The organism is Flagellimonas abyssi, assembly GCF_019457905.1.
Taxonomy (GTDB): domain Bacteria; phylum Bacteroidota; class Bacteroidia; order Flavobacteriales; family Flavobacteriaceae; genus Flagellimonas; species Flagellimonas abyssi.
In genome coordinates this window covers 57,672-172,653 of record NZ_JAHZSV010000013.1, presented here as the reverse complement: position 1 = coordinate 172,653, position 114,982 = coordinate 57,672, and the positions used below count along the sequence as shown (strand labels likewise).

The 114,982-nt window shown below is 41.2% G+C and carries 120 protein-coding genes and 1 other RNA gene (2 of these 121 only partly in view); 71 read left to right on the top strand and 50 right to left on the bottom strand.

Annotation, left to right across the window (positions count from 1 at the left end):
• The 14 genes from K1F36_RS11250 to K1F36_RS11185 all read left to right on the top strand — a co-directional run.
• Window positions 1-701, top strand: partial view of a TrmH family RNA methyltransferase gene (locus K1F36_RS11250; RefSeq protein WP_220113901.1) — the 3' portion only. It extends 100 nt beyond the left edge of the window; the window shows 701 of its 801 coding nt (coding positions 101-801); its start codon lies off the left edge, out of view; it ends in the stop codon at window positions 699-701.
• Between the two features lie 3 nt (window positions 702-704).
• A complete protein-coding gene (locus tag K1F36_RS11245; RefSeq protein WP_220113900.1) occupies window positions 705-1,937 on the top strand; it encodes a M48 family metallopeptidase in 1,233 nt (410 codons plus the stop codon).
• A 44-nt stretch (window positions 1,938-1,981) separates the two neighbouring features.
• Entirely contained in the window at window positions 1,982-4,186 is a 2,205-nt protein-coding gene (locus K1F36_RS11240) for a RelA/SpoT family protein (RefSeq protein ID WP_220113899.1), read from the top strand.
• Between the two features lie 41 nt (window positions 4,187-4,227).
• Window positions 4,228-4,683, top strand: a complete 456-nt coding sequence (locus K1F36_RS11235) for a Fur family transcriptional regulator (protein WP_166248686.1) — start codon at window positions 4,228-4,230, stop codon at window positions 4,681-4,683.
• 12 nt (window positions 4,684-4,695) lie between these two features.
• Window positions 4,696-5,964, top strand: a complete 1,269-nt coding sequence (locus K1F36_RS11230) for an adenylosuccinate synthase (RefSeq protein ID WP_220113898.1) — start codon at window positions 4,696-4,698, stop codon at window positions 5,962-5,964.
• A 98-nt stretch (window positions 5,965-6,062) separates the two neighbouring features.
• Window positions 6,063-6,542: a Dps family protein gene (locus K1F36_RS11225; RefSeq protein ID WP_220113897.1), complete on the top strand. Its 480-nt coding sequence runs from the start codon at window positions 6,063-6,065 to the stop codon at window positions 6,540-6,542.
• 5 nt (window positions 6,543-6,547) lie between these two features.
• Entirely contained in the window at window positions 6,548-6,988 is a 441-nt protein-coding gene (locus K1F36_RS11220) for a DinB family protein (RefSeq protein ID WP_220113896.1), read from the top strand.
• 95 nt (window positions 6,989-7,083) lie between these two features.
• Window positions 7,084-8,787, top strand: coding sequence for an OstA-like protein (locus tag K1F36_RS11215; protein WP_220113895.1), 1,704 nt, complete (start codon window positions 7,084-7,086; stop codon window positions 8,785-8,787).
• On the top strand, window positions 8,787-9,983 hold the full coding sequence (locus K1F36_RS11210) for an aspartate aminotransferase family protein (protein WP_220113894.1): 1,197 nt from the start codon (window positions 8,787-8,789) through the stop codon (window positions 9,981-9,983). Before K1F36_RS11215 ends, K1F36_RS11210 begins: the two co-directional genes overlap by 1 nt.
• Window positions 9,984-10,069: 86 nt before the next feature.
• Window positions 10,070-11,470: a tetratricopeptide repeat protein gene (locus K1F36_RS11205; protein WP_220113893.1), complete on the top strand. Its 1,401-nt coding sequence runs from the start codon at window positions 10,070-10,072 to the stop codon at window positions 11,468-11,470.
• Between the two features lie 20 nt (window positions 11,471-11,490).
• Window positions 11,491-12,408 (top strand): polyprenyl-phosphate transporter, encoded by a 918-nt coding sequence (locus K1F36_RS11200; RefSeq protein ID WP_220113892.1) that lies wholly within the window; start codon window positions 11,491-11,493, stop codon window positions 12,406-12,408.
• Window positions 12,409-12,427: 19 nt separating this feature from the next.
• The gene (locus K1F36_RS11195) at window positions 12,428-13,465 is read left to right on the top strand and encodes a DUF368 domain-containing protein (protein WP_220113891.1); all 1,038 of its coding nucleotides are present in this window, start codon (window positions 12,428-12,430) and stop codon (window positions 13,463-13,465) included.
• Entirely contained in the window at window positions 13,419-14,171 is a 753-nt protein-coding gene (locus K1F36_RS11190; protein ID WP_220113890.1) for a shikimate dehydrogenase family protein, read from the top strand. The genes K1F36_RS11195 and K1F36_RS11190 overlap by 47 nt, the downstream gene beginning before the upstream one ends.
• 143 nt (window positions 14,172-14,314) lie before the next feature.
• Window positions 14,315-16,372, top strand: a complete 2,058-nt coding sequence (locus K1F36_RS11185; protein WP_220113889.1) for a DUF349 domain-containing protein — start codon at window positions 14,315-14,317, stop codon at window positions 16,370-16,372.
• 70 nt (window positions 16,373-16,442) lie between these two features.
• On the opposite strand, the gene K1F36_RS11180 is transcribed toward K1F36_RS11185, so the two are convergent.
• Window positions 16,443-16,868 carry a CBS domain-containing protein gene (locus K1F36_RS11180; protein ID WP_220113907.1) on the bottom strand — a complete coding sequence of 142 codons (426 nt, stop codon included), beginning with the start codon at window positions 16,866-16,868 and terminating at the stop codon, window positions 16,443-16,445.
• Between the two features lie 218 nt (window positions 16,869-17,086).
• On the opposite strand from K1F36_RS11180, the gene K1F36_RS11175 reads away from it, so the two are divergent.
• Complete coding sequence (locus tag K1F36_RS11175; protein WP_220113888.1) at window positions 17,087-18,334, top strand: DUF7477 domain-containing protein; 1,248 nt, start codon at window positions 17,087-17,089, stop codon at window positions 18,332-18,334.
• 7 nt (window positions 18,335-18,341) lie between these two features.
• Here the strand turns inward: K1F36_RS11175 and rny are convergent, their stop codons facing one another.
• The 4 genes from rny to K1F36_RS11155 all read right to left on the bottom strand — a co-directional run bounded on the left by rny (window position 18,342) and on the right by K1F36_RS11155 (window position 20,729).
• A complete protein-coding gene (gene rny, locus K1F36_RS11170) occupies window positions 18,342-19,913 on the bottom strand; it encodes a ribonuclease Y (RefSeq protein WP_220113887.1) in 1,572 nt (523 codons plus the stop codon).
• A gap of 53 nt (window positions 19,914-19,966) precedes the next feature.
• A non-coding RNA gene (ssrS, locus tag K1F36_RS11165) (6S RNA) lies at window positions 19,967-20,076 on the bottom strand.
• 54 nt (window positions 20,077-20,130) lie between these two features.
• Entirely contained in the window at window positions 20,131-20,424 is a 294-nt protein-coding gene (locus K1F36_RS11160; RefSeq protein ID WP_108246612.1) for a cell division protein ZapA, read from the bottom strand.
• A 14-nt stretch (window positions 20,425-20,438) separates the two neighbouring features.
• Window positions 20,439-20,729 (bottom strand): hypothetical protein, encoded by a 291-nt coding sequence (locus K1F36_RS11155; RefSeq protein WP_207032383.1) that lies wholly within the window; start codon window positions 20,727-20,729, stop codon window positions 20,439-20,441.
• A gap of 168 nt (window positions 20,730-20,897) precedes the next feature.
• Here K1F36_RS11155 and K1F36_RS11150 point away from each other — a divergent pair, with 168 nt between their 5' ends.
• A complete protein-coding gene (locus K1F36_RS11150) occupies window positions 20,898-22,589 on the top strand; it encodes a M23 family metallopeptidase (RefSeq protein ID WP_220113886.1) in 1,692 nt (563 codons plus the stop codon).
• 123 nt (window positions 22,590-22,712) lie between these two features.
• The gene (locus tag K1F36_RS11145; RefSeq protein ID WP_220113885.1) at window positions 22,713-23,360 is read left to right on the top strand and encodes a hypothetical protein; all 648 of its coding nucleotides are present in this window, start codon (window positions 22,713-22,715) and stop codon (window positions 23,358-23,360) included.
• Here K1F36_RS11145 and K1F36_RS11140 read toward each other — a convergent pair whose 3' ends face one another.
• Window positions 23,361-24,509 (bottom strand): cysteine desulfurase family protein, encoded by a 1,149-nt coding sequence (locus K1F36_RS11140; protein ID WP_220113884.1) that lies wholly within the window; start codon window positions 24,507-24,509, stop codon window positions 23,361-23,363. It abuts the gene before it with no gap.
• A gap of 110 nt (window positions 24,510-24,619) precedes the next feature.
• Here K1F36_RS11140 and K1F36_RS11135 point away from each other — a divergent pair, with 110 nt between their 5' ends.
• Window positions 24,620-25,141 carry a hypothetical protein gene (locus tag K1F36_RS11135; RefSeq protein ID WP_220113883.1) on the top strand — a complete coding sequence of 174 codons (522 nt, stop codon included), beginning with the start codon at window positions 24,620-24,622 and terminating at the stop codon, window positions 25,139-25,141.
• On the opposite strand, the gene K1F36_RS11130 is transcribed toward K1F36_RS11135, so the two are convergent.
• Window positions 25,138-25,680: a Smr/MutS family protein gene (locus tag K1F36_RS11130; RefSeq protein ID WP_220113882.1), complete on the bottom strand. Its 543-nt coding sequence runs from the start codon at window positions 25,678-25,680 to the stop codon at window positions 25,138-25,140. The two genes, K1F36_RS11135 and K1F36_RS11130, sit on opposite strands and share 4 nt — an antisense overlap.
• Before the next feature lie 79 nt (window positions 25,681-25,759).
• Here K1F36_RS11130 and K1F36_RS11125 point away from each other — a divergent pair, with 79 nt between their 5' ends.
• The 3 genes from K1F36_RS11125 to K1F36_RS11115 are packed head-to-tail and all read left to right on the top strand — an operon-like array spanning window position 25,760 to window position 26,740.
• Window positions 25,760-26,080 (top strand): DUF2752 domain-containing protein, encoded by a 321-nt coding sequence (locus K1F36_RS11125; RefSeq protein WP_258539028.1) that lies wholly within the window; start codon window positions 25,760-25,762, stop codon window positions 26,078-26,080.
• Window positions 26,081-26,092: 12 nt separating this feature from the next.
• Window positions 26,093-26,419, top strand: coding sequence for a CCC motif membrane protein (locus K1F36_RS11120; protein WP_207032393.1), 327 nt, complete (start codon window positions 26,093-26,095; stop codon window positions 26,417-26,419).
• A 9-nt stretch (window positions 26,420-26,428) separates the two neighbouring features.
• Window positions 26,429-26,740, top strand: coding sequence for a CCC motif membrane protein (locus K1F36_RS11115; protein ID WP_220113881.1), 312 nt, complete (start codon window positions 26,429-26,431; stop codon window positions 26,738-26,740).
• Here the strand turns inward: K1F36_RS11115 and recQ are convergent.
• Window positions 26,737-28,938, bottom strand: a complete 2,202-nt coding sequence (gene recQ / locus K1F36_RS11110; protein WP_220113880.1) for a DNA helicase RecQ — start codon at window positions 28,936-28,938, stop codon at window positions 26,737-26,739. The genes K1F36_RS11115 and recQ overlap by 4 nt on opposite strands.
• 196 nt (window positions 28,939-29,134) lie before the next feature.
• Between recQ and K1F36_RS11105 the strand changes: the two genes are divergently transcribed.
• From K1F36_RS11105 to lptB, 4 genes are read left to right on the top strand one after another with little or no spacing between them, the layout of a single operon-like run.
• Window positions 29,135-30,100, top strand: a complete 966-nt coding sequence (locus K1F36_RS11105; protein WP_220113879.1) for a KpsF/GutQ family sugar-phosphate isomerase — start codon at window positions 29,135-29,137, stop codon at window positions 30,098-30,100.
• A complete protein-coding gene (gene tatC / locus K1F36_RS11100; protein WP_220113878.1) occupies window positions 30,100-30,942 on the top strand; it encodes a twin-arginine translocase subunit TatC in 843 nt (280 codons plus the stop codon). Before K1F36_RS11105 ends, tatC begins: the two co-directional genes overlap by 1 nt.
• Complete coding sequence (locus tag K1F36_RS11095; protein WP_207032398.1) at window positions 30,932-31,282, top strand: carboxymuconolactone decarboxylase family protein; 351 nt, start codon at window positions 30,932-30,934, stop codon at window positions 31,280-31,282. Before tatC ends, K1F36_RS11095 begins: the two co-directional genes overlap by 11 nt.
• Window positions 31,283-31,339: 57 nt before the next feature.
• The gene (gene lptB / locus K1F36_RS11090; RefSeq protein WP_220113877.1) at window positions 31,340-32,080 is read left to right on the top strand and encodes an LPS export ABC transporter ATP-binding protein; all 741 of its coding nucleotides are present in this window, start codon (window positions 31,340-31,342) and stop codon (window positions 32,078-32,080) included.
• Window positions 32,081-32,082: 2 nt separating this feature from the next.
• Here lptB and K1F36_RS11085 read toward each other — a convergent pair whose 3' ends face one another.
• A complete protein-coding gene (locus K1F36_RS11085; RefSeq protein WP_220113876.1) occupies window positions 32,083-32,808 on the bottom strand; it encodes a CDP-alcohol phosphatidyltransferase family protein in 726 nt (241 codons plus the stop codon).
• A gap of 101 nt (window positions 32,809-32,909) precedes the next feature.
• Here K1F36_RS11085 and K1F36_RS11080 point away from each other — a divergent pair, with 101 nt between their 5' ends.
• From K1F36_RS11080 to K1F36_RS11045, 8 genes are all read left to right on the top strand, one after another.
• Window positions 32,910-34,079, top strand: a complete 1,170-nt coding sequence (locus K1F36_RS11080; protein ID WP_258539027.1) for a lipoprotein N-acyltransferase Lnb domain-containing protein — start codon at window positions 32,910-32,912, stop codon at window positions 34,077-34,079.
• Window positions 34,080-34,100: 21 nt separating this feature from the next.
• Complete coding sequence (locus K1F36_RS11075) at window positions 34,101-35,972, top strand: ABC-F family ATP-binding cassette domain-containing protein (protein ID WP_220113875.1); 1,872 nt, start codon at window positions 34,101-34,103, stop codon at window positions 35,970-35,972.
• A gap of 62 nt (window positions 35,973-36,034) precedes the next feature.
• Window positions 36,035-36,475, top strand: coding sequence for a hypothetical protein (locus tag K1F36_RS11070; protein WP_220113874.1), 441 nt, complete (start codon window positions 36,035-36,037; stop codon window positions 36,473-36,475).
• 17 nt (window positions 36,476-36,492) lie between these two features.
• Complete coding sequence (locus K1F36_RS11065) at window positions 36,493-36,657, top strand: hypothetical protein (protein WP_220113873.1); 165 nt, start codon at window positions 36,493-36,495, stop codon at window positions 36,655-36,657.
• An 86-nt stretch (window positions 36,658-36,743) separates the two neighbouring features.
• A complete protein-coding gene (locus K1F36_RS11060; RefSeq protein WP_220113872.1) occupies window positions 36,744-37,301 on the top strand; it encodes a cob(I)yrinic acid a,c-diamide adenosyltransferase in 558 nt (185 codons plus the stop codon).
• Window positions 37,302-37,426: 125 nt separating this feature from the next.
• The gene (locus K1F36_RS11055) at window positions 37,427-37,651 is read left to right on the top strand and encodes a DUF2795 domain-containing protein (protein WP_013551418.1); all 225 of its coding nucleotides are present in this window, start codon (window positions 37,427-37,429) and stop codon (window positions 37,649-37,651) included.
• A 134-nt stretch (window positions 37,652-37,785) separates the two neighbouring features.
• Window positions 37,786-41,148, top strand: a complete 3,363-nt coding sequence (secA, locus tag K1F36_RS11050) for a preprotein translocase subunit SecA (protein WP_220113871.1) — start codon at window positions 37,786-37,788, stop codon at window positions 41,146-41,148.
• 157 nt (window positions 41,149-41,305) lie between these two features.
• A complete protein-coding gene (locus K1F36_RS11045) occupies window positions 41,306-42,526 on the top strand; it encodes a sensor histidine kinase (protein WP_220113870.1) in 1,221 nt (406 codons plus the stop codon).
• Between the two features lie 177 nt (window positions 42,527-42,703).
• Here the strand turns inward: K1F36_RS11045 and K1F36_RS11040 are convergent, their stop codons facing one another.
• A complete protein-coding gene (locus K1F36_RS11040) occupies window positions 42,704-42,940 on the bottom strand; it encodes a hypothetical protein (RefSeq protein WP_207032411.1) in 237 nt (78 codons plus the stop codon).
• A gap of 401 nt (window positions 42,941-43,341) precedes the next feature.
• Between K1F36_RS11040 and msrA the strand changes: the two genes are divergently transcribed.
• Window positions 43,342-44,037 carry a peptide-methionine (S)-S-oxide reductase MsrA gene (msrA, locus tag K1F36_RS11035; RefSeq protein WP_220113869.1) on the top strand — a complete coding sequence of 232 codons (696 nt, stop codon included), beginning with the start codon at window positions 43,342-43,344 and terminating at the stop codon, window positions 44,035-44,037.
• A gap of 81 nt (window positions 44,038-44,118) precedes the next feature.
• Here the strand turns inward: msrA and K1F36_RS11030 are convergent, their stop codons facing one another.
• The 4 genes from K1F36_RS11030 to K1F36_RS11015 all read right to left on the bottom strand — a co-directional run bounded on the left by K1F36_RS11030 (window position 44,119) and on the right by K1F36_RS11015 (window position 47,253).
• Window positions 44,119-45,576, bottom strand: a complete 1,458-nt coding sequence (locus tag K1F36_RS11030) for a hypothetical protein (protein WP_220113868.1) — start codon at window positions 45,574-45,576, stop codon at window positions 44,119-44,121.
• The gene (locus K1F36_RS11025) at window positions 45,548-46,150 is read right to left on the bottom strand and encodes a hypothetical protein (protein WP_220113867.1); all 603 of its coding nucleotides are present in this window, start codon (window positions 46,148-46,150) and stop codon (window positions 45,548-45,550) included. The genes K1F36_RS11030 and K1F36_RS11025 overlap by 29 nt, the downstream gene beginning before the upstream one ends.
• Window positions 46,140-46,676, bottom strand: coding sequence for an RNA polymerase sigma factor (locus K1F36_RS11020; RefSeq protein ID WP_220113866.1), 537 nt, complete (start codon window positions 46,674-46,676; stop codon window positions 46,140-46,142). Before K1F36_RS11020 ends, K1F36_RS11025 begins: the two co-directional genes overlap by 11 nt.
• A 151-nt stretch (window positions 46,677-46,827) precedes the next feature.
• Window positions 46,828-47,253 carry an Ohr family peroxiredoxin gene (locus K1F36_RS11015; RefSeq protein WP_220113865.1) on the bottom strand — a complete coding sequence of 142 codons (426 nt, stop codon included), beginning with the start codon at window positions 47,251-47,253 and terminating at the stop codon, window positions 46,828-46,830.
• A 211-nt stretch (window positions 47,254-47,464) separates the two neighbouring features.
• On the opposite strand from K1F36_RS11015, the gene meaB reads away from it, so the two are divergent.
• The 3 genes from meaB to K1F36_RS11000 are packed head-to-tail and all read left to right on the top strand — an operon-like array spanning window position 47,465 to window position 50,359.
• Complete coding sequence (meaB, locus tag K1F36_RS11010) at window positions 47,465-48,508, top strand: methylmalonyl Co-A mutase-associated GTPase MeaB (protein ID WP_220113864.1); 1,044 nt, start codon at window positions 47,465-47,467, stop codon at window positions 48,506-48,508.
• A 35-nt stretch (window positions 48,509-48,543) separates the two neighbouring features.
• A complete protein-coding gene (locus tag K1F36_RS11005; RefSeq protein WP_220113863.1) occupies window positions 48,544-49,506 on the top strand; it encodes a glycosyltransferase family 2 protein in 963 nt (320 codons plus the stop codon).
• Window positions 49,487-50,359: a lysylphosphatidylglycerol synthase transmembrane domain-containing protein gene (locus K1F36_RS11000; protein WP_220113862.1), complete on the top strand. Its 873-nt coding sequence runs from the start codon at window positions 49,487-49,489 to the stop codon at window positions 50,357-50,359. Before K1F36_RS11005 ends, K1F36_RS11000 begins: the two co-directional genes overlap by 20 nt.
• Here the strand turns inward: K1F36_RS11000 and K1F36_RS10995 are convergent.
• From K1F36_RS10995 to mazG, 6 genes are all read right to left on the bottom strand, one after another.
• Window positions 50,356-52,014 carry an ArnT family glycosyltransferase gene (locus tag K1F36_RS10995; RefSeq protein ID WP_220113861.1) on the bottom strand — a complete coding sequence of 553 codons (1,659 nt, stop codon included), beginning with the start codon at window positions 52,012-52,014 and terminating at the stop codon, window positions 50,356-50,358. The genes K1F36_RS11000 and K1F36_RS10995 overlap by 4 nt on opposite strands.
• Entirely contained in the window at window positions 52,011-52,580 is a 570-nt protein-coding gene (locus K1F36_RS10990; RefSeq protein ID WP_220113860.1) for a phosphatase PAP2 family protein, read from the bottom strand. Before K1F36_RS10990 ends, K1F36_RS10995 begins: the two co-directional genes overlap by 4 nt.
• Complete coding sequence (locus K1F36_RS10985; RefSeq protein ID WP_207032424.1) at window positions 52,580-52,807, bottom strand: hypothetical protein; 228 nt, start codon at window positions 52,805-52,807, stop codon at window positions 52,580-52,582. Before K1F36_RS10985 ends, K1F36_RS10990 begins: the two co-directional genes overlap by 1 nt.
• 52 nt (window positions 52,808-52,859) lie before the next feature.
• Window positions 52,860-53,339: a cupin domain-containing protein gene (locus K1F36_RS10980; protein ID WP_220113859.1), complete on the bottom strand. Its 480-nt coding sequence runs from the start codon at window positions 53,337-53,339 to the stop codon at window positions 52,860-52,862.
• Between the two features lie 9 nt (window positions 53,340-53,348).
• Window positions 53,349-54,716: an MATE family efflux transporter gene (locus tag K1F36_RS10975; RefSeq protein WP_220113858.1), complete on the bottom strand. Its 1,368-nt coding sequence runs from the start codon at window positions 54,714-54,716 to the stop codon at window positions 53,349-53,351.
• Window positions 54,717-54,797: 81 nt separating this feature from the next.
• Window positions 54,798-55,571: a nucleoside triphosphate pyrophosphohydrolase gene (mazG, locus tag K1F36_RS10970; protein WP_220113857.1), complete on the bottom strand. Its 774-nt coding sequence runs from the start codon at window positions 55,569-55,571 to the stop codon at window positions 54,798-54,800.
• A gap of 152 nt (window positions 55,572-55,723) precedes the next feature.
• Here mazG and K1F36_RS10965 point away from each other — a divergent pair, with 152 nt between their 5' ends.
• Both K1F36_RS10965 and K1F36_RS10960 read left to right on the top strand, forming a co-directional pair.
• Entirely contained in the window at window positions 55,724-56,368 is a 645-nt protein-coding gene (locus tag K1F36_RS10965; RefSeq protein ID WP_220113856.1) for a GDSL-type esterase/lipase family protein, read from the top strand.
• Window positions 56,369-56,422: 54 nt separating this feature from the next.
• Window positions 56,423-57,958 carry a family 20 glycosylhydrolase gene (locus K1F36_RS10960; protein WP_220113904.1) on the top strand — a complete coding sequence of 512 codons (1,536 nt, stop codon included), beginning with the start codon at window positions 56,423-56,425 and terminating at the stop codon, window positions 57,956-57,958.
• 3 nt (window positions 57,959-57,961) lie between these two features.
• Here K1F36_RS10960 and K1F36_RS10955 read toward each other — a convergent pair whose 3' ends face one another.
• The 3 genes from K1F36_RS10955 to ruvX are packed head-to-tail and all read right to left on the bottom strand — an operon-like array spanning window position 57,962 to window position 59,470.
• On the bottom strand, window positions 57,962-58,408 hold the full coding sequence (locus tag K1F36_RS10955) for a DUF5606 family protein (protein ID WP_220113855.1): 447 nt from the start codon (window positions 58,406-58,408) through the stop codon (window positions 57,962-57,964).
• Between the two features lie 56 nt (window positions 58,409-58,464).
• Window positions 58,465-59,055, bottom strand: coding sequence for a peptide deformylase (def, locus tag K1F36_RS10950; protein ID WP_220113854.1), 591 nt, complete (start codon window positions 59,053-59,055; stop codon window positions 58,465-58,467).
• A gap of 4 nt (window positions 59,056-59,059) precedes the next feature.
• Window positions 59,060-59,470: a Holliday junction resolvase RuvX gene (gene ruvX / locus K1F36_RS10945; RefSeq protein ID WP_220113853.1), complete on the bottom strand. Its 411-nt coding sequence runs from the start codon at window positions 59,468-59,470 to the stop codon at window positions 59,060-59,062.
• 100 nt (window positions 59,471-59,570) lie between these two features.
• Here ruvX and K1F36_RS10940 point away from each other — a divergent pair, with 100 nt between their 5' ends.
• Together K1F36_RS10940 and K1F36_RS10935 are read left to right on the top strand one after the other, a co-directional pair.
• Window positions 59,571-60,386: a 2,3,4,5-tetrahydropyridine-2,6-dicarboxylate N-succinyltransferase gene (locus tag K1F36_RS10940; RefSeq protein WP_220113852.1), complete on the top strand. Its 816-nt coding sequence runs from the start codon at window positions 59,571-59,573 to the stop codon at window positions 60,384-60,386.
• A gap of 259 nt (window positions 60,387-60,645) precedes the next feature.
• Window positions 60,646-61,449: a glycosyltransferase family 2 protein gene (locus tag K1F36_RS10935; protein ID WP_220113851.1), complete on the top strand. Its 804-nt coding sequence runs from the start codon at window positions 60,646-60,648 to the stop codon at window positions 61,447-61,449.
• Here the strand turns inward: K1F36_RS10935 and K1F36_RS10930 are convergent.
• Entirely contained in the window at window positions 61,431-62,264 is an 834-nt protein-coding gene (locus K1F36_RS10930) for a glycosyltransferase family 2 protein (protein WP_220113850.1), read from the bottom strand. The genes K1F36_RS10935 and K1F36_RS10930 overlap by 19 nt on opposite strands.
• 66 nt (window positions 62,265-62,330) lie before the next feature.
• On the opposite strand from K1F36_RS10930, the gene K1F36_RS10925 reads away from it, so the two are divergent.
• From K1F36_RS10925 to K1F36_RS10900, 6 genes are read left to right on the top strand one after another with little or no spacing between them, the layout of a single operon-like run.
• Window positions 62,331-63,146, top strand: coding sequence for a zinc-binding alcohol dehydrogenase (locus K1F36_RS10925; protein ID WP_220113849.1), 816 nt, complete (start codon window positions 62,331-62,333; stop codon window positions 63,144-63,146).
• 4 nt (window positions 63,147-63,150) lie between these two features.
• Window positions 63,151-63,711 carry an L-threonylcarbamoyladenylate synthase gene (locus tag K1F36_RS10920; RefSeq protein ID WP_220113848.1) on the top strand — a complete coding sequence of 187 codons (561 nt, stop codon included), beginning with the start codon at window positions 63,151-63,153 and terminating at the stop codon, window positions 63,709-63,711.
• Between the two features lie 2 nt (window positions 63,712-63,713).
• Window positions 63,714-65,144 (top strand): CCA tRNA nucleotidyltransferase, encoded by a 1,431-nt coding sequence (locus K1F36_RS10915; protein WP_220113847.1) that lies wholly within the window; start codon window positions 63,714-63,716, stop codon window positions 65,142-65,144.
• Entirely contained in the window at window positions 65,141-66,154 is a 1,014-nt protein-coding gene (locus K1F36_RS10910; protein WP_220113846.1) for a COX15/CtaA family protein, read from the top strand. The genes K1F36_RS10915 and K1F36_RS10910 overlap by 4 nt, the downstream gene beginning before the upstream one ends.
• A 43-nt stretch (window positions 66,155-66,197) precedes the next feature.
• On the top strand, window positions 66,198-66,704 hold the full coding sequence (locus K1F36_RS10905) for a plasmid pRiA4b ORF-3 family protein (protein WP_220113845.1): 507 nt from the start codon (window positions 66,198-66,200) through the stop codon (window positions 66,702-66,704).
• A gap of 44 nt (window positions 66,705-66,748) precedes the next feature.
• Window positions 66,749-67,807 carry a nucleoid-associated protein gene (locus tag K1F36_RS10900; RefSeq protein ID WP_220113844.1) on the top strand — a complete coding sequence of 353 codons (1,059 nt, stop codon included), beginning with the start codon at window positions 66,749-66,751 and terminating at the stop codon, window positions 67,805-67,807.
• Here the strand turns inward: K1F36_RS10900 and K1F36_RS10895 are convergent.
• Window positions 67,804-68,880 carry a hypothetical protein gene (locus K1F36_RS10895; protein WP_220113843.1) on the bottom strand — a complete coding sequence of 359 codons (1,077 nt, stop codon included), beginning with the start codon at window positions 68,878-68,880 and terminating at the stop codon, window positions 67,804-67,806. The genes K1F36_RS10900 and K1F36_RS10895 overlap by 4 nt on opposite strands.
• Window positions 68,881-68,957: 77 nt before the next feature.
• Here K1F36_RS10895 and K1F36_RS10890 point away from each other — a divergent pair, with 77 nt between their 5' ends.
• The 3 genes from K1F36_RS10890 to uvrB all read left to right on the top strand — a co-directional run bounded on the left by K1F36_RS10890 (window position 68,958) and on the right by uvrB (window position 72,754).
• The gene (locus K1F36_RS10890; protein ID WP_220113842.1) at window positions 68,958-69,854 is read left to right on the top strand and encodes an ABC transporter ATP-binding protein; all 897 of its coding nucleotides are present in this window, start codon (window positions 68,958-68,960) and stop codon (window positions 69,852-69,854) included.
• A gap of 12 nt (window positions 69,855-69,866) precedes the next feature.
• On the top strand, window positions 69,867-70,700 hold the full coding sequence (locus K1F36_RS10885) for an ABC transporter permease (protein WP_176620540.1): 834 nt from the start codon (window positions 69,867-69,869) through the stop codon (window positions 70,698-70,700).
• Window positions 70,701-70,765: 65 nt separating this feature from the next.
• A complete protein-coding gene (uvrB, locus tag K1F36_RS10880; RefSeq protein ID WP_220113841.1) occupies window positions 70,766-72,754 on the top strand; it encodes an excinuclease ABC subunit UvrB in 1,989 nt (662 codons plus the stop codon).
• Window positions 72,755-72,796: 42 nt separating this feature from the next.
• On the opposite strand, the gene K1F36_RS10875 is transcribed toward uvrB, so the two are convergent.
• The 6 genes from K1F36_RS10875 to K1F36_RS10850 all read right to left on the bottom strand — a co-directional run bounded on the left by K1F36_RS10875 (window position 72,797) and on the right by K1F36_RS10850 (window position 77,419).
• Window positions 72,797-73,567 (bottom strand): hypothetical protein, encoded by a 771-nt coding sequence (locus tag K1F36_RS10875; protein ID WP_220113840.1) that lies wholly within the window; start codon window positions 73,565-73,567, stop codon window positions 72,797-72,799.
• Between the two features lie 158 nt (window positions 73,568-73,725).
• Window positions 73,726-74,151 (bottom strand): Hsp20/alpha crystallin family protein, encoded by a 426-nt coding sequence (locus K1F36_RS10870; RefSeq protein WP_176620542.1) that lies wholly within the window; start codon window positions 74,149-74,151, stop codon window positions 73,726-73,728.
• A 116-nt stretch (window positions 74,152-74,267) separates the two neighbouring features.
• A complete protein-coding gene (locus K1F36_RS10865) occupies window positions 74,268-74,669 on the bottom strand; it encodes a TerB family tellurite resistance protein (RefSeq protein ID WP_220113839.1) in 402 nt (133 codons plus the stop codon).
• 117 nt (window positions 74,670-74,786) lie between these two features.
• Window positions 74,787-75,122 (bottom strand): hypothetical protein, encoded by a 336-nt coding sequence (locus K1F36_RS10860; protein WP_220113838.1) that lies wholly within the window; start codon window positions 75,120-75,122, stop codon window positions 74,787-74,789.
• 346 nt (window positions 75,123-75,468) lie between these two features.
• Window positions 75,469-76,662, bottom strand: coding sequence for an ADP-forming succinate--CoA ligase subunit beta (gene sucC, locus K1F36_RS10855; RefSeq protein ID WP_220113837.1), 1,194 nt, complete (start codon window positions 76,660-76,662; stop codon window positions 75,469-75,471).
• A 118-nt stretch (window positions 76,663-76,780) separates the two neighbouring features.
• A complete protein-coding gene (locus K1F36_RS10850) occupies window positions 76,781-77,419 on the bottom strand; it encodes an LON peptidase substrate-binding domain-containing protein (RefSeq protein ID WP_220113836.1) in 639 nt (212 codons plus the stop codon).
• A gap of 161 nt (window positions 77,420-77,580) precedes the next feature.
• On the opposite strand from K1F36_RS10850, the gene lysA reads away from it, so the two are divergent.
• Window positions 77,581-78,819 (top strand): diaminopimelate decarboxylase, encoded by a 1,239-nt coding sequence (lysA, locus tag K1F36_RS10845; protein WP_220113835.1) that lies wholly within the window; start codon window positions 77,581-77,583, stop codon window positions 78,817-78,819.
• 102 nt (window positions 78,820-78,921) lie between these two features.
• Window positions 78,922-79,437 (top strand): thioredoxin family protein, encoded by a 516-nt coding sequence (locus K1F36_RS10840; protein WP_220113834.1) that lies wholly within the window; start codon window positions 78,922-78,924, stop codon window positions 79,435-79,437.
• 28 nt (window positions 79,438-79,465) lie between these two features.
• Here K1F36_RS10840 and guaB read toward each other — a convergent pair whose 3' ends face one another.
• On the bottom strand, window positions 79,466-80,938 hold the full coding sequence (gene guaB, locus K1F36_RS10835; RefSeq protein WP_220113833.1) for an IMP dehydrogenase: 1,473 nt from the start codon (window positions 80,936-80,938) through the stop codon (window positions 79,466-79,468).
• 152 nt (window positions 80,939-81,090) lie between these two features.
• Between guaB and K1F36_RS10830 the strand changes: the two genes are divergently transcribed.
• Window positions 81,091-81,441, top strand: coding sequence for a DUF6686 family protein (locus tag K1F36_RS10830; RefSeq protein ID WP_220113832.1), 351 nt, complete (start codon window positions 81,091-81,093; stop codon window positions 81,439-81,441).
• On the opposite strand, the gene K1F36_RS10825 is transcribed toward K1F36_RS10830, so the two are convergent.
• From K1F36_RS10825 to K1F36_RS10805, 5 genes are all read right to left on the bottom strand, one after another.
• A complete protein-coding gene (locus K1F36_RS10825) occupies window positions 81,428-81,946 on the bottom strand; it encodes a hypothetical protein (protein ID WP_220113831.1) in 519 nt (172 codons plus the stop codon). The genes K1F36_RS10830 and K1F36_RS10825 overlap by 14 nt on opposite strands.
• An 86-nt stretch (window positions 81,947-82,032) precedes the next feature.
• Window positions 82,033-82,896 carry a hydroxymethylglutaryl-CoA lyase gene (locus K1F36_RS10820; protein ID WP_220113830.1) on the bottom strand — a complete coding sequence of 288 codons (864 nt, stop codon included), beginning with the start codon at window positions 82,894-82,896 and terminating at the stop codon, window positions 82,033-82,035.
• Window positions 82,897-82,917: 21 nt separating this feature from the next.
• On the bottom strand, window positions 82,918-83,574 hold the full coding sequence (locus K1F36_RS10815) for a LysE family translocator (protein WP_220113829.1): 657 nt from the start codon (window positions 83,572-83,574) through the stop codon (window positions 82,918-82,920).
• A 6-nt stretch (window positions 83,575-83,580) separates the two neighbouring features.
• Window positions 83,581-84,621, bottom strand: a complete 1,041-nt coding sequence (locus tag K1F36_RS10810) for a quinone-dependent dihydroorotate dehydrogenase (protein WP_220113828.1) — start codon at window positions 84,619-84,621, stop codon at window positions 83,581-83,583.
• Between the two features lie 56 nt (window positions 84,622-84,677).
• Window positions 84,678-85,097, bottom strand: a complete 420-nt coding sequence (locus K1F36_RS10805) for a hypothetical protein (protein ID WP_220113827.1) — start codon at window positions 85,095-85,097, stop codon at window positions 84,678-84,680.
• 104 nt (window positions 85,098-85,201) lie between these two features.
• Here K1F36_RS10805 and pepT point away from each other — a divergent pair, with 104 nt between their 5' ends.
• Together pepT and K1F36_RS10795 are read left to right on the top strand one after the other, a co-directional pair.
• Window positions 85,202-86,431 (top strand): peptidase T, encoded by a 1,230-nt coding sequence (pepT, locus tag K1F36_RS10800; protein ID WP_220113826.1) that lies wholly within the window; start codon window positions 85,202-85,204, stop codon window positions 86,429-86,431.
• 2 nt (window positions 86,432-86,433) lie between these two features.
• Window positions 86,434-87,024 (top strand): YdeI/OmpD-associated family protein, encoded by a 591-nt coding sequence (locus K1F36_RS10795; protein WP_220113825.1) that lies wholly within the window; start codon window positions 86,434-86,436, stop codon window positions 87,022-87,024.
• Window positions 87,025-87,144: 120 nt separating this feature from the next.
• On the opposite strand, the gene K1F36_RS10790 is transcribed toward K1F36_RS10795, so the two are convergent.
• Window positions 87,145-88,026, bottom strand: coding sequence for a diacylglycerol/lipid kinase family protein (locus K1F36_RS10790; protein WP_220113824.1), 882 nt, complete (start codon window positions 88,024-88,026; stop codon window positions 87,145-87,147).
• A gap of 90 nt (window positions 88,027-88,116) precedes the next feature.
• On the opposite strand from K1F36_RS10790, the gene K1F36_RS10785 reads away from it, so the two are divergent.
• Window positions 88,117-89,055 carry an App1 family protein gene (locus K1F36_RS10785; protein WP_313790069.1) on the top strand — a complete coding sequence of 313 codons (939 nt, stop codon included), beginning with the start codon at window positions 88,117-88,119 and terminating at the stop codon, window positions 89,053-89,055.
• A gap of 25 nt (window positions 89,056-89,080) precedes the next feature.
• The gene (locus K1F36_RS10780) at window positions 89,081-90,211 is read left to right on the top strand and encodes a hypothetical protein (RefSeq protein WP_220113822.1); all 1,131 of its coding nucleotides are present in this window, start codon (window positions 89,081-89,083) and stop codon (window positions 90,209-90,211) included.
• Between the two features lie 46 nt (window positions 90,212-90,257).
• Here K1F36_RS10780 and K1F36_RS10775 read toward each other — a convergent pair whose 3' ends face one another.
• From K1F36_RS10775 to nusB, 4 genes are all read right to left on the bottom strand, one after another.
• The gene (locus tag K1F36_RS10775) at window positions 90,258-91,607 is read right to left on the bottom strand and encodes a Gfo/Idh/MocA family protein (RefSeq protein ID WP_220113821.1); all 1,350 of its coding nucleotides are present in this window, start codon (window positions 91,605-91,607) and stop codon (window positions 90,258-90,260) included.
• 91 nt (window positions 91,608-91,698) lie between these two features.
• Window positions 91,699-91,989: a preprotein translocase subunit YajC gene (gene yajC, locus K1F36_RS10770; protein WP_207032464.1), complete on the bottom strand. Its 291-nt coding sequence runs from the start codon at window positions 91,987-91,989 to the stop codon at window positions 91,699-91,701.
• A gap of 14 nt (window positions 91,990-92,003) precedes the next feature.
• A complete protein-coding gene (locus K1F36_RS10765; RefSeq protein ID WP_220113820.1) occupies window positions 92,004-92,480 on the bottom strand; it encodes a DUF1573 domain-containing protein in 477 nt (158 codons plus the stop codon).
• Window positions 92,481-92,518: 38 nt separating this feature from the next.
• Window positions 92,519-93,466 carry a transcription antitermination factor NusB gene (gene nusB / locus K1F36_RS10760; protein ID WP_220113819.1) on the bottom strand — a complete coding sequence of 316 codons (948 nt, stop codon included), beginning with the start codon at window positions 93,464-93,466 and terminating at the stop codon, window positions 92,519-92,521.
• A gap of 181 nt (window positions 93,467-93,647) precedes the next feature.
• Between nusB and K1F36_RS10755 the strand changes: the two genes are divergently transcribed.
• The 4 genes from K1F36_RS10755 (at window position 93,648) to K1F36_RS10740 (ending at window position 97,062) form a co-directional block, all read left to right on the top strand.
• The gene (locus K1F36_RS10755; protein WP_220113818.1) at window positions 93,648-95,402 is read left to right on the top strand and encodes an ABC transporter ATP-binding protein; all 1,755 of its coding nucleotides are present in this window, start codon (window positions 93,648-93,650) and stop codon (window positions 95,400-95,402) included.
• A gap of 75 nt (window positions 95,403-95,477) precedes the next feature.
• Window positions 95,478-95,858, top strand: a complete 381-nt coding sequence (locus K1F36_RS10750) for a PUR family DNA/RNA-binding protein (RefSeq protein WP_108246537.1) — start codon at window positions 95,478-95,480, stop codon at window positions 95,856-95,858.
• Between the two features lie 94 nt (window positions 95,859-95,952).
• Window positions 95,953-96,513: a thioredoxin family protein gene (locus tag K1F36_RS10745; protein ID WP_220113817.1), complete on the top strand. Its 561-nt coding sequence runs from the start codon at window positions 95,953-95,955 to the stop codon at window positions 96,511-96,513.
• Window positions 96,514-96,519: 6 nt separating this feature from the next.
• Window positions 96,520-97,062 (top strand): GNAT family N-acetyltransferase, encoded by a 543-nt coding sequence (locus K1F36_RS10740; RefSeq protein WP_220113816.1) that lies wholly within the window; start codon window positions 96,520-96,522, stop codon window positions 97,060-97,062.
• A gap of 1 nt (window position 97,063) precedes the next feature.
• Here K1F36_RS10740 and K1F36_RS10735 read toward each other — a convergent pair whose 3' ends face one another.
• A complete protein-coding gene (locus tag K1F36_RS10735; protein WP_220113815.1) occupies window positions 97,064-97,606 on the bottom strand; it encodes a YfiT family bacillithiol transferase in 543 nt (180 codons plus the stop codon).
• Window positions 97,607-97,751: 145 nt separating this feature from the next.
• Here K1F36_RS10735 and K1F36_RS10730 point away from each other — a divergent pair, with 145 nt between their 5' ends.
• Both K1F36_RS10730 and K1F36_RS10725 read left to right on the top strand, forming a co-directional pair.
• Complete coding sequence (locus tag K1F36_RS10730) at window positions 97,752-98,390, top strand: peroxiredoxin (RefSeq protein WP_207032478.1); 639 nt, start codon at window positions 97,752-97,754, stop codon at window positions 98,388-98,390.
• An 82-nt stretch (window positions 98,391-98,472) separates the two neighbouring features.
• Window positions 98,473-98,667 carry a cold-shock protein gene (locus tag K1F36_RS10725; protein ID WP_014034358.1) on the top strand — a complete coding sequence of 65 codons (195 nt, stop codon included), beginning with the start codon at window positions 98,473-98,475 and terminating at the stop codon, window positions 98,665-98,667.
• Between the two features lie 439 nt (window positions 98,668-99,106).
• Here the strand turns inward: K1F36_RS10725 and K1F36_RS10720 are convergent, their stop codons facing one another.
• Complete coding sequence (locus K1F36_RS10720) at window positions 99,107-100,039, bottom strand: peptidylprolyl isomerase (protein WP_207032479.1); 933 nt, start codon at window positions 100,037-100,039, stop codon at window positions 99,107-99,109.
• A gap of 188 nt (window positions 100,040-100,227) precedes the next feature.
• Between K1F36_RS10720 and K1F36_RS10715 the strand changes: the two genes are divergently transcribed.
• Window positions 100,228-102,147 carry a DUF294 nucleotidyltransferase-like domain-containing protein gene (locus K1F36_RS10715; protein WP_220113814.1) on the top strand — a complete coding sequence of 640 codons (1,920 nt, stop codon included), beginning with the start codon at window positions 100,228-100,230 and terminating at the stop codon, window positions 102,145-102,147.
• Complete coding sequence (locus K1F36_RS10710) at window positions 102,147-102,797, top strand: 3'-5' exonuclease (protein WP_220113813.1); 651 nt, start codon at window positions 102,147-102,149, stop codon at window positions 102,795-102,797. The genes K1F36_RS10715 and K1F36_RS10710 overlap by 1 nt, the downstream gene beginning before the upstream one ends.
• Before the next feature lie 34 nt (window positions 102,798-102,831).
• Here K1F36_RS10710 and acs read toward each other — a convergent pair whose 3' ends face one another.
• The 5 genes from acs to K1F36_RS10685 form a co-directional block, all read right to left on the bottom strand.
• A complete protein-coding gene (gene acs / locus K1F36_RS10705) occupies window positions 102,832-104,739 on the bottom strand; it encodes an acetate--CoA ligase (protein WP_220113812.1) in 1,908 nt (635 codons plus the stop codon).
• 64 nt (window positions 104,740-104,803) lie between these two features.
• The gene (locus K1F36_RS10700) at window positions 104,804-106,519 is read right to left on the bottom strand and encodes a sodium:solute symporter family protein (RefSeq protein WP_220113811.1); all 1,716 of its coding nucleotides are present in this window, start codon (window positions 106,517-106,519) and stop codon (window positions 104,804-104,806) included.
• Between the two features lie 20 nt (window positions 106,520-106,539).
• Entirely contained in the window at window positions 106,540-106,803 is a 264-nt protein-coding gene (locus K1F36_RS10695) for a DUF4212 domain-containing protein (protein WP_220113810.1), read from the bottom strand.
• A 142-nt stretch (window positions 106,804-106,945) separates the two neighbouring features.
• On the bottom strand, window positions 106,946-107,899 hold the full coding sequence (locus tag K1F36_RS10690) for a phosphoribosylaminoimidazolesuccinocarboxamide synthase (RefSeq protein ID WP_417944080.1): 954 nt from the start codon (window positions 107,897-107,899) through the stop codon (window positions 106,946-106,948).
• Window positions 107,900-107,905: 6 nt separating this feature from the next.
• Window positions 107,906-108,865 (bottom strand): PhoH family protein, encoded by a 960-nt coding sequence (locus K1F36_RS10685; RefSeq protein ID WP_220113808.1) that lies wholly within the window; start codon window positions 108,863-108,865, stop codon window positions 107,906-107,908.
• A 119-nt stretch (window positions 108,866-108,984) separates the two neighbouring features.
• On the opposite strand from K1F36_RS10685, the gene K1F36_RS10680 reads away from it, so the two are divergent.
• From K1F36_RS10680 to dnaN, 5 genes are all read left to right on the top strand, one after another.
• Window positions 108,985-109,815, top strand: a complete 831-nt coding sequence (locus tag K1F36_RS10680; protein WP_220113807.1) for an SAM hydrolase/SAM-dependent halogenase family protein — start codon at window positions 108,985-108,987, stop codon at window positions 109,813-109,815.
• Window positions 109,816-110,118: a putative quinol monooxygenase gene (locus K1F36_RS10675; protein ID WP_220113806.1), complete on the top strand. Its 303-nt coding sequence runs from the start codon at window positions 109,816-109,818 to the stop codon at window positions 110,116-110,118.
• A complete protein-coding gene (gene gldF, locus K1F36_RS10670) occupies window positions 110,118-110,849 on the top strand; it encodes a gliding motility-associated ABC transporter permease subunit GldF (protein ID WP_220113805.1) in 732 nt (243 codons plus the stop codon). The genes K1F36_RS10675 and gldF overlap by 1 nt, the downstream gene beginning before the upstream one ends.
• The gene (gene gldG, locus K1F36_RS10665; protein WP_220113804.1) at window positions 110,849-112,513 is read left to right on the top strand and encodes a gliding motility-associated ABC transporter substrate-binding protein GldG; all 1,665 of its coding nucleotides are present in this window, start codon (window positions 110,849-110,851) and stop codon (window positions 112,511-112,513) included. Before gldF ends, gldG begins: the two co-directional genes overlap by 1 nt.
• A 120-nt stretch (window positions 112,514-112,633) precedes the next feature.
• Window positions 112,634-113,752 (top strand): DNA polymerase III subunit beta, encoded by a 1,119-nt coding sequence (gene dnaN / locus K1F36_RS10660; protein ID WP_207032494.1) that lies wholly within the window; start codon window positions 112,634-112,636, stop codon window positions 113,750-113,752.
• Window positions 113,753-113,811: 59 nt separating this feature from the next.
• Here dnaN and K1F36_RS10655 read toward each other — a convergent pair whose 3' ends face one another.
• Window positions 113,812-114,174, bottom strand: coding sequence for a DUF4870 domain-containing protein (locus tag K1F36_RS10655; RefSeq protein ID WP_220113803.1), 363 nt, complete (start codon window positions 114,172-114,174; stop codon window positions 113,812-113,814).
• A gap of 86 nt (window positions 114,175-114,260) precedes the next feature.
• On the opposite strand from K1F36_RS10655, the gene mnmE reads away from it, so the two are divergent.
• Window positions 114,261-114,982, top strand: partial view of a tRNA uridine-5-carboxymethylaminomethyl(34) synthesis GTPase MnmE gene (mnmE, locus tag K1F36_RS10650; protein WP_220113802.1) — the 5' portion only. Its footprint extends 649 nt past the window's final position; the window shows 722 of its 1,371 coding nt (coding positions 1-722); the start codon lies at window positions 114,261-114,263; its stop codon lies beyond the right edge, outside the window.

Here is a 114,982-nt window from a genome sequence, read left to right as displayed (position 1 = left end):
TGGTAGAAGGCCAACGGGAGATTGAATTGGCGCAAAAGGGAGGCTATGTTTTGCAAACGCTTCTCTATTGTCCAGAACTGATGGGTTCCAGCTCCGTTGAAGCTTTTACCAAGACTTCCGACCAAGAAATTATCCAAGTTTCCGAAAGTGTTTACGGTAAAATTGCCCATCGGGGGACCACCGAAGGCATCATGGGCTTGATGCGTTCCAAAGACCATACGCTGGCAAACATCGTTTTCAAAGATGAAACACCTTTGGTACTGGTGGCCGAAGCCACAGAAAAACCAGGAAACATCGGCGCGCTTTTGCGCACTGCGGATGCCGCAGCCGTGGATGCCGTTTTAATAGCAAACCCCAAATCAGACCTATATAGTCCGAATATTATCCGTTCCAGCGTGGGCTGCCTGTTTACCAATCAGATTGGCGTAGGAACAACGGACGAAATCATTGATTTTTTACAAACCAACCAAATCAAAATCTACTGTGCCGCCCTCACCGCTTCCAAAAATTATGTGGAGTGCGATTTTAAAGCCGCTTCTGCCCTTGTAATGGGTACGGAAGCTACTGGATTGACAGAAAAATGGCTTCAAAATTCCGACCAAAACATAATTATACCGATGCAAGGAGAAATAGACTCCATGAATGTTTCGGTATCCGCTGCAATACTTATATTTGAGGCGAAGCGCCAGCGCGGATTTTAAGCTATGGAAAAAAATGTACTCTTTTATATCATTCTGGCCATACTTGTGGTCCAATACCTGGCTCACCAGTATTTGGAACACTTGAATGCCAAGCGTTTCAAATCGGCTTTGCCACCAGAACTTGCCGATGTGTTTGATGAACAGGAATATCAAAAATCGCAACAATACAAGAAAATCAATTATAAATTTGGAGTCATTTCGGATGGCTTTTCATTGATTCTGACCATCTGCTTTCTTGCTTTAGGAGGTTTTGAATGGGTGGACCAACTCACGCGTTCCATCACTGAAAAACCCATTCCGATGGCATTGATTTTCTTTGGAATCGTTATGCTGGGAAGTGCCATTTTGGGACTTCCATTCTCTTATTACCGAACATTTGTGATCGAGGAAGAATATGGGTTCAACAAAACAACAAAATCCACTTTTTTCACCGATAAAATTAAGGGCAGCATTCTAACCGTTGTTCTTGGAGGAGGGATTTTGACATTGTTCATGTTGTTCTATCAATCCACAGGGCAATATTTTTGGATCTACGCATGGATTGCCGTTGGAATCTTCATTTTGTTTATCAACCTATTTTATAGCCGATTGATTGTTCCCATCTTCAACAAACAGACACCGCTTGAAGATGGTAGTCTAAAAAGTTCCATTGAAAATTATGCGCAAAAAGTCGGGTTCGAGCTTCAAAATATATTTGTGATCGATGGTTCCAAGCGATCCACAAAAGCAAATGCCTATTTTTCAGGATTTGGAAAAGAGAAAAGAATCACTTTGTTCGACACCTTGATCAACGACCTTAGCGAAGATGAAATTGTGGCTGTATTAGCTCACGAAGTAGGTCACTATAAACGCAACCATATTATTGTAAATCTTGTAGTTTCGCTATTGACCACAGGTTTGACGTTGTTCGTTCTTTCATTGTTCATCAACCATCCAGAAATATCCTTGGCCATTGGGGTCTCCACACCAAGTTTCCATGCGGCATTGGTCGGGTTTGCATTGTTATACAGTCCAATATCCGAAGTCACTGGATTGATTATGAACTATTTATCCCGAAAATTCGAATTTCAGGCGGATGACTTTGCGAAAAATACTTTTGCGGCAACCCCTTTGGTCTCTTCCTTAAAAAAGTTGTCCAAAAAGAGTTTGAGCAATTTAACACCTCACCCAGCTTACGTATTTGTGCACTATTCGCACCCCCCTTTAGTGGAACGTATCCGAAACCTAAAGGCATAGTTTTTGTTGTTTAGATAATAAGATTATAGTAAATTTAATATACTATGACAGAGGCTGCTATTGAAAAAGAGAACAAGGAGATTGCGAAGCAGTACAAGGAATTACTTCGCATAAGCTACCAAACATTGACGGACGAGGACAAGAAGTTGATTCGTTCCGCCTTTGATGTGGCCGTTGACGCCCACAAGGACCAGCGAAGAAAATCCGGGGAAGCCTACATCTTCCACCCCATTGCCGTGGCTAAGATCGTAGCTTCGGAAATAGGCCTGGATGCCGTTTCCATTTCCTCTGCCCTGCTGCACGATGTAGTTGAGGATACCGCCTATACATTGGCCGATATTGAGCGGATGTTCGGTGAGACGGTTGCCCGGATTGTGGATGGACTCACCAAAATTGCTCACCTTAAAAAGGACAAGGATATAAGTCAGCAAGCGGAAAACTTCCGTAAAATGCTGCTGACCCTGCATGATGACGTTCGGGTAATCATCATCAAGATAGCCGACCGTTACCACAATATGCTCACCATGGATTCCATGCCGGAGCACAAACAAGTGAAGATTGCGTCGGAAACCCTCTACATCTATGCGCCACTGGCCCATAGAATTGGGCTGTACAACATCAAAACCCATTTGGAGGACCTTTCCCTAAAGTATACGGAACCAGAGGTCTACAACGACATTTATGCCAAAATAGAGGACACCGAAGAAGAGAGCTTGGCCTATATCGAGGATTTTTCCAATGTGATCAGGACATCTTTGGATAAAGAGGGACTCAATTATTTTATCAAGGGCAGGATGAAGTCCATTTTCTCCATCCGTAAAAAGATGAAGACACAAAACGTCACCTTTGATGAAGTATATGACAAATTCGCAATCCGTATCATCTATAAATCGGACAAGAAAAACGAAAAGTTCCTTGCCTGGAAAATTTACTCCATAGTAACCGATCACTTTACTCCCAACCCTATCCGTTTACGCGACTGGATTACCTCACCAAAATCTACGGGTTACGAAGCACTTCACATTACCGTTATGGGCCCCAAGGGCAAATGGGTAGAAGTACAGATTCGAAGTGAGCGCATGCACGAGATTGCCGAAAAAGGATATGCCGCCCACTTTAAATACAAGCACGGAGCGCAAAAAGAGCAAGGTATCGAGGAGTGGCTGAACAAATTACAGGAAGCATTGGAAAGCGCCAATGGCAACGCGGTTGATTTTGTGGAGGAATTTAAGCTCAACCTTTACTCCAAAGAAATATTCGTATTCACTCCCAAAGGAGATTTAAAATCCATGCCGAAAGGGGCGACGGCTTTGGATTTCGCTTTCAATATCCATACGGAAATTGGGATGAAGACCCGTGGTGCCAAGGTCAATGGAAAATTGGTTCCGCTGGGAACAAAACTAAGAAGTGGCGATCAGGTTGAGATCATCACCTCCGAAAGTGCCAAACCTACACAAACATGGTTGGACTATGCCGAAACGGCCCGCGCACGTTCCAAAATCAAATCATCGCTAAGCGAGGAGAAAAAAGAAGTCGCCGAAGAAGGGAAGGAAATTCTACGCCGCAAACTCAAGGCACAGAAAATTAACCTGAACGAGGACACCGTGAACAAATTGGTGACCTTTTTCAAACTAAAAACCAGTTTGGACCTTTTCTATCGGGTTGGTATCGGGGTTATCGACAACGACAAGTTGAAAGATTTCTCTTCGTCCTATCACAACGCATTTATCAATTTCTTCAAAAACAGGATACGTAAAAGTCCTACCCCAAAAGATGTTGACAGAAATGAGATTACCACCAAATACGATCTGCTTGTTTTTGGTAAAGAGGAAGAAAGGCTCAACTATAAATTGTCACAATGCTGCAACCCCATACCTGGGGACGAGGTATTTGGCTTCGTAAGTGTAAACGATGGCATTAAAGTTCATAAAAAGAACTGTCCCAATGCTATTTCACTTCAGTCCAACTATGCCTACCGCATCATTAGTGCAAAATGGATAGATTCATCTCAAGAAGAATTTTCCGTCGACATCCAAATCACGGGCATCGACAACATGGGTCTGGTAAAGGATATCACCAAAATTATTTCGGAAAATATGCACGTAAATATGAGGAACCTCAATTTTAGTGCAGATGGCGGAACCTTCAAGGGAAAAATTACGCTCGTGGTAAAAAACAATAATATCCTACAACGGCTGATGAACAATTTAAAGCAGGTCGAAGGTATAGATAAAGTGACCAGAATTTAAATTTTAACTGTACCTTTGTGCATTAGCATAGGTAGAAAGCCATGGGAAATAATAAAAATCAGGAAATTGTAAAAAACGTGTTCACGGCCTTTCTTGAGGAAAAAGGACACCGCAAAACACCTGAACGCTACGCCATTTTACAGGAAATTTATGAAAGTGACGATCATTTTGACGTAGAATCCCTTTACATTAAAATGAAAACCAAGAATTATAGGGTGAGTCGTGCAACGCTTTACAATACCATCGAACTTTTATTGGAATGTAAATTGGTCAGAAAGCACCAATTCGGAAAAAATCAGGCACAGTACGAGAAATCCTATTTTGACCGTCAGCACGACCATGTGATACTGACCGATACCGGAGAGGTGGTAGAATTTTGTGACCCACGCATTCAATCCATCAAAAAAACCATTGAGGAGGTCTTTGACATAAAAATCAGTAACCACTCATTATACTTCTACGGAACCCGAAACAAAGAAAAAAACCTAACTGAATAACCCACATATTACATGGTAGATTTATTGCTTGGACTCCAATGGGGAGACGAAGGAAAAGGAAAAATTGTTGATGTACTGACCAAGGAATACGATATTATCGCCAGATTTCAAGGAGGTCCAAATGCAGGGCACACTTTGGAATTTGATGGTATAAAACACGTTTTGCACACCATTCCCTCCGGAATATTTCACAAAAATGCCATCAATGTGGTAGGTAACGGAGTCGTAATCGACCCCGTAATATTTAAAAAGGAGCTCGATAACTTGGAGAAATTCAATATAGACATCGAAACCAAGCTCTTTATTTCGCGTAAAGCTCATTTGATTTTACCAACACACCGATTGTTAGATGCGGCTTCTGAGGCTTCCAAAGGAAAAGCAAAAATCGGTTCTACCCTAAAGGGTATCGGCCCCACCTATATGGACAAAACTGGCCGTAACGGTATGCGAGTAGGTGATTTGGAGTTCGACGACTGGAAAACAAAATACCGAGCCCTTGCCGACAAACACGAAGCCATGATTGATTTTTACAATGTGGACATCCAATACAACCTTGATGAATTAGAAGCCGAGTTCTGCGAAGGTGTGGAAACATTGAAAAAATTAACCTTCATTGATAGTGAGGAATATATCTTCAAGGCACAGACCGAGGGCAAAAAAATATTGGCAGAGGGAGCACAAGGCTCTCTTTTGGACATTGATTTTGGAACCTATCCATTCGTAACATCGTCAAACACTACCGCTGCCGGTGCCTGTACTGGTTTAGGCGTTGCTCCTAACAATATCAAAAATGTGTTGGGAATTTTCAAGGCCTATACCACCAGAGTGGGAAGCGGCCCCTTCCCTACCGAATTATTTGATGAAGACGGTGCTACCATGGCCAAAGTCGGAAACGAATTTGGTGCAACAACAGGAAGACCCCGACGTTGTGGTTGGTTGGATTTGGTTGCCTTGAAATACGCCGTTCAAATTAACGGTGTAACAGAACTGATGATGATGAAAGCCGATGTGCTTAGTGGTTTTGACACCATCAAGGTATGTACCGCTTACAAGTACAAAGGAGAGGAAATTAAACACCTTCCATACAGCATAGAAGAGGAATATGTCACCCCTATCTACAAGGAAATGAAGGGATGGTCGCAAGATTTGACCCAACTTTCCAAAGCGGAGGATTTACCGGCTACTTTGAATGATTACATCGCCTTTTTGGAAGAACAACTGAACGTTCCAATTAAGATTGTATCGGTAGGTCCGGACAGGCTCCAGACCATTCATCGGTAGACCTATTTTATTTGTGTCAGATTAGCTTTATGTGACCAATGTCACTTTAAGGAACGTTCGTTTACTTTACCTTTAAATAGATTTAAAATTGAAGCGAAATGAAACAAAATCTAAATCAAATAGGACTCGATAGAACAGCTTCCAATGACTTGGCAGATAAACTAAATGAGTTGCTGGCCAATTATCAGATATTCTACATGAATGCCCGTGGATTTCATTGGAACATTAAAGGTGAGAAGTTTTTTGAACTCCACCTTAAGTTCGAAGAACTCTATAACGATTCATTGGTTAAAATTGATGAAATTGCTGAACGAATCTTGACTTTGGGCTTTACTCCCCCACATACCTTTGGGGATTATATAGAGCTGTCAAAAATAAAGGTCGCCAAAAATATATCGAATGGCACCGAGGCCATTCAGCTGATATTAAAAGGATATGAAGTGCTATTGCCTTTGGAAAGAGAACTTTTAGAACTGTCAGGCGAGTCCAATGATGAAGGCACCAATGCATTGATGAGCGACTACATCCGCGAGCAGGAAAAACTGATTTGGATGTACTCGGCATACCTCAATCAATAACTTATATGACCAAAGACATTCTTAAGGATTTAATCGCGCAGAACAAAAAAACCTGTGATTATACGTTCGTTGAGATCACTCAAGAAAACAGCGTGCTAAAATTAAATGATGATACCGCATCCGTTGGATTCATTTATCGTCATATTGGAGAAATAATACATCTGCTCTCACAATTTTTTGGGATTCCCACAGATGTTGAAAACACAACCATGGGCCAAACAGACTCGGGGAAAGTCTACGACAAGAAAGAAAGTCAACAACTTATTGATGACGGCTACCAAGTATTGTACGACCTTGTTGAAAATCTTTCTGAAGACCAATGGAGAGAAACCTTGGACACTCCTTTTTTCGGACCCATTTCCAGGGTCAGGTTGTTAGGGCATATTTTATATCACACAACTTACCATTGCGGACAAATCACCCTGACTCTCAAACGAGGAAAATAAAATACAGCGCCGTAAACGTTTGGCAGAGAAATCCCAAAGCTTTCTAAACGATGCATGCCACTTCCGTTAAAAACCCTACTTTTGGGCAAAATTTTATGGACTTGAAAAGCATTTCATTTCTCATTCTATCACTTTTCGCTTTTAGCGTTTTTGCCCAGGACCAACAACCACAAGGCGGTCGACAGATTAACATCGTATATGGGGCCAATTTCACCAAGGACGAAGCTCAGTTCCCAGGGGCATCCATTTTTAGCAAGGACGATGAGCGACAGGTACAGTTTGAACACCAAGGTGCAGACCTTTGGTGCGATATTGCTATTTTTTATGCCGAAGAGAACCGCTTGAAAGCCATTGGCAACATTCGCTTGCAACAAGGAGACTCCATTGAAATGAACAGTGGAAAAATGGATTATGATGGAAACACTAAGTTAGCCAAGGCATGGGAAAAAGTGGACCTCACAAACGGGCAAATGCGATTGACCACCGACACCCTTTACTTTAACAGGGAAAAACAGGAGGCCTATTATAATTCTGGCGGTAAGGTGGTAGACTCTGTCAATGTGCTTACTAGTAAGGTGGGAACCTATTTTATGACAGCAAAGAAGTACCAGTTCCAGCGTAACGTACACATAGACAACCCTGATTATATTATCGATTCGGAGCAGTTAGACTATTACACCACCTCCAAGAACGCCTACATGTACGGACCTTCTACTATTACCGGAGAGGAATACAAAATCTATTGCGAGCGGGGTTTTTATGACACTACTATCGAACAAGGGTACGGTATCAAGAATACCCGTATCGATTACGACAATAAAATAATCGAGGGCGACAGTCTCTATTTTGATAAAGCTTCTGAATTTGCTTCGGCCACGAACAATATTCAGATTACGGACACCATCAATAATGGGGTTATTCGTGCTCACTATGCAGAGGTGCACAAGGCCAAGGATTCTGTTTTTGCTACCAAAAGAGCGGTCTCCATTAGCTTGGTGGAAAAAGATTCGCTTTACATGCACGGCGACACCTTAATGGTTACCGGCAAAGAAGAGGAACGTGTTCTCAGGGCCTTCAGAAATGCCAAATTCTATAAAACCGACTTGAGCGGCAAGTGCGATTCCATCCATTTTGAGGAAAGAACAGGAATCACCCAATTGATTACCAATCCTATTTTATGGAACGTGGACAACCAGATTACCGGAGATAGCATCCATTTGATATCCGATATGGAAACCGATAAACTGGATTCCCTAAAAGTCATAGAAAATGCATTCATTATTTCTTTGGACACCATTAGCAAAACTGGGTATAATCAGGCCAAGGGTAAAAATCTCTTTGGCAAGTTCATAGAAAATGAATTGAAGATCATTGATTTGGTCCAAAACACCGAGGTGATTTACTACGTCTACAACGATGACGAAGAGCTGATCGGAATCGATAAGACCATTTGTAGCAAAATACGGTTGCTCATGGCAAACAACGATATTGAGGACATCACCTTTTTTGTAAATCCCGATGGAGATATCTTTCCTGAGACCGATTTGCCCGTAGAGAGCAGAAAACTAAAAGGATTTGTTTGGCGGGGCGATGAACGGATAAGGTCAAAAGAAGAAATTTTTGATGAAGACGACAACAATATCGAACTGGTAAAAATTAGGGGCATAGACAATCCTATAGATATTGATGCCGAGGAAAACGAGCGACAAAACAACCAGAACGACCCCATCAACGCACCCAACACCAAAGCGGTAAAACCCAAAAAAACCGCTGTTCAAAAGAAAGCGCAGACACCATAATGTCCAAAAAAGATTTTTTCACATACCAAGCCCAAACCTCCCCACATCCATTGGCCTTGGAGGTTTCTCACGCCAAGGGGAGCTACATCTACGACGTGGATGGGAACGCCCATTTGGATTTTGTGGCAGGTGTATCGGCTTGCAGTTTGGGACACGGCCACCCCAAGGTAGTGGATGCCATCAAAACACAGGTGGACCAGTATATGCATGTTATGGTCTATGGCGAGTATATTCAACGACCTGCCGTGGAATTCTCCAAACTATTGACCTCCCATCTTCCCGAAAACTTAAATACCACCTATTTGGTCAATTCGGGCACGGAAGCCATGGAAGGAGCCATTAAATTGGCACGAAGGCATACTGGACGTTCTCAGGTAATCTCCGCAAAAAATGCCTATCATGGCAACACCATGGGGAGTTTAAGCCTTATGGGACTGGAAGAACGCAAAAGTGCTTTTCGACCTTTGATTCCCGATATTCGTTTTATTCAGTTCAATGCTGAAGAAGAAATTAAGAACATCTCCGAAAAAACTGCTGCTGTGGTCTTGGAAACCATCCAAGGTGGTGCAGGCTTTATTTTGCCCGAAAATGGATATCTGGAAAAAATACGAAAACGCTGCGACGAAGTGGGGGCATTGTTGATTCTGGACGAAATACAGCCCGGCTTCGGCCGTACCGGTAAATTGTTCGCTTTTGAGCACTTTGATTGTCCTCCAGATATCTTGGTCATTGGAAAAGGCATGGCATCGGGCCTTCCCGTTGGAGCTTTTGTGGCATCCCACGAGTTAATGGCCGATTTAAAAGAAAACCCGAAATTTGGACACATCACAACTTTTGGTGGCAATCCTGTAATTGCAGCCGCAAGCTTGGCGACCCTAAAAGAAATCACCGAAACAGACCTTATCCCACAAACCCTGGAAAAGGAAAAACTGTTCCGTAAACTATTGCAACATCCACTAATAAAAGAAATACGCGGTAAAGGTTTAATGCTCGCTCCGATTATGGAGAGCAAGGAAATAGCTGACTATTTGGTCCTCGAGGCCGCAAAAAAAGGACTCATCCTTTTCTGGCTGTTATTTGAGCCAAAAGCTGTGAGAATCTCTCCTCCCTTAACCATTTCCATGAAAGAAATAGAGGAAGGATGCGACCAAATCCTTGGGATTTTAAACAACTATAAATCCGATACTGTTAACTAATTTGTTGATAACATACCCCTAAAATGGACTTTAAGAGTAGCTCAAAGGGTTAATTTTAAGTCCATAGTTCAACCAAAAACGTTCCTATGGCGTTAGAATCTAACGAATATCCAGACAAATCCATTAGTAAGTTTGAGTCCATGCTCAAGACGGATGACGTCTATTTCTTTGATGCGGAGGACTTTGAGGAAATCATTCACCACTACCTGAACAACGGTAAAATCTCCTTGGGCAAAAAAGCCATCCAGATTGGTTTGGAGCAACATCCAAATTCCATGGAATTGAAACTTTTACAAGTGGAGGTCTTGGCTTTCGAGGACAAATTTGAAGCTGCCGAAACACTTCTGGACGAGATTCAGAACATAAACGCAGACAACGAGGAAGTCTATATCCAACGGGCGAACATCCGTTCCAAGCAAGACAAGCACCAAGAAGCAGTCAACTTACTATTGGAGGCTTTGAACATCACGGACCACTCTTTTGACATCCACTCGCTTTTAGGCATGGAATACCTGTTCATGGATAATTATGAGCAAGCAAAGCTCAGCTTTATGCGCTGTGTGGAAATTGATGACGAAGACTATTCATCCCTTTACAACGTGGTGTACTGCTTTGAGTTTTTGGAAGATTTTGATGGAAGCATCTATTACCTGAACGATTATTTGGACAGAAACCCCTATTGTGAGGTTGCTTGGCATCAACTGGGCAAAATGTACCTTGCAAAACAATTGTATATCGAAGCGTTGACCGCTTTTGATTTTGCCGTGATTTCTGATGATTCCTTTATCGGGGCCTATTTTGAAAAAGGCAAGGTTTTGGAAAAATTGGGCAGGTACAATGAGGCCATCGAAAATTATGAATCCACAATATCCATGGAAGATCCTACCTCCTACGCATTCTTGCGACTTGGAAAGTGTCATGAAAAACTGGGGAACTACGATCTGGCAAAATACTATTACTATCACACCGTTCATGAGGACCCTTTGCTGGACAAGGGTTGGTTGGCCATTACAGATTTTCATTTTGGACAAAAAAATTATGAAAAAGCCCTATATTACATCAACAAGGCCATAAATATTGATGGTGAAAACCCAAAGTATTGGAAAAAATCCGGTAAGATCTATGCCGCCCTCAAAAACTGGGACGAAGCTGATTTTGCCTATAAGCAAGCTGTGGACCTAGGGAACTACGAACTCTCCACATGGAAAAACTGGGGCGAGGTCCTTAACAAAATTGGAGATTATAATTCCGCCATCCAAGTGCTGATCCAAGGATTGGAGTTTTACCCCGACAATTGCGAACTCACCTATAAATTGGCGGGCTTACATTTAAAAAATGATGACTTGGCCGAATCAAAACAGATTTTATCCAAGGCCATGAAACTGGATATTGGTAAATTGCGACAGTTTGAAAAAGAATTCCCCGAATTCACTGAAGTCGATTGGGTGAAAGCGCTGGTTTCAAAAATCAGGAAAACAGCCAAGTAGCCAGTACATTATCCAAATCCATGCAAGAACGTAGTATACTGCAATACGTATTCATAACCCTTAAAGGAATGGCCATGGGTGCTGCCGATGTGGTGCCGGGTGTCTCCGGAGGTACCATCGCCTTTATTTCGGGCATTTATGAAGAGCTTATCACCTCCATCAACAATATCAACCTTTCTTTGATTCCGATTTTAAAAAAAGAAGGAATAAGGGCTGTTTGGAACAAGGTGAACGGCAACTTTTTGGTGGCGTTGTTTCTTGGCATTTTCATCAGCGTGCTCTCTTTGGCAAAGTTCCTGAGCTGGCTTTTGGAGAACGAACCCATTCTTCTCTGGTCCTTTTTCTTTGGATTGGTAGTAGCTTCCATATTTTTGGTGGGCAAGGAAATCAAAAGATGGACCATCGGTTCAGTTATTGTTTTGATTCTGGGCGCTATCCTTGCATTTTTTATAACCGAATTGCCCGCAAGCGATAACACCGACAACCTCCCCTATCTGTTCCTATCAGGCGCTTTGGCTATTTGCGCCATGATTCTTCCTGGTATTTCCGGAGCTTTTATCTTGGTGCTGTTAGGGTCCTACAAAACCATTTTGGATGCAGTGCACGAAAGGGATATCAAAATAATTTTGACCGTGGGGGTTGGGGCTGTTTTCGGACTGCTGAGCTTTGCTCGGTTGCTCAAATGGATGTTCAACCACTATAAAAACATCACATTGGCATTGTTGACAGGGTTCATTCTGGGTTCTTTAAACAAAATTTGGCCATGGAAAAAAGTTCTGGAGACCAAGACTTTTGGCGAAAAGATTATTGTTGTGGACGATATGAACGTACTCCCCGGTGCTTTTGAGGGAGATAGCAAATTAATGCTCGCCATTGTATTAGCCATCCTAGGTTTTTCACTTATTTTTATCCTGGAAAGATTAGCTTCCAAAAAATAAGGAAAACCTATATAGGCACATGCAGCAACCTAGAACATATCTGGACAACTTCTTCTTGGTCATCAAAGGCCTATGTATGGGAGCTGCAAACAAGGTTCCAGGGGTTTCCGGTGGCATCGTTGCTTTTGTTGCCGGTTTTTACGAGGAATTTATCTATTCCCTTCAAAAACTGAACTCAAAGGCCCTAAAACTTTTCTTCAACGGAAGGTTTAGGAGTTTTTTCCGGTATATCAACGCTAAATTTCTGGGACTTTTGATTTTCGGCATGTTGGTCAGCTACTTTAGCGTGTCGCGAATTTTGGATTACTTTTTAAAGCATAACGAACTATTTGTTTGGTCCACTTTTTTTGGCATGGTCATCGGTTCCATCTATCATATTGGAAAAGACTTTTCTCCGTGGAACAAACGCACCATTCCCGCTGGGCTCATTGGTCTTATCATTGGCATTTCAATTAGCTTTTTAAATCCCGCAAAAGAAAATGACAATCTGTTCTTTATCTTTTTCTGCGGTATTGTCAGTGTATCCGGAATGACCCTTCCTGGACTTTCAGGTTCCTTTATTTTGATTTTGATGGGGAATTACGTGTTACTTTTAGTGGATTCCGTAAACGCGCTGTATGATACATTTTCCGAGATGTTTTCGGGGGATTTCAGTTTTTTCAATAATGCTGAACGGATGCATACACTAAAAATACTGGCAGTTTTCACCTTAGGATCAATTACCGGATTAGTGACATTTTCACATTTATTGAGCTATTTATTAAAGCATTACAAATCAACCACCACCGCAGTCCTGCTCGGGTTTATCACAGGGTCTTTGGGCGTGTTGTGGCCATGGAAAAAAACAATTTTCAAATTGGACCCCGCCAATCATCCAATTTTGGATACTAACGGAAACAAGATAATTCTAAACTATACCCGGTATTTCCCCGATATGGCGAAGGCTGAAACATGGTGGGCCATACTTTTTATTTTAATGGGGATTTTGGTATTATTAATTTTGGATTGGTATGGCAAAAACAGAAAAAAGAATGAACAGATACGGCCTTCTAGGTAAAAATATCTCTTACTCCTTTTCTCAAGGTTATTTTACCCAAAAGTTCCAAGATTTAGGACTAAAGGACCACAGTTACGAGAATTTTGACCTTCAAAAAATTGAAGAAGTCCAAGATATAATTAAACAGGAAAATATCCGAGGGCTCAATGTCACCATTCCATATAAGCAGGAAATTATTCCTTTTTTGGATGAGCTAGATTCCAAAGCAGAGAAAATCGGCGCCGTTAACACCGTTCAATTTTCAGAAAATAAGCTAAAGGGATTCAATACGGATGCCCACGGTTTTCAAAAATCACTGGAACCCTACTTAAAGCCTCATCACAAAAGCGCATTGATTTTGGGAACAGGAGGCGCCTCCAAAGCTGTTCAATATGTGCTCAACGAACTTGGAATATCCAATACGTACGTCTCGCGAAGCAAGAAAGTCGGGCAATATACCTATGAAGAACTGGACAGGGGTATTATTCAAAAAAACACCTTGATCATTAATTGCACGCCCCTTGGAACCTATCCCAACGTCGAGGACAAACCTGAAATTCCCTACCAGCACATCGGCACGCAGCACCTGCTTTACGACTTAATCTACAATCCCGAAAAAACAAGTTTTCTTTCTATGGGCGAATCCAATGGAGCCGCTATTTGCAATGGGCTAAAAATGTTGAAAGGACAAGCTGAAAAGGCTTGGGAAATCTGGAATAATGTATAAAATCGGCTATTGATATAGCGATTCCACCAACATGTACAACCATTATATTAAAGCAAAAGAAGAATCAATACTTTTGCTATTAGACAATTAAGTTGTTAAATTGGCTATAACTTTCATCAATCAATTAGGTAAACAAGCAACGAATGCAGGAAAATGATCGTAAACTTCAGCAAGCTGAAGGTGGCAAAGAGGAAATAACAGAGAGTTCAAAAACACATTTGGAAGAGACCGAACAGGCCGAAGCAAAAGTGTCCGAGCAGACTGCACCTAAAAATGAAGAGGAAAAACAACCTGAAAAGGAAACTTCTTCCGAAACCAAGGATGAGGAAACGAGTGCCAAAAACGATGAATCCAATGATCATTTGGACGAAATAGATGAATCCAATGCAGAGGATGCGGAAGATACCGAAAATGAAAAAAGGCATACCATTCCCATGCTGGATTACCACTCCATGTCCATGGAAAATCTGGTAGGAGAATTACAAAGATTGGTCAAAAATGAAAAGGTCCAAGCCATCAACAAGCACGTAAGTGCCATTAAATACGAGTTTGACCAAAAGTTTCAGGATTTTTTAGATGAAAAGAAGGAGGAGTTTGTATCCAAAGGGGGTAACGAGATTGATTTTCGATACAACTCTGTCGCCAAAAGGCAGTTCAACGAAGTATATTCCGATTTCCGTGAAAAACGGGACCAATATTACAAGCAACTAGATCAATCCCTAAAGAGCAACCTTCAAAATAGATTGGAAATAATTGAAGAGTTGAAAGGGCTTATTGATATTGAAGAAGACATCAACACGACCTATAATAACTTTAAAGATTTACAGCACCGGTGGAAAAATGCCGGTCCCATTCCACGTACCAATTACAACGATGTTTGGCGCACTTATCACCATCACATGGAAATCTTTTACGATTTCCTTCACTTGAACCGTGAATTGCGTGATTTAGATTTTAAACACAATCTGGAAGAAAAACAAAAATTGGTGGAACGTGCCGAGGCATTGGCCAACGAACCTGATTTAAACAAAGCCTTCCGCGAGCTACAGACGCTTCACAAAATTTGGAAAGAGGACATTGGACCTGTTGCCAAGGAGCATCGCGAGGAAATCTGGGAAAAGTTCAGCAATGCCACGAAGGCCATGCACCAGCGCAGGCAGGAACACTTTCAAGAACTGGAAAAGGTCTACGAAAAAAATTACGAGAAAAAACAGGAAATTATTGCTGCTATATCTTCGATTTCGGAGAATGTTGCGAACAACCACCGAGGTATCCAACAGCAGATAAAAGAAGTTGAAGCGCTTAGGGATTCATTTTTTAAAGCAGGCAAAGTTCCGCAAAGAGTAAACGAGGAGACGTGGGACCAGTTTAAACAGAGCGTTCGTAAGTTCAACAGGACCAAAAATGCCTTCTACAAAAACCAAAAGAAGGAACAACAGGAAAATCTGGAAAAGAAAAAAGAACTGTTGGAGTTGGCCATCTCTTTAAAAGATAGTGATGAGTGGGCCGAGGTAACACCTCAAATGAAGCGCATTCAGAGCGACTGGAAAAAAATAGGTCATGTGCCCCGTAAATACTCAGACAAAATCTGGAAAGAGTTCAAGGATGCCTGCAACCATTATTTTGACCGTTTGCATTCGGACAAGAACGAGGCCCATCAAGAAGAGTTTGAAAACTTTAAAAAGAAAAGTGAGTGCCTCGACCGTCTAAAAGAATTCCAACTAAGTGGCGATAAGAAAAAAGATATAGAGGATATTAAAGCCTTTTTGGCCGAATGGAAAAAATATGGCCGCATTCCTTACAACAAAAAACACATCAATAGCAAGTTCAATAAAATTGTAGACGCCCTGCTAAAGAAATTGGGAGTTGGCAAACAACAATCCGAACTGCTCAAATACGGAAACAAGGTCCAAGAGTTGGCAAAAACAGAGGACAACTATGCCATTGGCAACGAGCGCGTATTTGTAAAGCGTAAAATTGATGAGGTTAAATCTGAAATCCGTCAATTGGAGAACAACCTCCAGTTCTTCTCCAACGCTTCGGAGGACAATCCATTGGTAATGGAGGTCATAAACAACCTGAACAAACAAAAAGAGGCACTCCAGACTTGGAAGGAAAAAATGAAAAACCTCAATATCCTGGAACACAAGCTCAATAAGGAATCCGAAGAAGAAGAAAACGAGAGTAGCGAAGAAGAATAGCTACTATTTGCAACTTCTAAAAACAATAAAAGGACCTCCTTATCGGCGGTCCTTTCTTATTCTTGGACAGTTACACTTCAATATACTCCAACAGATAATTGATTAAATCCGTAGTGGTCACAATACCAACAAGTTTACCATTGTCCACAACCGGTAACGCATGAAACTCTTTTTTGGAAAGAAAGCGCGCCACATCACGGATAGACGTTTCAGAGTTTACACTGACAACATCATTGACCATCACCTGTGGAATCGTAAACATGTTGTACACAATGGTATCCACGTATTCCTCTTGTTCATCCACCGCATCGGCAAAGCTAATCCGCAACAAATCCGTATAACTCAATATACCCTTTATGGCATTACCTTCTACAACTGGAATATGCCGAATATGATGCTTTTTAAATAACTTTTCCGCGGTCACCAAATCGTCATTGGTGGTAAGTGTCACCAATTTTTTGGTCATTATTTTTGAAACAGGCATACTATTTTTCATCATTCATGTATTTATGGATTCCTTGAATGAAGTTAGTCCTATCTCCGTTGGAAAAGTATGACAAATATCACTGTTGATTGAGCTTTCAACAATATGACAGGTCAAAAAAAATATATCGAAATCTCTCTTTGGTATTCTTTTTTTGGCCATACACCTCATTTTTTTGCTTTTGTTGTCCTGTTTGAAGCATTTTTAAACAGTTAAACCAATCAACCACCATGAAATATTTTTTTGTTCCCCTTTTGATTTTCTTTTATTCGATTTCCGGATATTCCCAAAACTATTATGAAACCAGCTGGGTAAGCGGTGAAGTAAAGTACACCGCCTTGGTCATTTTTTACGAGGAAAATGAAGCTTTGGTCCGCGTAAAATATTATGCCAATGGTTCGGACAAACTGGCCAACTATATCTGCAGCTATAAAAATTTTACAAAGTCCGATGGTACAGCGGACAGATATTTAGACGGGAATGATGCCTTTATTGTTCGTGGACCATCCAATGCCAGCTATAGTGCGGACAATTTTTATGTAAAGGATAACAATGGTGCTTACACAGCCTATACCGCAGACGATAATACTTTTGAAGGAGGTGACTTTACGGAATCGATGAAGCCTATGCTATACTGGGTAGCATTAAACCCAGAAGCTTTGACCAAAGGCTATTTGGACGATTACTTTAATGAAGATGAAGATGTATTCCGATTGCTTGTCTATTTAAACAAAGGTGAACTATCTTTTCCTGTCAAAACAAATGCTGTAACCGTTCTGGCCAATGGTTTTGATGGTGAATCGGTCTGGGCTGCGGCCATGGAGAAAACGAGCAAAGTTTCATACACCGAGCAGAAAATTAAAACATCGAACGAATTCCCAAGCGACTGGATTAAACAGGAATGGGACAATGGCCTAAACATATCGGCTTTCGATTACGATGAATATAAAAATCAATTTACCGTTCTTATGAGCAAGGGGAATGGACTACAGCCACAATCATGGAAAAAATCGGATACTTTTCCCAAGGACTGGGTCACCGAAAAATGGAACGATGATTACCAAATTACCTCAATGATGTATGGTAAAGGAAATTGGTACTTGGCCATGAATAAAAACACAGGGTATATTTCCCAAAGATGGAAAACCAGTTACGATATTCCCCGAGATTGGATTATTGACAATTGGAACGAGAACTACGCAATTACCTCTGCCACCTACGGTAACGGTGTTTGGGCAATAACCATGACCCAAGGCTCAAAACTTGGCGCACAGACATGGAAAACGGAAACAACATATCCATTTGACTGGATAAAAGAACGAGCCGATAAAGGCTATTCCATTACAACAATAACCTATGGAGATGGTATGTGGCTTTTGGTGATGTCCAAAAATGAAACGAATACCACAAACAGATCCAGTACACAATATAAGGATGTCCCTATTGATTGGATATTAAGAAACGTTATTGCGAACTAGCGCAAGGTTACTTGGCTACGTTTACCGATCTAGTTTCTCGGATTACGGTTACTTTTACCTGGCCAGGATAGGTCATGTCCGTTTGGATTTTCTGTGAAATCTCAAAAGACAGCTCGGCAGCTTTGTCATCGTTTACCTTTTCACTTTCAACGATTACACGCAGCTCCCTACCGGCCTGAATGGCATAGGCTTTCTGTACTCCATGGAAACCAAAGGCTATATCTTCCAAATCCTTTAAACGTTGGATATAGGAGTCCAACACCTGTCTTCTGGCCCCCGGTCTTGCACCACTAATGGCATCACAGACCTGAACTATTGGAGACAATAGTGTAGTCATCTCTATTTCATCGTGGTGGGCACCTATCGCGTTACAGACTTCATCCTTTTCACCAAACTTCTGGGCCCACTGCATACCCAAGATAGCGTGCGGTGTTTCCACCTCCACCTCTGCCATGGGAACCTTTCCTATGTCGTGCAACAAACCGGCCCTTTTGGCCAATTTAGGGTTAAGTCCAAGTTCTGCTGCCATAACCCCACAAAGTTTGGCAACTTCACGAGAGTGCTGTAACAGGTTTTGTCCGTAAGAGGAGCGATACTTCATTCTACCTACCGCTTTAATCAACTCAGGGTGCAATCCATGGATTCCCAAATCGATTACGGTACGCTTACCTATCTCGGCTATCTCTTCGTTGATTTGTTTTTCGGTCTTCTTCACTACCTCTTCAATACGGGCAGGGTGAATACGGCCATCTGTCACCAATCGGTGCAATGACAATCGTGCCACCTCTCTTCTAACGGAGTCAAAACAGGATAGAATAATAGCTTCTGGAGTATCATCAACAATAATCTCGACCCCTGTAGCGGCCTCGATAGCCCGTATATTTCGACCTTCACGGCCAATAATGCGTCCCTTTACGTCATCAGACTCCAAATTGAATACGGAAACACAATTTTCCACTGCTTCTTCGGTACCTATACGCTGAATGGTATTGACCACAATTTTTCGTGCCTCTTGTTGTGCGGTAAGCTTTGCTTCTTCCAGAGTATTCTGCAAATAGGCCATGGCATCGCTTTTTGCGGTCTCTTTTAAAGATTCCAACAATTGTGCCTTCGCATCTTCTGCGGAAAGACCGGAGATTACCTCTAGTTGTTGCACTTGACTTTTATGGAGTTTTTCTACTTCGGATTGCTTCTTGTCCAGAATATCACTTTTATACTCGACCTCCTTTATCTTTTGTTGATATTGATCGTTGAGTTTTTTGTTCTTGGCCAATTCGCTGCTTACCTGTGATTCTTTATCCCTGGTACGTTTTTCGGCCTCAGCTATTTTTTTATCCTTGTTGATAATAACCTTCTCATGCTCAGCCTTCAACTCCAAAAACTTTTCCTTGGCTTGGAAAATCTTATCCTTTTTAATGCTCTCTCCTTCTTTATTCGCCTCCTTAACAATGTAGGCAGCCTCCTTCTTTGCATTGGCAATGGTCTTGGACGCTTTGCCCTTCTCCATCATCTTGGCTATTGCGAACCCTATTGCCAAGCCCACTATAGCTGCGACAACAATTACTATGATATTATCCATGTTTGATTGTGTTTAGTTTAAAAAAAAAGCCCACATCGGAAGAAGTTTTGTACAAACTCCAAAATACAGGTTTAGGGCTACCAAGCTGATCAAGGATCCCTATACAAGTAGGGCCTGCTTTTACAGCCTAAACTCACCCTTTCTAATTATATTAGTGTTGAGTTTGTCAAAAATAAATTACCAATGTGGGCAGTAACAATATTTTATTTAAAAGAACTTATTCCCCCAATTTGGAATGTACCAGTTCGTCCAAGGCCCTGAGACGCTGCATAGCTGCCTCTGCATTTTCCGAACGGTCTATTCCGCTTTGCTCAATTTTGGATGCAAATTGTAAGGCACACATGGCCAAAACATCCTGCTTGTCCCGAACGGCATAGTTTTGCTCAAACTTTTTTGCCAGATTTTCTATGTTCTTGGCTGCTTTTCGCAACCCTTCCTCTTGCTTGGGGTCAATCGTTAAAGGATACACCCTATCAGCAATGGAAAGCTTTATTTTGAGCTTCTCGTCCATATTCTCGGTACCAGTTAATCCGCCAACTTTGCAATGCAAACATCAAGTTCGCGAATCAATGTATTTATTTTGAGCTTAGCTTCTGTTTTACTAGTATTACTACCCAGCATTGTGTTTGCCATTTTTAGGGAATCATATTTTTCCTCCCATTCGTTGAGCTCCTTCTGTTGAAGTCCATTTTCTTCTTTTTGAAGTTCCAATTCCTGTTTCAACTTGGCATTGAGTTGGTGCAACAGCTCCATTTTGTGAAGCAATTTGCTCACCTTGTTCTCCAAAGAATCAACAATCTCAACAAGTTCGCTCATATATGCAAACAACAATACGTATTACACAAAGTTAACGATCCTGCCACAACCTCGCAATACTTTTAAGATTTATTCTTAAAGCTTTGCTTCAAGTAAAAAGTGGTTTCCTCCAAAACTTTTTATCAAATCAAAACATTGGTTACTTTCGTAAGGAATTATTGTTTTTATATGCGCCTCTATCTTTTTTTTATCACTTTTTTTATTGCATTGCACCTATCTGCCCAAAAAGAATATCCTCAGGATGTATTTGGTTCCCCTTTGGACATTCCCTTGGTTTTGGCCGGCACTTTTGGTGAACTACGCTCCAATCATTTCCATTCCGGCATGGACATTAAGACGCAACAACGGGAAGGTCTTCCAGTATATGCCATCGCCGACGGTACGGTGACGCGTATCGTAGTTTCTCATTGGGGATATGGAAAAGCTCTTTATGTGGCCCACCCAAATGGCTACACTTCGGTGTATGCGCATCTTAAAAAGTTTGGGCCGGAAATAGAGGAATACGTTAAAAAAGTTCAATACGAAAAGCAGTCTTACGAGGTAGAAATGTTCCCTGATTATGGCGAACTCAAGGTGACCAATGGCAGTATAATCGCATATTCGGGCAATACGGGAGGGTCGGCCGGACCCCACCTTCATTTTGAAATCCGCAGCAGCGTTAGCGGCAAACCTACCAATCCATTACTTTACGGTTATGAGGTCAGGGATGCTACCGACCCAACTTTATTGGGATTGTATGGTTACCCGATTTCAGACGGAGCATTGATAAACAAGAGTGCGGAAAAAATCCAATTGAATTATACGAGACAATCCGATGGTTCCTTTTTGGCGGACAAAGTAACGGCCAGCGGCACGATTGGATTTGGAATCAACACTTTTGACCGCTTGGACATGGCCGCCAATCAGAATGGAGTTTATGCTGTAAAACAAACGGTGAATGGCCGGGTTTATTCTGAGTTTGATTTTGAAACCTTCTCCTTTGCCGAGACTCGATACATTAATACACTTGTTGATTATGCCCATTATTACGATCATAGACAGCGTATTCAAAAATGTTTTAAGGAGCCCTACAATCACCTTAGCATTTACAAATCACTGTACAACGACGGTAAAATAAATGTTGAAGAGGGTATGTCTTACAACGTTGAACTGCTCATTTCGGATTTGGCAGGAAACACCACAAAACTTGTTATCCCGATTGAAGGCAAAAAAGAAGAGGAAAAAATAACAAAAGAGGACAAAACCACGGAGAATTATTTGATTGCGGAGAAACCGAACAACTTTGACCTAGGTGCCGCTAAAGTATATTTCCCTGCCAGTACATTTTATGAAGATTTCTTCATCAATTTGGAAAAAGGGAACGATACCATCACCATTCACGATAACAGCGTTGCCGCTCACCGGAACTTTACAATCAGTTTCGACCCTTCAAAATATGCAATGGAAGATAGGAACCAGATGTTTATTGCTCATTTGGACAGTAGACTGAGACCATCCTATTCCAAAACTTACAAACGGGACGGTGCCTTTACCACACGCACCCGAACTTTGGGCACATACACCCTTGTTAGGGATAGCGTAGCCCCTCAAGTAAGACCAAAAAACTTTAAAGAAAAGCAATGGTTGAGCAATTACAACTACCTAAGCCTTACCATTACGGACGACCTCAGTGGCATTGATTCCTATTCCGCCACACTCAACGGAAAATGGATTTTGATGGAATACGAACCAAAAACCAATACCATCACCTATAATTTTGATGATAAGATCGTCAACGAAACGGAATGTGAACTAAAAGTAACCGTTACGGACAATGTGGGCAACTCCACTACATATACTGGCACTTTTTTCAGGAAATAGCATTACTTTTGCACACGAAAAGCAGGCTAGTCAAGTAAATGTCCTTTTTTAGAGCTCTAATAATCAACCTATCCAAAAGCGACCTCATCCAAAGATCAAGATTGTTGAATTAAAATTTGATGAATGAAAAAAATTGTCTTTGTTTTTGTTCTTTTCTCCAGTGCGCTAGCAATGGCCCAAAAGAACATTTATGAGAGCATAAGGTTTGATGAATATACCGAGGACCATGAAATTTTAGCGATCGTTCCCTTTATTGCCCACTTGGAACTTAAAAAAGCCGTAGATAACGATGAGCTCAATGTACTGGCCGAAAAAGAAGGGTATGCGGTACAAAATGCTTTGGAAACTTATTTTTCCAAACGGAAAAAGCGCAAAAAGTTCAATGTGGATTTCCAGAACATTATGAATACCAACGCTATTTTGGCCCAAAACAACATCAACTACAACAACATTGACACCTATACCACACAGGAATTATGCAAAATATTGGATGTGGACGGCATCATAAGTGGCAACCTTAATCTCAATATTTTACTTTCCGAAGGGGTCCCTACCGATTTCAGTATTTTGGATTATTTCAGCGGAAATGCCAACTACGGACGAATCGGGGTCAAGATAAGTGATGGTGATACGGGAAAGTTACTTTGGAAATATGAGAACGAAATTTCCAAAAAAACTGGAAAAAACACCAACGAGCTTATCGATAAAATGATGAAAACCGCTTCCAGAAAGTTTCCTTACGACAGGGAAAAAAGAAGGAATCGAAATTAATCAGCTATTGGCAAATTCTTTTAGGATCTCAACGGTGTAATCCAGTTCTTCCTTCGTGTTATACATGGAAAAAGAAAAGCGTAGACTGGGTTTATCCAACTCGGCCCCTTCCAAAATCTCATTCAGCACGTGCGAACCTTGATTGCTTCCCGATTGGCATGCACTTCCTTTGGAACAGGCGATTCCTTTCATATCCAAGTGGAACAATAGCATTAAGCCTTTCTGCTTATCAAAAGGCAACCGAATATTGGCCAAGGTATAGGTACTTTTTTCCAAATCTCCAGAAAGACCATTGCACTGCGCACCAGGAACCTCCTTTAAGACCTTATCCACAAAATACTTTTTCAGCTCCTTTACAGCTACTGTCTCTTCATCCAAATGTTCGTAAGCTTTAACAAACGCTTCTTCTAGACCAACAATATTATGGAACGGTTCTGTACCTGCACGGAACCCTCGTTCTTGGGAGCCCCCCACGATCAATGGCTTTAAACCCGAGTTTTTTCGGATAAAGGCAAAACCAACACCCTTAGGGCCATGGAATTTATGGGCAGCTGCCGTCATAAAATCAACATGAACCGCCTGCACATCCCACGGATAATGACCAATCGATTGTACGGTATCCGAATGAAAAAGTGCATTATTGGCCTTGCAAAGCTCTCCTACAGCGTTGATATCAGTGATATTGCCGATTTCATTGTTCACATGCATCAAGCTGACCAACTTTTTGGTGTCATCCTTTTTGAGCAATTCTTCCAAATGCTCCATGTCCGGACTTCCGAATTCATCCAAATCCACGTACGAAACATTGATACCATACTCCTTTTCCAGTTCCTCCACCGTGTGAAGCACTGCATGATGTTCAATTTTAGAAGTGATAATGGTCTGAACCCCCAAATCTCTTACGGCACATCGCAGGATCATGTTGTCCGCCTCGGTCCCGCCCGAAGTAAAAATGATTTCCGAAGGTTGGGCATTCAAGGTTTTCGCGATGGTTTTTCTTGCTTGCTCTACAGCGGTTTTTGCCGACCTACCAAAGCTATGGGTAGATGATGGGTTGCCATATTGCTGCGCAAGAGCTTCTTGCATCCGTTCAATTACCTCTTTCCTTACCTGCGTGGTCGCAGCGTTGTCCAGATAGACTTTTTGCATGATTCGGTTCACTTTTTAACAGGAGCAAAAGTACAGGAAATAAAGTTAATTTCTTTTAAAGTGATGCTAAGGATTAGTGTTTTAAAATGGAATTGCTTTAAATTTGATGCATGAGAAAATTTATCTTTTCAATTCTTGGTTGCATCACAATCCTTTCCTGTAGCGATGGGGATCTTCAAATCGAGACCATTGACTTTGACAGTGCCTCTATACAATATTGTGTCAATCCTGTTGCTGACGCCAAAAATTTGATGTTCAAAATAAATGATAGCGAAGCCCTCATATTAGAGCTTCAAAGTGGGGCCTTGAACCGCGGGGTTGCCGGAGATACGGTAATAACCGAAAGTACGGTCCCAGGACAATCCCAAGTAACGTACAGAGTTTTCTCGGATGCTGTTAACAAGGATTATTTTTGTAGCGATATCCCCACGGTGGACCCTAAAGTAATTGACGAAGTCGTTGCCGAAGGAGGCATGGTGATCATTGAGACTATGCCGATAGAAAACGATACCACACGTTTTGAACACAATATAAGTCTTAGCGGCATATCTTTTGTCACCGGAAATGGGGAACGCATTACGAATTTGGCCATAAATGAATTTGGAGAGGTAGTCACCGTAGTACCGGACTAAGTATTTTGGTAAATATAGACCTCGGTAGCCCCCAAACCATATTTTTGATAATCAGCATCGTAAAACTTCACATTGTCGTACCGATTGAAGAGATAGTGCAGTTCCTCTTTTAAAACACCTTCTCCCACACCGTGGATAAACACCACCTTTTGAATTCGCCTGTTAATGGCAAAATCCAATTGTCTTTTGGCGGTATCCAATTGAATGTTGAGCATATCGTAGTTGCTCATGCCCTTGCTTGACTTCACCAGTTGATGGATGTGTAGGTCAACTTCCATTTTTGGGGCACTCCTTTCTTTGGGCTTAATTACAGGAGCTTTTCTCCTTTTGGGGATTTCTTTTTCCTTTTTGATTTTGGCCACTTCATGATTGGAAACCGATATATCGCCACCAATCTTAACAAGATCACTACTGGCAAAATGCATGGGAAAACCATCGTCGGTAATCAATGTCACCCGATTGCCATCAACTTTTTGAATGATACCCGAAATGGCCTCATCCAACACCTCTGCCCTATCACCTATCGAAAATTTACCCATACTTAATTTCTAACTACAAAAATGGTCCAAAAATTAAACTTGAATACAAAAATAATAGTATTTTCGGGCTCTACAGACAATGATGTACCTAACACCGACCATAATCGCCTTTAATCTTGAAGATTATATGCTCCCTTGCCTGAACAAGCATCTCACGGGCATAGATTGCCCTGGATGTGGCCTGCAACGTTCGGTCAACCTCTTACTGCATGGAGAATTCATAGCTGCTTTTCAAATGTACCCTGCCATTTATCCAATATTGGTATTATTGGCTTTTCTGGTCACCAGTAGTTTTGTTAAGTTTCAACGTTCAAATCAGATTAAAATGATTTTAACATTGCTTACCGTAGGTACCGTTATAATAAGTTACATACTAAAAATGAATAACCTCTTTAATTAAAAATTTGAAATTATGGAACAACAAAAACTTCCAAACGCGACCTTGATATTGGTCTTCGGAATTATTTCTATAGTAACCTGCTGTTGCTATGGTATAATCGGACTTATTTTTGGTGTAATCGGTTTAATCTTGGCCAACAAGGCTCTAAAACTTTATGCTGAAAACCCAGAAATGTACGAAGGTGTACAAAACGTAAAAACAGGAAGAATCCTTGCCATTATTGGTATCGTTTTAAATGTTTTGGCTCTTGCCTACTATATTTGGGCTCTTTCTTTCTTTGGATGGGAAACCCTACAAGATCCACAGAGAATGCAAGAAATTCTTGAACAATATCAATAATATAATCTTATGAACCAACAACCCCTACCTGGGGCCAGCACGGTGTTGACAATGGGGATACTCTCCATTGTCCTCACTTTGGTATGCTGCGGGCCATTTGGTGCTATTTTTAGCATCATTGGATTGGCAAAAGCTAAGACCGCGACCCAATTATACGAACAAAGCCCAGAGAATTATACGGATTACAGCAATGTAAAAACAGGCAAAATCCTCTCTTATGTAGGATTGGCTTTGGCGCTTGTTTCTTTGGTATTCGTAATCCTTTATTTTGGATTGATCATAGCGGCAATAACTACAGGTGAGTTGAGTGGCGAATTTTAATTCGCCACTTCACTTATAAATTTAAGACGGTACAAACGGAGTTCTTCATCTTCGTAGTCGCCATCAAATTCATCAATGGCAGCGGATATGGAATCGGTATCGGCCTCCAAAAAGTAATCGTGTATTTCTTCTTGTTGGTCCTCATCCAGTATTTCATCTATCCAGTAACCAATGTTCAACTTGGTTCCACTGAAAACAATCTGCTCCATTTCCTTGATAAGTTCCGGTAATTCCAATCCTTTGGCAGAAGCAATATCATCCAAGGGCAACTTTCTATCCACACTTTGGATCACGTAAAGTTTTAAAGCGGAATTGGCTCCTGTACTTTTTACTACAAGGTCATCCGGCCGTACTATGTCGTTCTCATCCACGTATTTAGAAATCAGCTCCACGAAGGCCTTTCCATATTTTTTTGCTTTTCCTTCCCCAACTCCTTGAATATTCAGAAGTTCGTTCATGGTCACTGGATACTTTAAGGACATATCTTCCAATGATGGGTCTTGAAAAACCACAAATGGCGGCACTTCATGTTTTTGCGCCTCTCGTTTGCGAAGGTCACGAAGCAATTTCAATAAATGTTCGTCCGCAACCGCTCCATTCGATTTTTCGGCGGTGACAATGTTTCCGGTATCGTCCTTGGAGTACACATGGTCCTTTGTCATCATAAATGACTCTGGGTTCTCGAGGTATTCCTTACCTGATTCGGTAAGGTTCAAAATACCATATCGTTCAATTTCTTTTTTTAGGAGTCCGGCCACCAAAACCTGCCTGGTCAACGCCATCCAAAATTCTTTGTCCTTATCCTTACCTATTCCAAAAAAACTTTTCTCATCGGTCTTATGCGAAGAAATCATGGCATTGGTCTTGCCGACCAGCACCCTTACAATCTCCTTGGTCTTGAACTTTTCCTTGGTATCCCTTACCACACTCAGAAGTTTCACCACATCTTCCTGGGCTTCTTCTTTGGGCTTGGGGTTTCTAGAATTGTCGTCCATATCAGCTCCTTCTCCGTTCTCTTCGTCAAAATCCTCACCGAAATAATGTAGTATAAATTTTCTACGGGAAATGGACGTTTCGGCATAGGCTACTATTTCCTGTAAAAGTGCATTTCCAATCTCTTGCTCCGCAACGGGCTTACCTGACATGAATTTTTCCAACTTTTCCACATCCTTGTATGCGTAATAGGCCAAACAATGCCCTTCTCCGCCGTCTCGCCCTGCTCGACCGGTTTCTTGATAATAGCTTTCAATACTTTTTGGAATATCGTGATGAATGACAAAACGGACATCGGGTTTGTCTATCCCCATACCAAAAGCAATGGTGGCCACCACCACATCTACCTCCTCCATCAAGAACATATCCTGATATTTGGAGCGGGTCTTCGCATCAAAACCTGCATGATAAGGAACGGCACTCACTCCATTTACTTGGAGCACTTGGGCCAATTCTTCCACTCTTTTGCGGCTCAAGCAATATATGATTCCAGATTTCCCCTGGTTCTGTTTAACAAAACGGATGATATCCGCATCCACATCTTTAGTTTTCGGACGCACCTCATAAAACAAATTGGGCCTATTGAACGATGCCTTGAACACCTTGGCGTCCGTCATGCCCAAGTTTTTGATGATGTCTTCCTGTACTTTTGGAGTAGCCGTTGCCGTAAGGCCTATTATGGGGATATTGTCCCCCAAACGATTGATAATGCCGCGAAGGTTTCGGTATTCGGGCCTAAAATCGTGCCCCCATTCCGAAATACAGTGGGCTTCATCCACAGCAACAAAGGAAAGTTTTACATTTTTTAAAAACTCAACATTTTCTTCCTTCGTCAACGATTCTGGAGCCACATAAAGCAGTTTGGTCACACCATTTGTAATGTCTTCCTTCACCTGCTTAACCTCGGTTTTCGTCAAAGAGGAGTTCAACACATGGGCAATACCATGCTGCTCGGATATGCCACGAATGGCATCCACTTGGTTTTTCATCAACGCAATCAAAGGGGATACAACTATCGCCGTTCCCTCTTTCATTATCGCCGGCAGTTGATAGCACAGAGATTTCCCTCCTCCTGTGGGCATAATCACAAACGTATCATTATCACTAAGGATATTCTGGATTACACCTTCCTGTAATCCTTTGAACTTCGAGAAACCAAAATATTTTTTGAGCGAGGAATGTAAATCAGTATTCATTAGGCTCATTTCCGCATTTTTCAATTTATTACAAGCAACCTAAACGGCAGTTGAAGCTTTTAATATTTACCATTCAATTACAGATGGATCTATTCTCACTTCCATAATAGTCTGTAAAAGATAGTTTGATTAGTTTTGTAATCTTAAATATAAGACATTCTTTTAGGAATGCAATCAGTTAATCGGTTTATTACATTATTATACTTTGAGCGACATTAAGTCAATTTTATCCATAGCAAAACGCACTCTCGAAATCGAGAGCAAAGCCGTAGCAAATTTGATTAGCCTTTTGGACGACCAGTTTGCGCATGCCGTACAGCACATTTTACAGTGCAACGGAAGAGTTATCGTATCAGGGGTCGGCAAAAGTGCCATAGTTGCCTCCAAAATTGTAGCAACATTGAACTCCACAGGAACGCCTGCCATTTTTATGCACGCGGCGGATGCCATTCATGGTGATTTGGGAACCATTCAAGAAAACGATGTGGTCATCTGCCTATCCCAGAGCGGCAATACCCCTGAGATAAAAGCATTGCTCCCCCTGATCAAAGTTGGAAAAAATAAGCTCATCGGCATTACAGGAAATATGGAATCCGTTCTGGCCAAACAGGCTGATTTTGTACTGAACACCTATGTGGAGAAAGAAGCGTGCCCCAACAATTTGGCGCCTACCACCAGCACCTCGGCACAAATGTCCATGGGTGATGCCCTCGCCATTTGCCTTTTGGAACTCAAGGGATTTAGCAGTTCCGATTTTGCCAAATATCACCCCGGTGGTGCTTTGGGAAAGAAGTTATATTTGCGCGTTGCCGACATTGTGGCCAACAATCAAAAACCACAGGTCGATATCAATGCCAAGGTAAAAGATGTAATTGTGGAAATATCCGAAAAAATGCTCGGTGCTACGGCAGTATTGGACCAAGAAAAGGTTGTGGGCATAGTAACTGATGGCGATGTACGAAGAATGTTGAGCAAATACGATAATATAAGTGGACTTACTGCGAAAGACATTATGACCTCGAACCCTAAGACGATAGACGTGGACACTTTGGCCGTGAAAGCGTTGAATCTGTTACAGGAAAAGAGCATATCGCAATTGTTGGCCTTTGATGGTGACAAATATGCCGGCGTGGTCCACATTCATAACCTTATAAACGAGGGAATCCTATAATGGCAAAAAAAGAGAGAAAAAGTCCAGATGAAATGTCCTTTTTGGACCATTTGGAAGAATTACGTTGGCATCTGGTACGTTCCACTTTGGCAGTTGTGATCATTGCCTGTGTAGCCTTTGTATTCAGGGGCTTTATTTTTGATACAATATTGTTCGGGCCCAAGAACATGGATTTCCCGACCTATCAGTTCTTTTGCAATATTGGAAAATTCTTCGGAGTGGATTCCGAATTCTGTGGAGACACCATCCCCTTCACCATTCAAAGTAGGTTGATGGCCGGACAGTTTTCCGCACATATCTGGACATCAATTTGGGCAGGGGTTATTCTAGGCTTCCCTTATATTTTATGGGAATTATGGAAATTTATCAGTCCAGGACTTTACGAAAACGAAAGAAAGCATTCCAGAGGATTCATCATTACGGCCTCAGGATTGTTCTTCCTTGGCGTACTCTTCGGTTATTACATCGTTGCACCATTGTCCATCAACTTTTTGGGGTCGTACCAAGTAAGCAAAGAGGTATTGAACGAAATCGACCTTGCTTCCTACATTGGAACGGTAAGGGCTTCTGTAATTGCTTGTGGGATTATGTTTGAACTGCCCATCGTTATTTTCTTTTTGACCAAGGTTGGGTTGGTAACTCCAGAAATCCTGAAGAAATACAGAAAGATAGCTTTGGTAATAATCTTGATACTGTCCGCAATCATTACACCACCGGATATAACAAGTCAAATCATTGTCTGTATTCCTGTACTTATATTGTATCAGGTAAGTATTTTTATTTCCAGAATGGTAGTCAGACAAGAAGCCAAAAAAGAGAAAGCTAGAAAAAATGCCAAATAAAGTAGAAGAGTTCAATGCCTATCGTGCCAAGATGAACGATAAGCTGCTTGCCGAGAACAACAAACTCATCAAACGGATTTTCAACTTGGATACCAACGCCTATATGGCCGGTGCTTTGGACGTAAAGACCAAAGAGCTCCTAGGCCTGGTAGCCTCCGCAGTTCTCCGTTGCGACGATTGTGTAAAGTATCACTTGGAGAGCTCCAAAAAAGCCGGTGCCAATAAGGAAGAGGTAATGGAAACCCTTGGCATCGCCACCCTGGTGGGCGGAACTATTGTAGTCCCACATTTGCGACGTGCCTACGAATATTGGGAAGACTTGGAAGAAACCGAAGCTTAAAAAAATCCAAAAGACCATTCGGTAGACAAAGAATATGTTTAGTTTTGGCAAATTCCTATGAAGCTACGCGCAGAAAATATAATGAAGGCCTACCGAGGCCGAAAAGTTGTTAAGGGAATTTCCCTAGAAGTAAACCAAGGCGAAATTGTTGGACTGCTAGGTCCAAATGGAGCTGGGAAGACCACATCTTTCTATATGATCGTTGGTTTGATAAAACCCAATGGCGGGAATATCTATCTGGATGATATGAACATTACCAGTTTCCCCATGTACAAAAGGGCGCAGAATGGCATTGGTTATTTAGCGCAAGAAGCATCGGTTTTCCGAAAATTGAGCATTGAAAAAAACATCCTGAGTGTGTTGCAGCTTACCAAATTGAGTAAAAAGGAGCAACATATGAAGATGGAGTCCCTGATCGATGAGTTCGGTCTTGGACATATCCGCAAAAACCGTGGCGACCTGCTCTCAGGGGGTGAACGTCGTAGAACTGAGATTGCACGTGCATTGGCCACCGACCCTAAATTTATTCTTTTGGACGAACCCTTTGCCGGGGTCGACCCCGTAGCGGTGGAGGATATTCAGCGAATCGTGGCCCAGTTGAAGAACAAAAACATCGGTATTTTAATCACCGACCACAATGTTCAGGAAACCTTGGCCATTACCGAACGCTCCTATCTTATGTTCGAAGGTGGTATCCTCAAAGCTGGCATCCCCGAGGAACTTGCCATGGATGAAATGGTGAGAAAGGTCTACTTGGGTCAAAACTTTGAGCTACGTAAAAAGAAATTGGATTTTTAAATCTACTTCTCGGATGGCATTAATAAAGAAGCCAAAACATAAAAAAGTATGATCACCGGTATAGCCAAAAACCGTAAGGTCAAAAGCAATACCAAGCTGCCAATGATAAACAAATAGCGAATACCGTTATCTTTAAAACCCCAATTTTTAAACTTTAGAGCAAAAAGTTTGATGGGCGAGTTCAACAAATACGAGCTCAAAACCGTCAAAATCACCAAAAACCATGGGTTAAGGATGATATTGCTCAATGTATCGTTATTATGATACAGAAGAATCATGGGCAACGAAAGAATCAAAAGAGCATTGGCCGGTGTTGGCAATCCTACAAAAGAAGAGACTTGATTCTCATCCACATTAAATTTGGCCAATCTGTAGGCAGAGGCCAAGGTGATGGCAAAGCCCACAAAAGGCAACAGGGTGATTTCTGCATCGTGACCAATGAAACCAAGGTTCCAACCGCCGCGTTCCGCCATGCTCAACAATTGGAACATAACCACACCCGGTACCAGCCCACTGGTGATCACATCGGCCAAGGAATCCAATTGCACACCTATTTCGCTCTGTACACCAAGCAGTCGTGCAGCAAGACCATCAAAAAAGTCAAAGAAAATCCCGATAAACACAAAAAGCGCGGCCCACTCTAAATGATTGAGCACCGCGAACACCGTGGCAACACAACCACTTAATACATTGAGCAAGGTTAAAAAATTGGGAATATAGGACTTCATGAAATTAGATTTCCGTAAAAATAAAGGAAAAATTAAACTGTGTACAACGGATAGTAGACCGAGTCGTTTTTATTATGATATTTGTTCTGATAAAATACATAATGAAAAGAAAGCTGCACTTATTATTTTTTTGCTTTGCCATTGGGAACTTTCTATTTTCCCAGACCCCGCAGCTCACTGAAAACTCTAAAGTAAGCTTGCTCACCTGTGCGGCTGGCGACGAACTCTATTACGCTTTTGGCCACAGTGCTTTCCGGGTACAAGATTCTTCTTTGGGAATAGATGTAGTCTATAATTACGGGACATTTGATTTCAATCAACCAAACTTTTACCTAAATTTCACCAAGGGCAGAATGATCTATTCCCTTTCTCGTAGAAGTTTTGAAGCATTCCTTTACGAATACGAATTGGAAAAAAGATGGGTAAAAGAGCAAATTTTAGACCTAAGCATACAACAACGCAACCAACTCCTCGCTTTTTTTGAAGAAAACTATCTGCCCGAAAACAGGGATTACCTATATGACCCGTTGTTGAACAACTGTTCCAGCATTACGGGAGATATCTTAAAAGAACAATTTGGTGAAGCCATTGTTTTTGATGGTTCATATCTCGAGAAACAATATACTTTTCGCCAGCTGGTAAGGCAGTTTATGGATGTAAACACATGGTCCATGTTTGGTATTGACCTCGCTTTTGGCTCGCCTGTGGACAGAAAGGCCACGGTTCAGGAACATATGTTTTTGCCTTATTACGCTATGGAGCAGCTACGGCACACCACCTTGAACGGAAAACCTTTGGTAAAAAGGGAGCGTACCATTTTAGACTATAGCGAGCATACCCAAAAAAGTTTTTTTCCGCTCTCCCCCCTATTTTGGTTTTTGATGTTCTTGGCTTTTACGGCCGTCATCACCTATTTTGATCACAAACACAAGACACGTAGCCGCTGGCTGGATTTTTCGCTACTATTCATTACAGGATTGGCAGGAACCTTTCTATTCTTACTCTGGGTAGCAGCAGACCACACATCCACCCCTTATAATTTTAATATTTTATGGGCATTCCCAACCAACGCAATCGTGGCTTTCGCCTTGGTTTTTCAAGATAAAATACCCCAATGGGCTCCAAAATACCTGTGGGCGGCTCTGGGGTTAATGGGCATAGTACTTTTGCTTTGGATAATTAAGATCCAGATTTTTTCTCCTGTCCTTATTCCTTTACTTTTGACGATGGCCATTCGATACCTGTACATCATCAGGTATTCCAAATTATAGATCGGCCCACAAACAATACCCATGAACTTACTAACGGTCGAAAACATATCAAAATCGTATGGGGAGCTGGTGCTCTTCTCCGATATTTCCTTTGGAATCAACAAGGACCAAAAGATTGCTCTTATTGCCAAAAACGGAAGCGGCAAAACCTCCATTCTCAATATCATGTCGGGAAAGGATACTTCCGAAACAGGCCAAGTAACTACCCGAAAAGGCATCAAAATCTCTTTTTTGGAGCAAGAACCCGACCTGAACCCGAACTTGACCATTGAGGAGACCATTTTTACTACCGACAATGAAATTCTGAAAGTAATTGCCAACTACGAAAAAGCAGTTGAGAACCCGGAGAATACAGAGCAGTACCAAAAAGCCTTCGAGGCCATGGACCGACTCAATGCCTGGGATTTTGAAACGCAGTACAAACAAATCCTCTTTCAATTACAGCTTTCCAAGCTCGATGCTAAAGTGAGCACCCTCTCAGGCGGACAAAAAAAGCGATTGGCCCTGGCCAACGCCCTCCTCAACAAACCCGACTTGATGATCTTGGATGAGCCTACCAACCACTTGGACCTTGAAATGATCGAGTGGTTGGAAGCATACTTCGCCAAGGAAAGCATCACCCTGTTTATGGTTACGCACGACCGCTATTTTTTGGATAGGGTTTGTAATGAGATATTGGAACTGGACAACAACCAACTATATACCTACAAGGGCAATTACTCCTATTACCTGAGTGAAAAGGAGGCCCGGATGGAACGTGAGGCCGTGGAGCAGCAAAAGACCAAAATGCTGTACAAAAAAGAATTGGACTGGATGCGCAGACAACCCAAGGCCCGTACCACAAAATCCAAATCCCGTATTGATGATTTTGCCGAAATCAAACAGCGGGCCCATCAAAGGCGCCAAGAGCACGAGGTACAATTAGAGCTGAACATGGAACGGATGGGAAGCAAGATCTTGGAGCTGCACAATATTTCAAAATCCTATGGCGATAAGACCATCCTAAACAAATTTGACTACAACTTCACCAAAGGTGAACGTGTTGGCATTATTGGTAAAAACGGTACGGGGAAATCCACATTTTTGAACATCATAACCCAACAAGAGGGTGTCGAGGGCGGTAAAGTAGTGGTCGGTGATACCGTAAAGTTCGGGTACTATACACAAAAAGGAATCCATGTTAAAGAAGGGCAAAAAGTAATCGATGTCATTCGGGAATTTGGTGATTTCATTCCTTTGAAGAAAGGACGCCAAATATCCGCACAGCAATTACTGGAGCGGTTTCTTTTCGACCGTAAAAAACAATACGATTTTGTTGAAAAATTGAGCGGCGGTGAACGTAAACGACTGTATTTATGTACCGTGCTCATTCAAAATCCGAACTTCCTTATTCTGGATGAACCTACCAACGATTTGGACATTGTTACGTTGAATGTTTTGGAAAGCTTTTTGTTGGATTTTCCCGGATGCTTGATCGTGGTCTCCCACGACCGTTATTTTATGGACAAAATCGTGGATCACTTATTTGTGTTCCGTGGAGAAGGTGTTATTGAAGATTTTCCTGGCAACTACTCGGATTACCGGACCTACGAGAGCAGTAAAATACTAGAGGAACGCGAAAACAAGAACACTTCTTCAGAAAAAACCGAGAACAATTGGCGGGACACCAGCAGCGGCAAACTGTCTTATTCGGAACAAAAGGAATACAAACAATTGGAAAAGGACATTCAAAAACTGGAAGAGAAAAAAGTAGTGCTCCAGAATAAGTTCACCGACCCTGAACTAGATGGGGACGAAATTGCCAACCTTTCCATTGAACTTAAAGAAGTAACCGACGCCATCGAAGAAAAAACAGAACGCTGGTTCGAGCTTTCTTCCATTTTAGAAGGATAAAAATGTGGTTCCGATTCATTTCATATCTAATTTTTTTAGCCAAATCCACCAATCAGCATGGCGTGCACTCCCCTTTTGTGTACCAGTACGTCACAAAATGTCTTTATTCCAAAAAAAAGTTACATAAGAACAAAAGCATCAATGTACTTCTCAAGACCATCGGCTATTTTGGCTTTCAAAATGTCAGCATTAAAAATACTCCTGAAGTCAAAGAATTGGTCAAACAGAATTTTCCTCATATCCAATTTGAAGAAAACACGGTCGACCTTCTTTATGTGGATAAAATAGATATGCTGTTATTTCAAAAAATATGCTATGAAGGAAAGTTGCACAACGACAGTCTTATCTTGATTGGCTCCATGTATAAAAACAAGGGAACTTTAGACCAATGGAAACATTTGATTGCCTTACCAGAAATCACCGTAAGCATAGATATGTATTATTGCGGCCTTATTTCCATCCGAAGGGAACAGGTAAAGGAACATTTCACGATTCGGATTTAAAACGGTAATTTTAGGTTATGGAAAATCTAGCATCAGACAACACCATTTGGTATGTTTTGGCCGTTTTGGGGCTTATTTATCTGATTATTTTGTTCAGAAACAGAAAAGGAACCAAACGCCGAAAGTCCCGTAAGTTTATGGAGGGCAAACGCCAACACGACAAGAACAATGAACAATATTAGCCAGAAATACAGATAAGCATCCCTGACTACTGACTACTGACTACTAACTACTGACTACTAACTACTGACTACTGACTACTGAAAAAATGAAGATATATACCAAAACCGGGGACAAGGGCACCACTTCTTTATTTACGGGCACACGCGTCCCTAAACACCACGTTCGTATTGAAAGTTACGGCACCATAGATGAACTCAACTCCCACTTAGGACTTTTGAGGGATCAGGATATGGATGAACATTCCAAAAAAACGCTTAGCCTTATCCAAGAAAAGCTTTTTACCGTCGGTTCCATATTGGCAACAGAGCCGAAAAAGGACAAAAGACTTAAAATTCCGCGTATAAGCTCAGAAGATATTGAATTTTTGGAACAGGAAATGGACAAGATGAACGAAAGCCTTCCAGAAATGACACATTTTATACTCCCCGGAGGGCATACCACCGTGTCATACTGTCATATTGCCAGAACAGTTTGCCGTCGTGGTGAGCGCATGATTTCCTATTTACATGAGAATGAACCGGTGCCGGAGAACGTTTTATCCTACATCAACCGACTTTCCGATTATTTGTTTGTTCTGGCACGCAAATTGTCCAAAGATTTAAATGCCGAAGAGGTCAAGTGGATTCCTGAGAAGTTAGACTGACAAAATCGCTTTTTTAGCCTAAATGTTTTGTCAACAATAAAATAATTTTTAAATAATGGTGTTTTTACTTGGCAGATTGGGTTTAAAAATTATTTTTGCAAAAAATTTAAAATCAAACCGTTACTATGTACTGGACTTTAGAACTAGCTTCATATTTAAGTGATGCGCCTTGGCCAGCAACCAAAGACGAACTGATAGATTACGCCATTCGAACAGGAGCGCCGTTGGAAGTTGTAGAAAATTTACAATCGATGGAGGAAGAAGGAGGCGAGATATACGAGTCAATCGAAGAAATTTGGCCCGATTATCCCACCGAAGAGGACTATCTCTGGAACGAGGATGAATATTAAATCCGAAAGCACAAACCACGTTAAAAAGTCTCATTTGAGGCTTTTTTTTATGTAATTTTGACAGCCTAGCCGAAGAATTCCATCCTAATCCCATCAATGGAACGGCTTTTGACAATCAAAAGAAAAAACATTTCATGAGTTTTATTAATTCCGTACTTAAGGTTTTCGTAGGAGATAAATCGGAGAAGGATGTAAAGTCCCTACAACCTTTGGTAAAAGAGATAAAATCCTTTGAGCAACAACTTGAAGGATTGTCACATGATGAACTGAGACAAAAAACAGCATCTTTTAAAGCAAGAATTGCTGAAGACTGTAAAGAAATCAACGATAAAATCGCTGCGCTAAAAGAAGAAGTGGAAAATTCGAACGACATTGATCGTAACGAAGAAATCTACTCCGAAATCGACAAGCTCAATGAGGAAGCCTATAAAATTTCCGAAAAGACTTTGGAAGATATCCTTCCCGAGGCCTTTGCCGTTGTAAAGGAAACTGCAAAACGATTTGCGGCCAACGAAACCTTAACGGTAACTGCCAGTGAATTTGACAGAGTACTTTCCGGCGACAAGGATTATGTTTCCTTGGAAGGTGACAAAGCGGTTTGGCAAAACTCATGGGATGCCGCAGGAAAAGAAGTAACTTGGGATATGGTGCACTACGATGTGCAGCTTATCGGAGGTATTGCGCTACATCAAGGTAAGATTGCCGAGATGCAGACAGGTGAAGGTAAAACTTTGGTAGCAACCCTCCCGCTCTATCTTAATGCATTGGCCGGTAAGGGGGCACACTTGGTAACGGTAAACGACTACCTTGCCAAAAGGGATAGCGCTTGGATGGCTCCGTTGTTCGAGTTTCATGGACTTTCCGTGGATTGTATCGACAAGCACAGACCCAATTCAGACGGAAGAAGAGCAGCCTACAACGCCGATATCACATACGGAACCAACAATGAATTTGGTTTTGACTACCTCCGCGATAACATGGCGCACACCCCAGATGATTTGGTACAGCGTCCGCACCACTATGCCATTGTCGATGAGGTGGATTCTGTATTGATTGATGATGCCCGTACACCTTTAATAATTTCTGGTCCGGTTCCCGAAGGAGACCGCCACGAGTTCAACGAACTAAAACCACAGGTGTCCAATATTGTTCAACAACAACGTCAGCACCTGACAGGAGTCTTGGCCGAGGCCAAAAAACTCATAAAAGAAGGAAATACCAAAGAAGGTGGCTTCTTGTTACTACGAGTACACCGTGGGCTTCCAAAAAATAAGGCACTCATCAAGTTTTTGAGTGAAGAAGGGGTCAAGCAATTGCTTCAAAAGACCGAAAACTTCTATATGCAGGACAATAATAGGGAAATGCCAAAAGTGGACGAAGACCTATTGTTCGTAATCGATGAAAAAAACAATCAAATAGAGCTTACCGATAAAGGAGTAGAATACATTTCCACCGATCAGGACAAAGAATTTTTTGTGATGCCCGACATCGGTAGTGAAATTGCCAAAATCGAGAACCAAAACCTCGAGATTGAAAAAGAAGCGGAGCTCAAGGAAGAACTCTTTAAGGATTTCGCCGTTAAAAGCGAGCGCATACACACTATGACCCAGTTGTTGAAGGCATATACCCTATTCGAAAAGGATGTGGAGTATGTGGTAATGAACAACAAGGTAATGATCGTGGACGAGCAAACAGGTCGTATCATGGACGGTCGTAGGTACTCGGATGGTCTTCACCAAGCCATAGAGGCCAAGGAGAACGTAAAAATCGAGGCCATGACCCAAACTTTTGCAACTGTTACCCTCCAGAACTACTTTAGAATGTACAGCAAGCTATCTGGAATGACGGGTACAGCGGTAACGGAAGCAGGTGAATTTTGGGAAATCTACGAGTTGGATGTAATGGAAATTCCAACCAATAGGCCCATTGCTCGTGACGATAGACAAGATTTGATCTACAAGACCAAACGGGAAAAATACAATGCCATCATCGAAGAGGTTACGAAACTATCTCAATCGGGCAGACCTGTATTGATTGGTACCACTTCCGTTGAAATTTCGGAATTATTATCCAAATTGTTGAGTGTCCGCAAGGTTCCTCACAATGTTTTGAACGCGAAGCTTCATAAAAAAGAGGCGGATATTGTTGCCGAAGCCGGTAAAGGCGGTATTGTTACCATTGCAACCAACATGGCCGGTAGGGGTACCGATATTAAATTATCCCCTGAGGTAAAAGAAGCAGGTGGTTTGGCCATTATTGGTACTGAGCGCCACGATTCCCGACGTGTGGACAGGCAGTTGAGAGGGCGTTCCGGACGTCAGGGAGACCCTGGAAGCTCCCAATTCTATGTTTCTTTGGAAGACAACCTGATGCGTTTGTTCGGTTCCGACCGAGTTGCCAAAATGATGGACCGCATGGGCTTGGAAGATGGTGAAGTGATACAGCACTCCATGATGACCAAATCCATTGAACGTGCTCAGAAAAAAGTAGAGGAGAACAACTTTGGTATTCGTAAGCGTTTGTTGGAGTATGATGATGTTATGAATGCCCAACGGGAGGTAATCTACAAAAGAAGAAGACACGCATTGGAAGGTGAACGCCTAAAAGTGGACATCGCCAATATGATCTATGATACTTCTGAAGCCATTGCCGAAACCAATAAAATGGCCGATGATTTCAAGAACTTTGAGTTCGAGCTCATCAAATATTTCTCCATCACCTCACCTATTGATGAAGAAGAATTCAAGAAAATGAGCTTTCAACAGATTGCCAATAAAGTCAACGACGAAGCTTACAAGTACTACAAAGAAAAAATGGAACGTAGTGCCACGGTTGCCTTCCAGGTCATCAAAAAGGTTTATGAAGATCAGACCAACAAGTTTGAGCGCATCGTAGTTCCATTTACGGACGGCATCAAGTCCTTGAACGTTGTGACCAATTTGGAAAAGGCGTACAATACCGATGGAAAACAGTTGATCACGGATTTTGAGAAGAACATCACACTGGCAATCATCGACGATTCTTGGAAAACGCATTTGCGTAAAATGGACGAATTGAAACAGTCCGTTCAATTGGCTGTTCACGAGCAAAAAGACCCATTATTGATCTATAAGTTCGAAGCTTTTGAGCTTTTCAAGGAAATGATCGACAAGGTAAACCGCGAAGTAATATCGTTCTTGTTCAAAGGAGAATTACCTTCCGAAAACACTGCTCAAATCCAAGAGGCCAGGAACGTTCGCAGACCAAAGGAGAATATTCAGACTTCTAAAGAGGAAATACCGAACAGCGATGAGTTGGCCGCACAGAACAGAGCTGCAGGCCAAACCCAGGGACAGCGACCTCAAGTAACAGAAACCATTATTCGGGAAAAACCGAAAATTGGAAGAAACGAAAGGGTTACCATTAAAAATGTAATGTCCGGTGAGAGCAAGACAGTCAAGTTTAAACAGGCCGAACCCCTTATAGACAAAGGAGAGTGGGTTTTGGTGAACGACTAATCCAAACCTTATAGCAAGTATAAAGTGGTAGTTATTAAAGCTGCCACTTTTTTTATATCAAAAACATAGTTAGATTTACATCGTAAAACACCCCATAAAGCTACTCTATTATACCGATTCAACCTTTTTATGATAGAGGGATATTCACGCGCAGCATATGAAAAGTCCTGGTAAGGATACATATAGGATACAAGATAAGATTACTTTGATACTAAAGGTAAATTACAATTCTTCCTTCTTTGCTGCCATCTTTGGATTGGTATGCTACTTCTTTTTGGGTATAGATGGCATTGTTCCATATACCTTTTGGGGCTATGCAATCATAAATCTGATAAATACATTGCTGTACAAGCAACATGAAAAATTGGTGCTCACCTATAACCTGACCTCCATTTTGTCTATGTTCGGCGCAATTGTGATTACCCTCTACAGCGGCGGTATAGACAGCCCGTTCGTTTTTGTTTTGGCGATAATAGTGTTTGCCGGTTATGTGACCACAAAAGTATTTGGCCAATTGTACCTCATACTGAATTTGGCCGTTCTCACCTTGCTTTTCCTATACGATACAGGTGATTTTAAAATATCTGAAAATACAATCCCTTTAGAATCGCGCGATTGGTTTGCTTACTTGAGCGCCATGTTCGCTGTATACTTGTTGGGAGGGGTATTTGGTAAAAATCTTTTAAGTGCCCACCATAGGTTGTACAAATCCCGTAATGAGATTCAGGAGCGTATAGATGAAAAAGAGATACTGCTGAAAGAGGTACACCATCGCGTGAAAAATAACTTACAGACAGTTTCGAGCTTACTGAGCCTACAATCTAGGTCTATTGACGATAGTAAAATCAGTAACATCATCAAAAGTAGCCAAAATAGGGTGGTATCCATGGCAATGGTACATGAAATGCTCTACAAGCGTGATGATTATCTATCCAAAATAGAGCTAAAACCATACGTTCAGGAGTTGTGCGACTATTTGGTTAGGTCCGTAAAAGGCAGCGTGAACGATGTAAAGGTCAATCTGGATATCAACAATTACAAGTTGAGCATTGACACGGTGATTCCCTTGGGCCTGATCATCAATGAAACCATTACCAACGCACTAAAGTATGGAATTGCAGAAGTCCAAAATGGTGAAATCCATGTTTCTGTAGAAAAAATTGATGACAATCGGTACAGAATGCACCTTGGGGATAACGGAATTGGTTATTCCGAGGAAATAAATCCAAAAACATCCAACTCACTTGGATTAAAACTCATCTACAACCTTGCACGACAACTAAGAGGCTCTATTACCAGGGACTATGCCAAAAAAGGAACCCACTACACTATAGAGTTTGAAGAAGTGATAGAACAGTTCAACTCTGTGGATCAGTAGAACAAGTAAGATTTGGCAGAAATGAAAAGGTCGGCTTACACCGACCATTCCTACCTATTTCCAATATAAACTTAAACTTCTATAGTTTTCTTTCCCTGAAAGAGAAGGCTATACTTGCCAAAACAAAGGCGATACTTAACGACAACACAAAAGGTATCAACATATCCAACATCATAATTAAGCCAATTTTGACTTATCGTTCTTTGTTTTAAAAGTAAGCTCTTTTTTGATTTTGGAGTTTTTAAACTTGTACAATCTAGCTGTTTTTCTATCCTTTCTGATTGTATGGTTGATTTCGATTTTCAACTCAACACCAACAGTAAGGGTATCAACTTTAGTTTCTTTGGGAGCATTTTGGGCAAAAGCCATGGTTCCGAAAAAAGTTACTGCGATAATGGTGAAAATTGTCTTCATTGTTCTGATTGTTTAACGATGTAAAATTACTTTCACGAACAAGGTCAAATCGATTTCCCTCGCTCAATGACACCTTTCTTTCGGTGAATAAATTTTTTTCGGGTGAAGTGCATTTTATCCTCGATGAGCGTTTTTGAACCTGAAAACAGCATAACGAAGGCATGTGCATTTCATCGATAATCCGCTTTGCAGTTCATCTGTAACCTACTGAACAGCAATAATTTGTTTGTAAGAAAAAGACTAGTTTTTTTGAGTTTATGTAAGAAAAATGGCTAAAATTGACATTTGTCAATTTGAAACATAGGAAGGAGGTATTTCATCTTTAAGAAGGATGATTAACATTTTTTAACGGCCATCCAAGTAATTGTTGGTATCTTATTACTACTAAACAAGAAACTAAAATGAAAATCGTGAGAACTCCATTTTTAATTCTACTCCTAATGGCATCCATAAGTTGCCAACCCAAAAACAAATCCGACAAGCAAGAAGTTGCCCAAACAGAAGAATCGGACACCCAAATGGCGGGGAAAATGAGCGAGGAACAACTCCAAAAATACGAGACGGCTTATTTTGCCAGCGGATGCTTTTGGTGCGTGGAAGCTATTTTTGAAAGCGTAAAAGGCGTTAAAGAAGTATATTCTGGATACTCTGGAGGCGCGGAAAAGAACCCTACCTACGAAGAAGTTTCCTATGGCAGGACGAACCATGCAGAAGCGGTAGAGGTATTCTATGACCCTGATGTGATATCCTTTACCCAATTGGTCCAAGTATTTTTTGGTTCCCACGACCCCACGACCCTAAACCGTCAAGGGCCCGACCGCGGTGCCCAATATCGTTCCATTGCCTTTTATAAAAACGACAAGGAAAAAAAGATCATTTTGGATTACATGGATAAACTTAGGTCCGAAAATGTATATGGTGACCGCGCTATAGTTACCGAGGTGACTCCTTTTGAAAAATTTTATAAAGCTGAAGCATATCATCAGGACTACGAAAAACGTAATCCGAACAACAGTTATATCAGAAATGTTTCGATTCCTAGGTTGAATCGTTTCAAAGAGAACTTTAAGTCCTACCTAAAAGAAGATGCTCATTGATAAGTGATGTGGTAGATGCTGGTCGTTGAAGAGTTATATCGACCAATATTCGAGGTGGTTCCTTGGGACGTGCAAAACAAGCTAGTTTTTAAGAACCACCTCGCTGTATTTGGAATTTATTTTGATGGTCTTGCCACCATTCTTGCTGATGTTATAGCCTGTATGCAGATTGGACCCATGATTCTTCACAGAGGTCAACTTTAATGTTTTTGGGTAAGTAAAACCAGAGGTTGTTTCATTTACGGAGATAGCGTAGGAAGCTTCGGGTAGTTTACAGTCAAGTTCGCCGTTCTCCATGGAAATGTTGATGGTATTGAAACCACTGGCCACCTCATCAATGCTCAAGGCACCAAAATTATTGGTCACCAATGCATTGTTCACCACCCTCCCGATTACTACGTTGGATGAAACCGAGTTCAGTTTCAAATCCTTTACCTCTTTCAAATTCACCTTATCGGAGTAATCCGTCTTCAGACTGCCATAATTCCAATTTTGCACCACAACAGGGGAATAGGACACTCGAATATCAGTATTGGCCCCATCAATGGTAGAGGCAAGCAAGCTTGCGTAGGACAAGCTTGCGTTGATGTTTTTGGCATTCTCCGCCAATTTTACCTCACCATGGCGTACATTCATTTTTACCTTGATGTACTTCGGCATTTTGATGATGATTCGTTTTTTGACCTTATACTCTTTATGTTTTCCATCAGATGAAAAATAGAACACGTTTGGACTTCCGTGTACCCTTACCTCTTCACGTAGTTTCTTTCTGAACTCCGCCTGCTCAGCTCTTATTTCTGCTTGGTGGGCACGGATTTCTTCACGTTGTTCCTGCATCCTCTCATGCATTTCTTCACGTACTTTTTCGCGCTCTTCCCTAACTTTCTCACGTTCGTCCCTCAACTCTTCTCTCCGGGCCTCGCGCTCCTCGGCCAATTTTTCCATCTCTTCGCCCCATTTCTCAAAACGCTCCTTATATTCCTTATCAAAGGTTTTGTCGAATTCCTTTTTCCATTCCTTCATGTATTTATCTCCATCCTTCTTGTAGGCATCGTAATCAAACTCAATTGGAGGAAAAGGTGGCAAGGGCGGCATGGAAGGCATTACCGCTATTTCAGCAAAATCAATCTCTGGCATTTCCGGTATCTCCACACTGGCCATAATCTCGGCAACCGAGGGCATTTCGGGAATATCTATGTTCACCGTGTTAAAATCGAAGGCATAGCTAGGCCCGGCTCCTTCGGTACTGATTTCAATTTCCTTGCTGTTACCCATAATTTTGACCAAATCCTTTTTGAAATAAGAATCGGCTTCCTCCTTCTCCACTCCTTCCAGTTCGATTATTGCCGTAATTTCCACCTGGTCCTTGTCCCAAGTCTCAAATTGGATATCCGCATAACTGGTATTGATATTCAATTCCGTGTCATTATCGACATTGAAGGTTTCCTTGTAGGTTTTGGACTTCTCCTGCGCTTGGCCGGTAAATCCGACCAAGGCAAGAAGCAATCCGCTAAACAATATTTGATGATTCCTGTTCATTTTTTGATGATTTTAATTGATTCAACTTTGATTGTAATTTTTGCAACAACTGCAACCGTAGCTGTAGGTTGTTGATCAAGGCATTGATGGTTTGGTCATTGGGTCCCAATTCGTTCAACTCCTGATTAAGTCTCTGGTATTCCTTGTTCAGTTCCGCCAAGCGATCCATATAACTATCCACGAGCTCCTTGTTTCCAGGGTCATCGGCCAACTCAGCCAATTGCAGATTGATGTTTGTGGTATAATAGGTTTCGATTTTTTTAAGATCCGGTGAAAGGTCCCCCAAGGAAATACCTTGAGCTTCTTCATTGGGATTTTCCCTGTCCACCACCGTTATCTTTTCATCGGGCACAACCTCGCCCCCATTATTGTTGAAATAATAAACGGACAACCCTACAGCAACCACAACAGAAGCGGCAATCTGCATCCAAAGGGAAATGACCTTTTTCTTGGGAGGATTATTGGGCAACTCCTCTTCGAGCTTCGCAAAAAAGCGGTCCTCATGTCCCTCCCTCATTTTGAAGCTTTTTTGCTCCCTTTCCTTTTCAAACAATTCTCTAAGATCACGTGCCATAAGCTAAATCTTTTAATTTTTCCTTTAATTGTGTTTTTCCTCGTAGCAATCGGGTGCGCGATGCGGTTTCGGTTATTCCAAGTATTTCAGAAATTTCCGAGTGGTCGTACCCTTCCACTAAGAACAATTGTACAACATACCTATATTTTTGGGGCAACTCTTCAATCGCTTTCTTTACCTGATCAATGGAGATTCCTTCCTCCACGGACCAATCATCCTCCTCGGCCACTTGCAAATAACTCTCATTGAGTTCCACAGTTCGTTGGTGCTTCGACTTTAAAAAATCGATACTGCCGTTTACAACAATTCTCTTCAACCAGGCCCCGAACGTAACATCTCCCTTAAACTGTCCAATACGCTGAAATGCTTTGATAAAGGAATCCTGCAACACATCCTCCGCATCATCGGTATTTTTAAGGAACCTCATGGCCACACAGAACATACCATCGCAATATTGGCGATACAGTTGCATTTGTGCTTGGCGGTCGTTCGCCTTGCACTTTTCTACAAGCTCGATATGGAGCACACTTGGTTCTATGTCTGGTTTTTTAGTTGTTCTGTACTAATGACGTTGCAAAAAATGCAACGTTGCAAATTAGGGCGTTTTTTATTCAATTTTAACAAAAAAAAGCCCCGTTGAAAAATCAACAGGGCTCATTATTAAGAAGTTAAACCAATTATTCGTCCAACAACAAATTTAGGTGAACTGTGATATTATCACGCGTTGCCTTGCTGTAAGGACACATATCGTGGGCTTCGTTGATAATAGTTTCACCTGTTTCCTTATCTACCGTGGGCAAATACGTATCCAAAGTAACCTCTAAGAAAAATCCATCGTCTTCCTTATTAAAGGCAACTATGGCCGTAACGCTAAAATCCCCAAGATCATCAATATCATGGCTTTTGGCAACAGCCTCCACTGCACCTGCGTAGCAAGTAGAATATGCGGCGGCAAACAGCTCCTCCGGATTTGTAGATTTTGGATCAGGCTTTCCCTTAGAATTCGGCATGCTGATGGGAAAGTCCAAAACACCGTCCTCGCTCTTTACGTGTCCTGATCTTCCTCCTGTATTGGTGGCCTGGGCCTCAAAAATAGTCTTCATCTTTTAAATGTTTATAGGTTCATAAAAATCGGCAGCTTTGCAGTTGCCAATCATTAAACGAATAAGGTACCAATTTGCTAGCGGATGTCAGCTCAAATAGATATTAAATTTTTGTGAAATGGATAGATTGGAAATCCGCCTTCAAACAGACCAAAGAACTGACAAACCCGTAAAATCTTCATAAATTCGTATAAACTGATGAACCGTACGCTTGGCAGACGATAATAAAACACCTTCGAACACCATTTCCAAAATCAAGGCGCTCAGAAAACAAGAGCTTTCTGCCGATGCCTTGGCACAAGGTATTTTTGATGGTAACAAAGCTATGCTTGCCAAAGCCATAACCCTTTTGGAAAGCACAAGGACGGCCCATTTTGAAAAAGCAAACGCCGTTATTGAAAAGTGTCTTACCCGACCCACGAACAGTATTCGTTTGGGAATTACGGGAGTTCCCGGGGTCGGTAAAAGCTCATTTATCGAAACCTTGGGCAAAACCCTTACAGACCAAGGCAACAAGGTGGCCGTTTTGGCCGTGGACCCCACCAGCTCTTTGAGCAAGGGAAGCATTTTAGGCGATAAAACCCGAATGGAAACCTTGGCCAAGGACCCAAACGCCTTTATCCGCCCCTCCCCTTCCGGAACCTCCTTGGGCGGTGTGGCGCAAAAAACCCGTGAAAGTATCATCCTCTGTGAAACTGCTGGCTACAATGTGATCTTGGTAGAAACCGTAGGTGTTGGCCAAAGTGAAATAGCGGTACACAGCATGGTGGATTTTTTCCTGCTTTTAAAATTATCAGGTGCTGGCGACGAACTGCAAGGCATAAAAAGGGGCATTATGGAAATGGCCGATGCCATAGCCATAAACAAAGCGGATGGCAGTAATTTGGAGCACGCCAAGCTGGCCGTAAGCGAATTTTCCAGAGCATTGCACCTGTATCCGCCCAAAGCCAATGGATGGACGCCCAAAGTGATGAAGTGTTCCGCGGTGGAAAAAACAGGCATTGAAGAAATCTGGGGAATGGTGCAGCAATTTGTCGAGCACAACAAGAAAAATGGCTTTTTTGAAAAGAACCGACAGCAACAGAACAAGAACTGGTTTCTTCAAACGGTGGACGAATACATCAAACAATTTTTCCATCAAAAAGAAACTTTTAAAATAGAACAGGCCCAATTGTTGACAGAAATCGAAGACCACAAAATTTCGCCGTTCTACGCCGCAAAAGTCCTATTGGACAAGATTACCAAGGAACTTTAAATAAAAGCAATAAATTTGCACAGATTTTATACTGAATGAGCACTGTTACCGACTCCCTTTTATCCATAGTGGTTCCTTTGTACAACGAGGAGGACAATGTGGTCCTTTTGACCCAAAAAATCAACGAGAGCCTTGAGGGATACAACTATCAAATTGTATACGTGGATGATTTTTCCACGGATAAAACCCGCATCAAGGTCAAGGAAATGGATGATAAAAGAGTCCATTTGATTGAATTGAAAAAGAACTACGGCCAGAGTTTGGCCTTGGCAGCAGGAATCGATTATGCCGAAGGAGAATATATTATCACCATGGACGGGGATTTGCAAAACGACCCCTCCGATATTCCGGGAATGTTGGAATACGCCATTACCGAAGAATATGACCTCGTTACGGGCATACGTCAGAAAAGAAAGGACTCCCAAGTCAAAAAAATACCGTCCAAAATCGCTAACTTTTTGGTACGGAGGGTTACCAAACTTGACATTAAGGACAATGGCTGTGCGCTCAAGGTTTTCACCAAGGATATAGCGAAAAGCCTGAATTTGTATGGCGAGATGCACCGGTTCATCACACTTTTGGCCCATTTGGAAGGTGCACAGATAAAACAAGTTCCGGTAAAACATCACGCCAGGCACGCTGGGGTTTCCAAATACGGTTTGGAACGGGTTTTTAAGGTAGTGGCCGATATGATGCTGTTACTGTTCATTAGAAAATACTTCCAACGCCCCATCCATCTCTTCGGAATCTTTGGGGTGCTACTGGTAATCCTTGGGGTTTTGATCAACGTTTACTTATTGATTGTGAAACTCGGATTTGGACAGGATATCGGAACCAGACCATTGCTTATTTTCGGGATGATGTTTATTGTTGGTGGAATCCAATTGTTCACCATCGGAATTGTGATGGAACTTTTGATTCGTACCTACTACGAATCACAGCAGAAGCGACCATATCGCATTAAAAAAATCAGCATAGGTGACGGAAAAGCTGCGTAAAAAGAGCATTACTGCTCTAAAAATTATTATCAGTGCAGTATTGATTTACTTTATTTTTACCAAAATAGAGTTGAAGGATGTGCTCCAAACGCTAAAAAAGAGCGACCCACTATACTTATTCTTAGCGTTGCTGTTTTTTGTATTGTCCAAAGTTTTATCGGCTTTTAGAACCAACTTATATTTCCATCAAATCGGAGCAAAGATTTCCCAGTTGAGCAATTTGAAGCTTTACTTGTTGGGAATGTTCTACAACCTGTTCCTGCCTGGAGGCATTGGCGGAGATGCCTACAAAGGCTACGTGATACAGAAAGAATATCAACCCGGCACCAAAAAAGTGGTGTCCAGTTTGCTGCTGGATCGTTTAAGCGGGATGTTGTTGCTTTTTGTATATGCTTGTGTTCTTGCCCTGTTGTCCAAAAATGAATTTTTCCAAAGCTTTTATGGGTTGATTGTAGCTGCCATTCCATTGAGTGTGGTTGTGTTTTGGTTCGTGAACAAGACCTTTTTTTCCACCACCCTACCCGTTTTTTGGAAATCCGTGGGATTTTCGGCCTTAGTACAATTGGCACAATTGGTCAGTGTACTTTTCATTTTGAAGTCTTTGTCCGTACGTTTGGATACCATTGAATACCTGTTTGTATTTCTGGTTTCTTCGATTGTCTCCGTAATTCCTTTGACCATTGGAGGGATTGGCAGTAGGGAGGTTACCTTTTTATACGGGGCAAAATGGCTGGGATTAGATGAGAGCACATCCATTGGGATTAGCTTCGCTTTCTTTTTAATTACTGCCCTAACTTCGCTGTTTGGGGTGATCTATCACTTTAAAAAACCAAAACTGGAATCCGTGGACTAGTCCAAATGCACCAAATGCATTTTGTTCAATTTATCTTCTCGGGTATTCGGATTTAGGAATTTGATCTGCAATCGGGTGATACGGAACTGATCCACGGTAATTTGCTCGTCCCAAGCAATTCCATTGTCTTTCAATTGTTTTAATTCGTCATCCGTGGCGTAGACCCAAACATCCTCCTTTTTGGCAATTTCCGGTATTGAAACTATTTCAACCGGCTTTTTGTTATAGAAATCCAACGACCAAGAATATCTTTCCGAGATCTTATAAATATTGTCCACGGGAATATTGTTCTCCCGTACCTTTTCTGCCATATTGGAACCACCTTGATAATCGAGCAGTTTGGGGTAAAAATGGGCATTCATTAAACCGTTTAACAGAACTGAACTCAAAATGCCTATCGTTAAAATTTTTGTGTAGGGAGTTTCTTTTTGGATGATTAAATATGCAACCAATGCGAGCGCTATCAACAATAACAAATAGCTGTACCAATGCTCCAATTTGAAGACGTAGAAGCTCACCAACAGCGCAAAGACCACCACCAATCCCAATATAAAATATTGGATGCCCAAAATCACCTTGGCCATCTTCAATTTCTGATCCTGATACAGAACAAATAGAAAAGCTGCGGATAAAATCGAATACAAAGGCATCAAAATGTTCATGTAGTGCGGCAATTTAAACTGCGCAAAACTGATGAGAAGGAACAAAATGGAAATCCCGCCCACGGTCAGAAATTCCAAATTGGGTCTGTAAGCAAACTTGGCTTCCCAGAAGGCTTTTACCTTCGTCCAGTAGCCAATCAAAGCAAGAACCGTCCAAGGCAGGAAAACCCACAAAAAAGTATGGAAGAAAAAGAAAAAATCACTACTGTTCTTCCCAACGCCCTCTCCACTCATACGTTCAAAACTCTGCTCCCAAAAAATAAAGAAGATACCGCTTCGATTGTCCTTGCCACGAATCACTTTTTCGGGATGTAAATCAAACTGATGGTAATACGCATACAGCATTGGGGCAATCGTCAATCCAAATACCAAAACGGCCACTAAGATTCTCCAATTGAGCAATCGTCCCCACTTTCGGGTATAAGCCAAGTGGCAAAGAATGGAAATACCAATCACGACCAAGGCAATCTGCCCTTTGGTGGAAAAAGCCATTCCCGCTCCAAAGGCCCCCAAAGCAATACTTTTTAGTGTTCCCTTTTCAATATAGGTCGCCAATTGCCAGATGGAAAATATGGTGAATCCTGTCAACACAGCATCGGTACGGACATCAATGTTGGCCAAAACCATGGTTTGAGCCGTCATAAAAATCAATGAGGCGAACCGACCTACATCCTTATTATATAGTAATTTTCCAAGTCCGTAGCAGCTATAAGCCCCCAACAAAGTGGACAAAATACCTGGAATGCGGTACGCCCAATCGTGAACACCAAAAATTTTATAGGAAAGTGCGGCCAACCAGTAGTGCATATGTGGCTTGTCCAGATATTCTTCAGGTCCTTTAAACAGGCTCAAAAAATCATTTTCCTGCGCCATTCGCATGGCCATGACCGCAAATTGGGCGGAATCGTTCTCGAACAGGGTCGCGAACATCCCAATGATGTACACCAAGACAATCAATCCAATATAAAACCAGTATCTGGCGGTCGAAATCATACCCCTGTTTTTTGGAAAGCAAATATAGCCAACTTGGCCCACAACCAACCGAAAAGTGACCCTACCAAGACGCCTGTCAGCACGTCCAACGGATAATGCACGCCAATATAAATACGGCTATAGGCCACAATACAGGCCCAAAACAGCAAAACCCAAGAAATATATTTCACTTTATTTATGAACAACACCGTAAAGAAAATCGCTGGGCCAAATGAGTTGGCCGCGTGGGCAGAAAAATACCCAAATTGTCCGCCGCAATAACTTTTTACCAAGCGCATTGCACTGCTTACTTCGGGTTCGTGGCAGGGACGCAAACGACCGATGCCATACTTGAAAAAGTTGGACAGTTGATCGGTGCAAGTAATCAGCAAAGCGATGGACACCAAAATAATTCCTGTTCCCTTCCAACCAAAGGTTCTGTAAGATAAATAGAATAACAGTAGATAAAGTGGCGCAGAGTTTCTGGTCGTCGTTATGAACATCCAGAAGCCGTCCCACGCTTCGGTTCCCAATCCGTTAAGGAACAAAAACAGTTCTTTATCGTATTGCAGTACTTGTTCGATCATTAATCGTCGTATCTGGAGACTTCTCGATCATAAAAAGCAGTGGCTGCCTCAATCAGGTTTTCTGTTTCGTCCATTAAATCGGCTTCATCTTCTTTGGAGAATTCTTCCATCCATTCGACTTCATCATTCTCTAGGTTAATAATGAATCGTGGGTATTCCGTGTGAACGATAAAAATGGCCTCGGGAAAATCCGTATTGTCGGCCAATAAAAATTTAGGTAGTTCCATTTATCAAATAGTTAGATTTCAAATTGTTGGAATCTTTTTAATTCAAGCGCCTTTATCTATTAGTTTTTAGCTTTTCTGCTACCTCGTCATAATATTCTTGTGACAGTACTTCAATCCACGTTGTTGGCTGTTCGCCACTATACAAAGCCAAATACGTAACATCACTGAACTTTGTTGAGGAATGCCAATGCTCAATATTTTTTTCACATTTAATAACATCGCCTGCTTTTAGTATCATAGGTTCTTTACCTCTTTCTTGATAATATGCTTCTCCATCAACAATTATAAGAACTTGGGCAGAACTATGTTTGTGCCAATCCAAGGTGGAATTGGCTTTAAAGGTTGCTTTTGTGATATTATAACCAAGCTCTGCATCATTGTGAATAATAGGATTTAGCCAGGCTTCTCCTATGTAATGCGTGTTTGGAGCTTTAGTGCCTTCTGTAAGGTATGAAGAAACATTATATTCAGAATTTTGGGAAAATACCGATATTGAGGTTAAAATTAAAAGAGTAAAAATTGAACTTTTCATTCTACACGTCTATAGATTCATATATTTCTTCGTCAAAAAGTTGAATCGAAGATACAACATTACGGCCGATGCGGTAAGGCCCGACAGCAATCCGATCCAAATCCCTGTGCTTTCCAAATTAGTGTGCAAGCCCAAATAAAAACAAATCGGGAAACCAATCAACCAATAAGCGATGAACGTAATGAGTGTGGGCACCTTCACATCTTGCAGACCGCGTAGCGCTCCCAAAACCACTACTTGAAGCCCATCGGAAATCTGAAAAAATGCCGAAACCAACAACAATTTGGCAGCAATAAATATCACTTCGGTATTATCAGCCTGATTTGCGATATCGTCCACATCCAAATAAATGGTGGGGAACCAATGCCGTCCGATCAAGAAAATGGCCGCGAAGGCTATTTCCACAAGCAGGGTCAAGAAAAATACCGATTCGGCGATGCGCTTGAGTTCTTTGTGGTTTTGAAGTCCTTTTTGGTTCCCGACCCTGACCATTGCTGCAACGCTGAGTCCAGTTCCTACCATAAACGTCATACTGCTCAAGTTCAAGGCAATCTGATTGGCGGCCTGCGCATTTTTGCCCAATACCCCGCTCAACCAAATGGCTGCGGTAAAAATGGCAACTTCAAAAAACATCTGCAAAGCGGATGGAAAACCAAGGTTGATGATTTTTTTCATCACTTTCTTTTCAATACTTCTAAAGTTGAAATGGGTCACGTAGAATTCAAACTTCTTTTTTCGTTGGAGCAGATACCAAATAAACGCGACCATAATCACACGTGAAATCAAAGTGCCCACGGCTGCCCCTACAATCCCCATTTTGGGAAATCCGAAGGAACCAAAAATGAGCAGATAATTCAAGGTGATGTTGACCACATTGGCCACAATAGTAGTGTACATGGGGTATTTGGTCTGCGACAGACCATCAGAAAACTGTTTAAAAGCCTGGAATATGATCAAAGGCACCAGCGAAAAAGCCACCAAATCCAAATACGGCATGGCAAGTTCCACTACCTCAGGAGGCTGCTCCATATGATGCATCAAGGGTTTGGAAACTTGAATCAATCCAAAAAGGGACAATCCCAATAGGGTACAAAGCACCAAACCGTGTTTCAGGGCACTTTTGCCTGCCGCTCGGTCTTTCGCTCCATCCGCTTCGGCGACCAAAGGCGTAATGGCCGTGGAAAATCCAATACCAAGGGACATGGCGATAAAAACAAAACTGTTTCCCAAAGAAACGGCTGCCAGTTCGGCGGTTCCCAACTGCCCCACCATAATGTTGTCCGCAAAGGCCACAAAGGTATGGCCCAGCATCCCCAAGATTACGGGGTAGGACAATTTGAGATTATAGGCAAATTCTTTGGTGTAGTTTTGAAACACAACGGATACTTAAAAAGGATGGCAAATATAGCCAGATTGGTGACATTTGTCTCCAAACTTTATGTTAGCTTACGGACAAATTTAAAGTTGCTTCGCCTCTTCCCAGAACACGTCCATTTCGGCCAGACTCATATCGCTCATGGTTTTTCCAGCCTCTTTGGCTTTTTGCTCCAAATATTGAAACCGGTTGATGAACTTTTTATTGGTACGCTCCAATGCATTCTCTGGGTTGATTTTTAGAAAACGGGCATAGTTCACCATGGAAAATAGCACATCACCGAATTCGGATTCCATTTTGTCGGCATCATTGGCCTCCACCTCTTCTTGAAGCTCGCCAAGCTCCTCTTTCAATTTTTCAAAAACCTGTTCGGGTTTTTCCCAATCAAATCCGACACCTGCCACTTTATCTTGGATTCGGTTGGCTTTTACCAAAGATGGCAATCCGTTGGGCACACCCTCGAGCACGCTCTTTTTGCCTTCTTTTAATTTGATGTTTTCCCAATTCTGCTTTACCTCTTCCTCATTTTCCACCTTTACGTCCCCATAAATGTGCGGGTGCCTGTTGATGAGTTTCTCACAAATACCATGGGCCACATCGGCAATATCAAAATCTTGGGTTTCCGAACCGATTTTGGCATAAAAAACAATATGCAGTAAAATATCGCCCAATTCCTTTTTTACTTCTTCCAAATCATTGTCCAGTATGGCATCGCCCAACTCGTAGGTTTCCTCAATGGTCAGATGGCGAAGGGTTTGCATCGTCTGCTTCCTGTCCCACGGACATTTTTCGCGCAATTCGTCCATAATGGTCAAAAGGCGGTCAAAGGCGGCCAACTGTTCCGATCTTGTGTTCATGGCTTTGGATTTTGTCCAAAAATACGAAGTCCGATTGGTTGAAATTCCATCGTCAAAATTTACTTATGAAAAGTATTTCGGTATTTTTCAACAAAGCCTACTTACGGAAAAATATTACTATCTTGAACCTCATTTTAGGCAAAACCAGTAGAATGAAACATCTTATTATTGCGTTGCTCATGATCCCTGCGATGGCCATGTGTCAAACCGATAATCCCTTTGAAAATGAAGTAAAGGCAATCCAGCAAAAGAATGATTCCCTTTGGGATTCGTCCCGACCGACGATTGTTTTTACGGGAAGTTCGAGCATTCGTTTTTGGGACGATGTCCAGGAACGTTTTCCAGAGCACCAAGTATTGAACACAGGTTTTGGAGGCTCTCAATTTTCCGACCTTGAGCTTTATTTGGATGAGCTTATCTTGAACTACAATCCTGTAAAAGTCTTTATTTATGAGGGCGACAACGATATTTTTGCCAAGAAGAGACCCCGAAAAATAGTGCAAAGGGCCGAATACATTCTTGGCATACTTCAACAAAGGAATCCAAATATGGAGATTGTTTTGATTTCTGCCAAACCAAGTATTGCCCGTTGGAATTACAGGGGCAGGTACCGAAGACTAAACCGTAAACTTGACAAACTGGCTGCAAAAAACGAGAAAATAGATTTTGTGGATGTTTGGTATCCGATGCTGGACAACAGAAAAGTGAAACAAGATATTTTTATTGAAGATGGCCTGCACATGAATGATAAAGGGTATGACATCTGGTACGATGTGATCAAAAACTATATAGACTAAAACTAAACAAACGTGATTTATAGATCAATTTTGCTGTTCGTTGCAGTTATCTGCATGGCAGCTTGCCAAACCAAAAAAGAGGAAATCAATTTTCCAAAAACAGACTTAGCCAATGCTCCGTTAATTCCAAAACCCATTAAAACCATTCCAACTGGAAACGCTTTTGGTCTGGATGCAGGAACTGCCATTTATACCTCGACCACAAATCCCGAATTTGAGAAAGTGGGCCAGTTTTTATCCGAAAGCATTAAATCCAAAATAGGACTTGATGTTACCGTAAACTCATCATCTGAAGATAAATTGGAGCGATTGATCTACATTAACCAATCGGACAGTGTGGATTTGGAAAATCCCGAAGCCTATCAACTTTACATTAAAAAAGATTCTATTTTACTGAACGCCAAAACTGCCGCGGGTGCTTTTAGAGGGGTGCAAACGCTTCGGCAACTCATTCCGGAAAAGAGCAATGATACGCTTGCAGACCACCCTATATGGGTAATTCCTTCAGGAAAAATAATGGATGCTCCAAAATACGCATACCGCAGTTCCATGTTGGACGTGGCCCGTCACTTTTTCACCATAGATGAGGTCAAAAAATATATAGATGCCTTGGCATATTACAAATTCAACACGTTGCACTTGCATTTATCGGACGATCAAGGGTGGCGTATTGAAATCAAGTCTTGGCCAAAACTGACCGAGGTCGGTGGTGCTAGCGAAGTTGGCGGTGGTGAAGGCGGCTTTTACACCCAAGAAGAATACAAAGACCTAGTAGCTTATGCTGCTGACAGACATATTACCATTGTACCTGAGATTGATATGCCCGGACATACCAATTCGGCATCGTTGAGTTATCCATTTTTGCACTATGCGGGAGCAGAGACCCCACGTGTTCGTACCGACATGAAAGTGGGCTATAGTTCTTTTGATGCCCAAAAAGATACGGTTTACAGCTTTCTGGATGATGTTATTGGTGAAATTGCCATGATGACCCCTGGCCCCTATTTTCATATTGGCGGTGATGAAAGCCATGTAACCAGAAAGAGCGACTATATTCTTTTTGTGGAAAAAGTGGGCAAGTTGGTTCAAAAGCACAACAAAAGAATGATTGGTTGGGACGAAATAGCACAAGCGGATATTGACCCTAACTCGATTGCACAATTATGGAACGAGCCTAAAAATGCATTGAAGGCTGCCGAAAATGGTTCCAAAATCATTATTTCGCCTGCAAAAAAGGCCTATTTGGACATGAAATATGATTCCATTTCAGAATATGGCTTAAACTGGGCCGGTTACATCCCTGTTGATGTAGGGTACCAATGGGACCCAGAAACCTATGCCGAAGGGCTTGCCAAAGAAAATATTCTCGGCATTGAAGCTCCGTTATGGTCCGAAACCATTAGCAATGGAACCGAATTGGAATATTTGGCGTTCCCAAGATTGATTGGATATGCCGAATTGGGATGGTCGCCTAGTGAACACCTTAATTGGGACGACTATAAAAAACGTCTCGCAGCACAGGTTCCTTATCTGGAATCCATGCAGATCAACTATTACCCAACAAAGTTGGTGGACTGGGAAAAAGAATAGTGTTTATTCTTCCTCTTCTTCGGAAGCAGATACAGTAGGTTCCTCGGCATCCTTTTCTTCTTCAACAAAATCAGTGATGTTGTTGTCGAGAAGGATGTTGTACCACTGTATGATTTTCTTGATGTCGCTAGCATATACGCGATCCTCATCATAATTGGGAAGTACTTCGAAGAAATACTCTTCCAACTCAATTTTTTCAGCTTTGTGACTGATGGAAGTTTTTTTGCCTCCCTCTTTTTCTTTTATTTTCTGGAAAACTTCCTTTAAAGGAACTTCTTCTTCCAAGGTATAAATGGCTATTTCGGACAGCACGCTTACATTGCTTCTTAATCCAACGGTTACACGTTTGCCATCCAATAGGGATTCGCCAACAAAGCCACCTCGGGTTTGGGTCAATAATTTGTAAAGTCCTGGTTTACCTCCAATGGATAAAATCTTGTCTAATGCCATTCAAATAATAATTTTATGCGCGCAAAAATATGTTTTTATCGCAAACTGCGATTTTTTTAACGTCCTTTTTTGATGTTGGGAAACCTCATTCGGTAATCCACACTGATTTTTCCTTTGGAAATTTTGTCCAATCGGTTTTTTATCAGTCGTTTCTTTAGGGTTGAAAGCTTATCGGTGAACAAAACACCTTCGATATGGTCGTATTCGTGCTGAATCACCCGGGCCAATAGCCCATCGTAGGTTTCCGTGTGGGTCTTAAAGTCCTCATCCAAATAATTGATGGTGATTTCTGGCTTTCGTTTTACATCTTCGCGGATATCGGGTATGCTCAAACAACCTTCGTTAAAGTCCCACTCTTTGCCGTTTTCCTCTTCAATCGTGGCATTGATGAATACTTTTTTGAATCCATCGAGCTGCTTTTGCTCAGCTTCGGTCAACTCATCATCATCGGCAAAAGGAGTCGTATCGACCATAAACACTCGGATAGGAAGTCCCACTTGGGGAGCGGCCAGGCCAACGCCATGAGCATTGTACATGGTCTCCCACATATTGGTGATCAATTCGTCAAGTTTTGGATATTCTGATGTAATATCCTTCGCCTTTTTTCGCAAAACGGGATCTCCGTAAGCTACTATGGGTAAAATCATAAAATCAAAATCTGTTTAAGTAGGCCTGCAATATGAGCGTGGCACTTATTTCATCGACTAGGGCCTTATCCCTTCTTTTCTTCTTTTTCATTCCGCTGTCCAACATGGATTGAAATGCCATTTTGGAGGTGAACCGCTCATCTTGTCGCTCCACGGGAATGGAAGGAAACTTGGCCTTCAGCTTTTTCAAAAAAACCTGGATAAGCTCCTCGGACTCGGAAGCGGTGTTATCCATTTGCTTGGGCAGCCCCACAACAAAAAGTTCAACAGATTCTTTTTGGGTGTACTCGTCCAAAAAGGATAACAAGTCCTTGGTTTCAATGGTGGTCAATCCAGAAGCAATCAAATGAAGTTCATCGGTAATCGCTATTCCGGTCCGTACCTTTCCAAAATCCAAAGCCAAAATTCTAGCCAAAATAATTTTTTGGCAAAAATAACCTTAAAAATGTTATGCGCTTAAAAATGGCAACCATAATTCTGTCATGGGGCTTATCTTTGTCAAAACTTTAAGAAAAATGACAGAATTAAGAACGCTCATTGAAAAAGCGTGGGACAATAGGGAGTTGCTGGAGGAAGAAAAGACTCAAGACGCCATACGCGAAGTGATAAAGCTTATTGATTCAGGAGAGCTACGGTGTGCTGAACCCACAGAGGACGGCTGGCAGATAAACGAATGGGTAAAAAAGGGGGTGGTACTGTACTTCCCCATCCAAAAAATGGAGGTTCTAGAAGCTGGTATTTTTGAATATCACGATAAAATTCCGTTGAAGAAAGGCTATAAAGAAAAAGGTGTTCGCGTGGTTCCCCATGCGGTGGCAAGACACGGAGCTTATATTTCTAAGGGCACTATTTTGATGCCGAGTTATGTAAACATCGGCGCCTATGTCGATGAAGGAACCATGGTGGACACTTGGGCCACGGTGGGCAGTTGCGCCCAAATTGGTAAAAACGTTCACTTAAGTGGTGGTGTCGGTATAGGTGGGGTTTTGGAACCTTTACAGGCAGCTCCGGTAATTATTGAGGACAATGCTTTTATCGGCTCCAGATGTATTGTGGTGGAAGGTGTCCGAGTAGAAAAAGAAGCAGTTTTGGGCGCGAATGTTGTTTTGACGGCATCCACCAAGATAATTGATGTGACAGGTGATGAACCTGTGGAATTAAAAGGTAGAGTACCAGCAAGATCTGTTGTTATTCCCGGCAGTTACACGAAAAAATTCCCTGCTGGCGAATATCAGGTGCCTTGTGCCTTGATCATTGGTAAAAGAAAGGAAAGTACGGACAAAAAAACATCGCTGAACAATGCGCTTCGCGAGCACAAAGTTGCTGTGTAGCCACAATTAATCTGCATCTCAGCAGAATTTTAGAGTCAAGTCTTTATATGGGGTTGCTTTTTTCGTTAGATTGAAGCAACCCTATTGTTTTTTTGGTGTCTATAAAATACCTAACGGGATTAAAATTTGAGATTTTAACAAAAACGAAGTAGGGGTGTTTACGTGTTGATTGTTTGTAAGAAAAAGAAACGCCTAAACAATTTTTACGCTACTTTTTTGTTATAGATTTGTAAAATATTAAACACTACACCAATAAATTATGGCTGAATTGCGCACCCCAAAGCAAAAAATATCAGCACTTGTGATTACCTATAATGAAATGGGCTACATTGAAAAATGTATTGATTCCGTTTCTTTCGCTGATGAAATATTAGTCGTTGACTCTTACAGTACCGACGGCACTTACGAGTATCTTTTGAACCATCCAAAAGTAAAAGTGATTCAAAACCCTTTTGAAAATTTCACCGCTCAAAAGTCGTTTACGCTTAAACAAGCAGCCAACGATTGGGTTTTATTCTTGGATGCCGATGAAGTGGTTACGGAAAGTCTTCAAAAGGAAATCTTAGCAACCATTAATAATCCAGATGCCCACGAAGCTTATTGGTTCTATCGAAAGTTTATGTTCCAAAACGAACCTTTGAATTTCAGTGGTTGGCAAACGGACAAAAATTATAGGCTTTTCCGAAAAAGCAAAGCTCATTTTACCGATCAAAAAATTGTTCATGAAACTTTGGTAGTGGATGGCAAATCTGGAATCCTTAAAGAAAAATTGACTCATTTTTGCTACAAAAACTATGAGGACTACAAAGGGAAAATGCTTAAGTATGGCCAATTAAAGGCCAAAGAGGATTTCTACAAGGAAAAACATTTTAACTATGTATTGATGACGGTAAAGCCCGTCTGGAAATTCTTCAACCACTATATCCTCCGTTTAGGGATTTTGGACGGCAAAAAAGGATGGAGCATTTGTTACTTGAACGCCCTTGGCGTTTTGGAAAGGTTCAGAGAGCTAAAAAGACTGGAAAAAAAGAACGAGCTGGCCTACTATTTGGTGATGCCATAGTATGTCCACACCATTTTGTTTGACCTAGTCTCTTTGCGTATAGCTTGATTTTTAGCAATGGATTCTGGCGTTTTATAACCTCTCTTGTGGTCTAAGTGCACACAGACTGCACTATAGCGCAATTGTTTGGATTTAATCCCAAAATTGAACAAACGCTCGCCCAATTCACGGTCCTGTCCGCCATACTGCATGCGTTCATCAAAGCCGTTTACGTTTAATATATCCTTTTTCCAACCTGAGGAATTATGGCCGTTCCAACTGGCATTGGTCGGAGTAACCGTGTTCAATAACTTAGATATTATTCCACTAGCGGTAAGCTTGTTGTTCTTGAAAGTCTTGGGAATACCTTTTTCCTTAAGCCAATTAATGTTGAAACATTTCTGCTTTTCGATATCCTCCAAAGTAATCATTCTGGAAATGTTCATCGGAAGCATATAATACCCGCCCGAAATAAAATACCCCTGCTCTTTGTTAATGTAATGCACCTCTACAAAATCCTCACGTGGAATACAATCACCGTCCGTCATAATAATGTAATCAGCATTACAGGCTTCGACCGCTTTATTTAAAATCCTAGATTTCTGGAAGCCATCATCCTCTTGCCACACATGGACAATGTTGTAAAAAACCTCATCGGACATCTTTTCCAATAATTCCTTGGTCTTGGGACCAGAACCATCATCCGCAATAACCACCTCAAAATCCTTGAAAAGCTGGCAATTGAACCCCCACAACACCTTTTTCAGCCACTCTTCGGCATTATAGGTGCTAATGATTACTGATATTTTAGGTAATTCTGTTTCGTTTGGGTTCATCTGGGCAAAAATAGAAATATTAAATGTTATCTCATATGCTTAATTTTGTGATTCTAAACTCTTAGAATGAAGGTCAAGGAAATTCCTGTTTCACTTTTTTATCAGGCCAATCTAACCAGGCAATCCAAAGAAAGGCTGATTTCTCATAAAAAATGCGTTCCGGTTATTGTTTCGCTGGCATCGATTCCATCCAGGCTGAACATAGTGCACCTTACAATTCGAAGTTTATTGAATCAAGATGTGCTGCCCGAAAAAATTTTGCTGTGGCTGCATGAAGACCTAAAAAATAAAGTTCCAAAAAAACTTACCGACCTAGTTGGAAATATCTTCAGTATAGAGTTTACCGATTACTACAGTTCACATAGAAAATTGGTGGAGCCTTTAAAACTATACCCTGAAAAAATTATTGCTACTTGTGATGATGATATGATGTATCGCCAAAAATGGCTGTCAAACCTTTATGAAGCCCATCAAGAGAACCCTGATAAAATCATCGCAAACCAAACCCGCTGCATAACCTACAATGAATCTGGAGAGCTACTACCTTACAAACAATGGAATTCCAATCTAGCAGAATGCAAAAACAAAAAACTTATTCTGCCCATCGGTGCGGGAGGCACTCTCTATCCCCCAAACACCATGGATACACAAGTTTTTGACAGGGGGTTATTTTTAAGGCTTGCCCCCAATGCGGACGATCTATGGTTCAAAATAATGGGGCTGTTAAAAGGAACACAATCCATACAAGCCCATAACAGTGAAAAAGAGCCCATACCCATTTTGGGGTCACAAAAAGTCTCATTAAAAAAAGGAAATATTGGTATGGATAAAAACAGAGTACAATGGCAGGCTTTGACCGACCATTTTCAACTAAAATTCTAAAACATTGATCGAAGAAATCAACAACTGCAATAAAGTGCTGCAAGAAGGCGGGCTCATCCTCTACCCTACCGATACCGTCTGGGGCATAGGCTGCGATGCCACTAATCCCGAAGCCGTAAAAAAAGTGTACGCTCTTAAAAAGCGCGAAGACACCAAAGCACTTATCTGCTTAGTGGCCAACCAGGCCATGTTGGAGCGCCATGTAAAAGAAGTGCCCGAAGTCGCTTACGATATCATGGACCTGGCAACCAAACCTACCACCATTGTATTTGATGAACCCATTGGGATAGCGGAAAATCTGGTCGCAGAAGACAATACACTGGCGATTCGTGTGGCTTCCGATAAATTCTGCCAGTACCTCATCAATAAATTCAGGAAACCCATTGTTTCCACATCCGCCAACATTTCGGGCAATCCCACCCCAAAACAATTCAAGGATATCGATGAAGAAATTTTAAAAGGAGTGGACTATGTGGTAAATTTGCCGGATGAAAATATAAACCCTTCCCCCTCCTCTATCATTAAATTGAGCAACGACGGACAGGTGAAGGTTATTCGGGAATAACAATGGCGAAGGAATTCCATACAGCGGCAATACAACATCCTATTTTTAAACTTATCGGCGAAGCTTCAGACGAACTGGGCGTGGACTCCTACGTTATCGGTGGTTTTGTTCGCGATTATTTCTTAAAAAGAAATACGCCAAAAGATATTGATGTGGTCGCTGTTGGAAGCGGAATAGCACTTGCCAAAAAAGTAGCCTCGAAACTTAAGGGCAAACCAGAAATATCCGTATTCAAGAATTTTGGAACCGCGATGATCAAGCATAAAGATTTAGAGCTTGAGTTTGTAGGTGCCAGAAAAGAAAGCTACAATCGAGATAGCCGAAAACCCATTGTGGAAGATGGCACTTTGGAAGACGACCAAAACCGCCGCGATTTCACCATAAACGCGATGGCCCTGGCCCTTAACCAATCCAATTTTGGAGAACTTTTAGACCCGTTTGATGGTTTAGCGGACTTGGATAGGCAAATCATTCGAACCCCTTTGGAGCCGGGCATTACCTATTCCGACGACCCGCTACGGATGATGCGTGCCATTCGGTTTGCAACACAACTGCATTTTACCATTGAGCTACAATCGCTTCAGGCCATTACCGAGAACAAAGACCGTATCAAAATTGTTTCCAAGGAACGTATCGTGGACGAACTCAACAAAATATTGATGAGTTCCAAACCGTCCATAGGATTTTCGTTGATGCACAAAACTGAGCTTCTACCTTTAATATTGCCAGAGCTTACCGCTTTACAAGGTATAGAAGAGATAGAAGGTCAACGTCATAAAGATAATTTTTGGCACACCTTGGAGGTCGTGGACAATATTTCCGAAACCACGGACAACCTCTGGTTGCGATGGGCGGCATTGCTTCACGATATCGGCAAGGCACCCACCAAAAAATTCCATAAAAAAATCGGTTGGACCTTCCATGCCCATGAATTTGTAGGGGCAAAAATGGTGTACAAACTCTTCAAGAGGTTGCGGTTGCCTTTGAACGAGAAAATGAAATTCGTTCAAAAAATGGTATTGATGAGTTCAAGACCCATTATTTTGTCCGAAGATCACGTCACGGATTCCGCGGTTCGGCGGTTGGTTTTTGATGCCGGAGATTTTGTGGAAGACCTTATGACACTTTGTGAGGCGGACATCACAACAAAAAATCCTCGCAAACAAGAAAAATACAAGAACAATTTTAAGATTGTACGCCAAAAAATAGTGGAAGTAGAAGAGCGTGACCACGTTCGGAACTTTCAGCCCCCTGTTTCCGGTGAGGAGATCATGAAGACCTTCAACTTGAAACCTTCCAAGGAAATCGGCATCATCAAAGATGCCATCAAAGAAGCGATTTTGGAAGGCGAAATTCCGAACGAATATGAGGCCGCCTACCAGTTTATGTTGGAAAAAGGCAAAAAATTGAACCTAAAAGTCCACTCCGAATGAAAAAGAGCAAATATGTAGTGTATTGGTTGTTAACTGGGTGTTTTCTCATTTTTGTAATGGTTTTGGTAGGCGGTATTACTCGCCTTACCCATTCTGGGCTTTCCATATCCGACTATAAATTGATTCACGGTACCATTCCCCCAATGAATGAGCAAGAATGGCAGGAAGCCTTTGACCTGTACAAACAATATCCTGAGTACCAAAAGCTCAACTATCATTTTGGAATTGAGGAATTCAAGGACATCTATTTTTGGGAGTGGCTTCACAGGGTTATTGGAAGGTTTATAGGGATTGTGTTCATCATTCCGTTCCTGTATTTTTTATTCAAGAAGAAATTGGACAGTCCGACCGTAAAAAAATGTCTGGTCCTGCTCTTTTTAGGTGGGTTTCAAGGGTTTCTCGGTTGGTACATGGTAAAAAGCGGGCTTGTGGACCGTCCGGATGTATCCCACTTTAGGTTGGCCGCACACTTAACGACGGCCTTTCTCACCTTTGCTTATAGCCTGTGGGTGGCACTAGACCTCATTTACCCCTACAAGAAAGAAATCAATCTGAAAATCCGGAACTTGATCAGGGTCGGACTTGTGCTTTTGTTGCTTCAAATTATCTGGGGTGCTTTTGTTGCCGGTTTGGATGCAGGATTCATCCACAACCATTGGCCGCTGATGAGCGATGGCAAGTTGATTCATGAAACCGTTTATATTGAACAGCAACCCGTGATCAAAAACTTTTATGAAGGTAAGAGCGGCGTACAGTTTGTCCATCGATATTTGGCATATATTGTAGTTGGTGCAATAGCTTTGATTTGGTACAGAACCCGTAAAATTCAGAGGACTACACTTCAAGAAAAAGGATTACAAGTATTGTTGGCCTTGGTTTTTACGCAATTTGTATTGGGTGTGCTCACTTTGGTTTACGCCGTGCCGCTGTGGCTGGGAATCGCACATCAAATAGGTGCATTTTTCCTTTTAGCAGCCATGACTTTTACCCTGCACAGGTTCTCCAAATAAGGTCTATTTATTGTACCTTTGTGCCCACTCTAAAATTTGATGGATGATTTATAAAATCAGGATAATACTTGATGCTGAGGAAGATATCTTTCGAGATATCGAAATTGAAGACCAAAATACCTTGGAGGATTTTCACAATGCCATAACACAAGCTTTTGGTTTTGAGGGAAGTGAAATGGCCTCTTTTTATACTTGTGATGAGGAATGGAACCAAGATGAGGAAATTGCTCTTTTTGATATGAGCGAGAACGGTTCCGATATCCGGTTGATGAACGAAACTACTTTGGATGATGTGATGACCGAAAATAATCCGAAGTTGATTTATGTTTACGACTTTTTTAGCATGTGGACGTTTTTTGTGGAACTTGCAGATATTGTTGAAAAAGAAGATGGGAGAATATACCCAAATGTATTGTTCACCTTTGGTGAACTACCGGATGCCCCGCCGGAAAAAAAGTTCGAAGCAGACTCCAATGAGGAGGAAGACGGAAACTATGACGACCTTTTGGACAGCTACGACGACATGGACTTTGATGAAAACTGGAACTAACCTAACTCTTGACCAAGTTTTAACCATTAACATTTAATCTTAACATGCTAAACCTATATAACGCCCAAATTGAAAGTATTTCACTTCATCGTGTTGGCAACAAAAGTAAAAATGAGTCTGCCTTTTTATCCGCAGAACCTTTTTCGCTGAACGATGAAATGGCAGGACTTTTAAAGGAATACTTTTTTAAACCGTTTAGGGAAAAAGAGGAAAATTACTACAAATTTGGTCACGATGTAGATTTGGAGTTCAATGAGGTGCATGCGGCGGTAACTGGTATTTTTGAAAATCCATCTGACAACCACAGGCTTTCCAAAAAGATTACCACTTATCTTTTTGAGCAATCCAACCACCCACATATAAAAAGCGGTGAGGTATACGTGGTCCATTTTTCGGATATGGTGATAGATAATCAAAAAACGGATGCCGTTGGTATTTTTAAAAGTGAGTTAAAGCACGATTTCCTTCAATTTGAAGAAAATGAGCACAACTTGGAGATCTTGATTCGACAAGGTATCAACATCAATAAGCTTGACAAGGGATGCATCGTTTTCAACATCAACAAAGAAGAAGGATTTAAAGTTCTTTCCGTAGATAGCAACCGTTATGATGCCAAATACTGGCTGGAAAACTTTTTGGGAGTGCTGCCATTGACCGATGACAACTTCTACACCAAGAATTACCTGAAGTTCTGCCAAAACTTCGCCAAGGATGTGGTATTACCGGCCGAGGACAAGCAACAAGAGGTCTTGTTCATGAACCGTGCAGTGAACCACTTTGCCAAAAACGATAATTTTGAGGAGACCTCATTCTTGAACGAGGTGATGGAAAACCCTGAACTCATACCGGAATTCAAGCACTACAAGGTTGAGAAAGGTCCAAAATATAGCATTGAGGATGTTTCCAATTTTGATATCGCGAACAAAGCTGTGAGCGATGCCCGTAAAAAAATCAAGAATGTCATCAATCTGGACACCAACATCCAGATAAAAATGGATTTCATCAACCCGGAATCCGCAGAAAAATTTGTGGAAAAAGGTTGGGACGAGGAACGCCAGATGTACTACTATCTAGTGTATTTCAACAAAGAGCAAAAGAGCTAGAATTTTTTTTCTATAATCTGTCGCATACTTACGTCTTCGTAGTTACGCTTCACAAAATCCAGGGCATGTATCAACACTTCGCCCATGGTTTTGCTGTCTCGGAAGTTAATATCTCCAGTTAGGTCCAATAGCTGCGTTTTTAACATTTCGGTGTTTTCCGGCGGAGCAATGGTATCAACTTCGCACACATCCAACAGTCGCTTGAGCCTTCTACCCCAGCTCAATATTCTTTTGGCGATTATGGAGCGTTCTTCCACAATATATTGATTCACAGAGTCGACCGTCAATTTGCTCTGAACCAAATCCACCATTACTTTGTTCTCCTTAAAAAATTGTGGCCGGTACACTTTTATTTTTCCTTCATAACATTGCTGGTCAAAATCGATGGCCCTTATCTTGTAGTTCACACTATCAAAATCGTGTGTGGGCACAATCACATAGTTGTACGAGCGCATATCGCCCAACAACCTAATCATACAACGTTCATTGAACTTTACGAATTCCTTGGCAATCTGCGCTTTATCAAATTCTGAGCATTCGGGCAGGTTTTTTTTGAAGAACACATCACCGGGAATACCTACAATATGCTCCTCGATCAATGTATTTTGATAAATGACAAAATTGAGGTTGTACGGCGACAACATATGCTCCAACTCCAATCCATACACACGGGAAGCATCGGTTTTTTTTACATAGAACAAGGTGTAGTTATCGTTCAGAATATTCCGAACCTTGATCCTGAAGGGTTTAGAGTTCCCAAATGTGCAATAATCCACATAGTCCACGTTCAAATATTGGAAAATCTTATCGCTACCATCGGAAACAAAATTGGAATAGACCCGCTTTAGGGCCAAATCGATTTCATCCCGATCAAACTCTGGATAAAAAACCCGTACCCATAGGGTATCCTCATCATTGGCATCATACACGGCAACACTTCCCGAGAACCGGAGAAGGTCATCATAATGGATGGGAATCTCTATTTTTCGGTTGTAATATTTCAAATATTCATCAAGCTCCTTGCTTATGGGATAGGCAGGTTTCTTTTTCGACATCAACTTTTCTTCCGACATTGTATTCGATTATTTGTAACAAATTGTAATATACTTCGTCAAGTTAGTATAAACCATTCAAAAAACGATAGCATCTTTTGGAAACAATACTTACCGTAAGCCATCTTACCAAAAAATTTGGTTATCTCACCGCAGTCAACGACCTCTCCTTTACCATTGAAAAGGGGAACGTTTATGGCATTTTGGGACCCAATGGAAGTGGTAAATCGACCACATTGGGCATTATTTTGAACGTTGTAAACCGTACTTCTGGAGAATTTAGTTGGTTCGACGGTTCAACAACTACCCATGATGCCCTAAAAAAAGTGGGGGCCATTATTGAACGCCCCAATTTTTATCCGTACATGAATGCTATTCAAAACTTAAGGTTGGTATGCAAAATAAAGGATGTACCAGAAACAAAAATTCAGGAAAAACTGGAGCTGGTCGGGCTGTGGGACCGTCGCAACAGTAAGTTCAAGACGTATTCTTTGGGGATGAAACAACGTATGGCTATTGCATCGGCCCTGCTCAACGACCCTGAAATATTGATTTTGGACGAGCCCACCAATGGCTTGGACCCTCAGGGAATACATCAAATCAGGGAAATCATCAAAACTATAGCTAACCAGGGTACCACCATTTTATTGGCATCGCACTTATTGGACGAGGTGGAAAAGGTATGTTCCCATGTTATCATCCTTAGAAAAGGGGAAAACCTCTACTCCGGTCCGGTAGACAGCATGTTGGCAAGTCATGGTTTTTTTGAATTAAGGTCTACCGACTTGGACCAATTGCAAACCCTATTGGAAAAAAGTGCCAGTTTTGGCAAAATAGAAAACTTCAATGGAACGCTGACTGCTTATTTAAAAGAGGAAATGGATGCCGAAAGTTTGAACAAAATGTTGTTTGAAAAAGGGATTACCCTATCCCATCTTGTAAAGCGAAAAGAAAGCCTTGAGGAACAATTTTTAACCCTGACCAAGAACCAATAATCAAAAAAACGAATGTTACGTCTCCTACAAATAGAATTTATAAAACTGTGGAACAATAGGGCCAGCAAGGTACTTATTATCTCCTATTTTGTGCTCCTGACTTCCATTGCCCTCATTGCAGCCATTAAGTTTGATATTGGCCCGGTAGAGTTCCATCTTGCCGACCAAGGCATATTTAACTTCCCATACATTTGGCACTTCAACACCTTTGTCACTGCATTGTTTAAACTGTTTTTGGCCATTGTTATCGTTTCCATGATGTCCAACGAATACAGCAACAAGACCATAAAACAAAATTTGATAGACGGATTATCTAAAAAGGAATTCATTACTTCCAAAGTTCTTACGGTAATATCCTTTGCACTGATATCCACCATATTTGTTTTCGTGGTCTCCATGATTCTTGGTTTGGCATATTCGGACTACAATGAAATGTCCATTATATTCTCTGATTTGGAGTTTTTGCCCGCTTTCTTTATCAAGTTGGTCGGATTCTTCTCATTCTGTCTTTTCTTGGGGATTTTGGTGAAACGCTCTGCCTTTGCACTCGGTTTCCTCATCCTATGGACCATATTTGAGCAAGTGGTATTTGGCTTGTTGGGATGGAAAGTGATGAGTTGGGAAGCCGCTAAAGCAGTAAAACGCTTCTTTCCGTTGGAATCCATGTCCAATTTGATCAAAGAACCCTTTACAAGACTCTCTGCGGTACAAAATATTGGACAACAGATTGGAGAGGATATGAAGTTCGACTACCATGTGTATTGGTACGAGTTCTTCATAGTCATTATCTGGACGGCCATTTTCATCTATTTATCCTACGCCTTGTTGAAGAAACGCGATTTGTAACAACATCAACTAAGAATATTAGAGCTTTGCTTCTATTTGGTGGCTACCTTTAGTATTTTTACTTTATGAAATTTCAGGTAGTTTCCGACTTTAAGCCAACGGGCGATCAGCCCGAGGCCATACGACAATTGGTAGAGGGAATTGAATCCAAGGCTCAACATCAAACCTTGCTCGGGGTTACCGGGTCCGGAAAAACATTTACCGTTGCCAATGTGGTGGAATCTGTTCAGAAACCTACCTTGGTATTGGCCCACAACAAGACCCTGGCGGCACAATTGTATTCGGAGTTCAAGCAATTTTTTCCCAACAATGCGGTGGAATATTTTGTATCCTACTACGATTATTATCAGCCAGAGGCCTATATCCCCACGAGCGGACTTTACATTGAAAAAGACCTTTCCATTAACGAGGATATCGAAAAGTTGAGATTGAGCACCACTTCATCCCTTCTATCCGGAAGGCGTGATGTGCTTGTAGTCGCTTCGGTTTCCTGTCTGTACGGTATCGGTAATCCAATAGAGTTCCAGAAAAACGTCATTACCATTCATAGGGACCAGGTCATTTCAAGAACCAAGTTTTTAAAGCAGTTGGTGCAAAGCCTATATGCCCGAACCACCGCTGATTTTAGAAACGGGAACTTTAGGGTAAAGGGAGATGTAGTGGATGTATTCCCCGGATATGCAGACCATGCGTTCCGTATCCATTTTTTTGGTGATGAAATCGAAGAAATCGAAGCATTGGACCCATACAATAATAATGTAATCGAGGTTTATGATACTCTGAACATCTACCCGGCAAACATGTTCGTTACCTCTCCCGATGTACTCCAGAATGCCATTAAGGAGATACAGGACGACCTTGTGAAGCAGATAGATTACTTCAAAGAAATAGGGCGACCTCTGGAAGCCAAACGTTTGGAAGAACGTACTAATTTCGACCTTGAAATGATTCGAGAACTGGGATATTGTTCCGGAATCGAGAATTACTCCAGGTATTTGGATGGGAGAAAACCAGGAACGCGGCCCTTCTGCTTGTTGGATTATTTTCCAGATGACTATTTGATGGTCATAGATGAAAGCCACGTGACCATACCCCAAGTGCACGCCATGTACGGCGGAGACCGTTCCAGAAAAGAAAATTTGGTGGAATATGGTTTCCGTTTGCCTGCGGCCATGGATAACCGTCCTTTAAAATTTGAAGAGTTTGAAGCACTTCAAAACCAAGTGCTTTATGTAAGTGCCACACCGGCAGATTACGAACTGGAACTCAGTGAAGGGGTTTATGTGGAACAGATTATCCGTCCAACTGGATTATTGGACCCCATTATCGAAGTTAGGCCCAGTGAAAACCAAATCGATGATTTGGTAGAGGAGATTCAGCAACGGGTAGAACTGGATGAGCGTACATTGGTCACCACCCTGACCAAACGAATGGCGGAGGAACTTACCAAATATCTAACACGGATAGATGTCCGTTGTCGCTATATCCATAGTGATGTGGATACACTGGAGCGAGTTGAAATCATGCAGGATTTACGAAAAGGGCTTTTTGATGTGCTGATAGGTGTAAACCTCTTACGTGAAGGTTTGGATTTACCAGAAGTATCCCTGGTGGCCATTTTGGATGCAGATAAGGAAGGTTTTTTACGCAGTAACCGTTCCCTGACACAGACCGTGGGCCGAGCCGCGCGTAACTTAAACGGAAAGGCCATAATGTATGCGGACAAAATCACCGAAAGCATGCAAAAGACCATTGACGAAACCAATTACCGTCGGGACAAGCAGATGACGTACAACAAGGAGAATAACATCACCCCAACAGCATTAAAGAAAAACCTGGATAGCGCATTAGCCAAAAATTCCGTATCCACCTACCACTTTCAAAAGGAAGAATTGAGAGCTGCCGAACCTGATTTAAAATATATAACTGAAGATCAAAAGGAAAAATTAATCAGGGAGAAGCGAAAAGCCATGGAAAAAGCGGCCAAAGAGCTCGATTTTATGCAAGCCGCCAAACTAAGGGACGAGATAAAAATGCTTCAGGAAAAGGAATAGAAAATGGCCCGTAATTATAATTGCGGGCCATTTTCTATTTAATTATTGATTTCCTCCACCAGGGCCACAATTCGTCAGAACTGTTTTTTTAGATATAGTACAAGTACTGCCATCGGACAATGTTATATAAGCATAAATCCATAGATCATAATTGCTCCAATTATTTGTAGGAAGATATAATGCCTGCGGTATCGTATAATTACCATTGGGGTTATTTGTGCTGCCGAACGATACATGATTATAGGGTCCAATGGTATATTCCCAGTCGACCGATACCACATTGTTAGCGCAATGTAAATAGGCAAGGAAATCAATACATCCTTCTACATGTGAAATACCCAAACAAGATTGACCAGGACAGCTAATACTCGGAACACGCTTGAAAGACTGTATATCAGAGCATTCAAGAGAGCCATTGGTCCCGTATGCTTTTATACTTCCCCCATTAAAGTTAGAAGCAAATTGGAAAGTAGCAGAATTGCCCGAACTACTTATCAGTGTGATAGCTCCACTCTCAACGGTCCATGTAACCGTAGGATTTGAAATATTTGAGGAATAAGTAAAGGAATATTGATTTCCAGCTTGTGGGGTAGTAGTCCCTAATATATCACATGTGGTCTTAGCTGTAGTAGAAGATGAAGATTTATTATTTAAACCTTCCCCATCCATAATAACCGGATTATCCACCTCTAAAGTTTCAAGATTTTGATTTTCAAAAGCAGGTGTCTCCTCTTTTGCACATGAACTTAGTGTGAGGACAATACAGCTCACATAAAACAATCTGATAATTGTAGTCTTAATAAAATTTTTCATAATTAAATAGTTAATGGTTAAACTTACTTTAAATGTAAGATTTTTTTTATTAATTATTTTAAAAAACAAAAAAAGCGCCCCCGCATATGCAGGAGCGCTCCTCAACTAACCAACTAATCCAACCATCATGAAACACCTATAGTTGGTGTTCTAATGTCTTATGCAATCTCTATCAATCTTTTTGGTTTTGGCAAAGCCTCTTGTTTTTTGGGCAATGTCAATTTCAACACTCCGTCCTCGTACTTAGCGTCGATTTTGGAACCGTCTACGGTCTCAGGCAATGTAAAGGCTCTTTTAAATGAAGAATATGAGAATTCCTTTCTTGTATAATTATCATTGCTCTCTTCATTCTCAGTTTTCATTTCACTGGAAATGGTCAAGACATCATTGTCAATCTCAACTTTAAAATCATCTTTTTTCATACCTGGAACGGCAAGTTCCAATTCATATCCTTCTGTATTGTCCTTTATGTTTACTGCGGGAACCGATGTATTCCACTTTTCAGTTCCGCCGAACCAGTCAGGACTTACAAAATCGTTCATCAAGGATGGAAAAAACAGGTTATTTCTTTTTACTATACTCATGGCGATTCAATTTTTAGTTAAACATTCAAATCACCATGTATAAGACAAAACTTATACCAACAGAAAACACATGCCTATTTGACATGAAATAAATTAGAAAAGATGCCAATTTGACATTAGTTATAATATGCCTTAAAGATATTTATAAGCACATCGGGTGGAACAATATTGTCCGGGTAGCGATGCATAACCTCCAACACCTGACTTATGGCAGATGGAGGCAAGCCCATTTTCAACCCAATATTATAAAGTGTATCAATCTCCTTTTTATGTTGTTCCTGATCTATGTTCATCAAAAGCATAAGCCTATGGAACTGTACAATCCGTTCTGCTTGGGTTTTTAATCGAATTTTGGGAGATTTTTGTTTGAGGAGACTATCGAGAACATCTTTATCCATCTCCAGACTATGGGCTACTTTAAGTAAAAAATCATATTCCGATTGTTTCAGGGAATGATCTACCCTTGCAAAGGCGATCAACTCGGAGAGAATGCTCAGTTTTTCCTCATAACTACCCATAAATTAAGGTTTTGGTTTGGAGTCCTAAATAGATAACTCCAAAACAGCTCATTTTAGTACACAAAAAAGCCCTGAAATTCAGGGCTTTTTCTAACTAACTCAAACAATTCCCGTTTATTAAGCGGTAATTCTTACTGGGATTTCGTAAACTCTACCGGGAGCAACGTTGTCCAATTGCACTTTTTTATAGTTCAATCGACTTTTTACGAAACCTTCCAAAACTTCATCTTTTGTCTCTACAGAAAGTACGATCAATTCACCTTTTTCGTTAACGATGAACTTCACTTCTGCTGTCAACTCATTCTGGTCGGCATTAAATTGATTGTCCTTCAACATTTCATAAATCTGACCGGAAAGGTTGTTGTCGTTTGTAGCTTTCTTTCCCTTTGTTGCAAAAGCACTCATAGTTGCAAAAAATACCAATGCTACTGTACCAGTTTTAAATTTTCTCATGATTTTTGTTTTTTGATTAAAATTGATGATTAACAATGTGTCAATATTTAGGGTTGATTAAACTCCCTTTTTAATGACACCTCAAAAATAAGACGATAAAAAAACATAATTGTTACACTCTTTAACGATTTAACAAATGTTTAATGTAGTTACCTCTGCAACAATATTAGTGAATGAACCCCTTTCTTTATAAAGAACTCAAAGGATGATAAGGAACACATTGAATACGTAGGGAATACTGTTAACAGTCTAGAAAAGCACTAAAATTTATGACGGATACATTGTGGAATAAAAAAAGGGCAACGTTAATAAAACGTTGCCCTTTTCCATTTTTAAAGTGGTAGAACTAGCTCAACACTTCCTCTACCTTATCTGCAGCTTCTTTAAATTGTACAGCTGAATGTACCGCCAAGCCAGAGTTATCGATAATTTCCTTCGCCAACTCGGCATTGGTTCCTTGCAATCTTACAATAATTGGCACTTGGATGGCATCTCCCATATTTTTATAGGCATCCACAACACCTTGGGCAACACGATCACAACGAACGATTCCTCCGAAGATATTGATCAATATTGCTTTTACGTTCGTATCCTTAAGAATAATACGGAAGGCTTCCTCTACCCTTTTGGCATCCGCGGTACCTCCAACATCCAAGAAGTTGGCAGGTTCACCACCGGCCATTTTTATTAAGTCCATAGTGGCCATTGCCAATCCGGCACCGTTTACCATACAACCTACATTACCATCCAAATCAACATAGTTAAGACCAACTTCACGAGCTTCAACCTCGATTGGGTTTTCTTCCCGAAGGTCACGCATTTCTGCATAAGTCTTTCTTCTGTAAAGTGCGTTATCGTCTATGGTCACCTTGGCATCAACTGCCATAATTTTATCATCGGAAGTCTTCAAAACCGGGTTGATCTCAAAAAGACTGGAATCACTCTCAACATACGCCTTGTACAAAGACATCACAAATTTTACCATTTCTTTGAATGCAGTTCCGGAAAGTCCAAGATTGAAAGCGATTCTTCTTGCTTGGAAAGGCAATAGGCCCAATCCCGGGTCCACCTCTTCAGTAAAAATCAAATGTGGTGTTTTTTCGGCCACTTCTTCAATATCCATACCTCCTTCGGTAGAATACATGATCATGTTTCTTCCCGTACCTCTATTTAGAAGAACGGACATATAAAATTCGCTGGTTTCGCTGTCACCAGGATAGTAAACATCCTCGGCCACCAAAACTTGGTGTACTTTTTTACCTTCGGCAGACGTTTGTGGGGTAACCAAGTTCATTCCTATAATGTTACCTGCCAACTCTTCTACTTCCTTCAAGTTTTTGGCTAGTTTTACACCACCACCCTTACCTCGGCCACCAGCATGTACTTGCGCTTTGATTACGTGCCATCCGGTTCCGGTTTCTTCAGTAAGTTGTTTTGCGGCATCTACCGCTTCCTTGGCGTTGTGGGCAACTATCCCTCTCTGGATTCTAACTCCAAAACTCGCTAAAATCTCTTTTCCTTGATATTCGTGAAGATTCATCTGTGAATTTACTTTTGTTTGAAGACAAAAATAGAAAACACCGCTGACAAATTGAAGATGTTAAATGATTAATTAAAGATAAGCACCTATAAATTGCATCTTTTGTTCCATGGAATCACTACAACTTAAAATCTTGAAAGTCCAAAGGATCAAAATTTTTGAAATGCCCGTTCATTTCAATCACCTCTTTGGTTCGATTCACCTTATTGAGAACATGGGTCGTTGTTTCTAAATGGGCCTTGATAAAATTCAAGCGGTCCGTTTCTTTGGTCATCAGTAATAATTCATATTCTTGCTCAAAGGAGAGACCCATTTTGTGGGCCAACGAATAACTGTTGAATTGTTTTGGCGATGTTTTTGCAAATGGCACATCCATAATATCGTATAGTTCCTCCACTTTTTGAAGCACCTCATCCCTTAAGTTTTCGTCGGCATCGTTCTCGACATCCAAAAACTCGACCTCACCGCCACCATAAAGCTTACCTTCCATCTGCTTTTCAAAGCTCAGTACCTTAAAAACTTGACGCGCCACGCAAACGACATCCATCTCACCGGTATCATATGTGTTCACGACTTCTACCAATTGCACCTCGGTGCCATAGGAAATAGAATTGTTGATATAAACCGGAACACCAAAGGTCATGGCCTCTCTTCTACAATCGTTTATCAATTGTTTGTAACGGTCTTCAAAAATATGTAGCGGCACCGTTTCTCCCGGATAAAATACCGACTGTAATGGGAATAAGGGTAGTTTCATTATTGCGATTTGCCTAAAAATACAGATGAAAACCTAAACCCGCAACTCCATAAAACCTATAGTTGTTTTAAATCAAACAACTTGTTATATTTTGATAAAAATGTTTTATTTCTTGCGTGTATAAACAACAAAATATAGTTTTGCTCAAAATACCGTACAATATGAATTCTAAGGACTTACTTCAGCTAACCGAGCAATTTGGCGCACCGCTATATGTTTATGATGCCGATAAGATCACATCACAATACAAAAAGCTCACCAATGCTTTTAAGGGCGTACCCAATCTAAAGCTGAACTATGCGGCCAAGGCTTTGTCGAATGTTAGCATCCTACGATTGTTGAACAGCCTTGGAAGTGGTCTGGATACGGTATCCATACAAGAAGTAAAATTGGGGCTTTTGGCCGGTTTTAAGCCGGAATCTATCATTTTCACCCCTAACGGGGTTTCTTTGGAAGAGATTGAGGAAGCCGCAGCGCTTGGGGTTCAAGTGAATATTGACAACCTTTCTATTTTGGAACAGTTTGGAAGTAAGCATCCTGACATTCCCGTTTGTATCCGTATCAACCCTCATGTGATGGCGGGAGGAAATTCCAACATCTCCGTGGGACATATCGATTCCAAATTTGGAATCAGCGTACATCAGATTCCACACTTATTGCGTATTGTGGAGTTGACCAACATGAATATCAACGGTATCCACATGCACACAGGTAGTGATATTTTGGATATTGATGTATTCCTCTACGCTTCAGAAATTCTTTTTGAAACTGCAAAAAACTTCAAGGACTTAGAGTTTATCGACTTTGGCAGCGGTTTTAAAGTTCCATATAAAGAAGGTGATATACAGACCAATGTGGATGAGTTGGGCAAAAAATTGACCAAAAGATTCAATGAGTTCTGCAAAGAATACGGCAGAGAACTTACCCTTGCTTTCGAACCGGGGAAATTCTTGGTTAGTGAAGCTGGCTTCTTTTTGGCCAAAGTAAACGTGGTAAAACAAACCACCTCTACCGTTTTTGCCAGTATCGATTCAGGTTTCAACCATTTGATTCGCCCCATGTTGTACGGGTCTACTCATCAAATTGTAAATATCTCCAATCCAAAAGGCAGGGAGCGTTATTACTCCGTAGTGGGGTACATTTGTGAAACGGATACCTTTGGAAGCAATCGAAGAATCAATGAAATATCCGAAGGGGATATCCTTTGCTTTAAAAATGCAGGTGCCTATTGCTTCACCATGGCCAGCAATTACAACTCCAGATATAGGCCTGCAGAGGTACTGTGGTATCAAGGAAAAGCGCATTTAATTAGAAAAAGGGAGACTTTTGATGACATCTTGAACAATCAAGTTGATGTGAAGGAGCTTTTTGAACCATCAAAAAAGCAAACTGTAAAATAACCCACAAAGCATTATTAGACTGTTAAAGGCAATACTTTTTTGGCACAATTTTCGTTAGCTTTGTATTGATATGATGACGATTACGTCAAAAAAACCAAGACTATGCGCTCAATTTTTACCCAAATCTGCTTACTTTTTCTAGTATTCTCGGGCTTAAATGTACAAGCCCAAGATATTAATTGGATTTCCTGGGAGGAAGCTGTTGAACTTTCCAAAACGGATGCCAAACCCAAAAAAATATTTGTGGATGTTTATACGGACTGGTGCGGATGGTGCAAAAAAATGGATCAAAACACTTTTCAAAACCCCGAAGTATCCAAATACATGCAGGACAACTTCTATATGGTAAAAATGGACGCTGAAGGTAAAGAACCAATTGTATATCAAGGCAAGACTTTTAAGTACGTCCCCTCGGGAAGAAGAGGCTACCACGAGCTGGCAGCGGCACTTTTGCAAGGAAAAATGAGCTATCCGACCGTTGTTTTCTTGGATGAATCTCTAAATATGCTGTCTCCCGTTCCTGGTTATCAACAAGTGGAACCCTTTATGCAGATTGCCAAATATTTTGGCGAGAACATCTACAAGGACAAGGACTGGCAAAGCTATGCTGGGAAATAAAATTCCCCAGCCACTTTGGCCTTATTTCTTATCTGCTATAGTTCGGACTTTCTTTCGTAATCGTAACATTATGCGGATGGCTCTCGTGAATTCCGCTGGATGTTATCTTCACAAATTGCGCATTGTTTTTTAAGGTCTCAATATCCTTGGCTCCACAATAGCCCATACCGGCACGTAGTCCTCCAATAAATTGATGCATACTTTCCACCAACTCGCCTTTGTAAGGCACACGCCCAACAATACCTTCGGGAACCAATTTTTTGATATCGTCCTCAACATCTTGGAAATAACGGTCCTTACTACCTTGCTTCATAGCCTCAACAGAACCCATTCCACGGTAGGATTTGAACTTACGACCTTCATAAATAATGGTCTCTCCAGGTGACTCCTTGGTCCCGGCCAATAATGACCCTAACATTACGGTATCGGCTCCAGCGGCCAAGGCTTTTGGAATATCACCAGTGTACCGGATTCCCCCATCTGCAATAACAGGGACTCCCGTACCTTTTAATGCCGCAGAAACCTCCAAAACTGCTGAGAACTGTGGAAAACCCACACCGGCAACCACTCGAGTGGTACAAATAGAACCAGGTCCAATACCTACTTTTACGGCATCAGCACCAGCTTCCACCAAATATTTGGCAGCCTCGGCCGTGGCAATGTTACCTACCACAACTTCCAATTCCGGAAAGGATTTCTTGACCTCTTTTAAGATACTGACAACACCTTTGGTGTGTCCGTGAGCAGTATCTATAATGATGGCATCCACACCCGATTTCACCAATGCTCCTGCGCGGTCTACGGCATCTGCAGTAACGCCGATGGCAGCAGCTACGCGCAATCGTCCGTACTGGTCCTTATTGGCTATGGGTTTTTGGGTAAGTTTTGTAATATCCCTAAAGGTAATGAGGCCTATAAGCTCGTCATTGTCGTTTATTACTGGAAGCTTTTCAATTTTGTTCTCTTGCAGGATCACTTCTGCCTGTTGAAGTGAAGTACCCTCGGCGACAGTCACCAAATTTTCGGACGTCATTACATCCGCAATGGGCCTATCGTCATTTTTCTCAAAACGAAGATCGCGATTGGTCACAATACCAATCAGCTTTTTGTTGCTGTCCACAATGGGAATTCCACCGATACTATGCTCTCTCATGCTTGCTTTGGCATCGCGCACCACGGATTCCAATGGCAGAGTGACAGGATCCATGATCATTCCACTCTCTGCCCGCTTTACTTTTCTGACCTTAAGTGCCTGTTGCTCAATGGTCATGTTTTTGTGAAGCACACCAATACCGCCTTCCCTTGCCATGGCTATGGCCATACGGGATTCGGTCACTGTATCCATCGCTGCGGAAACAATGGGCACATTTATGGTGATGTTCTTTGTAAATTTTGATTGAATATTTACTTCTCGGGGAAGTACTTCGGAGTATGCCGGCACAAGAAGAACGTCGTCGTACGTAAGTCCTTCTCCAACAATTTTGTTCTGGTGAGCTTCCATTGCAATTACGGATTAATTGCGTGCAAATATACCACTAATTTATTGGATTACCTCGCTGTGCCTGGATTACATTTTTTCCGACTCCCAGAAATTTGTTCAATTATTTAGAATCATTCTATATAATTGTTACCTTTAGGGTTCAAACCTTTTTTATGTGCAGATTTTTGAATGTAATGAACCGGTCGAAAAATGGTGTATTGACTTTCTGTGACCACACCAAATTATTTCAATTATTATACAACAACCTCTGTTTTGAGTTGTATGAATGGGAGCTCGACGCTTTAAGGGAACACATTGAGCAACTGGATATTCCCTATTGGGAAAAACACTTGAAAAACTGGAGCCATCAACGTAAAATTCCAATCTCCGTGGGCAAAAAGCACTTCATCATCTTGGTAAACAAGGAAGAGGTCAGCGAACTATTAAGCTTATTGTGCTTTGAAAAGCAAGGGGTAGAGTTATTAAGTCATGATGAAATCGACTATCAATTCATCGAGAACTGATACCTGATATTTTGAATTTGTTCGGGAATAAACATTGCCAAAGCACCAAAATTGCCGAGCCCGTATAGGTAACGGTCATCAAAATTCCGGAAAAAACAACGATGTACCTAAACCAGCTGACTCCGGACCACATCACATAGATACCACCGAAGGTTAGAACAATGGAAAGAAATGGTTCTAGGGTCAAAAATAGCTTTAGTTTCTTTGTTGCCTTTGTAAGCCAAACCAATATACCCAATAGAAAAAATATAAGGGACATGGATAGCACGTGTGTGTGAACGACCGTCAACATTTCCCGATTTCCTTTTTTAAATTTCATCACCTCGGCATCTTCATCCTCTTCATTGCCCAAGTAATTTTCTTCAATCCCAACTGGGGTTGTCGACTCGGTTTCTTGGATAAAAAGCAATCCTGTGAAATATCCCACTGAGAGAACAATCACGAAAGTTGCAATAAAAACACGCAGTTCTTTGGGTAAATTGGGCAATAGTCCGTTGTACTTCATAAAGGTGAATCGTTGGAAGCATCAAATATATCAATTTAGACTCAATCTAAATAAATGAAGAGTGATTTTATCTATTCTGAAAAGGTTTAATGGTACACAGAGAACAATTCCGTAGCCTTATTGTAGGCAGCTTCAAAAACCATCCAGTTGACACCTGAATCGGCTTTTTCCGTGGTAAAATAGGAGAGCATTTTTTCGGTGGGCATATTGCCCGTCAATTCGTCCTTGGCCATTGGGCAACCGCCAAAACCTTGCACAGCTCCATCAAAACGGCGGCAACCGGCTTTATAGGCCGCATCCACCTTTTCGTGCCATTTTGTGGGCGTTGTGTGCAAATGGGCCCCGAATTCAATATCTGGATATTTGGGGATTAAGTTGGAAAACAAATAATCTATGACCTCGGATGTAGAACTGCCAATGGTATCCGACAATGATAGTATTCTGGTTCCCATTTCGGCCAGTTTTTCGGTCCACTCCCCCACTATCTCCACGTTCCAAGGATCTCCGTAGGGATTCCCAAACCCCATGGAAATATAGGTGACCACTTCTTTATTGTTTGCATCTGCCAGTTCCAAGATTCCCTTTAACGTTTCCACCGATTGATCGATGGTCTTGTGGGTATTCCGCATCTGAAAGTTTTCGGAAATGGAAAAAGGAAAACCTAGATAATCGATTGCTTTGTGTTCGCATGCATCTTGAGCGCCTCGTACATTTGCCACTATAGCCAAAAGTTTACTTCGAGTGCGTGACAAATCCAACTTTGCCAAAACCTCTGCTGTATCCTGCATCTGCGGTATAGCCTTGGGGGATACAAAACTTCCAAAGTCAATCGTATCAAAACCGCAACCCAACAAGGATTGGATATACTTTACCTTTTCATCCGTGGGGATAAAGGTTTTGATACCCTGCATGGCATCCCTTGGACATTCTATGAGTTTAACTTTTTGCATAGTCTCCCGTAAAAATAGCACTTATTTCTCCGACAGAAATAGATAAAGAGCAATCCCCACAAAAACAACTATCTGCACCCATTTTAAATAGAATCCTGTTTTTTGATGACGCGAAAGATACTTGGTGATTTTACCCGCCAAAACTGCAATTGTACCGAAAACAATAAGGGCAGAAAGCATAAAAAGCAATCCCAAAATATAAAATTGAACAACGGTACTGAGACTGTCACTGAACAAAAAACCAGGAAAAAATGCCAAAAAAAAGATAGTGACCTTGGGGTTGAGCACATTCATGGTGAACCCAGTCCAAAAAAGTTTTCGGGGTGATTTAACAGTTTTGTTTTTGTTATCCAAAAGAATTGAAGCATCGCTACGATAAACTTGATAGGCCAAATACAATAAATATATGGCACCAAACAATTTGATGACAAAAAACAAGGTATCGCTTTGTTTAATGATTTCGGACACCCCAAAAGCCAACAGTGTGGTATGCACCAAACAGCCCGAAACCAATCCAAAAACAGTGGCCAAACCAGATTTTGTGCCGTTACTGATACTTTGGGTAAGTACAAAAATATTATCAGGTCCCGGCGAAATGGCGAGTACCAAAGATGAGACTAAAAAGCCAATCAATATAGGGGTATTGATGGTTTCCAGAAATAGTAGCAAACCGTACATATTTTCTTAACCCATTTTCTCCAAAATGGCTTTGTTGATTTTTTTGATAAGTGCAGGGCCCTCGTAAATAAAACCGGTATAAAGTTGAACCAAATCCGCGCCTGCCTCCAATTTTTCCAATGCATCGGCTTCTGAATGAATACCTCCCACCCCAATAATCGGAAATGCTTTTCTACTGTTATCGGCCAAAAATCGGATTACCTCTGTACTCCTATTAGTTAAGGGTTTACCGCTTAATCCTCCAGTTTCTTCAGATAAGGTAAGATGTGATTTTAAATCGTTTCGCGCAATAGTAGTGTTTGTGGCAATTACACCATCAATTTTTGTGTCGGCAACAATTTCGATGATGTCCAACAGTTGGTCGTCCGTTAAATCAGGGGCAATCTTCAATAATATCGGTTTCTCTTTCTTGGACGTGCTCTTGGCCAGTTTTTTATTCTGACTTTTTAGCTTTTTGAGCAAATTGGTCAACGGCTCCCTATCCTGTAACTCTCTTAGGCCTGGCGTATTGGGTGAACTCACATTTACCACAAAATAGTCCACATGATCAAACAAAGCTTCAAAACAGATGAGATAATCCTTCAATGCGTCCTCGTTAGCTGTTACTTTGTTCTTTCCAATATTACCTCCAACAATTACACGGTGCCCTTTCTTCAACTGCTCAACAGCCTCAAAAACCCCTTTGTTGTTGAACCCCATTCTATTTATAATGGCCTTATCATCCTTTAATCTGAATAATCTTTTTTTAGGGTTCCCCGGCTGTGGTTTCGGAGTTACAGTTCCGATTTCCACAAATCCAAACCCAAAATCCGAAAACTCGTTGTACAATTTGGCATCTTTATCAAAACCAGCGGCCAAACCAACTGGATTCTTAAATCTCACTCCAAATACTTCCCGTTTCAATCTCGGGTCATCAACAACAAAAATCTTTCGAAAAATACTGCCCAAACCCAATCTTGAAAAAAACTTTATAGCCCTAAAAGTAAAGTGGTGCACGGCTTCTGGGTCAAACAAAAAAAGTACCGGACGAATAAGGATTTTGTACATTCAGAATGGATTTTGGACAAAAATAAAAACTCTTAAAACAGTTCTTAACATTTCGGTCAATTTTCGTCAACAGACCTATTTACATAGATGGGGCGCAGGGTCATTTGGTTGCACAGCTTCAAATACCTATCATATTGTGTTTGGGTGAAACTTTCCAGCAGTCTTTTATCCATCATATGGACATTTTTTGCCATGCTATCGATAAAGGATTGGTACTTTTTGGACACTTCAATCAGAACTTCGGGCGAGCTATCCTCGTTTTGTTTCATTAGGTACTCTGCCCGTTCCTTAAAAATATCGTTCCTGATCTTTAGTTCGGCACTCCAATTTTTCAAGTTGTCCTTTTGCTCTTCAGTGAGCTCAAAAACTTTGGTAATGGTCTCGTTATCCCTACCGCCAACACCTAAAATACAATCCATCTGGGCGGTTCCGTAAAATCCAGATATCAAAAAAAGAAAATATACCAGCGGTTTCAAGTGAAGTTGATTTTAATGGTTCGTGAAAGATACTTATTAATGCCCTTGATTTGCAAAATTACGTTTGAATAAGCCTTATTTTTGATGAAACTCGACACCCGACCATGGAAAAGTTATTGTCCCGATTTTTAGATTACGTGACCACTGACACACAGAGCGCCCCCTATTCCAAGACCACTCCAAGTACAGAAAAACAATGGGACCTAGCGAAAAAATTAGTGATGGAACTGCACCAAATCGGTATGCAGGAGGTCTCAATCGACGAAAATGCCTACATAATGGCAACCTTGCCCAGCAATACTGATAAAAAAGTACCTACCATTGGATTTGTGTCTCATTTTGATACTTCCCCGGATTTCTCGGGCAGAAATGTAAAACCACAGATCATTGAAAATTATGACGGGAAAGATATTGTGCTCAACAAGTTGAACAACATTGTTCTATCTCCGGATTATTTTGAAGATTTAAAGGCTTACATAGGGCAGACATTGATTACCACGGATGGCACGACTCTCTTGGGCGCTGATGACAAAGCAGGTATTGCCGAAATTATTACTGCAATGGAATACTTGATTCAACATCCTGAGATCAAACATGGAAAAATTAGGATTGCCTTTACTCCCGATGAAGAAATTGGACGCGGTGCCCACAAATTTGATGTGGAAAAATTTGGCGCCGAATGGGCCTACACCATGGATGGTAGCCAAGTTGGCGAGCTGGAATATGAAAACTTCAATGCCGCAAAGGCCAAGATTACCGTATCGGGAAAAAGTGTGCATCCCGGATATGCAAAGAACAAAATGGTAAACGCCATTGGGATTGCCAACGACTATTTAACCCATTTGCCCCCAAGCGAAGTACCCGAACACACCACGGGTCGGGAAGGTTTTTTCCATGTTCACAAAATCAAGGGGGAAATTGAAAAAGCAGAAATAGAACTTATCATCCGTGATCACGATGCTGTACATTTTCAAGCCAGAAAAGACCTTTTAAACGACATAAAGGAAAAACTCAACAAAAAATATGGAGAGTTCATCAGCCTGACCATTGAGGACCAGTATAAGAATATGAGAGAGAAGGTGGAACCGGTCTTTCATATTGTAGAAATAGCGGAAGAAGCTATGAAATCTCTCCAAATAGAACCAATCATTAAACCTATCCGTGGAGGGACCGATGGCTCCCAACTCAGTTTTATGGGACTGCCCTGCCCCAACATTTTTGCCGGTGGGCACAATTTCCATGGCAAATACGAGTACGTTCCCTTGGAAAGCATGGAAAAAGCTGTGCTGGTTATCGCCAAAATTTGCGAACTTACCGCTAGTCAAATCAGATAGTTGTGGATAAAATCGAAAAACTGGAGTCTTTTTACGAAAGCGAGCATCCGTATAAGGGCGGCATTGCTCTACTGCGAGAGATTGCCCTAAAAACAGAAGCCGTAGAGGACTTTAAATGGAGTATACCTGTTTATACGTTGGATGGCAAAAATGTATTTGGCATTGGAAAGTTCAAGAGTTATTTCGGTGTTTGGTTTTTTAATGGTGTATTTTTAAAGGATCCAAAAAAGGTTTTGGAGAATGCACAGGATGGCAAGACCAAGGGGATGCGCCATTGGAAGTTCCACGATTTGGAAGAAGTCAACGAAAAGGCTGTACTGGCCTATATGAACGAAGCCTTGGAAAATCAAAAAAAAGGATTGGAAATAAAAGCCGAGAAAACCAAAGAGATAGAGATTCCCGAATTGCTACAATCCAAACTTGACAGTGATTCCGTTTTAAAATCTTCCTTTGAAAATTTCACTCCATACAAACAAAAAGAGTTCTGTGAGTACATTGCCGAGGCCAAACAAGAAAAAACCAAACTGCGCAGGTTGGAAAAAATACTTCCCATGATCAAAGATGGTGTCGGGTTGAATGATGGGTATAGGTAATCGGCATCTCATCATCAGTCAATTGAAACAAGGCATCGGTCATCATAATTAAAACGAATCATACCTTTAACGATAGGTGAACCCAAAAAGCTTTCCATCCTTTCTAATTACCTGTTTTCTTTACCTGACTGATTTGGGAACGGCCAATTGTAAACTCTGTGGTTGTATATGGACCGAAAAAGTATTGTATTTGCCAATAAATTCACCATCTACCTGAAGGGCGATCGGTGATTCGCATTCGACCGATACAGACGTGGCTTGATACATTTCCATGGAAGTCTCTTTTTTTAGACTGTTGCCTCGAAAGGTTTCCAAAACTTCACGAACACCTAATTTTTTATACAAAATCACTTCAAAATTGCCATCATCAATCTTACCCTCTGGATTTACGATGGCTCCCGTTCCATATTTTCTGGCATTGGAAAAAACCAGCAGTACACCTTCTCTTTCTATCACCTTATCCTCAATGGAAATCTTGAATTTATAAGGGTAGTTGGATTTCAACAAGGTTGGAATGCTTTGAACGGCATACCCCCACATTCCACTAGCCCCTGACTTTTCATAGTTATAAATCAATTCAGCATTGATTCCAACATCTGCGATATGGGCACAAAATATATCATTGATAAAAAGACTGTCAATGGTTAAAGGATCACCATTCAAGGCGATATCAAATTGCTGGTTCAAGTTTTTTGGAATTTGCATAGAAGTAGCCAGTCCATTTGCGGAACCACAAGCTAAAATTCCCAATACAATATCTTTGTTCAAAAGTTTGGAAGCTACCATATTTATGGTTCCATCACCACCAGCTGCAACTACTCGTACATATGCTTTGTCCTGTAGTAATTTCTCAATCTTCTTTTCGTCATTTTTTCCAGAAGTTTTATAGGTTTCAATATTGAATCTGGATTCATTGGACCATTCATCAACCAAGTCCATTACTTCACTTACATTAATAGAACCTGCAGTTGGGTTTATGATTAATAGAAGATTCTCTTTCATTATATTTTAATATATTATCCTAATGATAAATTTATCATTTTTTCAGCAACAGTTCGTATGAAGGTGGATATAAGCATTTATCGTGGTTATATGAATAACAAGGAATTAATAATCTCGGGACATGTTTTCAAATCTTGGGCACCTAGCCAATACAGCATTGAAAGGAGAGCCATTAAACATGCCTTCTCCATACTGAAAATGTTTACGGTAAAACCACTATCCAATGAAAAGGTCACACTTCAATTTCAAGGTGAATCGGTATCGACCAAAACAATGAAAGATGGTTATTTTAATTTTAGAATCCCTTTTGACAAACCATTGACAAGCGGCTGGTATCCCTGTAGTGTGAGATGCGATTATGGTAAATTTAATATTGTGACCAATGGCGAAATCTTAAAACCACATACTGGCAGATATGGAATTATTTCCGATATTGACGATACATTTTTGATATCGCACAGTTCCAATATCTTTAAAAAACTTTATGTGATGTTGACTCAAAATATTGATAAGCGAAAAATATTCGATGATGTACCTTCACATTACCAAGCATTAAGTATGGCCGGACTAAAGGATAATAATTCCTTTAATTCATTTTTTTATGTTTCCAGTAGCGAATGGAACCTTTATTCGTTCATAGTTGCCATCGCCAATAAATACAGATTGCCCAAAGCCGTGGTCAAATTAAAGAAAATCAAAACTGGACTCGGGGATTTCTTTTTCACAGGAGGCGGAAGTCACGATCACAAATTTGAGAAAATTAAAGATATCATTTCCTTTTACCCGGAACTCGATTATGTATTGTTGGGCGATGATTCACAAAAAGACCCCTACCTTTATGAACGTATATGCAAGGTTTTCCCTAAAAACATCAAAGCAATTTATATACGCCAAACGGGCAACAAACCTAAAGAAAAGGTAAAAAGCATTTTAAAGAACGTTAGGTCCTTAAACGTTAAGTATCTTTATTTTAATAACAGTAGCGATGCCATAGCACATTCTAAGGATATTGGCATTATTGAAAAATAATACTATTTTTTGCTCAAGTTCTTAGTTGCCGACAAACACATTCTCCGATAATCATCAACAGCAGCTCAAAAAGAATATATTGGTTAATCTTAACTACAGATTTAACCTTGAAACCACATTTAACGATTCATTGACAGCCATTTATAGTCAAAATGCATTCTTTTGTTTTATGGCTAAATTTTCACTGACCCTTATTTTTATTGGCTGTCTTTTGTTTTCTGTCAAAAGTAAAGCCCAAGAAAACTACCTGAACTACCATTCCAAAGTAATTGAGTGTGAACAGCTGATTGCTGAAGGAAAATACTCTTCTGCGATTGATACATTTGATTCTCTATTTAAACAGTTTGATTTCTCGTTTTTAAGAGACATCAAAGTTGCTACTGAGCTCAGTGCATATCAAAATGATTATCAATCAGGATTACAATTCACGAGAATGGGAATCAAAGCTGGTTGGACACTGAAAAGCATCAAAAAAAATGACAATTTACAGTCATTAAAAAAATCTTCGGAATGGTCAAAGCTTTTATCCGAATATGATTCCCTCCACCAAATATACTTATCGGGACTAAATCCTCTGCTCAAGGAACAAGTCCATGAAATGTTCAAAAAGGACCAGAAAAAAGCACTTGGGGCATTGTTCAGAATTGGACAAAAAGCCAAAAGGAGGTATTCAGAAAAAAAATTTGCCCCTCATAGCGAGCAGCAGTTAGAACAACTGGAGCAAATTTTAAAAGAGTATGGTTATCCAGGTGAACGGCTTACAGGGAACAACCTATGGGGATCCGTGATTTTAAGTCACCATAATTCAATATCCGTAAATTATAATTCGAAAGATACCATCTACGCTTATTTAAGGCCAAAATTATTAAATGCACTGAAACAGGGTGAAATATCACCGTACGAATTAGCCCAAATAGAAGATTGGCGAACTGCAGCTTTAAATAATCATGCATTAACATCCTATGGATTTCTTGGAGCCATTACGGATGATACAGCTTTGGAAACGACAAACAACAATAGAAATGTTATCGGATTACGAAGTATTTCCCTTAGGAATGATTTAATCGATGTTGAAAATAAAACTGGAATGAACCTACATCTACCCAAAGGGTGGCAAAATGGAAAAATAACAGTTGCCACAGACGCTGAACGGTAAGTCGAGCTCCGTCAGTCACTGTTAATTTCAACCAAAAACCTGTCTTTTACCCCATCTTCGGGAACTTCCATCCATTATGGTATTGCTTGGATATTAGAGCATCGGCTTCCGAATGGTTGAACTTGTTGTTCTCCGCATCCCAGAACAAACGTTCCCCTGTTTTGTAAGCAATGTTACCCATGTGGCTCACCACAGCTGCATCATAACCGATTTTAATCGGTGCCTTCAAGATTGATTTATCCCTCGACTTTACCGCTTCTAAAAAGTTTTGTGTGTGCAATCCCAAACCTTGGCCAACACCCTGCTGTAAGGGTACAGCTTCTATTTTTGGTCCCAAATCTTGACTCCAATGTGGACGATCATGCTCCGGGATCACCTCCCAGCCACCACGGTCGAGCACCAAAGTTCCATTGTTCCCGATAAAAGCAATACCGTGGTTACGCCCGTAATTGCCACCATCAATCCCGGTGGCATGCTCCCAAAGCAGGGAAAAATCACCAAAATCATAAATGGTTTGTAAAGTATCAGGGGTTTCGGCCGCATCGTTGGGGTAGGCAAACTTACCTCCCATGGCCATCACAGATTTGGGCGTAGATGCTTTCATTCCGAAAAGAGCGTAATCAATCAAATGAACACCCCAATCCGTCATTAATCCTCCTGCATAGTCCCAAAACCATCTAAAATTAAAGTGAAACCTGTTTGGGTTGAAGGGTCTGTTCTCCGCAGGTCCCAACCACATATCATAATCTACGCCAGCAGGTACAGGGCCATTGGGCACCACGGGAACGGATGACATCCAACCTTGGTACGCCCATGTTTTTACCAGTCTTATCTGACCCAACTTACCGGAATGCACATAGCTGATGGCATCCACAAAATGGGGTTCGCTGCGTTGCCATTGTCCTATCTGCACCATTCTGTCGCTTGCATTTACCTTGGCAAGCATGGCATCGCTCTCTGCCACTGAATTGGCTATGGGCTTTTCACAATATACATCCTTACCGGCATCAATGGCATCGGTAAGTTGTAGGCAATGCCAGTGGTCCGGCGTTCCAATAATCGCGATATGAATATCTTTATCTTCCAACAGTTTTCGGTAATCGGAATACCATTTAGGCTTTTTGATTCCTCCCTTTTCCAGTTCGGCAGTTTTTTCGCGAAGTACATTTTCATCCACATCGCAAAGGGCTACAACTTCGACCTCGCTGTTCTGCAACATAGAACTCAAATCGGAAAAGCCCATTCCTTTACAACCAATAAGGCCAACCTGAATTTTATCATTTGGACTGATGGTTTTTCTAATCGATGCCAGCAACTCCGTTGGCAATACCATTGATGCTCCCATGGCCGCAGCTCCCAAACTGCTTTGCTTTACAAACTGTCTTCTGGTTCCCATATTTTTTCAAAATTTGGGATAAGATACAAAAAAAACGTCCCTCGAAATGTAATTCCTAAGGGACGTTCTTGATGTAATATACTGTTTTCGCTTACTTCTTTTCGTCGGGAGTATTTAATTTTTTGCTCATTTCCATGGAAATGGCAGAGCGATCAAACTTTAAACGGCCAGCCATGGTCTCAATGACACAGGAAAAATCCTTGTCGTTCAATTCCACAATCTTACCGTGCAAACCACTCTTGGTAATAATTTTGTCTCCTTTTTTTAATTCGGAAGCGAATTTTTTCTCATCCTTCTGACGTTTGATCTGCGGGCGAATCATAAAAAAGTATGCCACGGCAAAAATCAATATCAGCGGTAAAAACTGTTGTAAGTTTTCCATTTAGGTCTTTTAAATTATTTTACAGGACCAGCTGGTGTAGCTTCTGGTGCTTGTACAAATGCTTTGATTCTTACGATTTCAGAACCTTTGGCGGTGTTTGCTGTTACCGTAATGGTTTTGGTCACCTGATTTTGACCAGAACCGTTGAATTTCACCAACAACTCACCTTTTTCACCCGGTGCAATAGGCTCCTTTGGAGGGTTTGGCACTGTACAGCCACAGCTACTTTTAGCATCGGTAATGATCAATGGGGCATCACCTGTATTGGTAAATGTAAATACGGTTTCTTGAGGTGTTCCTCTTTGGATGGTACCGAAATCGTGCTCGGTTTTCTCAAAGGTCATTACAGGAACTTTTTTATCGGCCTCATCTCTGCTTACAGCGCTTTCAACATTGTCAGCAACTATCTTTTGCGATGCTTTGTCCTTGCATGATACACTGGTTAGGGTAACCACTGCGATCAAACTCAAAATTGTTGTTATTCTTTTCATGATTAAAATTTGTTTTCCCAAAATTAAGGAATTATTGTTTATTGTAGACCCCTACCTATTTTTTGCAGCCTTCCATCCGATTTGTACTCTTTTGCCAACTTATCCAACACCCCATTTATAAATATACTACTCTTGGGTGTAGAATACTCTTTGGCAATCTCCAAATACTCGTTCAGGGTCACTTTTTCTGGAATGGAGGGAAAGTTAAGTAACTCGCATATTGCCATTTTAAGGATAATGGAGTCAATCTCAGCAATACGGTCGTTGTCCCAATTCGGAGTTTTTCCTTCAATTTCTTTCTCCCATTTACCATCGTTAAGAAGTGTCTTGGTCAAAAGGTCATTGGCAAAATCCAAATCCTGTTGATCCTTGAGCAATGCAGGTAAAAAGAAACGGTCTCCAGAATCTGGCTTGGCCTTTTTAAGACGTTTGACCAAAAAAGTATTTACAATGGGGAAATCATCTACCCAAGTAAGCTTATCGTCCTCAAAGTAATCGTAGATTTTTTCGTTGGGAGCTATAATCTCTTTGAACAATTGTAGCACCACATCACGGTCATCAGTATGATCATCGGCTCCGTTCAGCATATATTGCTTATAAATATCACTGGCCATGATTTCCCTGTAGATGATCTTTACATATTCATCGTTCAGGTACCAATTGTCCAGTTTGCGCTTGGAGAGTTCATTCTTCAATGCCTCGTTGTTGACCAGTTGCAAAAGCAATCGGTTTTTTACAAATTTTTCTGGATTGGGATATTTATCCTCTTCGGTGGCCACGTATTTTTTGGAAGCGTGGCTTACATGTTTCTCGGCCAAACGGTGCAGTTCTGCCAAAAGGCTTAAAATCAAAAGATATAGAACATACATATTTTCTATACTCACTCTTAGGAACTTTTCCTGCTTTTGAAGCGAATCGTCCTTGGATTGCACCAATGCATAGATACATTGCATCACTTTTACCCTAATGTGCCTTCTGGTTAACATGTTTAAAGAACTTTTAAAGTCATTATTTGGCTTTCACACCGCAAAAGTAATCTTATATTTGATTCTTACCTACCAAAGTTACTTTCTTATCAGTTTTATAACATTTACTTTGTGAGGTATGGTATATATTTGCGGGATTGTCTGCTTACATCGAAGCTAAAAAACCACCTTTCTCCCTCTTATGAAAGAACTGAAGCACTTAAATAAATATTTTAAGAAATATTGGCTTAAACTGCTATTGGGTATATTGATTACCATAATTGCACGGATTTTTTCCCTTGTAATGCCTTCTTACGTGAACAAATCCATCCAGGCCGTGGAGGATTTTATGTCGGATGTGATTACGTTGTCCGATGCCAAAGGATTACTGCTCCAGTACATTTTGATTATTGTCGGCGCAGCTTTTTTATCAGGATTGTTCACTTTTCTGATGCGCCAGACCATTATAAATGTATCTCGATATATTGAATATGACCTCAAAAACGAGGTGTTCGACCATTACCAGCTCCTCAGTCTTAATTTTTACAAGAAAAACCGAATCGGGGATTTAATGAACCGAATCAGCGAGGACATCAACCAGGTGCGATTGTACGGTGGGCCTGCCATTATGTACGGTATACAGACCTTGACCCTTTTTGTCTGCTTGATTCCCCTAATGTTCATAAAAGCTCCCACTCTTGCAGCCTATACCCTGCTCCCGTTACCCATCTTATCGGTTTTGATATATCAAATCAGCAAGATAATCCACAAAAGGAGCACCAAAGTGCAGGAATTTCTATCCACCCTTTCCACGTTTACCCAAGAATCCTTTTCAGGAATTTCTGTAATCAAAGCATACAGTATTGAGCCTCGTATCAATAATGAACTACGCGATTTGGCCCAAGAGGGAAAAGATACCAGTATGGCCTTGGCCAAAGTAAATGCATGGTTCTTTCCTTTGATGATATTATTGATCGGGGTGAGCAACCTGTTCGTTATATATATTGGAGGACGCCAATACATCAATGGGGAAATTGAAACCATTGGAATTATTGCAGAATTTATATTATATGTCAATATGCTTACATGGCCCGTTGCCATTGTAGGATGGCTAACATCCATTGTACAACGCGCAGAAGCTTCACAAAAAAGAATCAACGAATTTTTGAAAGAGGAACCCTCCATCCAAAATATGGTAAAGGAGCCTACCCCGATCAAAGGCGATATCGAATTCAAGAATGTGACTTTCACTTACGAGGACACCAACATCACTGCCCTCAAAAATGTTTCGTTCTCGGTAAAAGCAGGCCAGACCGTAGCCATTTTAGGAAAAACAGGTTCCGGAAAATCTACCATATTGGATTTGGTGGCACGTTTGTACGACACCTCTTCAGGCGAAGTATTGATTGATGGAATACCCGTTCAAAATCTAAATTTGGACAGTTTACGAAGTTCTATCGGTGCCGTACCGCAAGATGCTTTTCTATTCTCGGACACTATTGAGAACAATATCCGTTTTGGTAATGAGAACGCCACCCATGATGAAATTGTAGCGGTCGCAAAAAAAGCGGTCGTCCATAAAAACATTGAAGGGTTTGCCAAAAAATACAATACTATTTTGGGCGAACGCGGCATTACGTTGAGTGGAGGACAAAAACAGCGTGTTTCCATTGCCCGGGCATTGCTCAAAGACCCAAAAATCTATTTGTTCGATGATTCCCTTTCTGCAGTGGATACCGAAACGGAGGAAGAGATTCTCAATAATTTGAAAAAAGTTTCAAAAAGCAAGACCACATTGATTGTGAGCCATAGGGTATCATCTGCCAAAAACGCGGATAAGATTATCGTATTGGACAATGGAAGCATCATACAAGAAGGCACACATGAAGAACTGAACAATACTGATGGGTATTATAAAGACCTTTACATTAATCAGCTTTCGGGCAAAGAATCATAAAAAAGTTGCTGAATTAGCTTTTTTTTTACATTTTTGGTAACGTAATTCAACATAGTACTAAATACACTATACCATATGGGCCAGAAAGATACAATGGATCAGGAAGAGATTTATTCGAAAGTCTTAAGAGCAGGAAGAAGAACCTACTTTTTCGACGTCAGAAGCACCAAGGCCGGAGACTATTACCTTACCATAACAGAGAGTAAAAAGTTTACTCACGATGATGGTTCTTTCCATTACAAAAAGCATAAAATTTATTTGTACAAAGAGGATTTTAGCGCTTTCCGTGAGATTATGGAAGAGATGATGGACTACATCATTGATGAAAAAGGAAGCGAGGTCATCTCCGAACGCCACCAAAAAGATTTTAAAAAGGAGGATGAAGAAGAAACTTTCAGTGAAAATGGAACTGCCACCGGTAGCAATTTTACCGATGTGAGTTTTGACGATATCTAAAAAACAATTCCTTCAATAATTTAAAACGACCTGTATTTTGCAGGTCGTTTTTTTATTTTTACCATAGCGTTACCACAACAAAAAACTAAGAACCATGGCTAGGACACCCAGCAACATGCTTCCCTTGGGCACCAAGGCACCTGATTTTAAACTTTTCGATACCATTTCCGGCACATCCATATCGTTGAACAGTGCAAAAGGTGAAAAGGGTACGGTAGTAATGTTCATATGCAACCACTGCCCTTTTGTACTTCACGTAAACCCAATGATTGTTGAATTGGCCAAGAAGTATCAAGAAAAAGGTATTGCGTTTGTCGCTATATCGAGTAACGATGTGGAAAACTACCCCCAGGACTCCCCAGATCTTATGAAACAAAAAGCAAAAGAAGAGGGGTATACGTTTCCGTATCTGTATGATGAAACCCAAGAGGTCGCCAAAGCCTACGATGCAGCTTGTACACCGGATATTTATCTTTTTGATCCTCAACTAACCTTGGTTTATAGGGGGCAACTTGATGGCTCCAGACCTGGAAACGATGTTCCCCTAACAGGATCCGATCTTAAAAAAGCAATGGACGCTATTCTGGAAGGAAAAGAGGTTGAGCAAGACCAAAAACCGAGTTTGGGATGTAATATCAAATGGAAAAACACCTAACTATAAATGAACTGTGATGTTTTGGACAATACCGTAACATTAGTTCCTGTCAACCACGACAACCATACAACCTACTTGACCATTGGCATTAAATCCTATCGCGAGAATTACCTCCATTTATGGGAAAATGAAGACCCAACACCATACATTTCAAATGGTTTTACGTCTGATGTTGTAGAACGTGAACTACAAGACCCCAATGTTTTGAATTTTCTGGTCAACTTGGGAGAAGAAACGGTTGGCGTCCTTAAATTGCTAAAAGACTGTGGCATTGATGAAATATCGGATACCGAGGCATTAAAAGCCGAAAAAATCTATCTTTTGAAAGAGCATTCAGGCAAAGGCATTGGCAAACAATTGATTCAGTTTATTGAAGAAACGGCCAGGGCACTGAACAAAAAAGTCATTTGGCTGGATGCCATGCAAAAAGGCAAACCGGTACAGTTTTATCAAAAAAATGGCTTTATCATCAAAAGGGAGAGCGAAGTAACACTTCCCCATGTAAAACCAGAAGAGAAGCCCATGTATATTTTGACCAAAGAACTTTAGCCTACCACCCTTTGCGTTCAACCAAATTTAAGATATGCGAGTAATGGTGATTACCGTGCCATGCATAACGCCCAATGTTCTCCTTTAAATTGGTTTTTTGGTTTCCATCTGGATGGATAAAACTCCGTTGCAAATCCTCTTCTGAAAGCCCCTTCAACAAATACACCAACTTGGCATGTATGGCACTCAAATGGTACAACGACATGAGTATTGGAGCGGTTCTTGTATCGAACAGCTCCGCCCAAGCCTTTTCATTGTAGGCCTTTATGGTCGGAGTATCCTCTGTCAAAGCCCACTTAAAACGTATATAGCTGTTATGGTGACTATCAGAAATATGATGGACCAACTGCCGTACCGTCCAACCTCCGGGACGATAAGGAGTTTCGAGTTGTTGCTCCGAAAGCGGGGCAACCAAATCGCTCAATCTTTGAGGGAGTGTTTCCAAATCAGTGATCCATTTTTCGAGATTATCACTTGTAATAGCATCAGGAATCTCAAATTTTCCTATCGGATAGCGCAGTTGTTCCAAGGTTTCATTTTCCATAAACTAAAAATAATAACTTTTTGGCAATAACACACTTCATCAAAAAGCCGTATTTTAATACACTTTTAACTGATTTACAACTAGACAACCAAATAATCTAGTAATTTTGTAGAGTACTAATTTATAAACCTAAAAATTAAAATATATGGCAACTTTAAGATTGGGAGATACCGCTCCGGATTTTACTGCGGTAACTTCAGAAGGAACATTGAATTTTTATGAATATCTTGGGGATAGCTGGGGAATTTTGTTCTCCCACCCTGCTGATTTCACGCCCGTTTGCACAACTGAACTGGGTACCGCGGCCAAATTCAAGGATGAGTTTGACAAAAGAAATGTAAAAATGATGGCTTTGAGTGTCGATGGTGCCGCTTCACACTTGGAATGGATAAAGGACATCAATGAAACCCAAAACACTGAGGTGAATTTTCCGATAGTTGCAGACGTAGAGCGAAAGGTGTCCGATCTTTATGATATGATCCACCCTAACGCGGACAATACGTTGACCGTTCGTTCAGTATTCATTATCGATCCAGATAAAAAAATCAAACTTACGCTCACCTATCCCGCCTCTACCGGACGTAATTTTTACGAATTGCTCAGAGTTGTGGATTCATTGCAGTTAACAGCAAACCATAAAGTAGCTACTCCAGCCAACTGGAAAAACGGTGAAAAAGTGGTAGTTAGCCCTGCCATACCTACAGAAGAAGCGAAAAATATTTTTACAAAAGGGGTGGAAGAAGTAAAACCATACCTACGTTTGACGCCTGATCCAACAGCTTAATTTTTTTTATTTGAAGAAAAAAACTGATTGCCAATAAATTAAACGTACCTTTGGAGCCAATTTAATTTTTTCAATTTATATTATGAGTAAAGGAACAGTAAAATTCTTCAATGATTCTAAAGGTTACGGATTTATCACTGAAGATGGTTCAAACACAGATCACTTCGTACACATTTCAGGTTTAATCGATGAAATCAGAGAAGGTGACGTTGTAGAATTCGAACTACAACAAGGTAAAAAAGGATTGAACGCCGTTAACGTACAAGTTGCGGATTAGGTTATAATAAACTTTTTTTCTAGACAAGCCTGGGCTTTTGCCCAGGCTTTTTTTTGCTTTTTTTCAAATTCTACGCAACCATTCCAAAGTTTCCTATCTAAGGAATAAACAAACACTGTTCCCCATAACCATATAAACCTAACAATAAATGAATACCTTTTTCGGAGTACTTTCGTTTTTATTGATTGTCAATGCCCTGCTATTGGTATGGAGTGTCAATGGTTCAAAAAAGTAACAAAAAAGTCGATTAGGGCAATAGGTAGGGTTTTTTACCGTTGAACTGTTACCTAATAAACACGTTACAACCATGACAACTTTTTTAAGCATTCTTGTTGCACTACTCGCACTTAACGCCTGTTTATTGTTTTTGAGCGTAAACCGGGCCAAATAAAAAAAGCCTCCATTACTGAAGGCTTTCTATGTTTTGATGTGAAATTTCTTATTTCACGTTCATCAATTCTACATCAAAAATCAATGTTGCGTTGGGTGGAATAACTCCGCCTGCTCCGGTACTTCCATAGGCTAAGTGCGATGGTATCACAAAACGGGCCTTGTCACCAACTTTTAGCAAACTGATACCTTCATCCCAACCGGGAATTACTTGTCCAATGCCCAATGAAAAATCTATGGGTTGCTTTCTTTTATAGGATGAATCGAATACTTGACCATTCGTCAAAGCACCTTCATAATGCACGGATACGGTTTTACCTTTTTCTGCTTTGGCACCGCTACCTTTTTGAATAATCTTATAACGAAGCCCACTATCGGTCTTATCAAAACCGGCGGCCAACTTTTCCATTTCAGCCTCAGCGGCAGCCTTTTGCTCTGCGATACGCTTTTCCCTTGCACCTTCAAATGTACGGAAAGCCTCAATAGCGTTCCATTTTTGGGCCTCTTCACCTACCCTTACAATTTCCAAGGTTTCAATCGAATCTCCTTGAGAAATGGCATCCACAACATCCTGACCTTCTTCAACACGACCGAACACAGTATGCTTATTGTCCAACCATGGGGTGGCTACATGAGTGATAAAAAATTGGCTCCCATTGGTACCGGGCCCTGCGTTGGCCATGGATAGTACTCCAGGTCCATCATGCACCAAATCTGGATGGAATTCATCATCAAACTTGTATCCTGGGTCTCCGGTTCCAGTTCCGGAAGGACATCCGCCCTGAACCATAAAATCGGCAATTACCCTGTGGAACTTTAGTCCATCATAATACGGTTTTCCTTGTGGCTTAGCACTGTTCTCCATATTCCCTTCTGCCAGTGCAACAAAGTTGCCAACCGTTCCAGGTGTTTTATCATGCGTAAGCTTCACCAATATTTCACCTTTGGAAGTATTGAACTTTGCGTAGATTCCGTCTTGCATTGTATATGATTAATAGATTATTAGAAAATTGGATTCTTGTTTTTCCGATGGGCAAAGATAGGTGTTTATGGGCAAGGTAAAAAGTTGGTGATTACTTTGAGGAATACAGTATACATGAGACAATTATCCATCAAAAGGTTATGGAGCAATAATTTCTTGAAAATGAAACCAAGGCTTAAATTAGTAGTATGAAAAACACCATATCCGAGCGTATTGCCGATTTTCTAAAAAGCTACCCCCCCTTCAATGCCATGGAATCCAAACAGCTGGAGCAGTTGTCCATTGAGGTCACCATAATCCACAAAGAGACCAACACGGTGGTTTTCTCCCAAGGTGAAAGTCCGCACGACAATTTTTATGTGGTGAACAAAGGTGCCGTGGCACTTTCCAAATCAGGTTCAAGCCAGATATTGGATATTTGTGATGAAGGTGATGTGTTCGGATTGCGCCCCTTGCTGGCCAATGAAAGTTATAAATTGGAAGCGAAGGCCTATGAAGAAACCATCCTCTACGCCATTCCCATCAAAGATTTCAAGCCACTGGCTCTCGAAAACAAACGTATCGGGAATTTTTTGATAGAAAGCTTTGCTTCCAATACGGGAAACCCCTATTCCATTAAACATCGTGGCAAGCTCTATGGGGACAACATCGATTCCAATCAATATTCCAGCGACAAAATGCTGGATTTGCAGCCCATTAAATATTCAACCAAGCTCATCACTTGCAAGGAGGGCACACAAGTAAAGACCATTGCCAACAAAATGACCAAGCACAATGTAGGTTGTATGTTGGTGGTTCGGGAAGACCTTCCCGTGGGTATCATAACGGACAAGGATATCCGGAAAAAAGTGGCAACAGGATTATATCCCATTACTGCATCCGCCCAATCTATAATGTCATCTCCCATTATCACCTACCCCAAAGGACTTACTTTGGCGCAATCGCAAATGGCCATGATGAAGAGCGATATCAGTCATTTAGTGCTCACAGAGGATGGGACTACGGACTCAAAAGTGGCAGGAATCTTATCCAAACATGATATAATGGTAGCTGTCGGGAACAACCCCGCAGTACTTTTACGCGCCATAAAAAGGGCTTCCAAAGCAAAAAGACTACGCAGCATTCGACATGGAATCATGAATCTGCTTCAAGGTTATTTGGAACAGAACATTCCGTTGGGACTAGTTTCCAAAATTATTTCCGAACTCAATGATGCCTCCACGAAGCAGGTGGTAAAAATCGCATTGTCGAAAATGGAAAAAGAACCCCCTGTAAAATTTACTTGGTTGAGCATGGGCAGCCAAGGTCGTGGCGAACAATTATTGAACACTGACCAAGACAACGCCATTATTTTTGAAGATGTACCAAAGGAGAATTTAGAAGTTACCCGGTCCTATTTCTTAAAATTGGGCGAACGGATTTCCAAAATGCTAAATACCATTGGTTTTGAATATTGTCCAGCGGATATGATGGCTTCCAACCTTTCGTGGTGCCATAGCCTTAGTGAATGGAAGGATGTAACAAGACATTGGATACATAACCCTGGGCCAGATGAAATACTTTTATCATCCATATTTTTTGATTACAATGTTACTTTTGGTGACAAGGCATTGGCCGATGAACTCTCACAAAGTATTTTTGACAGTGTACAGGGATATCCCCTATTTTTTACCCATTTGGCAAGCGGTGCACTGCAAAACCCTTCTCCTTCTGGTTTTTTTAGGGATTTTCTTGTAGAGCAAGATGGTGAGCACAAGGATTTTTTCGATTTAAAACTTCGTGCCCTAATGCCCATTATAGATGCTGCACGGGTATTGATTTTATCCCACTCCATCAAATCTATCAACAATACAGCCGAACGTTATGAAAAACTCGCAGAATTGGAGCCCAATAATAAAGAGCTTTATCTCGCTTGCTCCTATGCCAGTAAAGCATTGTTGAAATTTAGAACGAGACAGGGGCTGTTGCATAACGATTCGGGCCGATATATTGCTTTGGATAAATTGAACAAAGAAGAAAAAATCAAACTGAAGAGAACCTTCAAGACTGTCAAGGAAATTCAATCCTTGATAGAGGTGAGGTTCCAAGTAAAAAACCTTTTACGCTAATGTGGCCGTTCTCCAAAAAGAAACCGCTGGAACTGCCCGATTTCTGGCGGGCCTATGAGGAGCATTTCAAAGAAAAGCTTCCAGAGGATATCCATGAAAATATTTTTGTAGTGTTGGATACGGAGACCACCGGTTTTAGTTTCACAAAGGACCGAATGCTCTGTATAGGTGCCCTAAAGCTTAAGGACAACAATATTGTGGTCAAGGACACTTTTGAAGTTTATATCCAACAGGAACACTATGATTCCGAAAGTGCTGAAATCCATGGAATCCTTAAGAAAAGTAAGAAGAACACTATTTCCGAACTTGAAGCCCTGAAGCAATTTTTGGTATATGTCAAAAGTTATATACTGGTGGGACACCATGTGATGTTCGATGTCAATATGATCAATGCCGCGCTCAAAAGGAACGGATTGCCCAAACTCAAAAACAAGACATTGGACACTGAATCCCTATACATTAGAACCCTTTTGATTTCTTCTGTGGTCCAAAAAAAGGAAAGATACTCCTTGGACGACCTTGCCAAAAAATTCAGTATCTCCAGAAAAGATAGACATACAGCTTTAGGCGACGCCTTTATTACAGCTATAGCTTTTTTGAGAACCATTGAAAAACTAAAACCTCAAAAAATAAAGGACCTCCTAAGATAAAGAGGTCCTTCTTCATTTTATTGAACAAGCCTTTTTAAAGACTCTCCTTCATTATCGATTCCACTACTTCCGGATTCAATAAAGTTGAAGTGTCCCCCAAGTTGCCTGTATCCTTGGAAGCTATCTTTCTAAGGATTCTCCTCATGATCTTACCGCTTCGTGTTTTTGGCAATCCTTCCACAAACTGGATTTTATCCAGCTTGGCAATGGGTCCAATATGTTCGGTAATCAATTGATTGATTTCCTTTTTGAGGTTATCACGATTACGATCTTCCCCTGTTTCCTTCAGAATAATATAACCGTACAATGCATTTCCTTTGATATCGTGTGGGAAACCAACAATGGCGGATTCGGCCACGGCTGGATGCTCGTTTATGGCATCTTCGATGGGTGCCGTTCCTAAATTATGACCGGACACGATGATAACATCATCAACCCTACCGGTGATTCGATAGTAGCCCACCTCATCCCTGAGTGCTCCATCACCGGTAAAATATTTCCCTTCAAAAGCAGAAAAATAGGTGTCCTTATATCGCTGGTGATTACCCCAGATGGTTCTTGCAATGGATGGCCATGGATACTTGATGCAAAGCCTTCCATCAACTTGGTTTCCTTTGATTTCCTTACCATTTTCATCCATCAGTGCCGGTTGAATACCTGGCATGGGCAAAGTAGCATACGTCGGCTTCGTTGGTGTGGAGAAAGGTATTGGTGAAATAAGGATACCTCCGGTCTCTGTTTGCCACCAAGTATCCACAATGGGGCATTTTTTATCACCTACGTGATCATTGTACCAATGCCATGCTTCTTCATTGATCGGCTCTCCCACAGTACCCAGAACTTTAAGGCTGGAAAGATCGTGATTGGTCACAAAATCCAGATTCTCTTTGGCCAATGCCCGTATTGCCGTAGGTGCCGTGTAGAACTGCGTTACTTTGTGTTTTTGTACCACATCCCAAAAGCGTCCAAAGTCCGGGTAAGACGGAACACCTTCAAACATTACCGTTGTGGCCCCGTTGGCCAATGGCCCATATACAATATAAGAGTGTCCAGTAATCCACCCTATATCAGCAGTACACCAATACACATCCTCTTCGCGATATTGGAATACATTTTTAAAGGTGTAGGCAGTATAAACCATATAACCTCCCGTGGTGTGAACCATTCCTTTGGGCCTACCTGTAGAGCCAGAGGTATAAAGAATAAACAATGGGTCTTCAGCATCCATTATTTCCGGATCGCAATCAGAATATGCTTTATCCAATAGGGGTTGAACCCAAACATCCCTACCGCCTTTCATGTTTACTTCCCCTCCGGTTCGTTTAGAAACCAACACAGTTTTCACATCAGGGCAACTTTCCAAAGCTTCATCCACGATTGCTTTTAGATCAATAACCTTTTTTCCTCGGTAAGAACCATCTGAAGTAAGTACCATTTTAGCGCCACAATCGTTGATTCTTGTTGCTAATGCGGTTGATGAAAACCCTGCAAAAACTACAGAATGAATGGCCCCAATACGAGCACAGGCCAAAAGAGAGATAGCCAAATCAGGAATCATTGGTAAATAAATAACTACCCTATCCCCCTTTTCAACACCTTGCTCCTTCAACACATTCGCATATTTGCAAACACGCTCGTGAAGTTGGCTGTAAGTTATATGTTCTGCTTCCTCGTTAGGGTCGTTCGGTTCAAAAAGAATAGCCGTTTTATCTCCCCTTATCCGGAGGTGGCGGTCGATACAGTTCTCGGTAATGTTCAATTTGGCCCCTTTGAACCAGCTAACCTCTGGTTTTGTAAAGTCCCATTCTAAAACTGAATCCCATTTTTTTCGCCAATGAAAGTGTTCTTCTGCTACTTCTTCCCAAAATCCTTCAGGGTTCCTTACGGATTTTCGATACACCTGAAAATACTCCTCCAAGTGTTTAATGTGGTAGTTACTCATTATGTTCAATTAAATTTTAAGCTGCTTTAAAAATAAGGAAAAACGGAGTGATTTCACAGCTATTCTAATGTTCAATTGCCTCTCCCGCCCCACTTGGAACCCGAATATTTTCTACAATTTCCTGTACTTCCTCCGGAGGATCAGCCGTAAACGTGTTAACAATGATGGCCACCACGAAATTGACAATCATAGCGATACTTCCGAACCCTTCTGGTGAAACTCCGAACCACCAATTTTCCTGTAGGCCAGCCACTGCTTCTTGACCTCCATCAAATATTCCAAACTTGAATTTGAGCATATAGAAAAGCATTAAGCAAAGACCAACAATCATTCCGGAGACGGCACCTTTACTGTTCATCTTTTTATAAAAAATCCCTAGAATAATGGCAGGGAAAAACGATGCCGCAGCTAAACCAAAGGCCAAAGCGACTACTGCAGCCACAAATCCGGGCGGATTTATGCCAAAGTAACCAGCTACTACAACCGCCACAGCTGCCGAAAGTCGGGCCGCCCATAGCTCCGCTTTTTCCGAAAGATCAGGTTTAAGGACGTTCTTTATCAAATCATGGGAAACCGAGGAAGAAATCACTAGCAATAACCCTGCAGCGGTTGACAGTGCCGCGGCAAGTCCTCCTGCGGCAATCAAGCCAATGACCCAAGCGGGAAGGTCGGCAATCTCCGGGTTGGCCAATACCATGATGTCGCGATCTACCGTAAGTTCGTTTACCTCTGGAGATGCCACGTACTGTATTTTTCCGTCACCGTTTTTATCCTCGTGCGCAATCAACCCTGTTTTTTCCCACCTACTGAACCATTCTGGCATTTGATCATACTCTTTTCCACTTACCGTTTCAATAAGATTAGTTCTGGCAAAAACGGCCACTGCTGGTGCCGTTGTGTAGAGTATTGCAATGAACAAGAGGGCCAATCCCGCCGATTTTCTGGCATCTCGGACCCGTTTTACGGTAAAAAATCGTACAATCACATGTGGCAGTCCCGCCGTACCCACCATTAAAGCAAGTGTTATTGCAAACACATCTACGGTACTTTTGCTACCATCCGTATATGCCGCAAAACCCAATTCTTCGGAAAGACCATCCAGTTTATCCAAAAGATAAGTCCCGGACCCATCGGATAAGGTATCCCCAAAACCTAACTGGGGAACAGGGTTACCCGTCATTTGGATTGAAATAAATATAGCGGGCACCATAAAGGCAAATATCAATACGCAGTATTGGGCCACTTGGGTATAGGTAATTCCCTTCATCCCCCCGAGAACGGCATAGAACAATACAATCACCATTCCGATAACGACGCCTGTGTTTATATCAACCTCGAGGTATCTAGAAAATACGATTCCAACTCCTCGCATTTGCCCCGCCACATAGGTAAAGGAAACAATAAGCGCACAGATAACTGCAACAACACGTGCCGTTTTGGAATAGTAACGTTCCCCGATAAAATCGGGCACGGTAAACTTTCCGAACTTTCTTAGGTATGGTGCCAATAAAAGGGCCAAAAGCACGTAGCCACCAGTCCATCCCATTAAATACACAGCTCCGTCATACCCTGCAAAGGATATGATTCCTGCCATGGAGATAAAGGAGGCCGCCGACATCCAATCGGCTGCGGTTGCCATTCCGTTGGCCAAAGGAGACACTCCTCCACCGGCCACGTAGAATTCTTTTGTGGAACCAGCCCGGGACCAAATGGCAATTCCTATATACAGACCAAAGGATAGTGCGACCAATGCATAGGTCCAAATTTGAACATCACTCATAATAAAGTTTTAATGATTGGTTAATCCTCGTTGTAGCCGTATTTTTTGTCCAACTTGTTCATAAGCCGAACGTATACAAAAATGAGAATGACAAATACATAGATAGCTCCTTGCTGGGCAAACCAAAATCCCAGTTTAAAGCCTCCAATGCGGATGGAATCCAACGCATCCTTAAAGAGAATGCCGGCCCCGTAGGAGACCAAGAACCATATGAGGAGTAAAATCGTCAAATACTTTAAATTCTCTCTCCAATATGCGGTAGCCTTTTTTTGTTTTTCTGACATGGTGTTGGTTTGTTTAGTTAATTCCTTTGTGCCATGTCAATATATCAATTTAGTTTTAAGATTTATTACTATTGAGGCAACAAAAAAAGGGAATTCACAGAATTCCCTTTCTTTTATTGGTCACATAACAAGTGTGCAATGATTATTTTGCCAAATATGCGGTTACATTGGATAAAATTCTTTCCTGTAGATCAGAGATATCACTTTTCACAAATTTCTCTCCAGTAATATTCTCATAAAGTTCGATATATCGATTGGACACCGATTCGATGTACTCATCCGACATTTCGGGAACCGATTGCCCCTCCAGTCCTTGGAATCCATTGGAAATCAACCATTGTCTAACAAATTCTTTGGACAATTGTTTTTGAGCTTCTCCTTTATCCTGACGTTCCTCGTAACCCTCTGCATAAAAATAACGTGATGAATCCGGAGTATGTATCTCATCAATCAACACAATTTCACCATCTTTGGTCTTACCGAATTCATATTTGGTATCAACTAAAATCAATCCTCGTTTGGCCGCGATTTCGGTTCCTCTTTGAAAAAGAGCACGGGTATATTTTTCTAAGACTTCATAATCTTCTTTGGATACAATACCTCGTTTTAAAATATCTTCTTTGGAAATATCCTCGTCATGATCTCCCTTTTCCGCTTTGGTAGCCGGCGTGATGATGGGTTCCGGAAACTTATCGTTCTCTTTCATCCCTTCGGGCATTGGCACCCCACAAAGCAATCTTTTACCAGCTTTGTACTCACGAGAGGCGTGGCCTGACATGTAGCCCCTGATCACCATTTCCACTTTATAGGGCTCGCAAGCCTTTCCGATAGCTACATTGGGATCTGGAGTGGCCATCAACCAGTTGGGAACAATATCCTCGGTATCCTTCATCATTTTGGTGGCTATTTGATTTAAAATCTGACCTTTGTAGGGAATTCCCTTGGGCATCACCACGTCAAATGCAGAAAGGCGGTCTGTGGCCACCATCACCAAAATATCGTTGTCCAATGTATAAACCTCTCTTACCTTTCCTTTATAAACCGATTTTTGTCCAGGAAAGTTAAAATCCGTGGACATAAGCGTATTCATTCCCATATTTTTTTAGTATTGATTTTGGTGCTCTATGTTTTTATAGGCATCAATCACCTTTTTCACCAATTTGTGCCGTATCACATCTTTATCATCCAAGTAAATGATACTGATGCCCTCCACATTCTTCAAAATAAGCAAAGCCTCTTTGAGACCTGAAATTACCCTACGTGGCAAATCTATCTGCCCGGGGTCGCCTGTCAACAAAAACTTGGCGTTTTTACCCATACGTGTCAGGAACATTTTCATTTGGGCGTGGGTGGTATTCTGCGCCTCGTCCAAGATTACAAAGGCATTATCCAAAGTGCGTCCGCGCATGAAGGCCATCGGCGCAATCTGGATTGTACCGTCCTCGATATACTTTTCCAATTTTTCAGAAGGAATCATATCACGAAGTGCATCATACAAAGGCTGCATATAGGGATCTAGCTTCTCTTTAAGGTCGCCGGGAAGAAAACCTAGGTTCTCACCTGCTTCCACAGCAGGTCGTGTAAGAATAATACGCCTCACTTGTTTTTCTTTCAAAGCTTTTACGGCCAAGGCAACACCGGTGTAGGTCTTACCGGTACCGGCAGGACCAATGGCAAAGACCATATCGTCCACTTTACAGGCATCCACCAATCGTCTTTGATTGGCGGTCTGGGCCTTTATCAATCTGCCACTGACACCGTGCACCAAAACATCACCACTACTTTTGGAAGATGTATATTCCTCCTTGCTACTACTGGTAAGCACTCGCTCGATCATGTTTTCATCGAGTTTGTTGTATTTGGCAAATTGGCTGGTAAGCTCGTCAAAGCGCTTGTCGAACTCTTCCAAAAGCTCTTCATCACCAAATACCTTGATTTTGTTGCCCCGAGCCACAATCTTAAGTTTAGGAAAATACTTTTTAAGCAACTCGATATTGGAATTTTGTTGTCCAAAAAATTCCTGGGGGCTAATATCCGTAAGTTCAATTATTAGTTCGTTCAAAAATTGTGAGGTGTTACAGTTGTTTTTGAAGAATTTAATTCTTTCTTTTTTGACTAATTTTACAAACAAACTTAACTAAAAATCAATTTGAACGCGGAAAAACATATCAACAGTATTGTATGCCAATCATAACCCTAACTACCGATTTTGGATACAAGGACCACTTTGTGGGTGCTGTTAAAGGGGCAATACTGAGCAACATCCCTGATATTAGTATTGTTGATATTTCGCACTCCATTAGTCCTTTCAACATTCAGGAATGTGCCTATATCCTTAGGAACGCCTACCGTTCGTTCCCAAAGGGAACGGTTCATATTGTTGGAGTGGATTCGGAAATTTCACCAGAAAACGAGCATATTGTGGTTCAAGTGGACGGGCAGTATTTTGTAAGCGCCAACAGTGGTGTTATTTCCTTGATAACTTCCGAGGTTCAACCCGAAAAAGTCGTGGAAATCAATCTACCCAATGCGGAAGCCGGTGCTTTTCCCGTACTCCACATTTTTGTTCAGGTAGCCTGCCATATTGCTCGCGGCGGGAAACTAGAAGTTATAGGCCGACCCTTCGAAAACTTGAAAGAGCTACGCGATTTTGAACCACGCATCACCAATGAAGGCAAATCCATTACGGGCAATGTTATTTATATTGATAACTACGGGAATGTGGTCACCAATATCCAGAAAAGTCTTTTTGAGGCCTATCGTAGCGGTCGTGATTTTGAGATTATTGCACGGACCACCAAAATACGGCAAGTGCACCAGAGCTATAACGGCATCATCAACTATAATTTGGAACGGAACCAGCGCAAAGGTCCAGGAGATGCGCTCGCCCTGTTCAATTCTGCCGGCTATATTGAGCTCGCCATTTATAAAAGTGACCTGAATTCCGTTGGGGGAGCATCTTCGCTCCTTGGACTGAATTACAGGGACACGGTAACCATAAATTTCCTGTAAATGTTGATACGCATTGTAAAACTGACTTTTAAACCCGAAAATATTGCTAGTTTTGAGCGAATCTTTGAAGAATCTAAAAATGGCATCTTGTCTTTCGATGGTTGTAATATGGTAGAACTGTATCAAGACATTACGAATTCCAACATATTTTTCACCTATAGTTTTTGGGATACGGAAGCCCATCTGGACAACTATAGAAACTCGGATTTCTTTAAAGGGGTTTGGGGCAATACCAAAAAATTGTTCGCCGATAAACCCGAAGCTTGGAGTGTTCATAAAATTCAATCAACAAACCCATCTTAATGTTCGCAATTTTTAAGAGAGAGGTACGGTCTTTTTTCACATCGCCCATCGGTTATTTGATCGTGGGGTCGTTTTTACTGCTCAATGGACTGTTCCTTTGGGTCTTCAAAAGCGAATACAACATTTTTGATTACGGCTTTGCCGATTTGAGCAACTTCTTTTTGCTGGCTCCTTGGATTTTTATTTTTTTGGTGCCCGCCATAACCATGAAGAGCTTTTCCGAAGAACGGAAAATGGGTACGCTGGAATTGCTGTTGATCAAACCCATCTCCATCTGGAAATTGGTACTCGGGAAATTTTGGGGCGCCTTTCTTTTGTGCGTTATCGCAGTAATCCCGACGATAGTGTATGTTTTCGCCATATCTGGATTGGGAATGACAGAGGGCAATTACGACCTTGGCGTCGTACTGGGCTCTTACTTTGGATTGTTGTTTTTGATGGCCTGTTACACATCCATCGGGATATTTGCCTCTACCCTTTCCGATAATCAAATCATTGCATTTTTGGTGGGGATTTTGGTCTGCTTTCTGATTTTTAACGGGTTTGATGCTGCATCTTCGCTGTTTTCCAATGGAGAAACGCAACAAACCATACAATCGCTCGGAGCAAAGACACATTTTGATAGTATTGCAAGAGGTGTGATAGACACCCGTGATTTGGTCTTCTTTATTTCATTGACATTGTTGTTTCTGTATCTCACTTTTCAACGTTTAAAACAATTGCCAAGGTAATGGGGAAGTTTTTTGTATCCATCGTAAAAGTGATTGTGGCCGTGGTGGTCATCAACCTATTGGCCAGTTTTGTGTACACCCGTTTCGACCTTACGGAGGAAAAACGCTATACACTCTCCGAACCTGCCGTAGCGGTAGCACAAAAATTTGAAACCCCTGTAATTGTTGACCTGCTGTTGGATGGCAACATTCCAGCAGAGTTTGCCAAACTGAAAACGGAGACCATACAACTCTTGGAATCCTTCGGGTCTAAAAATAGCAACATCAAATATAATTTGGTGGACCCTTTGGAGGATAGCGAAAATCCACAGGAAACTGTTGCCCAATTGGAGAGCTTGGGTCTACAGCCTGCCAATGTTACCGTAGAGGAAAACGGAAAGGTATCCAATGAGCTGGTTTTCCCTTGGGCCATGGTCAACTACAACGACCAGACGGTAAAAGTGCCATTGCTCAAGAATAAATTGGGTTCTTCAGCCGAAGATCGCATCAATAATTCGGTACAGCAACTGGAATACGCCTTTGCCGATGCCTTTACCAAATTGAGCATAGAAGAAAAAAAGAGCATTGCCGTTATCAAAGGAAATGGCGAACTGGATGATATTTATATCGCGGATTACCTCACTACCATTCGCGACTACTACAACATTGGCGCCATAACCTTGGATTCAGTGGCCAGCAATCCGCAAAATGTATTAAATCAGCTTAAAAACTTTGACCTTGCGCTGATTGCCAAACCTACGGAGGCGTTTACCGATCAAGAAAAATATGTGATGGATCAATATATGGTTCAAGGAGGCAAGTCCATTTGGATGGTAGACCAAGTCAATATGGAAATGGACAGCATTTATGCAGGTGGTGGAGAGGCCATTGCTGTTCCCCGAGATTTGAACCTGAAAGATTTGTTCTTCAAATATGGGGTCCGCATCAATCCTGTTTTGGTCAATGACCTATATTTTACCCAAATAGTACTGGCTTCGGGTGAAGGGAACGATTCACAGTACAATCCCCTGCCTTGGTTTTATTATCCCATGGTTTTTTCGCAGAACAATCATCCCATCAACACCAACATTGAGGCGGTACGATTACAGTTTACCAGTCCGATGGATGTATTGGAAAACGATTATGAGAAGACTATCTTGTTACAGAGTTCACCACTTTCCAAAACAGACGGAATTCCAAGAGTTGTCAGTCTCGACATGATCAACCAACAACCTGATCAGGAAACTTACAACAATGGCAATCTTCCATTGGCCGTCTTGATAGAGGGAAAATTTACCTCAATGTACAAGAACAGGGTAAAACCCTTAAAGCTTCAAAATACCTTGGAGGAAGGCCCCGAAAACAAAATGATCGTAATCTCGGATGGGGACGTCATCAAAAACCAATTACGGAATGGCAGACCGCTGGAATTGGGCTACGATAAATGGACCAACAACCGCTATGGGAACAAGGAATTTTTGGTGAACAGCACAAATTACCTTTTGGACAACACGGGGCTTATTAACATTCGAAACAAGAAAGTATCCATTCCTCTTTTGGATGTTAAAAAAATAGCAGCACAAAAAAACAAGTGGCAGCTTGTAAACATTGGACTTCCAGTAGTTTTGACCCTGCTGTTCGGTCTCTTCTTTGGCTATTACAGAAAACGCAAGTTTACCACTTAAGTGTTGATAAATTTGTTTCTCTGCTAAATCCATTTGGGATATATTTGTTTTTATTGATTTTACAGGCCGTAAAACGCGAATTAATTGCACAAAAAGCAACTATACTAAAGTATTTCGTTGATGAAATTTATCGTATCCAGTACATATTTATTGAAGCAGCTTCAGGTTTTGGGAGGAGTTATCAACAATAGCAACACCTTGCCCATTCTTGACAATTTTTTGTTCGATCTTAAAGAAAGTAAGTTAACGGTTTCCGCATCCGATTTGGAAACTACCATGAGCACTGTTTTGGAAGTGGATTCCGATTCCGAAGGAACCATAGCAGTTCCTGCTCGTTTGCTTTTGGATACCCTAAAAACATTCCCTGAACAACCGTTGACCTTTGTTGTTGAGGACAACAACACGGTAGAAATTAGTTCCAATCACGGTAAATATGCCTTGGCCTATGCCGATGGAGCGGAATTCCCGAAAGCGGTGGAAGTCTCCAACCCGAGCTCCACTACCCTATTGGGCGATATTTTGGCAACGGCTATCAACAAGACCATATTCGCTGCAGGAAACGACGACCTTCGCCCCGTAATGAGCGGTGTGTTCTTCCAATTTTCTCCAGAGAATTTGACCTTTGTGGCCACCGATGCGCACAAATTGGTGAAATACCAACGACAAGATGTAACAGCTTCCCAAGTAGCGGAATTCATCATGCCCAAAAAGCCTTTGACGTTATTGAAAGGAATTTTGGCAGGTTCCGAATCCGAAGTGACCATAGAATACAATGACAGTAATGCCAAGTTCTATTTTGACAATACAGAATTGGTGTGTCGATTGATCGATGGAAAATATCCAAACTACGAAGCGGTAATTCCAAAGGAAAACCCGAACAAATTAACGATTGCAAGAAATCAATTCCTTAGCTCGGTGAGAAGGGTTTCCATTTTCTCCAACAAGACCACGCATCAAATCCGTTTGAAGATTGCAGGAGCTGAACTCAATATTTCTGCCGAAGATGTGGATTACAGCAACAAAGCGGAAGAAAGATTGTCCTGTTCCTATCAAGGAGACGATATGCAGATTGGATTCAACTCTAGATTTCTTCTGGAAATGTTGAACAATTTGTCTTCGGATGAAGTTTCACTTGAAATGAGTTTGCCAAACAGAGCAGGAATCCTTACCCCTATCGATGGATTGGACGAAGGCGAGCACGTGACGATGTTGGTGATGCCTGTGATGCTGAACAACTAAATTAACTACCCAACCATAAAATTGAAAAAGCTGGAGCAAATTGTTCCAGCTTTTTTGTTTTACGATATAAACCTGATCGTCATAAAATGTGATGGGGATTCACCATTTGCAGCCTTCACTGCATTTACGATAGGCAATATAAACCCAATGATTGCTACTCCTATCAAACCCAATATACCCAAGCCCAAAAGTAAAATGGCCGGAATACTGATGATGATATAAAGTATAAGGCTAATCTGAAAATTGATGATGGCCTTTCCATGTTCGTTCATACCCTCGACCCTATCTTTGGAGGACAACCAAATAATCAAAGGAACGATTAGGCTTCCAAAGCCGGTTACATAGGATAACAGTTGCGTAAGATGCGTCACGGCCAACAAGGTATTGTCTGTTCTGACCGCTTTTTGATTTATAACTTCCATTTTTGATTGATTTTGATGATTCATCTTATTAGTATTCAAATCACTAAAAATGTTACAAACACGCATGAATTCGTACTTTTGTGCCCATGTCGTATACAGATAACATTGTAGCCTTGGCAACGCCTTCAGGAACAGGGGCGATTGCAGTAATCAGGGTCTCTGGACCGGATGCCATTACATTGATGGACCCATTGTTCAAGTCTATAAAAAATAAAAAGTTGGTGGAACAAAAGAGTCACACCATCCATTTGGGAAATATCGTTGATGGTGATAAAATTCTGGATGAGGCATTGGTGTCCATTTTTAAAGGGCCACATTCCTACACAGGTGAAAATGTGGTGGAGATTTCGTGTCACGGCTCCCCTTTTATTCAACAACAAATTATTCAATTATTGTTAAGGAATGGTTGTCGTTCTGCATCGGCCGGGGAGTTTACCTTAAGGGCTTTCCTGAATGGTAAAATGGATTTAAGCCAGGCCGAAGCTGTGGCCGACCTTATTGCCAGTGATAGCGAAGCTGCCCACGACATTGCGATGCAACAGATGCGCGGTGGATTCAGCAACGAAATTCAGGAATTGCGACAAGAGTTGTTGAATTTTGCATCATTGATTGAACTGGAACTTGACTTCTCCCAAGAAGATGTGGAATTTGCCGATAGAACCCAGTTCAACGAGTTGTTGAATCGCATCAGTTCGGTACTTAAAAAGTTGATTGATTCCTTCGCACTTGGCAACGTCATCAAAAACGGAATACCCGTGGCCATTGTGGGCCAACCGAATGTGGGAAAATCGACCCTGCTCAATGTTCT

Excerpts from the sequence above, each read along its gene's own strand:
- K1F36_RS10790 (WP_220113824.1), bottom strand. The coding sequence starts at position 88,026 with ATGAAAGAGAATCTTCTATTAATCATAAACCCAACTGCAGGTTCTATT.
- K1F36_RS11240 (WP_220113899.1), top strand. The coding sequence starts at position 1,982 with ATGACAGAGGCTGCTATTGAAAAAGAGAACAAGGAGATTGCGAAGCAG.
- K1F36_RS11185 (WP_220113889.1), top strand. The coding sequence starts at position 14,315 with ATGCAGGAAAATGATCGTAAACTTCAGCAAGCTGAAGGTGGCAAAGAG.
- K1F36_RS10775 (WP_220113821.1), bottom strand. The coding sequence starts at position 91,607 with ATGGGAACCAGAAGACAGTTTGTAAAGCAAAGCAGTTTGGGAGCTGCG.
- lptB (WP_220113877.1), top strand. The coding sequence starts at position 31,340 with ATGAAGCTACGCGCAGAAAATATAATGAAGGCCTACCGAGGCCGAAAA.
- K1F36_RS10820 (WP_220113830.1), bottom strand. The coding sequence starts at position 82,896 with ATGCAAAAAGTTAAACTCATAGAATGTCCAAGGGATGCCATGCAGGGT.
- lysA (WP_220113835.1), top strand. The coding sequence starts at position 77,581 with ATGAATTCTAAGGACTTACTTCAGCTAACCGAGCAATTTGGCGCACCG.
- K1F36_RS10825 (WP_220113831.1), bottom strand. The coding sequence starts at position 81,946 with ATGAAGTACAACGGACTATTGCCCAATTTACCCAAAGAACTGCGTGTT.
- K1F36_RS11220 (WP_220113896.1), top strand. The coding sequence starts at position 6,548 with ATGACCAAAGACATTCTTAAGGATTTAATCGCGCAGAACAAAAAAACC.
- K1F36_RS11210 (WP_220113894.1), top strand. The coding sequence starts at position 8,787 with ATGTCCAAAAAAGATTTTTTCACATACCAAGCCCAAACCTCCCCACAT.
- K1F36_RS11190 (WP_220113890.1), top strand. The coding sequence starts at position 13,419 with ATGGCAAAAACAGAAAAAAGAATGAACAGATACGGCCTTCTAGGTAAA.
- K1F36_RS10985 (WP_207032424.1), bottom strand. The coding sequence starts at position 52,807 with ATGGAACTACCTAAATTTTTATTGGCCGACAATACGGATTTTCCCGAG.
- K1F36_RS10740 (WP_220113816.1), top strand. The coding sequence starts at position 96,520 with ATGAACTGTGATGTTTTGGACAATACCGTAACATTAGTTCCTGTCAAC.
- K1F36_RS10865 (WP_220113839.1), bottom strand. The coding sequence starts at position 74,669 with ATGGGTAGTTATGAGGAAAAACTGAGCATTCTCTCCGAGTTGATCGCC.
- K1F36_RS11080 (WP_258539027.1), top strand. The coding sequence starts at position 32,910 with ATGAAAAGAAAGCTGCACTTATTATTTTTTTGCTTTGCCATTGGGAAC.
- K1F36_RS11135 (WP_220113883.1), top strand. The coding sequence starts at position 24,620 with ATGAGAAAATTTATCTTTTCAATTCTTGGTTGCATCACAATCCTTTCC.
- K1F36_RS11225 (WP_220113897.1), top strand. The coding sequence starts at position 6,063 with ATGAAACAAAATCTAAATCAAATAGGACTCGATAGAACAGCTTCCAAT.
- K1F36_RS10730 (WP_207032478.1), top strand. The coding sequence starts at position 97,752 with ATGGCAACTTTAAGATTGGGAGATACCGCTCCGGATTTTACTGCGGTA.
- K1F36_RS11155 (WP_207032383.1), bottom strand. The coding sequence starts at position 20,729 with ATGAGCGAACTTGTTGAGATTGTTGATTCTTTGGAGAACAAGGTGAGC.
- K1F36_RS11140 (WP_220113884.1), bottom strand. The coding sequence starts at position 24,509 with ATGCAAAAAGTCTATCTGGACAACGCTGCGACCACGCAGGTAAGGAAA.
- K1F36_RS10925 (WP_220113849.1), top strand. The coding sequence starts at position 62,331 with ATGAAGGTCAAGGAAATTCCTGTTTCACTTTTTTATCAGGCCAATCTA.
- K1F36_RS10980 (WP_220113859.1), bottom strand. The coding sequence starts at position 53,339 with ATGAAAAGTTCAATTTTTACTCTTTTAATTTTAACCTCAATATCGGTA.
- K1F36_RS10755 (WP_220113818.1), top strand. The coding sequence starts at position 93,648 with ATGAAAGAACTGAAGCACTTAAATAAATATTTTAAGAAATATTGGCTT.
- K1F36_RS11215 (WP_220113895.1), top strand. The coding sequence starts at position 7,084 with ATGGACTTGAAAAGCATTTCATTTCTCATTCTATCACTTTTCGCTTTT.
- K1F36_RS11130 (WP_220113882.1), bottom strand. The coding sequence starts at position 25,680 with ATGGGTAAATTTTCGATAGGTGATAGGGCAGAGGTGTTGGATGAGGCC.
- gldF (WP_220113805.1), top strand. The coding sequence starts at position 110,118 with ATGTTCGCAATTTTTAAGAGAGAGGTACGGTCTTTTTTCACATCGCCC.
- K1F36_RS11150 (WP_220113886.1), top strand. The coding sequence starts at position 20,898 with ATGCGCCTCTATCTTTTTTTTATCACTTTTTTTATTGCATTGCACCTA.
- K1F36_RS10955 (WP_220113855.1), bottom strand. The coding sequence starts at position 58,408 with ATGGCATTAGACAAGATTTTATCCATTGGAGGTAAACCAGGACTTTAC.
- K1F36_RS10810 (WP_220113828.1), bottom strand. The coding sequence starts at position 84,621 with ATGTACAAAATCCTTATTCGTCCGGTACTTTTTTTGTTTGACCCAGAA.
- K1F36_RS11205 (WP_220113893.1), top strand. The coding sequence starts at position 10,070 with ATGGCGTTAGAATCTAACGAATATCCAGACAAATCCATTAGTAAGTTT.
- K1F36_RS11040 (WP_207032411.1), bottom strand. The coding sequence starts at position 42,940 with ATGAAGACAATTTTCACCATTATCGCAGTAACTTTTTTCGGAACCATG.
- K1F36_RS10965 (WP_220113856.1), top strand. The coding sequence starts at position 55,724 with ATGAAACATCTTATTATTGCGTTGCTCATGATCCCTGCGATGGCCATG.
- K1F36_RS10765 (WP_220113820.1), bottom strand. The coding sequence starts at position 92,480 with ATGAAAAGAATAACAACAATTTTGAGTTTGATCGCAGTGGTTACCCTA.
- K1F36_RS11085 (WP_220113876.1), bottom strand. The coding sequence starts at position 32,808 with ATGAAGTCCTATATTCCCAATTTTTTAACCTTGCTCAATGTATTAAGT.
- K1F36_RS11235 (WP_166248686.1), top strand. The coding sequence starts at position 4,228 with ATGGGAAATAATAAAAATCAGGAAATTGTAAAAAACGTGTTCACGGCC.
- msrA (WP_220113869.1), top strand. The coding sequence starts at position 43,342 with ATGAAAATCGTGAGAACTCCATTTTTAATTCTACTCCTAATGGCATCC.
- K1F36_RS11160 (WP_108246612.1), bottom strand. The coding sequence starts at position 20,424 with ATGGACGAGAAGCTCAAAATAAAGCTTTCCATTGCTGATAGGGTGTAT.
- K1F36_RS11200 (WP_220113892.1), top strand. The coding sequence starts at position 11,491 with ATGCAAGAACGTAGTATACTGCAATACGTATTCATAACCCTTAAAGGA.
- dnaN (WP_207032494.1), top strand. The coding sequence starts at position 112,634 with ATGAAATTTATCGTATCCAGTACATATTTATTGAAGCAGCTTCAGGTT.
- K1F36_RS10815 (WP_220113829.1), bottom strand. The coding sequence starts at position 83,574 with ATGTACGGTTTGCTACTATTTCTGGAAACCATCAATACCCCTATATTG.
- K1F36_RS10710 (WP_220113813.1), top strand. The coding sequence starts at position 102,147 with ATGTGGCCGTTCTCCAAAAAGAAACCGCTGGAACTGCCCGATTTCTGG.
- K1F36_RS10745 (WP_220113817.1), top strand. The coding sequence starts at position 95,953 with ATGGCTAGGACACCCAGCAACATGCTTCCCTTGGGCACCAAGGCACCT.
- K1F36_RS10935 (WP_220113851.1), top strand. The coding sequence starts at position 60,646 with ATGGCTGAATTGCGCACCCCAAAGCAAAAAATATCAGCACTTGTGATT.
- guaB (WP_220113833.1), bottom strand. The coding sequence starts at position 80,938 with ATGGAAGCTCACCAGAACAAAATTGTTGGAGAAGGACTTACGTACGAC.
- K1F36_RS10725 (WP_014034358.1), top strand. The coding sequence starts at position 98,473 with ATGAGTAAAGGAACAGTAAAATTCTTCAATGATTCTAAAGGTTACGGA.
- K1F36_RS10940 (WP_220113852.1), top strand. The coding sequence starts at position 59,571 with ATGACAGAATTAAGAACGCTCATTGAAAAAGCGTGGGACAATAGGGAG.
- K1F36_RS10720 (WP_207032479.1), bottom strand. The coding sequence starts at position 100,039 with ATGCAAGACGGAATCTACGCAAAGTTCAATACTTCCAAAGGTGAAATA.
- K1F36_RS11060 (WP_220113872.1), top strand. The coding sequence starts at position 36,744 with ATGAAGATATATACCAAAACCGGGGACAAGGGCACCACTTCTTTATTT.
- K1F36_RS11115 (WP_220113881.1), top strand. The coding sequence starts at position 26,429 with ATGAACCAACAACCCCTACCTGGGGCCAGCACGGTGTTGACAATGGGG.
- K1F36_RS10930 (WP_220113850.1), bottom strand. The coding sequence starts at position 62,264 with ATGAACCCAAACGAAACAGAATTACCTAAAATATCAGTAATCATTAGC.
- K1F36_RS10700 (WP_220113811.1), bottom strand. The coding sequence starts at position 106,519 with ATGAGTGATGTTCAAATTTGGACCTATGCATTGGTCGCACTATCCTTT.
- K1F36_RS10655 (WP_220113803.1), bottom strand. The coding sequence starts at position 114,174 with ATGGAAGTTATAAATCAAAAAGCGGTCAGAACAGACAATACCTTGTTG.
- K1F36_RS10750 (WP_108246537.1), top strand. The coding sequence starts at position 95,478 with ATGGGCCAGAAAGATACAATGGATCAGGAAGAGATTTATTCGAAAGTC.
- K1F36_RS11175 (WP_220113888.1), top strand. The coding sequence starts at position 17,087 with ATGAAATATTTTTTTGTTCCCCTTTTGATTTTCTTTTATTCGATTTCC.
- K1F36_RS11125 (WP_258539028.1), top strand. The coding sequence starts at position 25,760 with ATGATGTACCTAACACCGACCATAATCGCCTTTAATCTTGAAGATTAT.
- K1F36_RS10900 (WP_220113844.1), top strand. The coding sequence starts at position 66,749 with ATGCTAAACCTATATAACGCCCAAATTGAAAGTATTTCACTTCATCGT.
- sucC (WP_220113837.1), bottom strand. The coding sequence starts at position 76,662 with ATGAATCTTCACGAATATCAAGGAAAAGAGATTTTAGCGAGTTTTGGA.
- K1F36_RS11095 (WP_207032398.1), top strand. The coding sequence starts at position 30,932 with ATGCCAAATAAAGTAGAAGAGTTCAATGCCTATCGTGCCAAGATGAAC.
- K1F36_RS10840 (WP_220113834.1), top strand. The coding sequence starts at position 78,922 with ATGCGCTCAATTTTTACCCAAATCTGCTTACTTTTTCTAGTATTCTCG.
- K1F36_RS10870 (WP_176620542.1), bottom strand. The coding sequence starts at position 74,151 with ATGAGTATAGTAAAAAGAAATAACCTGTTTTTTCCATCCTTGATGAAC.
- K1F36_RS11075 (WP_220113875.1), top strand. The coding sequence starts at position 34,101 with ATGAACTTACTAACGGTCGAAAACATATCAAAATCGTATGGGGAGCTG.
- K1F36_RS10915 (WP_220113847.1), top strand. The coding sequence starts at position 63,714 with ATGGCGAAGGAATTCCATACAGCGGCAATACAACATCCTATTTTTAAA.
- K1F36_RS10735 (WP_220113815.1), bottom strand. The coding sequence starts at position 97,606 with ATGGAAAATGAAACCTTGGAACAACTGCGCTATCCGATAGGAAAATTT.
- K1F36_RS10875 (WP_220113840.1), bottom strand. The coding sequence starts at position 73,567 with ATGAAAAATTTTATTAAGACTACAATTATCAGATTGTTTTATGTGAGC.
- uvrB (WP_220113841.1), top strand. The coding sequence starts at position 70,766 with ATGAAATTTCAGGTAGTTTCCGACTTTAAGCCAACGGGCGATCAGCCC.
- K1F36_RS10990 (WP_220113860.1), bottom strand. The coding sequence starts at position 52,580 with ATGATCGAACAAGTACTGCAATACGATAAAGAACTGTTTTTGTTCCTT.
- K1F36_RS10995 (WP_220113861.1), bottom strand. The coding sequence starts at position 52,014 with ATGATTTCGACCGCCAGATACTGGTTTTATATTGGATTGATTGTCTTG.
- K1F36_RS10860 (WP_220113838.1), bottom strand. The coding sequence starts at position 75,122 with ATGAGAAAATTTAAAACTGGTACAGTAGCATTGGTATTTTTTGCAACT.
- K1F36_RS11045 (WP_220113870.1), top strand. The coding sequence starts at position 41,306 with ATGAAAAGTCCTGGTAAGGATACATATAGGATACAAGATAAGATTACT.
- K1F36_RS10785 (WP_313790069.1), top strand. The coding sequence starts at position 88,117 with ATGAATAACAAGGAATTAATAATCTCGGGACATGTTTTCAAATCTTGG.
- secA (WP_220113871.1), top strand. The coding sequence starts at position 37,786 with ATGAGTTTTATTAATTCCGTACTTAAGGTTTTCGTAGGAGATAAATCG.
- yajC (WP_207032464.1), bottom strand. The coding sequence starts at position 91,989 with ATGGAAAACTTACAACAGTTTTTACCGCTGATATTGATTTTTGCCGTG.
- gldG (WP_220113804.1), top strand. The coding sequence starts at position 110,849 with ATGGGGAAGTTTTTTGTATCCATCGTAAAAGTGATTGTGGCCGTGGTG.
- K1F36_RS11195 (WP_220113891.1), top strand. The coding sequence starts at position 12,428 with ATGCAGCAACCTAGAACATATCTGGACAACTTCTTCTTGGTCATCAAA.
- recQ (WP_220113880.1), bottom strand. The coding sequence starts at position 28,938 with ATGAGCCTAATGAATACTGATTTACATTCCTCGCTCAAAAAATATTTT.
- def (WP_220113854.1), bottom strand. The coding sequence starts at position 59,055 with ATGATTTTACCCATAGTAGCTTACGGAGATCCCGTTTTGCGAAAAAAG.
- K1F36_RS10715 (WP_220113814.1), top strand. The coding sequence starts at position 100,228 with ATGAAAAACACCATATCCGAGCGTATTGCCGATTTTCTAAAAAGCTAC.
- K1F36_RS11065 (WP_220113873.1), top strand. The coding sequence starts at position 36,493 with ATGGAAAATCTAGCATCAGACAACACCATTTGGTATGTTTTGGCCGTT.
- K1F36_RS10680 (WP_220113807.1), top strand. The coding sequence starts at position 108,985 with ATGCCAATCATAACCCTAACTACCGATTTTGGATACAAGGACCACTTT.
- mazG (WP_220113857.1), bottom strand. The coding sequence starts at position 55,571 with ATGAACACAAGATCGGAACAGTTGGCCGCCTTTGACCGCCTTTTGACC.
- K1F36_RS10910 (WP_220113846.1), top strand. The coding sequence starts at position 65,141 with ATGAAAAAGAGCAAATATGTAGTGTATTGGTTGTTAACTGGGTGTTTT.
- K1F36_RS11245 (WP_220113900.1), top strand. The coding sequence starts at position 705 with ATGGAAAAAAATGTACTCTTTTATATCATTCTGGCCATACTTGTGGTC.
- K1F36_RS10895 (WP_220113843.1), bottom strand. The coding sequence starts at position 68,880 with ATGTCGGAAGAAAAGTTGATGTCGAAAAAGAAACCTGCCTATCCCATA.
- K1F36_RS10850 (WP_220113836.1), bottom strand. The coding sequence starts at position 77,419 with ATGAAACTACCCTTATTCCCATTACAGTCGGTATTTTATCCGGGAGAA.
- tatC (WP_220113878.1), top strand. The coding sequence starts at position 30,100 with ATGGCAAAAAAAGAGAGAAAAAGTCCAGATGAAATGTCCTTTTTGGAC.
- K1F36_RS11145 (WP_220113885.1), top strand. The coding sequence starts at position 22,713 with ATGAAAAAAATTGTCTTTGTTTTTGTTCTTTTCTCCAGTGCGCTAGCA.
- K1F36_RS11025 (WP_220113867.1), bottom strand. The coding sequence starts at position 46,150 with ATGGCACGTGATCTTAGAGAATTGTTTGAAAAGGAAAGGGAGCAAAAA.
- rny (WP_220113887.1), bottom strand. The coding sequence starts at position 19,913 with ATGGATAATATCATAGTAATTGTTGTCGCAGCTATAGTGGGCTTGGCA.
- pepT (WP_220113826.1), top strand. The coding sequence starts at position 85,202 with ATGGAAAAGTTATTGTCCCGATTTTTAGATTACGTGACCACTGACACA.
- K1F36_RS10830 (WP_220113832.1), top strand. The coding sequence starts at position 81,091 with ATGTGCAGATTTTTGAATGTAATGAACCGGTCGAAAAATGGTGTATTG.
- nusB (WP_220113819.1), bottom strand. The coding sequence starts at position 93,466 with ATGTTAACCAGAAGGCACATTAGGGTAAAAGTGATGCAATGTATCTAT.
- K1F36_RS11015 (WP_220113865.1), bottom strand. The coding sequence starts at position 47,253 with ATGAAGACTATTTTTGAGGCCCAGGCCACCAATACAGGAGGAAGATCA.
- K1F36_RS11005 (WP_220113863.1), top strand. The coding sequence starts at position 48,544 with ATGAGCACTGTTACCGACTCCCTTTTATCCATAGTGGTTCCTTTGTAC.
- K1F36_RS11055 (WP_013551418.1), top strand. The coding sequence starts at position 37,427 with ATGTACTGGACTTTAGAACTAGCTTCATATTTAAGTGATGCGCCTTGG.
- K1F36_RS10960 (WP_220113904.1), top strand. The coding sequence starts at position 56,423 with ATGGCAGCTTGCCAAACCAAAAAAGAGGAAATCAATTTTCCAAAAACA.
- K1F36_RS11180 (WP_220113907.1), bottom strand. The coding sequence starts at position 16,868 with ATGAAAAATAGTATGCCTGTTTCAAAAATAATGACCAAAAAATTGGTG.
- K1F36_RS11120 (WP_207032393.1), top strand. The coding sequence starts at position 26,093 with ATGGAACAACAAAAACTTCCAAACGCGACCTTGATATTGGTCTTCGGA.
- K1F36_RS10885 (WP_176620540.1), top strand. The coding sequence starts at position 69,867 with ATGTTACGTCTCCTACAAATAGAATTTATAAAACTGTGGAACAATAGG.
- acs (WP_220113812.1), bottom strand. The coding sequence starts at position 104,739 with ATGAGTAACTACCACATTAAACACTTGGAGGAGTATTTTCAGGTGTAT.
- K1F36_RS10675 (WP_220113806.1), top strand. The coding sequence starts at position 109,816 with ATGTTGATACGCATTGTAAAACTGACTTTTAAACCCGAAAATATTGCT.
- K1F36_RS11030 (WP_220113868.1), bottom strand. The coding sequence starts at position 45,576 with ATGAACAGGAATCATCAAATATTGTTTAGCGGATTGCTTCTTGCCTTG.
- K1F36_RS11230 (WP_220113898.1), top strand. The coding sequence starts at position 4,696 with ATGGTAGATTTATTGCTTGGACTCCAATGGGGAGACGAAGGAAAAGGA.
- K1F36_RS10695 (WP_220113810.1), bottom strand. The coding sequence starts at position 106,803 with ATGTCAGAAAAACAAAAAAAGGCTACCGCATATTGGAGAGAGAATTTA.
- K1F36_RS10905 (WP_220113845.1), top strand. The coding sequence starts at position 66,198 with ATGATTTATAAAATCAGGATAATACTTGATGCTGAGGAAGATATCTTT.
- K1F36_RS10690 (WP_417944080.1), bottom strand. The coding sequence starts at position 107,899 with ATGGGAATGAATACGCTTATGTCCACGGATTTTAACTTTCCTGGACAA.